95 protein-coding genes, 18 tRNA genes and 1 pseudogene (2 of these 114 running past the window's edge) are annotated in these 115,343 nt (G+C 41.8%); 84 read left to right on the top strand and 30 right to left on the bottom strand.

The window, feature by feature from the left end:
* From recJ to AC2CZC_RS00990, 12 genes are all read left to right on the top strand, one after another.
* Window positions 1-171: the 3' portion of a single-stranded-DNA-specific exonuclease RecJ gene (recJ, locus tag AC2CZC_RS01045; protein ID WP_484583508.1), read on the top strand. Its footprint begins 1,560 nt before the window's first position; the window shows 171 of its 1,731 coding nt (coding positions 1,561-1,731); its start codon lies off the left edge, out of view; it ends in the stop codon at window positions 169-171.
* A 205-nt stretch (window positions 172-376) separates the two neighbouring features.
* A protein-coding gene (prfB, locus tag AC2CZC_RS01040; RefSeq protein WP_152614627.1) for a peptide chain release factor 2 occupies window positions 377-1,475 on the top strand; the annotation gives its coding sequence in 2 pieces (ribosomal slippage) (window positions 377-451 and window positions 453-1,475; 1,098 coding nt in all).
* A gap of 27 nt (window positions 1,476-1,502) precedes the next feature.
* On the top strand, window positions 1,503-3,044 hold the full coding sequence (lysS, locus tag AC2CZC_RS01035; RefSeq protein ID WP_046354382.1) for a lysine--tRNA ligase: 1,542 nt from the start codon (window positions 1,503-1,505) through the stop codon (window positions 3,042-3,044).
* Window positions 3,045-3,754: 710 nt separating this feature from the next.
* Window positions 3,755-3,847 (top strand) — tRNA-Ser (locus tag AC2CZC_RS01030).
* A gap of 26 nt (window positions 3,848-3,873) precedes the next feature.
* Window positions 3,874-3,950: transfer RNA gene (locus tag AC2CZC_RS01025), tRNA-Arg, on the top strand.
* A gap of 58 nt (window positions 3,951-4,008) precedes the next feature.
* A tRNA-Arg gene (locus tag AC2CZC_RS01020) sits at window positions 4,009-4,085 on the top strand.
* A 57-nt stretch (window positions 4,086-4,142) separates the two neighbouring features.
* A tRNA-Arg gene (locus tag AC2CZC_RS01015) sits at window positions 4,143-4,219 on the top strand.
* Between the two features lie 58 nt (window positions 4,220-4,277).
* Window positions 4,278-4,354: transfer RNA gene (locus tag AC2CZC_RS01010), tRNA-Arg, on the top strand.
* A 58-nt stretch (window positions 4,355-4,412) separates the two neighbouring features.
* Window positions 4,413-4,489 (top strand) — tRNA-Arg (locus AC2CZC_RS01005).
* A 58-nt stretch (window positions 4,490-4,547) separates the two neighbouring features.
* Window positions 4,548-4,624, top strand: a tRNA-Arg gene (locus AC2CZC_RS01000).
* 609 nt (window positions 4,625-5,233) lie between these two features.
* Window positions 5,234-5,488 carry a hypothetical protein gene (locus AC2CZC_RS00995; protein WP_484583507.1) on the top strand — a complete coding sequence of 85 codons (255 nt, stop codon included), beginning with the start codon at window positions 5,234-5,236 and terminating at the stop codon, window positions 5,486-5,488.
* Window positions 5,489-5,571: 83 nt separating this feature from the next.
* Window positions 5,572-6,696, top strand: a complete 1,125-nt coding sequence (locus AC2CZC_RS00990; RefSeq protein ID WP_484584825.1) for an exo-beta-N-acetylmuramidase NamZ family protein — start codon at window positions 5,572-5,574, stop codon at window positions 6,694-6,696.
* Between the two features lie 18 nt (window positions 6,697-6,714).
* On the opposite strand, the gene AC2CZC_RS00985 is transcribed toward AC2CZC_RS00990, so the two are convergent.
* Window positions 6,715-7,563, bottom strand: a complete 849-nt coding sequence (locus AC2CZC_RS00985; protein ID WP_484583506.1) for a MurR/RpiR family transcriptional regulator — start codon at window positions 7,561-7,563, stop codon at window positions 6,715-6,717.
* 296 nt (window positions 7,564-7,859) lie between these two features.
* Here AC2CZC_RS00985 and AC2CZC_RS00980 point away from each other — a divergent pair, with 296 nt between their 5' ends.
* Complete coding sequence (locus tag AC2CZC_RS00980) at window positions 7,860-9,236, top strand: Na+/H+ antiporter NhaC family protein (protein WP_484583505.1); 1,377 nt, start codon at window positions 7,860-7,862, stop codon at window positions 9,234-9,236.
* Here AC2CZC_RS00980 and AC2CZC_RS00975 read toward each other — a convergent pair.
* The 3 genes from AC2CZC_RS00975 to AC2CZC_RS00965 all read right to left on the bottom strand — a co-directional run bounded on the left by AC2CZC_RS00975 (window position 9,233) and on the right by AC2CZC_RS00965 (window position 11,146).
* A complete protein-coding gene (locus AC2CZC_RS00975; protein ID WP_484583504.1) occupies window positions 9,233-9,862 on the bottom strand; it encodes a hypothetical protein in 630 nt (209 codons plus the stop codon). The genes AC2CZC_RS00980 and AC2CZC_RS00975 overlap by 4 nt on opposite strands.
* Window positions 9,859-10,416, bottom strand: a complete 558-nt coding sequence (locus tag AC2CZC_RS00970) for a sigma-70 family RNA polymerase sigma factor (RefSeq protein WP_484583503.1) — start codon at window positions 10,414-10,416, stop codon at window positions 9,859-9,861. The genes AC2CZC_RS00975 and AC2CZC_RS00970 overlap by 4 nt, the downstream gene beginning before the upstream one ends.
* Window positions 10,417-10,501: 85 nt before the next feature.
* A complete protein-coding gene (locus tag AC2CZC_RS00965; RefSeq protein WP_484583502.1) occupies window positions 10,502-11,146 on the bottom strand; it encodes an energy transducer TonB in 645 nt (214 codons plus the stop codon).
* A gap of 115 nt (window positions 11,147-11,261) precedes the next feature.
* Here AC2CZC_RS00965 and AC2CZC_RS00960 point away from each other — a divergent pair, with 115 nt between their 5' ends.
* On the top strand, window positions 11,262-11,768 hold the full coding sequence (locus AC2CZC_RS00960) for a DUF3087 domain-containing protein (RefSeq protein ID WP_484583501.1): 507 nt from the start codon (window positions 11,262-11,264) through the stop codon (window positions 11,766-11,768).
* Here AC2CZC_RS00960 and AC2CZC_RS00955 read toward each other — a convergent pair.
* The 3 genes from AC2CZC_RS00955 to AC2CZC_RS00945 are packed head-to-tail and all read right to left on the bottom strand — an operon-like array spanning window position 11,765 to window position 14,971.
* Entirely contained in the window at window positions 11,765-13,291 is a 1,527-nt protein-coding gene (locus AC2CZC_RS00955; protein ID WP_484583500.1) for a diguanylate cyclase, read from the bottom strand. The two genes, AC2CZC_RS00960 and AC2CZC_RS00955, sit on opposite strands and share 4 nt — an antisense overlap.
* Before the next feature lie 22 nt (window positions 13,292-13,313).
* Window positions 13,314-13,754 carry a type 2 periplasmic-binding domain-containing protein gene (locus AC2CZC_RS00950; RefSeq protein ID WP_484583499.1) on the bottom strand — a complete coding sequence of 147 codons (441 nt, stop codon included), beginning with the start codon at window positions 13,752-13,754 and terminating at the stop codon, window positions 13,314-13,316.
* Window positions 13,754-14,971 (bottom strand): hypothetical protein, encoded by a 1,218-nt coding sequence (locus tag AC2CZC_RS00945; RefSeq protein WP_484583498.1) that lies wholly within the window; start codon window positions 14,969-14,971, stop codon window positions 13,754-13,756. The genes AC2CZC_RS00950 and AC2CZC_RS00945 overlap by 1 nt, the downstream gene beginning before the upstream one ends.
* Window positions 14,972-15,145: 174 nt before the next feature.
* On the opposite strand from AC2CZC_RS00945, the gene AC2CZC_RS00940 reads away from it, so the two are divergent.
* The 6 genes from AC2CZC_RS00940 to csrA all read left to right on the top strand — a co-directional run bounded on the left by AC2CZC_RS00940 (window position 15,146) and on the right by csrA (window position 21,408).
* Window positions 15,146-15,772, top strand: coding sequence for a GTP cyclohydrolase II (locus AC2CZC_RS00940; RefSeq protein WP_484584824.1), 627 nt, complete (start codon window positions 15,146-15,148; stop codon window positions 15,770-15,772).
* A gap of 187 nt (window positions 15,773-15,959) precedes the next feature.
* The gene (locus AC2CZC_RS00935; protein ID WP_484583497.1) at window positions 15,960-16,781 is read left to right on the top strand and encodes a BPSS1780 family membrane protein; all 822 of its coding nucleotides are present in this window, start codon (window positions 15,960-15,962) and stop codon (window positions 16,779-16,781) included.
* A complete protein-coding gene (locus tag AC2CZC_RS00930) occupies window positions 16,781-17,242 on the top strand; it encodes a regulatory protein RecX (RefSeq protein ID WP_284020022.1) in 462 nt (153 codons plus the stop codon). Before AC2CZC_RS00935 ends, AC2CZC_RS00930 begins: the two co-directional genes overlap by 1 nt.
* Window positions 17,243-17,301: 59 nt before the next feature.
* On the top strand, window positions 17,302-19,905 hold the full coding sequence (alaS, locus tag AC2CZC_RS00925) for an alanine--tRNA ligase (protein ID WP_484583496.1): 2,604 nt from the start codon (window positions 17,302-17,304) through the stop codon (window positions 19,903-19,905).
* 3 nt (window positions 19,906-19,908) lie between these two features.
* Window positions 19,909-21,129, top strand: coding sequence for an aspartate kinase (locus AC2CZC_RS00920; protein ID WP_484583495.1), 1,221 nt, complete (start codon window positions 19,909-19,911; stop codon window positions 21,127-21,129).
* 90 nt (window positions 21,130-21,219) lie between these two features.
* Complete coding sequence (csrA, locus tag AC2CZC_RS00915; RefSeq protein ID WP_023399613.1) at window positions 21,220-21,408, top strand: carbon storage regulator CsrA; 189 nt, start codon at window positions 21,220-21,222, stop codon at window positions 21,406-21,408.
* A gap of 46 nt (window positions 21,409-21,454) precedes the next feature.
* Here the strand turns inward: csrA and AC2CZC_RS00910 are convergent, their stop codons facing one another.
* Entirely contained in the window at window positions 21,455-21,919 is a 465-nt protein-coding gene (locus AC2CZC_RS00910; RefSeq protein ID WP_484583494.1) for a YcxB family protein, read from the bottom strand.
* A 497-nt stretch (window positions 21,920-22,416) separates the two neighbouring features.
* Here AC2CZC_RS00910 and AC2CZC_RS00905 point away from each other — a divergent pair, with 497 nt between their 5' ends.
* From AC2CZC_RS00905 to AC2CZC_RS00890, 4 genes are all read left to right on the top strand, one after another.
* Window positions 22,417-22,659, top strand: a complete 243-nt coding sequence (locus AC2CZC_RS00905) for an OadG family transporter subunit (protein ID WP_484583493.1) — start codon at window positions 22,417-22,419, stop codon at window positions 22,657-22,659.
* A 10-nt stretch (window positions 22,660-22,669) separates the two neighbouring features.
* Window positions 22,670-24,454 (top strand): sodium-extruding oxaloacetate decarboxylase subunit alpha, encoded by a 1,785-nt coding sequence (oadA, locus tag AC2CZC_RS00900; RefSeq protein WP_484583492.1) that lies wholly within the window; start codon window positions 22,670-22,672, stop codon window positions 24,452-24,454.
* An 11-nt stretch (window positions 24,455-24,465) separates the two neighbouring features.
* Complete coding sequence (locus tag AC2CZC_RS00895; RefSeq protein ID WP_046354147.1) at window positions 24,466-25,596, top strand: sodium ion-translocating decarboxylase subunit beta; 1,131 nt, start codon at window positions 24,466-24,468, stop codon at window positions 25,594-25,596.
* A gap of 183 nt (window positions 25,597-25,779) precedes the next feature.
* Window positions 25,780-25,959, top strand: a complete 180-nt coding sequence (locus tag AC2CZC_RS00890) for a hypothetical protein (protein WP_063361884.1) — start codon at window positions 25,780-25,782, stop codon at window positions 25,957-25,959.
* A gap of 56 nt (window positions 25,960-26,015) precedes the next feature.
* Here AC2CZC_RS00890 and AC2CZC_RS00885 read toward each other — a convergent pair whose 3' ends face one another.
* Window positions 26,016-29,033 (bottom strand): hybrid sensor histidine kinase/response regulator, encoded by a 3,018-nt coding sequence (locus AC2CZC_RS00885; protein ID WP_484583491.1) that lies wholly within the window; start codon window positions 29,031-29,033, stop codon window positions 26,016-26,018.
* Between the two features lie 253 nt (window positions 29,034-29,286).
* Between AC2CZC_RS00885 and AC2CZC_RS00880 the strand changes: the two genes are divergently transcribed.
* The 11 genes from AC2CZC_RS00880 (at window position 29,287) to AC2CZC_RS00830 (ending at window position 30,886) form a co-directional block, all read left to right on the top strand.
* Window positions 29,287-29,362 (top strand) — tRNA-Phe (locus tag AC2CZC_RS00880).
* Between the two features lie 11 nt (window positions 29,363-29,373).
* Window positions 29,374-29,449, top strand: a tRNA-Thr gene (locus tag AC2CZC_RS00875).
* Between the two features lie 125 nt (window positions 29,450-29,574).
* Window positions 29,575-29,650 (top strand) — tRNA-Phe (locus tag AC2CZC_RS00870).
* Window positions 29,651-29,790: 140 nt separating this feature from the next.
* Window positions 29,791-29,866 (top strand) — tRNA-Phe (locus AC2CZC_RS00865).
* An 11-nt stretch (window positions 29,867-29,877) separates the two neighbouring features.
* Window positions 29,878-29,953 (top strand) — tRNA-Thr (locus AC2CZC_RS00860).
* Between the two features lie 141 nt (window positions 29,954-30,094).
* Window positions 30,095-30,170, top strand: a tRNA-Phe gene (locus AC2CZC_RS00855).
* An 11-nt stretch (window positions 30,171-30,181) separates the two neighbouring features.
* A tRNA-Thr gene (locus AC2CZC_RS00850) sits at window positions 30,182-30,257 on the top strand.
* Between the two features lie 139 nt (window positions 30,258-30,396).
* Window positions 30,397-30,472: transfer RNA gene (locus AC2CZC_RS00845), tRNA-Phe, on the top strand.
* A gap of 11 nt (window positions 30,473-30,483) precedes the next feature.
* Window positions 30,484-30,559, top strand: a tRNA-Thr gene (locus AC2CZC_RS00840).
* A gap of 163 nt (window positions 30,560-30,722) precedes the next feature.
* Window positions 30,723-30,798: transfer RNA gene (locus AC2CZC_RS00835), tRNA-Phe, on the top strand.
* A 12-nt stretch (window positions 30,799-30,810) separates the two neighbouring features.
* Window positions 30,811-30,886: transfer RNA gene (locus tag AC2CZC_RS00830), tRNA-Thr, on the top strand.
* A gap of 29 nt (window positions 30,887-30,915) precedes the next feature.
* Here the strand turns inward: AC2CZC_RS00830 and AC2CZC_RS00825 are convergent.
* Window positions 30,916-31,882 (bottom strand): IS630 family transposase gene (locus AC2CZC_RS00825; protein WP_484584823.1). Its coding sequence is split into 2 segments (ribosomal slippage): window positions 30,916-31,482 and window positions 31,484-31,882, totalling 966 coding nucleotides; the frame shifts between segments, so codons are not numbered across the junction.
* Window positions 31,883-32,345: 463 nt separating this feature from the next.
* Here AC2CZC_RS00825 and AC2CZC_RS00820 point away from each other — a divergent pair.
* A complete protein-coding gene (locus AC2CZC_RS00820; protein WP_484583490.1) occupies window positions 32,346-32,609 on the top strand; it encodes a DUF1289 domain-containing protein in 264 nt (87 codons plus the stop codon).
* On the opposite strand, the gene AC2CZC_RS00815 is transcribed toward AC2CZC_RS00820, so the two are convergent.
* Window positions 32,593-33,273 (bottom strand): substrate-binding periplasmic protein, encoded by a 681-nt coding sequence (locus tag AC2CZC_RS00815; RefSeq protein WP_484583489.1) that lies wholly within the window; start codon window positions 33,271-33,273, stop codon window positions 32,593-32,595. The two genes, AC2CZC_RS00820 and AC2CZC_RS00815, sit on opposite strands and share 17 nt — an antisense overlap.
* Before the next feature lie 157 nt (window positions 33,274-33,430).
* Between AC2CZC_RS00815 and AC2CZC_RS00810 the strand changes: the two genes are divergently transcribed.
* From AC2CZC_RS00810 to AC2CZC_RS00800, 3 genes are read left to right on the top strand one after another with little or no spacing between them, the layout of a single operon-like run.
* A complete protein-coding gene (locus tag AC2CZC_RS00810) occupies window positions 33,431-33,634 on the top strand; it encodes a DUF3283 family protein (protein ID WP_284020012.1) in 204 nt (67 codons plus the stop codon).
* 47 nt (window positions 33,635-33,681) lie between these two features.
* Window positions 33,682-34,062: a GNAT family N-acetyltransferase gene (locus tag AC2CZC_RS00805; RefSeq protein ID WP_484583488.1), complete on the top strand. Its 381-nt coding sequence runs from the start codon at window positions 33,682-33,684 to the stop codon at window positions 34,060-34,062.
* The gene (locus AC2CZC_RS00800) at window positions 34,059-38,513 is read left to right on the top strand and encodes an EAL domain-containing protein (RefSeq protein WP_484583487.1); all 4,455 of its coding nucleotides are present in this window, start codon (window positions 34,059-34,061) and stop codon (window positions 38,511-38,513) included. The genes AC2CZC_RS00805 and AC2CZC_RS00800 overlap by 4 nt, the downstream gene beginning before the upstream one ends.
* On the opposite strand, the gene AC2CZC_RS00795 is transcribed toward AC2CZC_RS00800, so the two are convergent.
* The 5 genes from AC2CZC_RS00795 to AC2CZC_RS00775 all read right to left on the bottom strand — a co-directional run bounded on the left by AC2CZC_RS00795 (window position 38,510) and on the right by AC2CZC_RS00775 (window position 46,241).
* The gene (locus tag AC2CZC_RS00795) at window positions 38,510-39,457 is read right to left on the bottom strand and encodes an ion transporter (protein WP_484583486.1); all 948 of its coding nucleotides are present in this window, start codon (window positions 39,455-39,457) and stop codon (window positions 38,510-38,512) included. The two genes, AC2CZC_RS00800 and AC2CZC_RS00795, sit on opposite strands and share 4 nt — an antisense overlap.
* 10 nt (window positions 39,458-39,467) lie before the next feature.
* Window positions 39,468-42,149 carry a bifunctional acetate--CoA ligase family protein/GNAT family N-acetyltransferase gene (locus AC2CZC_RS00790; RefSeq protein ID WP_484583485.1) on the bottom strand — a complete coding sequence of 894 codons (2,682 nt, stop codon included), beginning with the start codon at window positions 42,147-42,149 and terminating at the stop codon, window positions 39,468-39,470.
* A 150-nt stretch (window positions 42,150-42,299) separates the two neighbouring features.
* Window positions 42,300-44,141, bottom strand: coding sequence for a methyl-accepting chemotaxis protein (locus AC2CZC_RS00785; protein WP_484583484.1), 1,842 nt, complete (start codon window positions 44,139-44,141; stop codon window positions 42,300-42,302).
* A gap of 456 nt (window positions 44,142-44,597) precedes the next feature.
* Complete coding sequence (locus AC2CZC_RS00780) at window positions 44,598-45,119, bottom strand: NUDIX hydrolase (RefSeq protein WP_484583483.1); 522 nt, start codon at window positions 45,117-45,119, stop codon at window positions 44,598-44,600.
* 69 nt (window positions 45,120-45,188) lie between these two features.
* Window positions 45,189-46,241 (bottom strand): aldo/keto reductase, encoded by a 1,053-nt coding sequence (locus AC2CZC_RS00775; protein ID WP_484583482.1) that lies wholly within the window; start codon window positions 46,239-46,241, stop codon window positions 45,189-45,191.
* 467 nt (window positions 46,242-46,708) lie between these two features.
* On the opposite strand from AC2CZC_RS00775, the gene AC2CZC_RS00770 reads away from it, so the two are divergent.
* The 20 genes and pseudogenes from AC2CZC_RS00770 to AC2CZC_RS00675 all read left to right on the top strand — a co-directional run bounded on the left by AC2CZC_RS00770 (window position 46,709) and on the right by AC2CZC_RS00675 (window position 72,615).
* The gene (locus AC2CZC_RS00770; RefSeq protein ID WP_484583481.1) at window positions 46,709-47,035 is read left to right on the top strand and encodes a hypothetical protein; all 327 of its coding nucleotides are present in this window, start codon (window positions 46,709-46,711) and stop codon (window positions 47,033-47,035) included.
* Between the two features lie 427 nt (window positions 47,036-47,462).
* Window positions 47,463-48,686, top strand: coding sequence for a site-specific integrase (locus tag AC2CZC_RS00765; RefSeq protein ID WP_484583480.1), 1,224 nt, complete (start codon window positions 47,463-47,465; stop codon window positions 48,684-48,686).
* Window positions 48,676-50,922: a hypothetical protein gene (locus AC2CZC_RS00760; RefSeq protein WP_484583479.1), complete on the top strand. Its 2,247-nt coding sequence runs from the start codon at window positions 48,676-48,678 to the stop codon at window positions 50,920-50,922. The genes AC2CZC_RS00765 and AC2CZC_RS00760 overlap by 11 nt, the downstream gene beginning before the upstream one ends.
* 14 nt (window positions 50,923-50,936) lie before the next feature.
* Complete coding sequence (locus tag AC2CZC_RS00755; protein WP_484583478.1) at window positions 50,937-53,717, top strand: hypothetical protein; 2,781 nt, start codon at window positions 50,937-50,939, stop codon at window positions 53,715-53,717.
* Window positions 53,707-54,330, top strand: a complete 624-nt coding sequence (locus AC2CZC_RS00750; RefSeq protein WP_484583477.1) for a hypothetical protein — start codon at window positions 53,707-53,709, stop codon at window positions 54,328-54,330. The genes AC2CZC_RS00755 and AC2CZC_RS00750 overlap by 11 nt, the downstream gene beginning before the upstream one ends.
* 408 nt (window positions 54,331-54,738) lie before the next feature.
* Window positions 54,739-54,864, top strand: coding sequence for a hypothetical protein (locus tag AC2CZC_RS00745; protein ID WP_484583476.1), 126 nt, complete (start codon window positions 54,739-54,741; stop codon window positions 54,862-54,864).
* A gap of 134 nt (window positions 54,865-54,998) precedes the next feature.
* Entirely contained in the window at window positions 54,999-55,196 is a 198-nt protein-coding gene (locus tag AC2CZC_RS00740) for an IS3 family transposase (protein WP_484583475.1), read from the top strand.
* A 529-nt stretch (window positions 55,197-55,725) separates the two neighbouring features.
* Complete coding sequence (locus AC2CZC_RS00735; RefSeq protein ID WP_484583474.1) at window positions 55,726-55,878, top strand: hypothetical protein; 153 nt, start codon at window positions 55,726-55,728, stop codon at window positions 55,876-55,878.
* Window positions 55,879-56,309: 431 nt separating this feature from the next.
* Entirely contained in the window at window positions 56,310-56,462 is a 153-nt protein-coding gene (locus tag AC2CZC_RS00730; RefSeq protein WP_484583473.1) for a hypothetical protein, read from the top strand.
* 313 nt (window positions 56,463-56,775) lie between these two features.
* Window positions 56,776-57,725 (top strand): annotated as a pseudogene (locus AC2CZC_RS00725) (IS3 family transposase); the annotation flags it as partial.
* Window positions 57,726-58,119: 394 nt separating this feature from the next.
* Window positions 58,120-59,178 carry a DNA polymerase IV gene (gene dinB / locus AC2CZC_RS00720; RefSeq protein WP_484584822.1) on the top strand — a complete coding sequence of 353 codons (1,059 nt, stop codon included), beginning with the start codon at window positions 58,120-58,122 and terminating at the stop codon, window positions 59,176-59,178.
* Window positions 59,179-59,381: 203 nt separating this feature from the next.
* Window positions 59,382-59,696 carry a hypothetical protein gene (locus tag AC2CZC_RS00715; RefSeq protein WP_484583472.1) on the top strand — a complete coding sequence of 105 codons (315 nt, stop codon included), beginning with the start codon at window positions 59,382-59,384 and terminating at the stop codon, window positions 59,694-59,696.
* 252 nt (window positions 59,697-59,948) lie between these two features.
* Complete coding sequence (locus AC2CZC_RS00710) at window positions 59,949-62,627, top strand: class I SAM-dependent DNA methyltransferase (RefSeq protein ID WP_484583471.1); 2,679 nt, start codon at window positions 59,949-59,951, stop codon at window positions 62,625-62,627.
* A gap of 23 nt (window positions 62,628-62,650) precedes the next feature.
* Window positions 62,651-64,669: a DEAD/DEAH box helicase gene (locus tag AC2CZC_RS00705; protein WP_484583470.1), complete on the top strand. Its 2,019-nt coding sequence runs from the start codon at window positions 62,651-62,653 to the stop codon at window positions 64,667-64,669.
* A 4-nt stretch (window positions 64,670-64,673) separates the two neighbouring features.
* Window positions 64,674-65,927: a GIY-YIG nuclease family protein gene (locus AC2CZC_RS00700; RefSeq protein WP_484583469.1), complete on the top strand. Its 1,254-nt coding sequence runs from the start codon at window positions 64,674-64,676 to the stop codon at window positions 65,925-65,927.
* Between the two features lie 245 nt (window positions 65,928-66,172).
* Window positions 66,173-67,296, top strand: a protein-coding gene (locus AC2CZC_RS00695; RefSeq protein WP_484583468.1) for an IS3 family transposase whose coding sequence is annotated in 2 segments (ribosomal slippage) — window positions 66,173-66,395 and window positions 66,395-67,296 — 1,125 coding nt in all. Because the reading frame shifts where the segments join, the coding sequence is not laid out codon by codon here.
* A 384-nt stretch (window positions 67,297-67,680) separates the two neighbouring features.
* Window positions 67,681-68,727: a DNA polymerase IV gene (gene dinB, locus AC2CZC_RS00690; protein WP_484584821.1), complete on the top strand. Its 1,047-nt coding sequence runs from the start codon at window positions 67,681-67,683 to the stop codon at window positions 68,725-68,727.
* A 110-nt stretch (window positions 68,728-68,837) separates the two neighbouring features.
* The gene (locus tag AC2CZC_RS00685; RefSeq protein WP_484583467.1) at window positions 68,838-70,535 is read left to right on the top strand and encodes a carbon starvation CstA family protein; all 1,698 of its coding nucleotides are present in this window, start codon (window positions 68,838-68,840) and stop codon (window positions 70,533-70,535) included.
* A gap of 64 nt (window positions 70,536-70,599) precedes the next feature.
* Entirely contained in the window at window positions 70,600-72,132 is a 1,533-nt protein-coding gene (locus AC2CZC_RS00680; RefSeq protein ID WP_484583466.1) for a M17 family metallopeptidase, read from the top strand.
* An 87-nt stretch (window positions 72,133-72,219) separates the two neighbouring features.
* Window positions 72,220-72,615, top strand: coding sequence for an HIT domain-containing protein (locus AC2CZC_RS00675; RefSeq protein ID WP_484583465.1), 396 nt, complete (start codon window positions 72,220-72,222; stop codon window positions 72,613-72,615).
* A 12-nt stretch (window positions 72,616-72,627) separates the two neighbouring features.
* On the opposite strand, the gene AC2CZC_RS00670 is transcribed toward AC2CZC_RS00675, so the two are convergent.
* Entirely contained in the window at window positions 72,628-74,313 is a 1,686-nt protein-coding gene (locus tag AC2CZC_RS00670; RefSeq protein ID WP_484584820.1) for a dipeptidyl-peptidase 3 family protein, read from the bottom strand.
* A 218-nt stretch (window positions 74,314-74,531) separates the two neighbouring features.
* Between AC2CZC_RS00670 and AC2CZC_RS00665 the strand changes: the two genes are divergently transcribed.
* The gene (locus AC2CZC_RS00665; protein WP_484583464.1) at window positions 74,532-75,371 is read left to right on the top strand and encodes an HDOD domain-containing protein; all 840 of its coding nucleotides are present in this window, start codon (window positions 74,532-74,534) and stop codon (window positions 75,369-75,371) included.
* Window positions 75,372-75,416: 45 nt separating this feature from the next.
* On the opposite strand, the gene rdgC is transcribed toward AC2CZC_RS00665, so the two are convergent.
* Window positions 75,417-76,325, bottom strand: coding sequence for a recombination-associated protein RdgC (gene rdgC, locus AC2CZC_RS00660; RefSeq protein ID WP_063361868.1), 909 nt, complete (start codon window positions 76,323-76,325; stop codon window positions 75,417-75,419).
* Between the two features lie 149 nt (window positions 76,326-76,474).
* Window positions 76,475-78,235: an ATP-binding protein gene (locus AC2CZC_RS00655; protein WP_484583463.1), complete on the bottom strand. Its 1,761-nt coding sequence runs from the start codon at window positions 78,233-78,235 to the stop codon at window positions 76,475-76,477.
* A 209-nt stretch (window positions 78,236-78,444) separates the two neighbouring features.
* On the opposite strand from AC2CZC_RS00655, the gene AC2CZC_RS00650 reads away from it, so the two are divergent.
* The 14 genes from AC2CZC_RS00650 to AC2CZC_RS00585 all read left to right on the top strand — a co-directional run bounded on the left by AC2CZC_RS00650 (window position 78,445) and on the right by AC2CZC_RS00585 (window position 94,413).
* Window positions 78,445-78,810: a response regulator gene (locus tag AC2CZC_RS00650; protein WP_484583462.1), complete on the top strand. Its 366-nt coding sequence runs from the start codon at window positions 78,445-78,447 to the stop codon at window positions 78,808-78,810.
* A 291-nt stretch (window positions 78,811-79,101) separates the two neighbouring features.
* On the top strand, window positions 79,102-81,519 hold the full coding sequence (gene thrA, locus AC2CZC_RS00645; RefSeq protein WP_484583461.1) for a bifunctional aspartate kinase/homoserine dehydrogenase I: 2,418 nt from the start codon (window positions 79,102-79,104) through the stop codon (window positions 81,517-81,519).
* Window positions 81,520-81,528: 9 nt separating this feature from the next.
* Window positions 81,529-82,458, top strand: a complete 930-nt coding sequence (thrB, locus tag AC2CZC_RS00640) for a homoserine kinase (RefSeq protein WP_484583460.1) — start codon at window positions 81,529-81,531, stop codon at window positions 82,456-82,458.
* Window positions 82,459-82,468: 10 nt separating this feature from the next.
* Entirely contained in the window at window positions 82,469-83,755 is a 1,287-nt protein-coding gene (gene thrC, locus AC2CZC_RS00635) for a threonine synthase (protein ID WP_484583459.1), read from the top strand.
* Between the two features lie 254 nt (window positions 83,756-84,009).
* Window positions 84,010-85,266, top strand: a complete 1,257-nt coding sequence (glyA, locus tag AC2CZC_RS00630) for a serine hydroxymethyltransferase (protein ID WP_484583458.1) — start codon at window positions 84,010-84,012, stop codon at window positions 85,264-85,266.
* 160 nt (window positions 85,267-85,426) lie between these two features.
* Complete coding sequence (gene nrdR, locus AC2CZC_RS00625) at window positions 85,427-85,876, top strand: transcriptional regulator NrdR (protein ID WP_484583457.1); 450 nt, start codon at window positions 85,427-85,429, stop codon at window positions 85,874-85,876.
* Window positions 85,876-86,991, top strand: coding sequence for a bifunctional diaminohydroxyphosphoribosylaminopyrimidine deaminase/5-amino-6-(5-phosphoribosylamino)uracil reductase RibD (ribD, locus tag AC2CZC_RS00620; RefSeq protein WP_484583456.1), 1,116 nt, complete (start codon window positions 85,876-85,878; stop codon window positions 86,989-86,991). The genes nrdR and ribD overlap by 1 nt, the downstream gene beginning before the upstream one ends.
* An 8-nt stretch (window positions 86,992-86,999) precedes the next feature.
* Window positions 87,000-87,656, top strand: a complete 657-nt coding sequence (locus AC2CZC_RS00615; RefSeq protein ID WP_484583455.1) for a riboflavin synthase — start codon at window positions 87,000-87,002, stop codon at window positions 87,654-87,656.
* 35 nt (window positions 87,657-87,691) lie between these two features.
* Window positions 87,692-88,804 carry a bifunctional 3,4-dihydroxy-2-butanone-4-phosphate synthase/GTP cyclohydrolase II gene (gene ribBA / locus AC2CZC_RS00610; protein WP_484583454.1) on the top strand — a complete coding sequence of 371 codons (1,113 nt, stop codon included), beginning with the start codon at window positions 87,692-87,694 and terminating at the stop codon, window positions 88,802-88,804.
* 115 nt (window positions 88,805-88,919) lie between these two features.
* Window positions 88,920-89,384 (top strand): 6,7-dimethyl-8-ribityllumazine synthase, encoded by a 465-nt coding sequence (ribH, locus tag AC2CZC_RS00605; protein ID WP_039611622.1) that lies wholly within the window; start codon window positions 88,920-88,922, stop codon window positions 89,382-89,384.
* A gap of 11 nt (window positions 89,385-89,395) precedes the next feature.
* Window positions 89,396-89,806 carry a transcription antitermination factor NusB gene (gene nusB / locus AC2CZC_RS00600; protein ID WP_046356678.1) on the top strand — a complete coding sequence of 137 codons (411 nt, stop codon included), beginning with the start codon at window positions 89,396-89,398 and terminating at the stop codon, window positions 89,804-89,806.
* A 44-nt stretch (window positions 89,807-89,850) separates the two neighbouring features.
* Window positions 89,851-90,816, top strand: a complete 966-nt coding sequence (gene thiL, locus AC2CZC_RS00595) for a thiamine-phosphate kinase (protein WP_484583453.1) — start codon at window positions 89,851-89,853, stop codon at window positions 90,814-90,816.
* Between the two features lie 8 nt (window positions 90,817-90,824).
* Window positions 90,825-91,310, top strand: a complete 486-nt coding sequence (locus tag AC2CZC_RS00590) for a phosphatidylglycerophosphatase A family protein (RefSeq protein WP_484583452.1) — start codon at window positions 90,825-90,827, stop codon at window positions 91,308-91,310.
* Between the two features lie 25 nt (window positions 91,311-91,335).
* On the top strand, window positions 91,336-94,413 hold the full coding sequence (locus AC2CZC_RS00585; RefSeq protein WP_484583451.1) for a diguanylate cyclase domain-containing protein: 3,078 nt from the start codon (window positions 91,336-91,338) through the stop codon (window positions 94,411-94,413).
* A 74-nt stretch (window positions 94,414-94,487) separates the two neighbouring features.
* Here the strand turns inward: AC2CZC_RS00585 and AC2CZC_RS00580 are convergent, their stop codons facing one another.
* Window positions 94,488-95,261, bottom strand: coding sequence for a substrate-binding periplasmic protein (locus AC2CZC_RS00580; protein ID WP_484583450.1), 774 nt, complete (start codon window positions 95,259-95,261; stop codon window positions 94,488-94,490).
* A 259-nt stretch (window positions 95,262-95,520) separates the two neighbouring features.
* Here AC2CZC_RS00580 and AC2CZC_RS00575 point away from each other — a divergent pair, with 259 nt between their 5' ends.
* A complete protein-coding gene (locus tag AC2CZC_RS00575; RefSeq protein WP_063361855.1) occupies window positions 95,521-96,498 on the top strand; it encodes an FHA domain-containing protein in 978 nt (325 codons plus the stop codon).
* Window positions 96,499-96,534: 36 nt separating this feature from the next.
* Complete coding sequence (locus AC2CZC_RS00570; protein WP_484583449.1) at window positions 96,535-97,383, top strand: M61 family metallopeptidase; 849 nt, start codon at window positions 96,535-96,537, stop codon at window positions 97,381-97,383.
* A gap of 47 nt (window positions 97,384-97,430) precedes the next feature.
* On the opposite strand, the gene phaC is transcribed toward AC2CZC_RS00570, so the two are convergent.
* The 3 genes from phaC to AC2CZC_RS00555 form a co-directional block, all read right to left on the bottom strand.
* Window positions 97,431-99,200: a class I poly(R)-hydroxyalkanoic acid synthase gene (gene phaC, locus AC2CZC_RS00565; RefSeq protein ID WP_484583448.1), complete on the bottom strand. Its 1,770-nt coding sequence runs from the start codon at window positions 99,198-99,200 to the stop codon at window positions 97,431-97,433.
* A gap of 238 nt (window positions 99,201-99,438) precedes the next feature.
* Window positions 99,439-99,783, bottom strand: coding sequence for a phasin family protein (locus tag AC2CZC_RS00560; protein WP_063361852.1), 345 nt, complete (start codon window positions 99,781-99,783; stop codon window positions 99,439-99,441).
* 92 nt (window positions 99,784-99,875) lie between these two features.
* A complete protein-coding gene (locus AC2CZC_RS00555; RefSeq protein ID WP_484583447.1) occupies window positions 99,876-100,625 on the bottom strand; it encodes an SDR family oxidoreductase in 750 nt (249 codons plus the stop codon).
* A gap of 527 nt (window positions 100,626-101,152) precedes the next feature.
* Between AC2CZC_RS00555 and AC2CZC_RS00550 the strand changes: the two genes are divergently transcribed.
* Entirely contained in the window at window positions 101,153-101,557 is a 405-nt protein-coding gene (locus AC2CZC_RS00550) for a rhodanese-like domain-containing protein (RefSeq protein ID WP_484583446.1), read from the top strand.
* A 20-nt stretch (window positions 101,558-101,577) separates the two neighbouring features.
* On the opposite strand, the gene AC2CZC_RS00545 is transcribed toward AC2CZC_RS00550, so the two are convergent.
* Entirely contained in the window at window positions 101,578-102,621 is a 1,044-nt protein-coding gene (locus tag AC2CZC_RS00545) for an alkene reductase (RefSeq protein ID WP_484583445.1), read from the bottom strand.
* A gap of 128 nt (window positions 102,622-102,749) precedes the next feature.
* Here AC2CZC_RS00545 and AC2CZC_RS00540 point away from each other — a divergent pair, with 128 nt between their 5' ends.
* The gene (locus AC2CZC_RS00540; RefSeq protein ID WP_484583444.1) at window positions 102,750-103,331 is read left to right on the top strand and encodes a TetR/AcrR family transcriptional regulator; all 582 of its coding nucleotides are present in this window, start codon (window positions 102,750-102,752) and stop codon (window positions 103,329-103,331) included.
* 203 nt (window positions 103,332-103,534) lie between these two features.
* Window positions 103,535-104,398: a winged helix-turn-helix domain-containing protein gene (locus AC2CZC_RS00535; RefSeq protein ID WP_484583443.1), complete on the top strand. Its 864-nt coding sequence runs from the start codon at window positions 103,535-103,537 to the stop codon at window positions 104,396-104,398.
* 170 nt (window positions 104,399-104,568) lie between these two features.
* On the opposite strand, the gene AC2CZC_RS00530 is transcribed toward AC2CZC_RS00535, so the two are convergent.
* Window positions 104,569-105,363 (bottom strand): methyltransferase domain-containing protein, encoded by a 795-nt coding sequence (locus tag AC2CZC_RS00530; RefSeq protein WP_484583442.1) that lies wholly within the window; start codon window positions 105,361-105,363, stop codon window positions 104,569-104,571.
* Between the two features lie 6 nt (window positions 105,364-105,369).
* Window positions 105,370-106,125, bottom strand: coding sequence for a Nif3-like dinuclear metal center hexameric protein (locus AC2CZC_RS00525; RefSeq protein ID WP_484583441.1), 756 nt, complete (start codon window positions 106,123-106,125; stop codon window positions 105,370-105,372).
* A gap of 162 nt (window positions 106,126-106,287) precedes the next feature.
* Between AC2CZC_RS00525 and AC2CZC_RS00520 the strand changes: the two genes are divergently transcribed.
* Complete coding sequence (locus AC2CZC_RS00520) at window positions 106,288-106,761, top strand: VOC family protein (protein WP_484583440.1); 474 nt, start codon at window positions 106,288-106,290, stop codon at window positions 106,759-106,761.
* A 44-nt stretch (window positions 106,762-106,805) separates the two neighbouring features.
* On the opposite strand, the gene yghU is transcribed toward AC2CZC_RS00520, so the two are convergent.
* Window positions 106,806-107,672 carry a glutathione-dependent disulfide-bond oxidoreductase gene (gene yghU / locus AC2CZC_RS00515; RefSeq protein WP_484583439.1) on the bottom strand — a complete coding sequence of 289 codons (867 nt, stop codon included), beginning with the start codon at window positions 107,670-107,672 and terminating at the stop codon, window positions 106,806-106,808.
* A gap of 470 nt (window positions 107,673-108,142) precedes the next feature.
* Here yghU and AC2CZC_RS00510 point away from each other — a divergent pair, with 470 nt between their 5' ends.
* Window positions 108,143-108,544, top strand: coding sequence for a hypothetical protein (locus AC2CZC_RS00510; RefSeq protein ID WP_484583438.1), 402 nt, complete (start codon window positions 108,143-108,145; stop codon window positions 108,542-108,544).
* Between the two features lie 37 nt (window positions 108,545-108,581).
* Window positions 108,582-111,239 carry a glycosyl hydrolase family 18 protein gene (locus AC2CZC_RS00505; RefSeq protein ID WP_484583437.1) on the top strand — a complete coding sequence of 886 codons (2,658 nt, stop codon included), beginning with the start codon at window positions 108,582-108,584 and terminating at the stop codon, window positions 111,237-111,239.
* A 50-nt stretch (window positions 111,240-111,289) separates the two neighbouring features.
* Here the strand turns inward: AC2CZC_RS00505 and AC2CZC_RS00500 are convergent, their stop codons facing one another.
* The gene (locus AC2CZC_RS00500) at window positions 111,290-111,976 is read right to left on the bottom strand and encodes an XRE family transcriptional regulator (RefSeq protein ID WP_484583436.1); all 687 of its coding nucleotides are present in this window, start codon (window positions 111,974-111,976) and stop codon (window positions 111,290-111,292) included.
* A 270-nt stretch (window positions 111,977-112,246) separates the two neighbouring features.
* Between AC2CZC_RS00500 and AC2CZC_RS00495 the strand changes: the two genes are divergently transcribed.
* Together AC2CZC_RS00495 and AC2CZC_RS00490 are read left to right on the top strand one after the other, a co-directional pair.
* Window positions 112,247-112,585, top strand: a complete 339-nt coding sequence (locus AC2CZC_RS00495; RefSeq protein ID WP_484583435.1) for a helix-turn-helix transcriptional regulator — start codon at window positions 112,247-112,249, stop codon at window positions 112,583-112,585.
* 400 nt (window positions 112,586-112,985) lie between these two features.
* Window positions 112,986-113,768, top strand: coding sequence for a hypothetical protein (locus AC2CZC_RS00490; RefSeq protein ID WP_484583434.1), 783 nt, complete (start codon window positions 112,986-112,988; stop codon window positions 113,766-113,768).
* Between the two features lie 59 nt (window positions 113,769-113,827).
* Here the strand turns inward: AC2CZC_RS00490 and lipA are convergent, their stop codons facing one another.
* Window positions 113,828-114,793: a lipoyl synthase gene (lipA, locus tag AC2CZC_RS00485; RefSeq protein ID WP_484583433.1), complete on the bottom strand. Its 966-nt coding sequence runs from the start codon at window positions 114,791-114,793 to the stop codon at window positions 113,828-113,830.
* Window positions 114,790-115,343: the 3' portion of a lipoyl(octanoyl) transferase LipB gene (gene lipB, locus AC2CZC_RS00480; protein WP_063361825.1), read on the bottom strand. The gene runs 100 nt beyond the window's last position; the window shows 554 of its 654 coding nt (coding positions 101-654); its start codon lies off the right edge, out of view — the gene reads right to left on this strand; the stop codon is at window positions 114,790-114,792. Before lipB ends, lipA begins: the two co-directional genes overlap by 4 nt.

The following is a 115,343-nucleotide window of genomic DNA, read 5'->3' as shown; positions in this document are numbered from 1 at the left end:
CACCCGACTGGTAAGCTGGTGGATGCCATCGCATTTAATGTGGATTTGAGGGCGTGGCCAAATATGTCTGCCCAGTTCGCTGAGGTGGCGTATCAACTCGATATCAACGAGTTTAGAGGCAAGTTTTCATTGCAGTTGATTGTTCGTGAGATCCAAGCCGTTACAAACTAGCTTTGGATATTTTCTTGCGATTAAACGCAGTGACCTCAGTTATCCATGCGAAACCCCAAAATTATCGTATTTTGGGGCTGATATATGGTGGTAAATTTTGTTACTATTGGCCGTTTAGATAGCCTGTCTGAATAAACGCCGTAGCATAGCGAATAAATTACGGTGTATGGGCTAGATGTTAAAGGCGTAAATTGGAGTAATGTAGATGTTTGAAGTGAATCCTGTGATTAACCAAATCAAGGAAATTCGCGAACGTACTGAGCTTCTTCGGGGGTATCTTTGACTATGCTCTAAAACAAGAGCGTTTAGAGGAAGTCAATGCCGAACTTGAAGATCCAGCAGTATGGAATGAGCCAGAAAAAGCCCAAGCGCTGGGCCGTGAGAAATCGAATCTAGAAGCGATTGTTGAAACCATTGATAACCTTGTTGGTGGCGCAGATGATGCTGAAGGCTTGGTCGAGCTAGCAGTTGAAGCGGAAGATGAAGATACTTTCGTTGAAGCGCAGCAAGAAGTAGAAGGCTTAGTTGGTCAATTAGAAAAACTAGAATTCCGCCGCATGTTCTCAGGCGAGCAAGATGCCAACGATGCCTACATCGATTTACAGTCAGGTTCGGGCGGTACTGAAGCGCAAGATTGGTGTAACATGCTGCTGCGTATGTATTTGCGCTGGGCTGAAGCCAAAGGCTTCAAAGTTGAAATCGTTGAAGCAACTGACGGTGACGTTGCCGGCATTAAAGGTGCGACTGTACGTGTGTCAGGTGAATATGCTTACGGTTGGTTACGCACAGAAACTGGCGTACATCGCTTAGTGCGTAAGAGCCCATTCGACTCAACAGGTCGTCGTCATACTTCGTTTGCCTCTGCATTTATTTACCCAGAAATTGACGACAATATTGAAATTGATATTAACCCAGCGGATTTACGTATTGACGTATATCGCGCGTCGGGTGCGGGTGGTCAGCACGTAAACCGTACAGAGTCTGCGGTACGTATTACCCACTTACCAACGAATACTGTTGTGCAGTGTCAGAATGACCGTTCACAGCACAAAAACAAGGCGCAAGCAATGAAGCAGTTAAAAGCTAAATTGTTTGAACTTGAAATGAAAAAACAAAACGCCGAGAAGCAGTCTCAAGAAGATGCTAAATCTGATATCGGTTGGGGTAGTCAAATTCGTTCATACGTATTAGACGATTCTCGAATTAAAGATTTACGTACCGGCGTTGAAAACCGTAATACTCAAGCAGTATTAGACGGTGATTTAGATAAATTTATCGAAGCTAGCCTGAAATCAGGCCTTTAATCAACAAGCTAAACTAAGAGCTAAAAAATGACAGATCAAATCCAAGACGAAAATAAACTCATTGCTGAGCGTCGTGCTAAGTTGGATGCAATTCGTGAGAATTGTGATGCCAATGGCCACCCGAACACCTTCCGCCGCGAAGACTATACGGCTGATCTACAGGCTAAGTTTGGTGATAAATCGAAAGAAGAGCTTGTTGAGTTAGACCATCAGGTGTCGGTAGCAGGTCGTATTCTTGCTAAACGCGGTCCTTTCCTTGTATTACAAGATATGAAAGGTCGTATCCAAGCATATGCGTCAAAAGATGTACAAAAAACGCTGAAAGAAAAATATGGCCAACTAGATATCGGTGACATCATCGGTGTTTCAGGTCCACTTCATAAATCAGGTAAAGGCGACCTATACGTAGACATGGTTCAGTATGAGTTGCTGACTAAGTCACTACGTCCATTACCAGAGAAGTTTCATGGTTTAACAGACCAAGAAGCGAAATACCGCCAGCGTTACGTAGACCTAATCACAAACATGGATACGCGTGAAACTTTCCGTATTCGTTCAAAAGTGATTGAAGGTATTCGTCGTTTCTTAGCTGAGCGTGACTTCATGGAAGTTGAAACGCCAATGCTTCAGGTTATTCCTGGTGGTGCAACGGCACGTCCATTCGTGACTCACCATAATGCGCTAGACATCGACATGTACTTACGTATCGCACCAGAGCTTTATCTTAAGCGTCTAGTAGTTGGTGGCTTTGACCGTGTATTTGAGATCAACCGTAACTTCCGTAACGAAGGTCTTTCAACGCGTCATAACCCAGAATTCACAATGATTGAATTCTACCAAGCATACGCTGACTATAACGATCTAATGAACTTAACTGAAGACATGCTTCGTACTGTTGCACAAGACGTACTTGGTACAACAACGGTGATTAACACAGTTAAGAACGCAGAAGGCGAAGTTGTTGAGACCATCGAATATGACTTTGGTAAGCAATTCGAGCGTCTATCTATGGCTGATGCAATCATCAAGTATGGTCCTGATGCTGAAGAAATCGCGCATATCTTCAAAGATCCGGAAAACCACTTTGATGAGCTAGTCGCTTATGCGAAGAAAGTACATGTTAAGATCCCTGAAAAGTGTGTTTGGGGTGCGGGTAAATTCTTATGTGAGATCTTCGAAGAAACAGCTGAGCACAAGCTAATTCAACCGACTTTCATCACTGAGTACCCGTGGGAAGTGTCGCCACTTGCACGTCGTAATGATGAAAACCCATTCATCACTGACCGTTTCGAGTTTTTCGTGGGTGGTCGTGAGCTTGCGAATGGTTTCTCTGAGCTGAACGATGCACAAGACCAAGCTGAGCGTTTTGCACGTCAGGTTGAAGAAAAAGATGCTGGTGATGATGAAGCAATGCACTACGATGCGGATTATATTCAAGCGCTTGAATATGGCTTACCGCCGACAGCGGGTGAAGGTATCGGTATTGACCGCCTAGTCATGTTATTTACTGACTCACCAACGATTAAAGACGTTATCTTGTTCCCGCATATGCGCCCGCAAGCGGATTGATAACAGGCTAATCGAAAAAACGGCTTTCTAGGAAAGCCGTTTTTTTTGGTTCATATCTTCAGAGCTCTATCGATAATTTCGGCATTACTAAACTGAACACAGCTGTTAGCGTGTCATACTCTTTTATTGCTTTATATGAGACAAAAGAAATTACGACCATTAGGGATGTTTTGCTCTAAAGTCTGTGTGCGGTGCTTTTCTTTTATTTTTGTAAGACATCTCTCAAAAATAATTTCAAATTTCTCAATAAAATTCGTGTTTGCATTTGAAAACAGTGTTTTATTGTTGTTGTTTCTGAAATGGGTTCTAATTTTGTCAGTCTGGTTAGTTGGCAATTTCTTATGGCATTTCTATACTGACGTGGCATTTAGGATGAATCACACATAATAAGTCATAAGAAAACATAGATTATGCCGAAATTAGACGAAGAACAATTAAAGCATGAAGCCGCAAGAAGGGAGTATTGCAGGCAGTGTATTATCGAATTCCAAAAATTAGGGTATTTAGACTCTTATCTCGAAGAGGTATTCGATCATAAACAGCGCTTAATGAGTAAGTTTTCCACCTCCACAACCCCCAGAAATGATTAGGATTAGAGCAAATTGTTAGAAAAAAAGACAGTGTGTTCAATCTGTCACCAGATAGTCATTTTTTACAAGAAAAGTGTTTGACTTATTTTTTCTGTTCTATATTATACGCCCCACAAAGACGGAGAGGTGGCCGAGTGGCTGAAGGCGCTCCCCTGCTAAGGGAGTATAGGGTTTGTAGCCCTATCGAGGGTTCGAATCCCTCCCCCTCCGCCATTATTAAAATGGTTATCTTTGTAATTGGACGCGTAGCTCAGCTGGATAGAGTACCTGGCTACGAACCAGGCGGTCGGAGGTTCGAATCCTCCCGCGTCCGCCACTTATCTCTAAGTGGTAAAATAAAAGAGGCACTTATCGAGTGTTAAAATTGATATTACGGACGCGTAGCTCAGCTGGATAGAGTACCTGGCTACGAACCAGGCGGTCGGAGGTTCGAATCCTCCCGCGTCCGCCACTTTCTCTAAGTGGAAAAATAAAAGAGGCACTTATCGAGTGTTAAAATTGATATTACGGACGCGTAGCTCAGCTGGATAGAGTACCTGGCTACGAACCAGGCGGTCGGAGGTTCGAATCCTCCCGCGTCCGCCACTTATCTCTAAGTGGAAAAATAAAAGAGGCACTTATCGAGTGTTAAAATTGATATTGCGGACGCGTAGCTCAGCTGGATAGAGTACCTGGCTACGAACCAGGCGGTCGGAGGTTCGAATCCTCCCGCGTCCGCCACTTATCTCTAAGTGGAAAAATAAAAGAGGCACCTATCAGGTGTTAAAATTGATATTACGGACGCGTAGCTCAGCTGGATAGAGTACCTGGCTACGAACCAGGCGGTCGGAGGTTCGAATCCTCCCGCGTCCGCCACTTATCTCTAAGTGGAAAAATAAAAGAGGCACTTACCGAGTGTTAAAATTGATATTGCGGACGCGTAGCTCAGCTGGATAGAGTACCTGGCTACGAACCAGGCGGTCGGAGGTTCGAATCCTCCCGCGTCCGCCATCTCTTTTGAGATGACATAAATTTACTTCACTCAAGTAGTAAAACATGAGATAAATACCGACGAAAGTCGGTTTTTTTATGCCTGAAATCTGAACCAGTTTACAGAACTGAATATTCTGAGGTGCTTTGAGCCAGCCAGAGGTTCACTCTTCACAAAGTACGTCCCGCGTCCGCCACTTTATTTAAAGTGGTTACTTCACTCAAGTAGTAAAACATGAGATAAATACCGACGAATATCATTTTTTATGCCTGAAATCTGAACCAGTTTACAGATCTGAATATTCTGAGGTGCTTTGAGCCAGCCAGAGAGTCACTCTTCACAAAGTACGTCCCGCGTCCGCCATCTCTTTTGAGATGACGTAAATTTACTTCACTCAAGTAATAAAACATGAGATAAACACCGACGATAGTTGGTTTTTTATGTCTGAAATTTGAATCAGTTTAGAGATCTGAATATTCTGAGGTGCTTTGAGCCAGCGAGAGGTTCACTCTTTACAAAGTACGTCCCGCGTCCACTGCGTCATATCAAATGTCGCATTTATCCAATTTTACTATCAAGCCATTACATACACTTGTACCTAACATCAATTGTGTATGAAGGTACAAGTAATGAAAACAACTTATTCGGGCGTTCAATTAGCTCAGTTATATCAAAATATTAGGCTGCAGCATGAAGAAAGTGTGCTATTTGTTGAATGTGGATTTAAAGAAGCCACACTTGAGCAAGATAGTATTATCTCGGCATTAAAGAGCAAGCGCTTGACGCAGGCCCAATTGGAAATTGTGAAGCCTTTCTTTTTACTAGAGAATATTGAAATTGAAGCCCATGTAAAAGTCAAAAAAAGGTTCTTTTTTTGGTGCTGATCAGGCATATTGCCCAGTCATTGTGTGCTATAGGAGTTACGGTGTAGGTGCGTGCTATTTTCTTTAATTTTATTCTCTTAACCATGTTGCCTTTGATTGCGCTGAAATCAGTTGCTATAGAGGTTGGCGCACAGCAGCCAAAGATATATTTACCACTTTTACAAGATAAGCGGGTTGGCTTAATTGTAAATCAATCTTCTCGGGTTGCAGATGAGCACTTGGTTGACTTTTTACTCGCGGAAAATATTAATGTCGTTAGGATTTTTTCGCCTGAACACGGTTTCAGAGGCGACCAAGATGCAGGCGCGCATATCAACAATAGTATTGATGCGAAAACAGGACTGCCCATAGTATCCCTTTATGGTAAGCAAAAGCGCCCAAGTAGAGATGTGCTTGTTGATTTAGATGTACTCATCTTTGATATTCAAGATGTTGGCGTGCGATTTTATACCTATATTAGCACGATGCATTATATGATGCAGGCCGCAAAAGAGCACCAAAAAGCGTTTATCGTATTAGACAGACCAAATCCAAATATTCTGCATGTTGATGGGCCTGTTTTAGATAAAGCGTATAGCTCGTTTGTGGGTATGCATCCAATTCCTATACTTCATGGGATGACGGTTGGAGAACTGGCCTTAATGATCGAGGGGGAAGGGTGGTTATCAGGCACCAATGATCTAAACCTCGAGGTGGTCCCAGTAGCCAACTATGATGCGTTCGATGAATATATTTTACCTGTTGCACCCAGTCCTAATTTACCGAATCAACAGGCAATTTATTTATATCCATCATTATGTTTTTTTGAAGCAACAGCTGTGTCGGTAGGACGGGGTACCGATTTTCCTTTTCAAGTGTATGGACATAATCAAGTTAAGCTGGGCGTATTTTCTTTCTCACCGCGGTCAATTGTTGGTGCGGCACGTTTTCCAAAACTAGAAGGTAAACAAGTATGGGGTCGGGATCTGCGTCAAAGCAAGCTAAAGGGATTTGATTTAACATGGTTTGTTGCAGCATATAGTGCATTTGAACAACATAACCAACGGTTTATCACATCACCCAAGTTTTTAGATAAGCTAGCAGGGACTAATCTAATAAGGCTTGGCCTTGAACAAGGGCTAAAATCACATCAAATTGAAGCTATTTGGCGTCAGGAAGTGGCAGAATTTAAACTGCAAAGAGTGCCTTATCTATTATATAAAAGATAAGGCACCTGATGCATGAGACTAGATGTTTAACATATCGCTCATGTATTCATTGGAGCGATCTGCGCGTCGCTGCCAGTGTAGGTTTGACTGTGCCAAAGAGATAAACAGCACGTCAATTAGGTAACCTAAAGAAGCACGAGTCAATACTGCTGAGTGTTTGACAGCTTCTGCTTCTTGAATACAGTACAAGCAGCTATCAGCATAAGTTGCCAGTTCGCTGTGACCATATCGAGTGAGTGCCAAAATTTGGCATTCATTGGCTTTAGCTTGTTGAGCCAGCTTAACGATACTTTTGACGGTTCCTGAATTACTTAGGCAGATAAATAAGTCATCTTTGCCCATTGTGGCAATGTAACTCGCAGCACTCAGTTCATCAACGTGTGTGACTGCACAAACACCTAGCTTTTGTAACTTTAAAGTTAGGTCTTGTGCCATTGTATGCGTTGAACCAATAGCGCATACCATGACTTTTTTTGCGCCTTTGATTGCTTGTACAGCTTGCTCAAACAATTCTGGCGTATTTAACTTGCTGGTTGCAACAAGCGTTGCTTGTTGATTCGCGATCAGCTTTTCTGAGATGTGTGCAATAGAATCATTTTGTTCTATCTCATTTGATAGCGGCGTATCTTCTTGTGTTTGTTCATTTAACGCATCTACAACAGCTAACTTAAATGCTGGAAACCCTTTATAACCTAGTTTCTGAGCAAATTTAACAACGCTTGACTGACTAACACCTGCTGACTTTGCGAGTTCAATAGACGACAGGCCGCGAATTTTTGCACCTGACTTCAACGTAAAGTCTGCCAACTTAGCTTCACTTTGTGATAGCGAAGGCTTCAAGGCCTTTATTTTTACAAAAGTAGACATGAGGATCACCTGGTAACTAAAACTAACTTAAACTGTCCATATTATAGGTTCAATTGGAACGTTGCGATAGATTGTTTCGGAATATTATTGCGTTTTTTGATTTATGTGGCTCTGGTAGGGGTACTATTGTTGCATTTGTGAATTTATATACCCGAAATAGAAGGTTTTTTTAAATAAGTGTTTAAGCTACCATGGTTATAAATTACGCATGTATGATGACAATATAAGTATGAATTTACGTCTTTGCTACTGTTATCAGCGCTTTTCAACTCAATGAAAACAATAAAAGGAAAGCTATGTCTTGGTATTCTATCTTGCCCCCACTCATTGCAATAGCCGTTGTTTTCTGGCGAAAGGAAGTGATCGTTGCCTTAATATTGGCTTTGTTATCGTCAGAATTTTTACTGGTATTGGTTAAAGGTGAGCAATCTATTTTCGTTACATTTATTAATAGTATTGAACGAATAATCGGGGTAGCAACATCCGCTGGGAATAGTCGAATTCTAATTTTTAGTATCGTGATTGGGGCACTATTGGCGTATATCCGAGAGTCCGGAGGCGTATCAGCAACAGTGCAAAAATTGATGCGCATAGGTGTTGTAAAAAATAAAAAGCAAGTGGGTCTGTTGACCATGTTTACAGGCACTGCTGTTTTTATCGAGTCGAATATGAGTGTGCTCACTTCGGGCATTTTTGCACGTGGCTTATTTGATAAGTTCAAAATGAGTCGAGCACGGCTTGCTTATATTATAGATAGTACCAGTGCGCCTGTTTGTATTTTGATCTTGCTTAACGGTTGGGGTGCGTTTGTTTTGGGTTTGCTGAGTAATTATGAACTTGAACAGTCAGCTGTCAGTGTGTTGTGGGGCAGTGTCGCTTTTAACTTCTATGCCATTATTACGCTGATAATCGTGCTCTACACCATAGTGTTTGATAAGGTTCATGGCCAGATGAAAGTCGCTGAGGATGAACTAAAGCAGACGAAGTTAGAATTAGATGCAGGGCCAAAAGCCTCGCGTGCACGATTTATGCTGGTGCCGCTTGGCGTACTTATCTTTGGCATGATTGGCTTTATGTTGTGGACGGGCGATGGCGTGCTCGCCAGCGGCAGCGGCTCTAAATCGGTATTATATGCGACCGTGTTGGCATGTGCGGTTGCTTATTTGATGTTACTTACAGGGCGCCAATTTACGCATAATCAATTGATTGATATTGGCTTTAAGGGCATGGGAGAACTCTTGCCCTTGGTGAGTATTGTTTTGCTATCTCTGACTTTGGGGGCAAGTTTAAAGGAGTTGGGCACGGGAGTGTTTGTGGCACAGCTTGTTGGTGATTACTTACCCCTGTATCTGATCGTGCCTACCTTGTTTTTAACGGGAGCGGTGATGTCTTTTACGACGGGGACATCTTGGGGTACATTCGCAATACTGATACCCATTGGTGTACCGTTAATCCAAGCTTTGGGGTTGCCACCTTCGCTGGTTGTCGGCGCGATTTTAAGTGGCGGTATTTTTGGCGACCATTGCTCACCTATCTCAGATACCAGTGCGGTGTCCGCATTGGCTTCTGGCTGTGATTTATTAACTCATGTTAAAACCCAACTGCCGTATGCCCTTGTCGGAGGCGCTTTGGCATTGGTTGGGTTTATAATAGCGAGTGTTGTTTTGCTTTAAGGGCACGCATAGAGATTTTTGCCAGAGGTTGGGGCGGTAATATTAATCAACTGTCCCGACTGATTTTTACTCAATGCCAATAACTGTCCTTGTTCGTATTCAAGCATATTATTTTTAGGTACACCCAGCTCTTCGAGTAAACTTTTTCGTACTTCTAATAAAGTTTGATTTTGACAGTCTGCGATAAACCATACATCTTTTTCTGAATGCACTAATTGGCCGTAAAATTGGCGGACAGCCATGAGTGTTTCTTTTGACCCCGCCAGCGTGTCGTCGAGCTGCGCTTTTTGCTGTGCAATGGTGGTTTGATATTGCCCTTCAACGATATTATGTGTCTCAATAACTTGATAGTGCTGCGCTGAAAAAGAGTGGGGCTCAACCTGTGCAAGGAAGTTTTCAAAGTCGGTCAGCAAGCCTTGTAAAGTTATGCTGCCTACTAATGCGACAAGGCAGCATGAACTTGCCCACATTGAGGTTCTTAACCAAAACTGTCTAGTGTGCTTACGGTTTTCAAGTTTACTTATTCTTTTTAGCCGTCTAACCTGTCTTGGGGTCATTTTATTTAGTCTTTTCGATGCTGAATACGCTTGCTGGAGCTCGTTTATTCTGGGTTTTGAGTCACTCATTTTAGCTCTCCTAACATGTGCTTCAGTTGTTGCTTGGCGTATCTCAAGCGCGTTTTGATTGTTTCAGGGTTTGCAGTGGTGATCTGGGCAATCTGCTTGAGTGAGAACCCTTCCAATTGTAAGCAAACGGCTTCTTTTTGGGCGTGTGGTAGTGCTTTAATCGCATTGTATAACTGCTCATTGCAAGCGTAATTGAAATTGCTATCACCATCTTGTGTGCAGATATCTGTTTCGTTGCTATCACATATATACTTATTTTGTTTGCGAAACTCATCAATTAAGGCATTACGTGCAATTTTGAATATATACGCTTTGGGCGTATTATTGCTTTGGTAGTATTGACGTTTTTCTACAATGGCGAGCCAAGTCTTTTGGCATATATCCTCTGCAGTCTCTGGATCGCTTTGTGTGCATAAATAGTGGTAAAGATCAGGATTAAAACTATCAATTGCCTGTTCTAAATACCGATTCTCACCGCAGCGTTTAAATTCGTCTAAGGGATCATGTGCTTCAGTTTTGTCTTGGATGAACCAGTTTTTTATCGCAAGTAGCATATTCTCTCCGTGTTTTTTCTTATTGACACCAGAAGCTATATCAGTAGCCACTGAACCGAAACTCAGCGGCTATGTACAAGTTTGCTTACTTGTTTAAATTAAACTCTAACATAACTGACTGCCCAGGTTGAACTACGGGTTTGCCATTGATGACTTTTGGACGATATTTCCAACGCTTCAGTGCTTTAAGAGCTGCGCGGTTAAATACTCGTTTAGGTTTGGCATCGATAACTTGTGCATCAATTACTTGTCCGCTAGGCGAAATGCTAAACGCGACTTGCACCCAGCCCTCTATGCCATCTCTTGCCGCTGCCGCTGGGTATGTTGGCTCAATTCGTACAATGGGCGCTGCGCCACTGTCACTCATCTGCAATGTGTTTTGCATTTGAATTGGCGATGATTTAACTCCTGAAGAAATATTAATCTCTACCGCTACACCTGTTGTTTCAGCAGGGGGCGTGTTTGGTTTAGGTGGTGCTTTTGGTGCAGGCTTTGGCGGTGGCGGTAAAACTTGGCGCACCTTTACGGGTGTATCCTCAAGGTCTTGAGAAATGAATACATCAAAAGTGGGCTCAGGCTCTTGGACAAACACTTTATCTTGGCTCACTAATTGCTGCATGAAAGCGAACAAAGAAAATGTAACGCACAGTGCACCAACAAAAGATAAAACAAGTTTGTTTAACGCTTTATAGGGCGTTGGTACTTTGATATCAGTCATCGTAGTCATCATAATTTCCCCTTCTTTTTGCTAGTAAAACGCGCTAGGTCAAAAAAAGGGGTGATATATTTTTTATTTTCTTTTTTAACTGATTAAAATGCCTCTAAGTCGCTTAATAGGAAATGCCATGCAGTTACAAGATATCGATAAATCAAGATATAGAAAGCACCTCAATTGGGTCATTGGCCTGTGCATAGTCAGTTTAACCGCTGGTAGCTTGGGTATTGCCCAAGTACTCATCCACCTTTTTCCAGACAGTGATGGTAGTCACTTTCATTGGAATCTTTTGGGGGTGTTGGTAACTTGTGCAGTGATTGCAGCTGTCCTGAAAAAACTAAAAAACCACCCATTTATGGCTGAGGTTGTTTATGTTTGGGAGCTTAAACAAGCGCTGAATAAAATTACAAGAAAAATGCCGAAACTTAAAAAGGCGGCTGAACAGGGTGATCCAAATGCCATGTTAGCCATCCAATATAGTTACAGCGGGTCTCGTCAATTGTGGCATTTAGATGATAATACCATCACCATGGAAGACCTGTCCGTATGGCAAGCTGAGCTAGAGGGATTAGCTCAGGCTCATAACGTCACCTTAGACATCGAGTTGTATGACGAGCGCATTTTGCGTGAGTTTTAGGCCGAGTAATAAGTAAATTGATTTTTGGTCGTTTTTTTAATTGTGTACATGGCGACATCTGCACATTCGACCAAGCCTTTTAAGTTGTCGGCATGTTCAGGAAAGTGCGAAATACCAATACTAACACCCACATGTAACTTTAGCTGGTGCTTGTTGTGCTCAAACGTAAAAGGGGTATTTACCGCATCTAGGAGTTTAGTGGCAATGGCATTAATGGTGTATTTGTCTGATGTTTTCATTGCGATGACAAATTCATCACCGCCCCAGCGGCACACTAGGTCAGTGTTTGAAACAATGTAAGAAATGCTTTGGGCAACATGTTTCAATACCTCATCACCAGCATTATGACCATAGATGTCATTGATGGGTTTAAACTCATCAAGATCCAATAAAAGTAGGCTAAATTCAGTCTTGGTGTCAATCCAGTCAAGCAGAGTCAGCTCTGCACCGTATCGATTATACAAGCTGGTTAAACTGTCTCTCTGTGCACGATGGCTGAGTTGATTGATCATGGTTTTTCGAGAGGTGATATCGGCTAAAAAAACTTGAAAGTACCACTGCCCATCACTTTCTGTGTTAAGGATGATCATACTGAGCCAAACAGAAGACAAAGTGAGTGGATTGGTAAATTCAAACTCTGCCTGCATAACTTGTTTTTGTTTTATGCTATTTTCGGTGAAGGTGTACAAAATATCTGGAGTCTTACAATATTGCCCTAAGTTGTCAGGAAAGCGCTCTTCGCTGTCTACACCCATACCCGCTAACAAATCTTTAGCAGCATCATTGACGAGTGAAACATCTCCTTGCTCACGTACCAATAGCGTTGGTGATGAACTGCGTTCAAACATCAAGCGAAAGCGTTTCTCTAGCTGTTCGATCTCTAACCGTAAACTACGCTCTTGCTCAAAAAGCATTTCGGTATTGCTCAGCATGGCGTTGATCCCTTTGCCTATTTGACCTATTTCACTCTGCTTATGGGCGTCATGAATATGGATCCGGTTAGCACTTCCAGGAGTGATACTTGTTAATTGATGGCTTAAATAGCCCAATGGCTTTGAAACCAATAGAAAAGATAAAGCGGCAAATAGCAGGAGCATGGGAATGACCACAATGAGCAAGGTTTGTACTGAGGAAAATGCAATGCCTTTGGCGTTTTGACGTATAAATTGGGTGTTCGGCACGACATGAATGAAGCCAATGTTCTCTTGCAGAATAAAAGGGTTAGGCAGGCTAAAAGTGAGCGTTTCTCGCTCGTTAAATAAGATGCTTTTAGCAAGCACTGTACTTTGGTTGGTCAAGGCGGCTGATTGAATTATGTCATTGCTCACCAGACCATTGACAACTTCATTGGCTAAATCTTTGTCTTCAAGATAAGCCGCAATTGATGCTGTTGAAGAGATGGTTTGGCTAATTTGCAATACGCTATTGTCTGAGCGCTCGAGCTCAGTTTCAAAAATATAGTTGTAATAAAGATACGCGTATACGGCAGAAAATAAAAAAGTTGAGATGCTTAAGATCAGCATCAACCTTACTATTAAGCTTTGTTTACTTAGCAAAACGATACACTACTTTTAATTCGTCAGTTACGGCAGTTGCCGGTATGTAGGCAATTGCACTTGGAGTTGTTGTCACTTTATCAATTATAGCGTCAATTGTTGGATATGCTTGAGGCGGTGATGCTTTACCACTGAATTTAACGCGTGACCAATATGCGTTTACTTGCGATATGCTGCGACCCGTAAGTGCTTCAAAAAATACTCTACGCAAATCATGCTCTTTTTTATAGTCTAACGTCACTGCGATATGACCATTTGGAAAGGCGAGGTATTTACCCATATACATATCAATCAATTGGCGCTTTTCTATTCGTTCGATTGGGTTATGTTTATTTACCACGATGACTATCTCGCTTTGCAACTCTGCGTTGGCATTTAAGCCATATAGACAAAGAATCAACAGCATGACATTTTTGCAGACTCGATACATCAGAACACCCAATTTAGGCTGATACCCAGCGTATTGAATGAGTTGTCAAAATCACCGCCTTGCAAGTTACGATGTAAATAAAAAGCAGAGGGTAAGCTGTCTATAGCTGTGTGTTCTAATTGCACTTTTACTGCGAGAGAGTGATTAATTTCCGTTCGTAGGGTGAGTGAAAATGTATTTTGGTCGACGAGATAAAAATTAGTATGTCGGATCAGCGTGTTGTATAAAAGGTCTAGCTCTGGGGTTGACACCAAGGGGCGTTGTGGCGTCCTATTATTGGATTTGGCCTGTGCTAGGGTAGCCATTAAAGTATGATTATCATAATAGATGCCAGCACTGATATAGCCTGCTGTAAGCGCTTTAAGTACTTGGGAGTTTGAGTCTATGTATGACACTTCGCTTTGTAAAAACCACTGACTATTGTCGTAACGTGTGCCGATAGCGGAGTAATTAAAGCGCTTTCCTATGATGTTTAAGGAGTCGAGCAAGGTTGATTTTTGTGGCCAAATTTGATCAGGGACTAAGGCTAACGCAGCTTGAAGTTGTTTCTGTTGGTCGTTTTCGTTGCCTGATTGCGTGGCTGTATAATTTGCTCTGAAAGTCCAATCAAAAGATTGCCATTCAATAACCAGGCCATAGAGTGACTTTAGCTCGACATCCCAAAAAAAGCCCTCATCACTCACAATTGGCGCAGTAGATTTGCCTGCGAAGAACTTACCACTGATCAACCCCTGTGTCAGGCGGCGGGTATATTTTACGTCGATCCCATCTAAGTTTTGGTGTGGGACAATGGCATAAAACTCTGTCGGGGGATGGTTATAGGTATAAGTATAACCAATGTCACGGTGTTCGGTCATCATGAACAAGTCGAGTCCTGTTCTGCCAACTCTAAGTTGCCAATTGCCATTAAAAGAATGACGTAAAAAGGCCATTTGTATGATGTTATCTAAATTTTGTTCTTCGTTGTCTTTTAGGAGCGCTTGTCCGACAAACTGGGTATTTTTACTCGCTTGCCATTCAACTTGTGCACCTAATGATGAGTTAGTGAAGCCGAATTCGTCTTTATAGGTCGCATGAGGCTGAGAAATATGCTGCCTTATTCCGGCTGTATCTGAATCTGTAACAGTTAATCCTATGGTGGCAAAGCCATCGAGCTTCAATTGCTCGGCTGCACCATAACAAGGAATAAGTAAAAACAGTAGAATTAACAGCCTCATCGGCGACCCGCTATTGCTACCAGCAAACTATCTATGTGGATAAAGACTAGCGCTTATGTACACATTTACCAGTTTTGTGTATTTTGACTTGTAAAATGGTACATTTGTCACCATATAGAGTGATATATGCATATTTGTGATAATATCACATTTTTAATTAGGTATTTTCTAGTCGTGGCTGAAGTTAGAGCAAGAGTCGAGCTGAATGTAGGGCAGCGTAGTCATATTCCTGCAGAGATAGTATCTTTTGAAGGACTTAAAGATGGTGAAGAGCATGTTGCGTTAGTATTTAATGGTGCAGATTCTAAGCAAGAAGTGCCATTGATCAGAATGCACTCAGAATGCTTAACTGGGGATGTTTTTCATTCATCGAGGTGCGACTGTGGTGAGCAGCTTAACGAATGCATAGAAGAAATGCATCAAAGTGGTGGTGTTTTATTATATTTGCGACAAGAAGGTCGAGGTATCGGCTTGTATAATAAAATTGATGCCTATGTATTACAATCTCAGGGGATGAACACCTATGAGGCCAATAACCACCTAGGGTTTGATGACGATTTACGTGACTTTTCAGATGCTGTACTCATGCTCAAGGCCTTGGGACTCAATCATGTAAAATTGATGACAAATAACCCGCGTAAACTGAATGCACTGCGTAATGCCGGTATTGAAGTTGAAAGCGTGGTCGGTACTCAGGCGCATGTGAAAGTCGGTGACTCTGGAAATCGCAATTATTTAGAAACGAAAGTGAAGCATGGCTCTCATATGTTGAATATGGAGCAAATAAAAAAGCCAAAGTAGCCAAATAAGGTTTGATTTGCTGTATTCAATGGACTGTAGCAATAGAGCAAATCAAACACTGAACATGTATTTTATTTTGTATTTCGCTATTTTGTTGCATTTAGTCACGATAAGCCTCATAAACTTCCTTTCAAGTACTCTTTCGAATCAGTATAATTAGAGCGTTTTATAACTAAGTTAATCATTTATGTCTGCAGATTTTCAAAAATTCAAAGCGAGTTTTGGGGTGAGCTGGTTTAAAGCCGGATGGGCGGTGTTTAAAACTCAGCCTTTGACTTTTATGATGATGTACATTTTTATCGTCATCATAGGATTATTCCCATTTCTTATTCCCAACCCCATCATTCAGATGATGTGTGCGCTGGCTGGGCCTTTTTTAACGGTTGGCTTTTACACTGCTGCGCTAAATATACAAGCAGGTAAATCTATTATGTTGGCCGATATTTTAAAACCGTTTACCACAAAAGGCCGCAGACTGAATTTATTCCGTTTAGGTCTTTATCAACTGGGGGTCGCGCTGATTTTAGGCGTATTGATGAGTTTGCTGTTTGAGCCTGTGACAAATGCGCTACAAAACCATACTCCAGATCAAGATATGCAAATAGTCATTGAGCAGATTGCGCAAGCGATTAGCCTTTCTGACATTGTTATTTTTATTGCTTTACAATCGCTTGCCATGATGGCATTTGCCTATGCTCTGCCGCTAGTATATTTCAAGGAGCAGGCGAATATCTTTGCTGCGATGAAGCAGTCGTTGACGGTGTTTTATCACAATATGGCGCCATTGACAGTCTATGGTGGTATTGCCGCGTTGTTGATCGTTTTATCAACGCCGTTGTCACTTGTGCCGTTAATTGTCATTATGCCGATATTGTATATTGGTTTTTTTGTCTCTTTTCAGGCAATTTTTACAACGCAATCACCTCAAAGTGAAGATGGTCCTAGTCAAGGGAACAAATCACAAGATCAGCAAGATAATGTGACTCAATCAGGCCGGTTTGACGCTTGATGGATGATAAAGAAAAACAAAAATTAAAAAATTACGCAGTGTGGCTGTTATCTAGGCAAGAGTATTCACGTAAGCTACTCGGTCAAAAGCTCCGTCAAAAAGGCGCGACAGATGAGTATGCTGAGTCACTTATTGAATGGCTCTGTGACATCGGGTATCTAGACGACTTAAGACACTGTGAAAGCTATCTCAACCGCCAACTAGCCAAAGGGTTAGGTGAAAAGCGGGTAATGATGGATGCGATAAATAAAGGCGTTGATAAGTCGCACTTAACGCAGCTTATCGAACAAAGAGAAATTGATTGGTTTGCCGTAGCTCAACAAACCTATGAGAAGAAATACGGTTACTCCACAAAACAATTAGATTATCAAGAAAAGTCAAAGCGTGTTCGATACATGATGTATCGAGGCTTTAGCTATGACCAAATAGATTTTGCTATACAGTCGCAAAGTGAGAGTTGATTTTGACAACTTCCTTTGTGGTTTACAGCACACAGCAGCAATAAAGGGTGAATAATCACATGCAGCACATGACTACCGCACAGATTAGGCAAAGCTTTTTAGATTTCTTTGCTAAACAACACCACCAAGTGGTGCCATCAAGTTCACTAGTTCCAGGGAACGATGCCACACTTCTGTTTACTAATGCAGGTATGGTGCAATTTAAGGACGTATTCTTGGGTGCGGAAAAACGTCCATATAACCGAGCGACGAGTTCGCAGCGTTGTGTACGTGCTGGTGGTAAGCACAATGACTTAGAAAATGTGGGTTATACAGCAAGACACCACACATTTTTTGAAATGTTAGGCAACTTTAGCTTTGGTGATTACTTTAAGCAAGATGCGATTAAATTTGCGTGGTCATTCTTGACTGATGTGATCCAGTTGCCAAAAGAAAAGCTGTTGGTGACTGTGTACCACACTGACGAAGAAGCCTATGACATTTGGGCAAACCAAGTTGGAGTACCTGCAGAGCGCATCATTCGCATTGATACGTCTGATAACTTCTGGTCTATGGGCGACACAGGTCCTTGTGGTCCATGTTCGGAAATCTTCTTTGATCATGGTGAACACATTTGGGGTGGCCCTCCAGGTAGCCCTGAAGAAGATGGCGATCGTTTTATCGAGATCTGGAACCTTGTATTTATGCAATACAATCGTCATGCAGATGGCACGATGGAGCCACTACCGAATCAGTCAGTTGACACAGGTATGGGTCTTGAGCGTATTTCTGCAATTATGCAAGGTGTGCACTCAAACTATGAAATTGATTTATTCCAAGCCTTAATCAAAGCAACAGCTGCTGTGACTGGTGCGCAAGATTTAGAAGACAAATCTTTACGTGTTGTAGCTGACCATATTCGTTCATGTGCATTCTTAATTGCCGACGGCGTAATGCCATCAAATGAAGGTCGTGGTTACGTGCTTCGTCGTATCATTCGTCGTGCAGTAAGACATGGCAATAAGCTAGGTGCACAAGGGGCATTCTTCCATAAATTGGTAGGTGCACTCTCAGAGCAAATGGGTGAAGCGTACCCTGAACTGATCAAGCAGCAAGCAATCATTGAAAAAGTTCTACGTATTGAAGAAGAGCAATTTGGCAAAACACTTGACCGTGGTTTGGCTATCTTAGAAGAGAATTTAGCTGGCCTTGAAGGGGATGTTATCCCAGGTGATTTGGTATTTAAGCTATACGACACTTATGGTTTCCCTGCGGATTTAACGGCTGATGTTGCTCGTGAGCGCTTCATGACTATCGATGAACGTGGCTTTAAAGCTGCGATGGAAGCCCAGCGTAAGCAAGCGCAACAAGCAGGTAAATTCGGTGCGGATTACAACGAGCAGCTTAAGTCTGAGAAAGTCACTGACTTTAAAGGCTATGATGCCGTTCAATACAGTGGCACTGTGGTTGAGCTATTCGCAGAAGGCGAAAGTGTCTCAGAGCTAACAGAGCAGCAAAAAGGCATTGTTGTACTTGACCGTACTCCTTTCTACGCAGAATCAGGTGGTCAGGTTGGTGATACGGGTGTTTTAAAAGTCGCTGGTGGCGAATTTGTTGTTACAGATACGCAAAAGTTGGGTAATGCGTTTGCACACCATGGTTATGTGGCAGGGCGTATCGGTATCAATGATAAAGTCGATGCGCAAATTGATGCCCAGCGCCGCGAACGTATTAAGAAAAACCACACAGCAACACACATTTTACATGAAGCACTTCGTCAAATCTTAGGTGAGCACGTTGCTCAGAAAGGTTCATTGGTCATGCCTGATAAGTTGCGTTTTGACTTCTCACATTTTGAGGGCGTAACCAAAGAGCAACTGAGAGAGATTGAAACAACAGTAAACAATGAGATCCGTGCTAACTTTGCGTTAAATACCCAGTTAATGGATATTGAAGATGCAAAAGCGAAAGGCGCAATGGCACTGTTTGGTGAAAAGTACGATGATGAAGTGCGTGTTGTTTCAATTGGTGATTACTCAATTGAGTTATGTGGTGGTACACACGTAGAGCGTGCTGGTGATATCGGCTTCCTAAAAATTGTCTCTGAAAGCGGTATTGCAGCAGGTGTACGCCGTATCGAAGCTGTGACAGGTGAAGATGCGGTGGAGTATGTTGCAGAGCAAGAGCGAGTACTGTCAGATATCGCTGCTTTAGTAAAAGGCGACAGTGCAAGTGCGCTTGAAAAAGTGGCTGCACTCATTGAGAAAGCAAAAGGCCTTGAGAAGCAAGTGAGCCAGTTGAATGACAAGCTAGCAAGTGCGGCGGGTGCATCTTTACTTGAGTCAGCGGTTGACGTTAACGGCATTACGTTACTTGTCGCAAATGTGGCAGGTACTGAGTCAAAAGCACTGCGCGGTATGGTTGACGACTTAAAGAACAAGATGGGCTCAGGTGTGATTGCACTGGGTGTTGCCAATGGCGATAAAGTGAGCTTGATCGCTGGTGTCACTAAAGACTTAACTGGCCAAGTTAAAGCGGGCGAGCTAGTAAATCACATGGCAGCGCAAGTTGGCGGTAAAGGCGGCGGTCGTCCAGATATGGCACAGGCTGGCGGTTCACAACCAGAGAACTTGGAAGCTGCATTAGCAAGTGTTCCTGTATGGTTGAATGATAAAACGCAATAACCTGTGGCATTAATCGTAAAAAAGTTTGGCGGCACCTCGGTTGGCTCAATAGAGCGAATCGAGGCGGTCGCCGATTTGATCATAAAGGCTAAACAACAAGGGCATCAAGTTGTCGTTGTTGTATCAGCTATGTCAGGTGAGACTAATCGCCTGTTGTCACTGGCTAAGCAAATTGATGAGCGACCAAGCGCGCGTGAATTAGATGTTTTGCTTACAACTGGCGAGCAGGTGTCGATTGCGTTGCTGGCAATGGCTATTGTTAAACGCGGCCATTCAGCAGTGAGCCTGTTAGCTGACCAGATTGGTATCAAAACAGATAATGTATTTGGCAAAGCACGCATTCAAAGTATTGATGTGGCGCGTTTGCAACAAGAGCTTGAACATAACCGTATTGCGATTGTGGCCGGATTTCAAGGTCGTGACTTTGAAGGCAATATTACGACCCTAGGTCGTGGCGGAACAGACACCTCTGCAGTTGAAATTGCCGCTGCAATTGGTGCAGATGAATGCCAGATCTACACGGATGTTGATGGTGTCTATACCACAGATCCGAGAGTTGAGCCCAAAGCACGTCGTATGGATCAAATTACGTTTGAAGAGATGTTAGAACTCTCGAGCTTAGGCGCGAAGGTGTTACAGATCAGATCCGTTGAAGCGGCAGGAAAGTATAATATTCCGCTGAGAGTGTTATCAACGTTCAAGCCCGATTCCGGCACCCTAATTAGCTATGAGGAACCTAAAGTGACAAGTAGGACTGTATCAGGTATTGCTTATCAAAAAGATGAAGCGTTAGTCATTGTACGTCAATTACCTGAAACGCCGCGCTCTTTAGCAAAGGTTTTGTGTTTACTTGCTGAATATGACATCGAAGTGGACATGATAAGCCAAATTAATCATCAAGTTGGCAAAATAGACTATGCTTTAACTGTACACAGCAATGAGTATGCACAAGCGCTTGATGTATTAGACACCAACTTAGCAGATATCGGTGCTTCGAGCGTAGAGGGCAATCAACAAGTTGCTAAAATCTCTGCTGTGGGTGTAGGTATGAAGTCTCATTCAGGCATTGCAGGCATATTTTTCGACGCCTTGGCGAACGAAAATATTCATACACTTTTAGTGTCTACATCGGAGATAAAAATTTCTGTTTTAGTAGAAGAACGCTACTTGGAGCTTGTTGTTAGGGCACTTCATGGTGCATTTGGCTTAGAAAGTCGTGAATAAGCAATTATTTTGCTTACTTTTACATGAACTTTTAATTAAAATGAACTTGACGCGGAATCTTTTAAATTTTGGAATAACAGGAGCAAGAGAATGCTAATTCTAACTCGCCGTGTAGGCGAAACCCTGATGATTGGTGATGAAGTAACAGTAACGGTACTAGGTGTTAAAGGCAACCAGGTTCGTATCGGCGTAAATGCACCAAAAGATGTTTCGGTACACCGTGAAGAAATCTATATGCGAATTCAAGCGGAAAAATCTAATCCGACGGGTAACATGTAATAAGTACGATGTTACCTATGTTCGAGAAATGGCCACATTAAAGTGGCTATTTTTTTGCCTGTTGCAATATAAAGTCATATGCATCTTGCTCTAGTGCTTGTTTAGAGATGTATTGACGATACTTTGCATGCTCTATTAATAGTCCTTTATCTGTTTCAATCACGTTATCAATATCCTGCCAACTGAGCTCAAAAGCGCGATACGGGTTTTTAGCGTTGATCCCTTGTTCATCTATTTGTAAATGTACTTTAGAGCCACTTGCTCTGCTGACCATTTGCCTTGCAACCCACCAAGGGCGGCGATAATAAAATGAGATCCCTTCAATGACCGCCAGTACAAATAAAAAGTTACCAAGGTAAGTTTGTCCTAATAAGTAATGAGATAAAGCGCCTAATATCAACAAAAAGCCGATTAAGCCATATTTAGGCTTATGATGCTGACTTAGTGCGACTGATTCATCAAAGCATTCCTGAAAATATTGCTTATCTAGGGTAAATTCACTTTGAAACACGAGTATTCCTCAAGTTGACTAATCCCTAATTATACGACGTTCCCCAAGGTGTTTAAATCTGAAAATTTTATAAGTCAATTTCCGGTATCGCTTCCTTTTAAGTTTGTACCCAAGTCACTATTTATGGTGTTTAACTTCAATTGCTGAGCATTTACTCTTGTTGCGATTTCTGGCTTTTTTATTTGGGTAAGACCAATTTTTAATGGGCCAACATTAAACCAGTTTTCACAGCGATTTCCTCATATTTAGTTATATTTAGCCTTTATATCTTGAGTATTTTTCATATTTATTTGGTGTTTTATACTTTATTTTACCATTATTGATGATTAAGTGTGTGAAAAGAAAACAAAAACACTTATTGGTAATACCAATTTACAACCAACTTTACATGAAGGATTTGTTTGATATGATGGTTGAATAAATATTTACAAAAGTTGCCTATCTATTTCTTTGTTTGGGTGGGTGTATACAAATAAATAACAACTAAGGGGGCGGAAATGGAAATCAGCGAATTGCTAGCGCAGGCTGCCAATCTTATGTTAACAGGCATGATTGGGGTATTTTTATTTTTATCAATTCTCATCTTTGCAGTAAAAGCGTTATCTAAGCTGGCTGCAACAGAGCACGAGTCTCAGCAACCTGCAATTAAAAAATCTTCAAAACCAGTATCAACAGGTGTGCCTGCGGCACATGTCGCTGCAATCAGTGCAGCAGTTTCTCAATTTAGACAAAAAAACTAAGGGGTATCTCATGTCAAAACTAAAACTTACTGAATTAGTCCTAAGAGATGCTCATCAATCTTTATTAGCAACGCGCATGCGCCTTGAAGATATGTTACCGATTGCGGAAGAGCTCGATAAAGTCGGTTATTGGTCTGTAGAGTCTTGGGGTGGCGCAACATTCGATGCGTGTATCCGTTATTTAGGTGAAGATCCTTGGTATCGGATCCGCGCGCTAAAAGAAGCCATGCCTAATACAAAGCAGCAGATGTTATTGCGCGGTCAAAATTTGCTTGGATATCGCCATTATGCAGACGATGTGGTGGAGAAGTTTGTCACTCGTGCACATCAAAACGGCGTTGATGTATTCAGAATTTTTGATGCGATGAACGATGTTCGTAATTTGGAGACTGCGATCCGTGCAGCGATCAAGGTGGGTGCACATGCGCAGGGTACAATCTCTTACACTGTGAGCCCAGTCCATAACTTAGAAAGCTGGCTTAAGCAGGCGAAACAACTTGAAGAAATGGGCTGTCATTCGATTTGTATCAAAGATATGGCGGGGCTACTTAATCCATATGACGCAGATACCTTGATTTCTGAGCTAAAACGAACTGTGTCTGTGCCTATTGCGATGCAATGTCATGCAACAACGGGCTTAAGCACCGCAACCTATCAAAAGGCCATTGATGCGGGTATTGATATGCTTGATACTGCCATTTCTTCCATGAGTATGACATATGGGCACAGCGCAACAGAAACACTCGTGTCGATTGTTGAAGGTACGAAAAGAGATACAGGTTTGGACTTAGGTCAACTTGAGTCGATTGCTGCGTATTTTAGAGATGTACGTAAAAAATATGCGGCATTTGAAGGCAGCCTCAAAGGGGTTGATGGGCGTATTTTATCTGCACAAGTACCTGGCGGTATGTTGACTAATATGGAAAACCAACTTAAAGAGCAAGGTGCAGGTGATAAACTCGATGAAGTATTGAGTGAAATTCCTCATGTCCGTAAAGATTTAGGCTATATCCCTTTGGTCACACCTACATCGCAAATTGTAGGCACGCAGGCGGTATTAAATGTACTGACTGGCGAGCGCTATAAAACCATCACCAAAGAAACGGCTGGCGTGTTGAAAGGGGAGTATGGGTCAACACCTGCCCCTGTGGATGAGCCGTTACGTGCCCGTGTTTTGGATGGTGTTGAGCCAATTACATGCAGACCTGCTGATCTGCTCGAGCCTGAAATGGACAGTTTGGAAGCCGATCTGCTGTCCAAGGCCAAAACTGAAGGAATTGAGCTTGCTGAGGAAATTGTCGATGATGTACTGACTTATGCTCTGTTCCCTCAGATTGGCTTGAAATTCTTAAAAAATAGATACAATCCAGAAGCGTTTGAGCCAAGCCCAAGCTTAGTTGTTAACACAGCTGTTGAAAAAGCGGTTAGCCGCCCTGCGCCTGCTCGCAAACAAGAAAATGAGCGCTACAGCGTAAGAGTTGATGGCAAGGTCTACGATGTAGAAGTGTCCGCAGGTGGTGACTTGCAAGAGATCGCGGTGAAAGACAGTGAGCTGATGCCACAGTCTGCATCCGTTAGTTCAGGTGAAACACTTAATGCCCCCCTTGCAGGTAATATTTTTAAGGTGCATGCAAGACCTGGCGATGATGTTGTTCAAGGTGATGTTGTTCTCATCATGGAAGCGATGAAAATGGAAACGGAAGTTCGTGCAACCTCGACGGGTAAAATCGCAGATATTTTAGTCTCAGAGGGGGATTCTGTCTCTGCTGGCGACGCGATTATTGAGATGGCATAGGAGCGCTTGAGATGGATGGTTTGTTAAATTTATGGCAGGCAACCGGCATTGCTAACTTGACGTTTCCTGCGTTATCCATGATAGCCGTAGGGTGTGGTCTTCTGTATTTGGCTATCGCGAAAAAGTTTGAGCCGCTTTTACTGGTGCCAATTGGTTTTGGTGCGATATTAACGAATATCCCTGTGGCAGCGCTATCTGAGCCGGGTGGATTACTATATTACGTTTATTATATCGGGATCGACAGCGGCATATTCCCCTTACTGATATTTATGGGGGTAGGTGCTTTAACTGACTTTAGCGCGCTAATTGCGAATCCTCGAATGTTGTTACTTGGTGCTGCGGCACAGTTTGGTATTTTCGCGACTTTATTTGGTGCGATTTTACTGAACTTTATTCCTGGGTTTGAGTTTACCTTACAAGATGCGTCTGCCATTGCAATTATTGGTGGTGCAGATGGGCCTACGGCGATATTTTTAGCGTCTAAGCTATCACCTGAGTTATTGGGTGCAATTGCGGTCGCAGCGTATTCATATATGGCACTGGTGCCTATTATCCAGCCACCCATTATGCGTTTATTAACGTCAGATGAGGAGCGCAGTATTGCAATGCCACAGTTAAGAGTTGTTTCAAAGAGAGAAAAGATTCTCTTCCCATTGATGGTATTGTCGTTGACTTTATTGTTTTTACCAGCGGCTGCGCCTTTGGTTGGTATGTTCTGTCTGGGTAACTTAATGCGTGAGTCTGGTGTGGTAGATAGGCTTAGCAATACAGCGCAAAACGAGCTGATTAATATCACGACAATATTTTTGGGTTTGGCGGTTGGTTCCAAATTAGCAGCCGACCAGTTTTTAACGGTAGAAACTTTGGGTATTTTGGTACTTGGCGCGTTGGCATTTAGCATTGGCACGGCTTCAGGCGTTTACATGGCTAAAATTATGAATCGTGTATCATCTAATCCAATCAATCCATTAGTTGGGGCTGCGGGTGTGTCTGCGGTTCCAATGGCTGCACGAGTGGTCAATAAAGTCGGTCTTGAGTCTAATCCGCATAACTTTCTTTTAATGCATGCAATGGGACCAAATGTAGCAGGCGTACTTGGTAGTGCGGTTGCTGCAGGTATTTTGCTTGCGTTAGTCAATTAACAACACTCTCCAACCTTTAGTGGGGCATTTGCCCCACATTTTTCTTATTTATATTTGAGGCGCTTTCTTTTGGAAGCGCCTTTATTGTTATAAACGCTGTTTACATTGATCTAGTATAAATAACGGGCCAAGTGAGTTGGTCCATGTTATAAAATAGTTTGGTTGTAAAAATTAGGGAATACCATGAATATTATTTTGATACTGGTTTGCTTGATTGCGGCGTTACTCATTTTGATCCCGCTTCTAGAGAAATATCAGGGAAAGCTTGGCTTAGATAAGGCGCAAAAATACAGTAAATATATCCTGCCGTTGGCGATGATAGGCGTTGTGGTTAAACTGATCCACTCAATGGTTCAAGGGTAAAGTTGGGTTTGTTTGGTAAAGCCACTACTGTGGCTTTACCGATAGGCGACTAAAGGTTAACTGGCAGACTGTAAGTACTTTTGAATAAACTCTGTTGCTTTCATATAGGATTCTTCAAGCTCATCTCGAAGTTGAATTAATTGATCTGTCGTCATTTCCTCTGTTTTACACTTTGACTCAAACTTTTCTGCGATAAGCGCAACTTGCTCAGCGCCAATTGTTCGAGATATGGATTTAAGCTGGTGACACGCTTCAATGATTTCATTTTGACTTGACGAAATAACCGCACCATTTATGTCACGGGCTAATTCGCTACTTTGCTCTAGGTACATTCTAAAGAAGCGCAGTCGCTTAGCGCTATCATCATTGACGTATTTGTTGAGCTGATCCATATTAATCGGCATATCATCGTTAGTTTGCTCTTGTGCAACTGATGGTACGCTCGTTTCTTCTACCTCAGCAACAGGCGCTTGCTCTTCTATTACCTCTGGTGTGCTTGGCTCGGCATGAGTAAAGCTCGGCATATCAAGTTGCATAGCCGATGTTGAAGGCATTTCTCTGTCATTACTCATTTGTTCTACTTGAGCAGGTTGGTTATCAGGCTGAGCCTGAGTAACCGGCTCATCTAAAATGGGCTGTGTTTGAGGGGGAGCGCTATCGCTGTCCGTTGATGTAGCAGAGATGCTAGTTGCTTGCGTTACTTGGTGTCCAGAGACGTTTTGCCATTTGTCTAAGGTAGCTTCAAGCACATTGAGTTCAACAGGTTTGGTAATATAGTCATTCATGCCAGTGGCTAGGCAGCGATCACGTTCGCCCTTAAGTGCATTGGCAGTGATGGCAATAATATAAGGTTGAGCGTTGATGTCTGGCGCATGCTCGGCAATATCACGGATCTTAGTAACCATGTCGTAGCCTGACATTTTTGGCATATGCAGATCGGTTAGGACGACGGCATAATGCCCCTGCTGCCACATCTTCAAGCCCTCTTCACCGTTTTCAGCAACTTCCACTCCATAACCGAGTAGATGAAGTTGATCCGTGAGTACTTGTTGATTTAGGACGTTGTCTTCTACTAATAATACGAGTTTATTTTGAGCTTTAGCATCTTCAACATTTAGGTAGCTATTCATCGTGCGAGATGGCTTAAGCTGTTTTGGCTGATGCAAGCCTACCGCAACTAATACCGCAGTCATGAAACTTGTTTTACACAGTGGTGCTGCATTAAGGTAGAAAATATGACCGTGATTCAGCGCGGATTCGTCCATCGTACTCAATACAATCACTTGCTGATTATTATGCTCGATAGAATAAAGCAGGTCTCTTAATTGCTGATTGACTTTATCCATGCCATCTAAGCCATCTAGGACCCACACAACATCTTGTTCGTATTGGTGTTCGTCTATCTCGCTTGAATCAACAATGATGGCTGAGTTTGCACCCATGAAAGATAAATAGCGCGCTAAGATAGCTCGGCGGTTAGGGTTATGCGTATAAGTCACTACTTTACGGCCAGCGAGCACGCCCTTGTTGGCATACTCAACTTTCCCGCTGATGCTAAATGGTAGTTCAACAATGAACTCACTGCCCATGCCGATATCTGAATTTACATTGATAGAGCCTAACATGAGCTCGACAAGACTTTTACAAATAGATAGCCCTAATCCTGTGCCACCATATTCTCGAGTGATGGAGCCTTCTGCTTGAATGAAGGGGTTAAATATTTCCCTAAGCTGGGCTTGGGTCATACCTTTACCGTTATCGGTCACTTTAAAGCGCAGTGTATAATGCTCAGACGTATTTTGTGCGACTTCAACAGAGATCTTTACAAAGCCTTGTTTGCTGTCATCAGTTGTGGTGAATTTGATTGCATTACTACATAGGTTGTAAAGCACTTGGCGAACGCGAACAGCATCACCGACTAAATTGCTCGGAATATCTGGGGCAATAGCAAGCTGCAGATCCAATTTACGCTTTTTCGCCACAGAGGAAAGGACACGAGCCACTTCTTCAATGGTTTCCGATACAGAGAATGCACTACTGTCTATTTGTAGCTTACCAGCTTCAATTTTTGAGAAATCTAAAATGTCGTCCAATATACCTAGTAATGAGAAGGCAGAATCACGAATAATGGTCGTCAATCGGTGTTGAGCACCATCTAATTCGGTTTGACGCAACAAATCTATGGTGCCAATGACCCCATTCATCGGTGTTCTGATCTCATGGGACATGGTTGCCAAAAAGGTGGTCTTTGCTTCGGATGCGCGTTCAGCGTTTAAAGTTGCCTTTTCCAGCGCAAGCGTTCGGGCTTGAACTTCTGTTTCTAGGCTCGTTTGTAGCTGCCTCAATTCATGTTGAGATGCTTTATTACCTTTTATGATATCGCGGATTTGATTGATTAGACCATTAATACCGATTGCTGTAGAAGACAAGCCAAAGCTCAGCTGCTCTGTGACATGGACATCGTAATCTTTCTTCTTTATTAGGTGTTCTAGCTCTGAATTGAGTAAGTTAAGCTCTTTTGCCAACTTACCGACGATTTGCTTTTTCAAAAAGAGTGCAAACCCTATTGTGAGTAACAAAGCTACAAGGGCCAATGCATAACTTAATGGGTTACTACTGGCGACGGTGACTTTAGGTTCGCTATAAACTAACACCAATTCACCCACTGGAATATCATCCAGTGTTAGTGGCTGATGAACAATCACTTTGCCATCTATGGTCAATTTAGTACGTTGTTTTATAGGTGCAATAGGTTCATCATTCGATTGAAATACCAAACTCGGCTTGCCCATGCCACTATCAGCATATAAATAGGCATCTATATTTGGGTTACCTGCTTTTACCGATGTCAGCATTTGTTTGGCGTAGTTGTAACCTAGCTTCATCATGGTATTACTCAGTGGCGCTGCCAAGTCCTGAGCTTGCAGAGTAAGATCTGGTTGGCTATGTACTAGGGTACTTTCTTGCTTTGGCCAAAGGTAGGCGCCTAGGGATGCAATACTAGTAATGATGAGTGTGATAAAAACAAACAGGGGCACGAAACCTTTGATCTGTGCTTGTGAAGATTTTTCCATTGAAATAGTCCGAGCAAGTAACTTTCAAATCAAGCTTTATAATAACTTAACATCCTAACACCTATAATGGATGATTTCTCTACGTTTTTACTTCTTTATTATTGCTTCAAGGAGATCCTAAAGAAGGAATAAAGTATAAAAATCAGTCTTTAGTCAGTTATTTTTGTCAAATTTGCATGAATTGTGCGCAAACAAATTATATTGCAAAAAAATAGTTGACTTAAAAGGGCAAAACCCGTTTAATACGCCGCACGCCCAGATAGCTCAGTCGGTAGAGCAGAGGATTGAAAATCCTCGTGTCGGTGGTTCGATTCCGCCTCTGGGCACCATTTTTAGGTGCGCCGACTTAGCTCAGTTGGTAGAGCAACTGACTTGTAATCAGTAGGTCATCCGTTCGACTCGGATAGTCGGCACCATTTATAAATTTGGTTCTGCATTGGAAATACATCCAAGCTAATTAGTTGACCAGATAGCTCATTCGGTAGAGCTGTGTGGAATTGTATTGAAAATCCTTAGAGAGTTTTAATACACGTAAAATTTTGCCCAGATAGCTCAGTCGGTAGAGCAGAGGATTGAAAATCCTCGTGTCGGTGGTTCGATTCCGCCTCTGGGCACCATCTCTTAAAGATGTAAAATAAAAGAATTTTACTAAAACGCTTCATAAAAGCGGTTTGGTTTTTGCCCAGATAGCTCATTCGGTAGAGCTGTGTGGAATTGTATTAAAATCCTTAGAGAGTTTTAATACACGTAAATTTTTGCCCAGATAGCTCAGTCGGTAGAGCAGAGGATTGAAAATCCTCGTGTCGGTGGTTCGATTCCGCCTCTGGGCACCATTATTAAGTGTGCCGACTTAGCTCAGTTGGTAGAGCAACTGACTTGTAATCAGTAGGTCATCCGTTCGACTCGGATAGTCGGCACCATTTTTAAAAACATGTAGCATGAGAGAAACCAGAATTCTGATTTCTTAAAGTAAAATATTTGCCCAGATAGCTCATTCGGTAGAGCTGTTTGGAATTGTATTGAAAATCCTTTGAGAGTTTTAATACACGTAAAGAGTATTTGCCCAGATAGCTCAGTCGGTAGAGCAGAGGATTGAAAATCCTCGTGTCGGTGGTTCGATTCCGCCTCTGGGCACCATTATTAAGTGTGCCGACTTAGCTCAGTTGGTAGAGCAACTGACTTGTAATCAGTAGGTCATCCGTTCGACTCGGATAGTCGGCACCATTTATAAAACATGTAGCATGATATAAATCAGATTTCTGATTGTTTAAAGTAAAAGATTTGCCCAGATAGCTCATTCAGCAGAGCTGTTTGGAATTGTATTGAAAATCCTTAGAGAGTTTAATACACGTAAAAACTATTTGCCCAGATAGCTCAGTCGGTAGAGCAGAGGATTGAAAATCCTCGTGTCGGTGGTTCGATTCCGCCTCTGGGCACCATTATTAAGTGTGCCGACTTAGCTCAGTTGGTAGAGCAACTGACTTGTAATCAGTAGGTCATCCGTTCGACTCGGATAGTCGGCACCATTTGATTTTTAATCAGCAAATTACTGTATTTAATGTATTGAAAATTTCTAGAGAGTTTTAATACACGTAAAATCTTATTTCCTCAGATAGCTCTTCTCGGTAGAGCTGTTTGGAATTGTATTGAAAATCCTTAGTGAGTTTTAATACACATAAAACCTTATTTGCCCAGATAGCTCAGTCGGTAGAGCAGAGGATTGAAAATCCTCGTGTCGGTGGTTCGATTCCGCCTCTGGGCACCATTCTTATAGTGTGCCGACTTAGCTCAGTTGGTAGAGCAACTGACTTGTAATCAGTAGGTCATCCGTTCGACTCGGATAGTCGGCACCACTTATGTCTAATACCATTCCGCATAAAGATTAAATCAGCTTTATCCATTCACGACTGCACATTTTCTTAACTCGTTCAGGTATTGAAATAAATTGATTCCAAGCTTTTGAAACTTCGTCAACTATTTCTACATAGCCCGAAAATATTCTATTGGATAAGCAATGTTGCCTTATCCAGCTCCATACTTGTTCTATTGGATTTAACTCAGGTGAGTAAGGGGGAAGCTTTATTAGCGTTAAGTTGCTGAATTCTGACGCAGTATCATGTGTATGCCAGCCTGCGCCATCTATTATCACTACTGCATGCCTACCAATTGGTGTAGCTTGTGATATTTGACGCATGTGCTGCGTCATCGCTTCTTTATTTACGAATGGACTTACTAGCGCTTCTGTTTGGCCCGTGGCAGGACATACTGCACCAAATAAATACCCGTATTCAAACTGTTGTTGTTTCACAATCCTTGGCCGAGTACCCGTCTTAGCCCAAATGCGTGTAGTCGGATTTTGCTGGCCAAATCGAGCTTCATCCTGAAACCATACGTCGATACGATCAAGAGGTAAGTGTCCTGGTGTGTGAAGGATCGTTTCCAGTTGGAAGTTTTTTAAAAGCTTCTTGGCTTTGTAATGACTGCTTAGGGTGTTTTGAACGACTTGTGATCCAACTAAAGCCAAGCTGCTTTAGGATTTTATAGACATGATTTAAGTGGTAATGAACACCAAATTCACTGCTAATGTAATGCACAATGTCCTCACCGGTTAGACGGCCACCTTGAAGCTCCGTGTTTGTGCGTTTAATAAATTCAGACAGTTGATCAAGCTGAGACTGTTGCAGTCTGGATGGACGTCCTTGAATAGGCTTATTGTCTAAGCCATCGAGCCCATGCTCTAGGTAACTAGAGACCCATTTATTAACACTACTCCGTGCTATATTAAGGCGTTTTGCAATGTCGGTTCTGCTATGACCTTCATAAAATAATGACACAGCAAGTAATCGCATACGTTTACGTGCGTTGGGTTCTTTTCGAGAAAGCGCTAAAAGCTGTTCAGATATACTTGGGTTCAACGTTATTTAGTCTGTAATTTTATATGCTCTATATTAGATCAGATATTTAAGCGGATTGGTATAAAAGCAAAAAATTGCCAGTATCTAACTACTTTCCTGATATCATATCTTTTAGCTAACGATTTTTATCTTCAAGCTTTTTAAACGTTTAACGTCTGGGGCTTACATCACACCATATTTAGAACGCCACATTATAAATGTACTTTGACCAACACCATGTTTATGGCCTTTTTCAGTTTATGGGGTAGTTACACCCGGCTGTATTCACCTTATCTCGTACTCACAAGCTTTAGCTAGTTTACAATATTTCAACTAGTATTTTATTAAGACGCCAAGTTAGGTAGTATTTTGATTGAAGTGGCCACTTTATGTACAGGTTTAATCATTGACCCTTAGTATGGAACAAATAGAGATATTCACAATCCCAAGTCCGTGTCAGGGGATCTGTGAAGTGAACAATCGCGGTTATTGCAAGGGCTGTTTTCGCAGCCGAGAGGAACGCTTTTGTTGGAACCAAATGACAGAAAATCAAAAAAAGCAGGTCGTAGATCTATGCCAGCGCCGAAAAAAGCGTGTTATGGCGAAAAAGCAGTCAGAGAGTGTCAGCAGCACGTCACAAGGTCAAGATGCACAGGATGATTTTTTTAAATTCGATATTTAGCTTTTAAAACCTTGATAATCCCTTTTTTTTCTAACTTTTCTAGTGTCTCTTTTAATTTAGGGATCAGTTCTGTGTGTTTGTGGTGAAGATAATGGTAGCTGTCTATGGTCATCAAGTCTTCAATTTTGATTGACTCCACATCCATATAGGGCAAATGTTCGCGCAAGTGAAAGTCTACAATGAGTGCGCCTTGTACTTTTTTTTGCATCAACAAATTTAATTGTGCGGCACTGCTTTTAACCTCCAGCAGCTCTCCTTGATAACGATTTTCCATCATGTATTGATAAGCGACTAGATAGCCACTTTGCACGACCAAAGACTCAATATCTTTAAATGCGCAAGTAGTGCAATGACTGAGAAGTTGTAGATTGAAAGAATAGAGCGGGAAATCGACATGGAGTAGATTTTCATAACTGTCTGTTACGCCTGCAATTCGCCCTAGCTGACCGTCAAGCTCACCTTCATTGGCTGCAACTAATGCACTTTGTAATTCAAAATCAATGAGTTCTAATTTATGGCCAATGTCGTTATAAGCTAAGCTTAGTAATTCAACGACATAGCGTGCCTGGGGGGTGTCAGCAGGGCGATTAAAGTAGAGCGTTTTTGCCTGAGCAACAGAGCAGTATGATAGTAAAATTATCCATAAAATTTTGATATGCCCCACAGAGCTCCCCCTAAATTACAGTTTTGATGAGTGTGCTTTTAGTTCTTTTAATTCTCACTGAATACACTGTAATAATTAACTTTGTAATTCAATACTGCCGTTGTCTAGTACATATATGATACACTGTTTTTATAATTTTCAATAATTGTACAGTTCGATGTCTTATAATCTGTGTAATCTCTCCAGAGCGGAAAAATATCAAATTCAATTAGAGTATGAAGCGTCATTTTGGGCGTATCAAATTAAGCGCGGCAAAAATACTCGTGAAGCAATATACGACGCAATTAATAGCCGCCCTTTGTCAGAGCGCGATATGTTAAAAGCAAAGTTTGAGCAATATTTGGGACTTATGTTAGTTTAGTTATGCAATTGAGTTGTTTTTGTTTGCCTGCGATTCAGACGCCATTAGTGAATAAATTTTATCAGGCTAACAGGGTACGTGGTAGAGCAACTAAGCAAGATGCTGTATGGGTGGTTAAGGAATCAGGATTGATAGCTGCTTGTCGGTTACAAGCAATCGAACAGGAGACGTTTTTATCAACTGTTTTTGTAGACCAAGCATACCGAGGAAATGGAATCGCTAAGCAGCTACTACTGGCTGCCATTGAGCAAGAGTCTTGCGTTTATACTTTCGCATATCAAGAGGCTTTACCACTGTACTCAAAGCTTAACTTTATTGTGATAGATGAAAAGGTGTTGCCGATGAAGCTTCGGCAAATGTTCGAGAGTTATACCAAACAAGGACGAGAAATTATCGCGATGTGTTATCAAGGGAATGTACACGCATGAATTATCTAATTGCTTTGTTCATCTTGGTGTTCAGCGTATTGTGTCATGGGCAAGTGTCTCGTATTTCTCCAGCAGAAGGCTTATCACAAAGCTATGTAAATACATTACTATTCGATAAAAAAGGCTACCTTTGGTTATCTACAGAGGGCGGGTTAAATCGCTATGATGGTTATCAAGTTCTTGAGGTCATGGGCCCCAACAAAGCCTTGGACAAGATGCAAATTGACCGCATCTATCAAGATCCCGCTGGCAAAATTTGGATAGCATCGGGCCGTGCGGGTTTATTTAGTTATCACCCTGAATTCGATCTATATCGTCAATACATTCAAGCTCCCTCTTCAGAGCAAGACTATATCCAAAATAGTGTTTTTCAAATGCTAGAAAAAAGTCCCAATGAATTGTGGCTTGGCAGAACCAAAAACGTCTCTGTCCTGAACAAAGACACAGGCCTCATCACAGAGGTTATTTCTATTCCTGGGATGAATGATCGAAGCTTAGTTCGCTCGCTATTGCAATTTGAGGACATACTCTATATTGCGACTACAGAACACCTATTCGCCTACCATATTCCCAGTGCGCGTTTAAAGCCTATAAAACATATTGATAACCCTGAGCATCCGTTTCAACATAATACAAAATCTTTAACCTTACTAGATGACTCTACTTTACTGGTGGGCGCCGTGCTTGGCTTATACCAGCTAGATATCGGTGAGTTGCAGAAAAATTTCGACGCTACGCCAGCATACAAAACGATACTAGAAGAGTTTAATATTTGGCATATGTTGAAGCAGCAGGCGTATTTGTTACTCGGCACTGATAAAGGACTCATGCGGTTTGATCCTAAGACCGGGGAAGTCAAACCTGATAAGCGTTTGACTCAAAGTCGTTTCTCGATCTCCGACAGTAGCATTATTCATTTAAACGAAGATAATAATGGCGGTGTTTGGGCTGCTACCCGCACAGATGGCGCGTTCTATCTCCCTCCAGATAATCACATTTTTGATAACGTTCAAAATGATTCGGTGGTCGGGGAGTTTTCACATGGTGCGGTGTGGGGCATTGTAGAGTTTCAGGGCTATCTTTGGGCGGCTACTAGAGACGGATTAACGAGATATGACCCGATTACACGAGAAGCGAAACCTTTATTGCAAGGGTATATGGGAGAGAGCTTTTTACCCGAATACTCCATTTTTGATTTATTCCCATTCCAAAACAAATTATGGTTGATTAGTAATCGTGGTTTGTTTGTTTTTGACCCTAAGACTGAAAAAATCTCTCGACCAAAGGCACAAAATCCAGAGTCTACGGAGATACTTTCAGGCTTTGTAAAAGGGGCTGCGTTGGTTGAGCCAGGCTTTTTATATTTTGTTGATGGTAATTCTGGCTTTTATTTGTTCAATATGAACAACGGCATACTAGAGCCTTTGGGAGACAGCTTTGCGCAGTTTGATCCTTTTTTGAGTTATGGTTTTTTCCCGCCGCTGTCGAGCCACCCCACTCAACCCGTTTTTTACAGTGAAGGTCGGCTATTTAGATATGACCATTTAAAGCAAAAGCTCACGCAAATATATCAGGTGCCAAAGGCACACAAGCAATCAGCTGTAGACCTACTGAGCTACACGATAGACAAAAATAACGTACTGTGGCTATCATTTGCGACACATGGCTTAGTGCGTCTGACTGCCGATGGTTATAAGCCCTTGCCGTTGCCTACGGATTCTTTGTCTGTGACTAATTTCATTTTGTATGAAATGCAGCAGGACAAAGAGGGGATGATTTGGATGTCATCGCATCAAGGTATATGGCGCTTAGATCCCGATAACTTTCACTTGCAAGGCTTTACCATCAACGATGGTTTGATGAGTAATGAGTTTAATAGCGGCTCTTCTGTAAAATTAAAAAATGGGCACATTGCCTATGGGTCATTACAGGGGATCACTATTTTTGACCCAGAAGTTAATCGGCCAAATAGGCCATTGCTAACGCGCGTAAATATCACCAACGTTGATTTGATGTCGAGAGAGCTCAAACCTGCGGGGCTAAAGACGTTTTCTTCGATTGAGCTTAATCACGATGATATTGGATTAGAAGTGTCATTTTCTGCGATGGCATTTACTGCCCAAGAGCGTATCGTCTACGAATATCAGCTATCGGGCGAACAGAGAATATTGAGCCGCAACAGTAATCGAGTCGTCTTTCCCAAACTAAATCCTGGTAATTACCGTTTGAAAGTATGGGCTAAAGATCCGCTCACAGGCGATTATACAGAACCTGCAGAATTGAATATTCGCGTTAAGTACCCCATTTGGCGGTCACCATTAGCGCTAGCGTGTTACCTTATTTTGGCCAGTGCGTTATTTGCGCTTTGGGTTCACAGGAAAAACCGTGTCGCGCAATTATTAATGGAAGCACATAAAGATACTCGCAATAGTGAAACACGTTTAAAAATGGCGTTGGAAGGCAGTAACTCAGGCGTATGGGATTGGCAGTCTGGCTCTAATCTAGTATATCAGCCTCGTTTGGTAAACGAACTTGGTTATAAAAATGAATATATAAACCTAGATGACTATTTAGAGCTTATTCATCCTCAGGATAGGGCTTTATTTCGTATAGAGTGGCTAGAGTTTGTCTCCACAGCAAAAGGGTATATTGACTGTACATATCGACTGCGTAATCGAGTTGGCCAGTGGCGCTGGTATAAAGATTACGGCAAGGTGATGGCTTGGCGTGAGGCGGTGCCTATGCGCGTTGCAGGTACCTACACTAACTTGACGCGAGAGCGTGTATTTGAAGAACGTGCCGCATTGTTTGGTGAGGCTTTTGAGCAGACCCGAGATTGGGTTATGATTTTTGATAAGCGTTTTCGAATTTTGGCATGTAACAAAGCACTTCAAGATGCGTTTGGCGTTGAGGCAAACCCGACGTCTAGTACCAGTGTAAGCCTAGGGTTAGAGCGTCACGTACGATTACATTATTTAAGGGCCATGAGCAAACTGGCAGAAGGGGAATATCATAGTGCCGAGGAGGTACTGCGTTTACCAAGTGGTGAGGTACGTCATGTACTGGTGAAAGTCACCGCTACTTTGGGTCAAAATTACATTATTGTTTTGACTGATATCAGCAAACAAAAGCGTACTGAAAAAGAGCTTTATCAACTTGCAAACTACGATGCCCTTACTAAATTGCCAAACAAAGTCCTATTTATGGACAGAGTACAGCATGGCATAGAGCAAAGCGAAGAATCACAGCAATCCTTGGCTATTTTGGCGATTAAATTTGGTCGTTTGCAACGCTTAGCAGACACCTTTGGTGATGATTTTGTGTTGGCTGTGATCCGCCAAGCAGCCAAAACGTTGCAATGCTGCTTTAGGGAAATGGACAGTCTAGCCATAGGTCAAGAGCGAGATTTTTACATTCTAATGGAGCATCTTGACGATGTAGACGCGGTGACTCGCTACGCACAGTGTTTGGTAGCGCGCTTTGAAGAGGGGATGCGTGTTCATGAGCAAGATGTGCACATTGATGTGCATGTTGGTATTTCACTTTACCCTGATGATGCCAGTGATGCGTTTGAGCTAAATCAAGCCGCGGAAATTGCATTAAGCCATGCAAAGAAAAATCCGCAAAGCCACTATCAGTATTATCATCAAGATATTAATCAGCAAGTGAAGCGTAATTTAGAAGTGGAGCGACGTTTAAGTGCAATCTTCAATGATGATCAATTATGTAACTATTACCAGCCGATTTTAAACGCCACGCAAGGCCATATTGAAGGATTTGAAGTGATGCTCAGATGGCCTGATGATCCTAATGTCAGTGCTGAAGAGTTTGCAGCGGCAGCTGAGAAAACTGGGTTAGGGAACGACGTTATTTTACAGACAATTGAGCGAGCCTTAATTGAGCTGAAGGTGTGGCATTTATCATGGCCAGAGCTGTATATTTCAGTCAATTTATCTGCACAGTTTTTACACTCCAGAGGGTTTGTTGACGGCATAAGAGCCTTACTGGAGAAAACTCATCTACCCGAAAGGTGTTTGGTATTTGAGATATCTGAGTCGGTTATGATGAAAAATGTCTCGCAATCTATAGAACGAATGCTGGCATTGAATGCGTTAGGGTGTCGTGTATTTATGGATGATTTTGGTACTGGGTACACGTCTTTGATGTATCTGACTCAGTTCCCAGTGAGCACGATAAAAATTGATGAAGGTTTTATTACCGACATCGGTAATAACCAGGATCATGAAAGCATTATTCATTCTACGTTATCCCTTGCTCATAGCTTGGGTAAAGATTGTATTGCTCAGGGAGTAGAGAATATCGATCAGCTTAAGTTTTTACGCATGCTTGGCTGCGAGCGCTTTCAAGGCTATTTGTTTAGTCCAGCGCTGCCAGGTGACATGATTGCACACTTAATGGCGACCTCTTGGCAAGAGATGTTTGAAAGCTAGAGCTTCTCGCCACAGTGACGACAATAAAGACTTTGTGCTCGCTCTGAGGCCATCAGCTTAATTGCTTGATTGGCCTCAGAAGCACTGAGGCCTAATTCTAGCCTGAGTGCTTCTAGATGCTCAGCCTCTGCGTCGTCTAATTTACCATCGACCAATGCATGTAATACCGCTTCGTGAAAGGCATCTCGGCGTTTACGCAATTGATCGGCAAAGCTCGATGCCAATAATCCAGTCGGAATGGCCACCATGCCCATACTGAGTAGTGTAATGACGCCGCCGAAAAAGCGCCCTAATGGCGTAATTGGTACTACATCCCCATAGCCTACTGTTGTCAGTGTTGCCATTGCCCACCACATAGCCGCGGGGATCGAACCAAATTTGTCAGGTTGAACATCGTGCTCAATGAGATAAATGCCGCATGATGCAACAATCAAGACGAGCGACATAATAAAAAAAGCCGCCATTAACGAGCTGGCCTCTTCCTTAAATGCTGCCAGAAGTAACTGCATTGCCCGAGAGTACCGAGTGAGCTTAAAAATACGCATTAACCTGACGACGCGCAAAAACCTGAGGTCGAACGTAAAAAACACCATCAATAAGGTAGGTAAAATGGCGATTAAATCAATCACGGCAAGGGGGGAGCGGATATACTTCAATCGAATAGCAAAATGACTTTTGCTATTGTCTTTAAAGTTGAGCTTATCGACACAACACCATAATCTCAGTAAATATTCGATACAAAAAATACCGACGGATATCACTTCAATATAGAAGAAGGCGCGATAATATTGGCTTGCTAAGTCAGGCACGGACTCTAAGACAATCGCGACCACATTAAAAATAATTAAAGCGATTAGAAATATATCTAAGCTGTGGGCTATTTTGCGGTATTTACCGCTGCCTTCTAAGATGGCTGCCGTTTTTTGTCTTAGCGTTAAGCTCATGATTTTTTAACTACGGGTTAGTTGCTTGAAGCGGCATAGTCATAATTGCAGCGCCTTCTTCAAAGTCTCTTCTGACATTAAAACCTAGGTGTTTTGCTAAATTTATCATACCCGTGTTTTCAAACAAGGTGATCCCTTCAATCGTGTCGACACCTTTTTCTTTGCAGTAATCAATGGCTGCGCTCATCAGTATTTTCCCCAAGCCTAGGCCTTGAGAATCCGAGCGCACTATGACAGAAAACTCAGCCTGCGTGTTGTCTGGGTCCATCAAGACTCGCGAAACACCCAGTGTACGAAACGTGCTTTTATGTCGTTCACTAATGATAAATGCCATTTCGCGATCATAATCAATTTGTGTCATCTTCGCTAATTGGTCGTGGGTAAACTGTGGCAACTGACCAAAAAAGCGCTTATACCTATCTTCTTTTGTAAGTGACTGGTCAAACTCTTGATGGTGGCGCTCATCTTCAGGCTTTATCGGCCTCAGCGTAACTTGTTGGCCATTTTTGAGAGTAATTTGGCGTTCCAGTTCTTTAGGATATGGCTTAATGGCTAAGCGTTTACGATGTGCTTTGGGCTGATATGGCGATAATCCTATCTGTGCATCTAGCACTAAAAACTGTCCAGAGCTTGCCAAAATGGGGTTGAGCTCAAGGCTATGTATATCAGGCTGCTCGATGATCATTTGAGACACCCGAGTGAGTAGGGCACACAGTCGATATTTATCGACTTTATCTGGCAAAGTACGTTCTTTCAAAACGCCTTTGTCATGGGCTGCGGCGATGAGGTATTTAGCCAAATTCATATTTAAAGGGGGAAGTGCAACAGCAGCTTGAGAGAAGTTCAAGCCTGTACCTGCTTCCCCGAGTAAAATCACAGGCCCAACATCAGGTTCTGTTTTTATCGCAATGCGTAGCTCTTGTGTACCGGCCCTAGATGCCATTTTTTGTAGAGAAAAGCCTTCTATTTCTGCATCGGGATATGATTGTTTAATTCGTAGTAGCATAGAAAAAGCGGTTTGTTCCACTTCATTTCCATCGTTTAGGTTGAGCACCACGCCGCCGACCTCTGATTTAGAGGGAATAGCCGCACTCAGTAACTTTAATGCGACAGGAAAGCCAATGGCTTCTGCTTGCTCTTTGGCTTCACTAGGAGTGAGGGCGACTTCGGTTTGAATACAATCAATCCCATAGCTTTTAAGGATTTGACTCGCGGAGTGAGTTGACAAATATTGATGTCCTGCACGTAAGTAACGATTGATTTGCTGCTTTGCAGCAAGGCTATCAATTAACTCGTCTTGAATGATGGACTCAGGGGTTTGCGTCAAGTGTTTTTGGTTACGGCGATAGGTGATCAGGTGCATAAAAGCACTGACTGCCCCTTCAGGCGTTCGATATGTTGGTATGTTACTTAGTACACATATGTCTCTGGCGGAACGTGCTGCTTCTTCACCCATAAAGTTGGTCATTACAAAAGGTCTGGCCATCTTGGGCAGTTTTTCTAGCGTTTGTGCGATGATCTTGGCATATGCTGAACTGGGTGCCAGTGCAGAAGGCGTATGTATGATCAGCAAATTTTTAACTTCATCGGCTTTTAATAAAACTTCTAAAGCTTTTTGGTAGCGCTCAGGTGACGAGTCGCCAAAAATATCGACCGGATTATCCGTTTGTGATGATTGAGGCACAATATTGTTAAGGGCTTCAATGGTTTTGTCGCTGAGCTTTGCAAGCTTTCCTGATCGCATCAATAGGGTATCGACCGCCATAATACCCGGACCGCCACCATTGGTTAAAATTGTTAGGTGTTCGACTTTGAGTAATTTGGGGTGCAGTGCAAGTGTTTGCGTGGCTGCAAACAGCTCTCGTAAATCGTTTACGCGCAACATACCAGCACGTTGAAACATGGCATCATAGACCGCGTCATCTGATGTTTTACCGCCTGTGTGATTGTATGCTGCGCGCGCGCCGGCAATGGTTCTACCTGTTTTTATTGCGATAACTGGCTTATTGAACGCTGCTGCGCGAGCTGCGGAGATAAAGCGTCTTACGTCTTTGATGTTATCGATATAGAGCAAAATGGCGGAGGTTTTACTGTCTCGTGCTAAATAATCAAGTAGCTCATCAAAGTCGATATCAAGGCAGTCCCCGACAGATACAAAATGAGAAAAGCCAATGTGCTTGTTTTTCGCCCAGTCTAAAATGGTTGAGCAAACTGCAGCCGATTGCGATATGAATGCGAGTTTACCCGGTTTCGCTACTGTGTGTGAAAAGCTAGCATTTAAACCAATATGCGGCAAGATAAGCCCTAAGCTGTTACTGCCAAGTAGGGTGACCTCGGATTGTTGTGCGCAGTGCCTTAAGGTATTTTTTTCATCATTGTTTAATCCAGCAGCGACGATAATCGCGTGTTTGCAGCCAAGCGTACCGAGTGCTTTTATGAGTTGGCAAAGGGTGGCTTTGTTGGTGCATATAATGGCAAGATCTGGGATACAGGGCAGCTGCTCTATATCCGAATAGGCAAGTACACCATTGACCGCTGTATATTTTGGTGTGACTGGCATAATAGGCCCTTTAAACCCGCCTTGTAGCAAGTTTTTCATGACGACATTGCCAGCCCTGTTTGGGTTATTGGAGGCGCCGATGACTGCAACCGATTTGGGATTAAAAAACTGACCGATGCGCTTTACACTCATGCCTACTCCTTTGAATTGCCTATATTAAGCGAGGTGCTTACTCAAGACTGTAACATGTTTACACCATATTTCGAGAAGATAAGAGCACTTCTTTGATCTCGCGGGCACTTTTGAGGTGCAAAAGTGCCGCTGTGTAAGGCGTTTGATGATTTATACTTTGAATTTAGATACGTCCTCCTGCATTTTATGGGCGTCAAATTCAAGTGCTTCACAGTTTTTGCAGTTTTGGCAAGAGTCAACATAGAGCTGCTCTGCTGATACAGAGATATTGGCCGCCGCATTTTCTACGCCTTGTACGGTTGCCATTTGCTCTTCTGTTGCGCCTGCGATTTGGATCACCATATCACGTATTTTGTCCATTGCATGTTTATTGTCATCCATGCTTTGCTGGGCATCTGTGATCCCCTCGTACATTTGCTCACTTAAAGATAAGCTTGTTTGCATTGCTTGCTCTGAGTCATGGACCAAGCTTTGCAGACCATGGATCATGCGTTCGATTTCAACGGTAGAGCTTTGAGTCCGCTTTGCCAATGTGCGCACTTCGTCAGCCACGACCGCAAAGCCCCGACCGCTTTCACCAGCGCGCGCAGCCTCTATAGCGGCATTAAGTGCGAGTAAGTTGGTTTGTTCTGTGATCCCACGTATGACTGAAGTCACGCTCTCAATTTCGCCACTGGCTGAGGATAATTGCTGCATCAGTTTACTGTTTTCGTTGATGTGCCCGGTCAACTCAGACATATTGTGGTGGGCTTTGTGCATGATTTCTGAGCCACGGGCCATATTTTCATCGGCTTCATTGACATTGTTTTGCACCGCAACACTGTTTTCTGCAATCAGAGAAACGGCTTGCACTAACTCACTGACCGCCACCTTCACGGCATGGGTATTATTTTTCTGCTCTTCGATGGCTTGTTGTGAACGTTTCGTTACCTCAACCGATTGATGCGCGCCACTCTCTACTGTTTCGCCCGTATGCTTTATTTCCCTGACAATATCGGCGGTTGTATCGATAAATTGATTGACCGATCCTGCAAACTCTGTGACTTCATCGCGACCGCTCAGCTCGATATGGTGGGTCAGGTCGCCTTCACCATGACTAATGGTGGCCATATTGGCATTGGCAATTTTGAGCCGTTGCACAATATGTGCACCTTTCCACAGTAATAACCCAGCGATGATGACGGTTAAGATACCAGCTAGCATCAAGCCTTGATTTTTCGCGGTAATAAGCTCGTGCTGGATCCCTTGATCTATATCGCCAGACAGTTGATTCATTGTGCTCTCAACTTTATGAATACTGCCTCTAAGCTCACCTCTTAGTCCTGAGCTTGCATCTAGCCCTCGCTCAACCAAGGCAGTGGTAAGCGCACGTGCCGTATTTTCAAATAAAGTAAGGTCATTTTGTCCACCGCTAAACTGATCATTGAAATAGACTTTCATCACGGCTAGTTGCTGGGTTACTTCATTTTTGGTCGACATGTTGAGGTTCGTTTGAAAGTCATTTTCCAACAGCACTAGCCGAAGCGCTTTACTCATTGCTGTGATATCACCGATATTGGTGAGTGATTCGTGAAGTGCAATTTCTGCTTGATTAAATTCTCCTCGCAGACCTTGGTTCGGAGTGAGCCCAATCTTTGTATCTAGTGCGACTAAGTTACGTAAGTTGGTTTCATAATTGCTCAGGTCTTTTTCGGCGACAATGAGGGCTTGCTGCAAGTGAGTAGGAAGCTGCCCACTAAGGACTGACATATTTTGCCGCATCAGTTTGATACGGGCGTCAAACTTATCGACATACTTTTGCTGCTTGCGAAGCAAAAAGTCTTTTTCATGACGTCTGAGCATCAAAAGGTCATTATTAATCTCTTTGCTGGTTGCGAGTCGCTGTCCTAAATTCGCTATATGGCTTGTTTCATACCACAATACACCCACCATGCAAAACAGTGCGATCATGACAAGAGAAGAAAGTAAAATGAAAGTTTGACGTATGGTCATAGTCTACTCCTTAGCTTCGATACTCCCATCACAAAACTTAGAACAGAATTTTGAAATTACCAACCAACTGTGAAATTTATTGAGATTATTTGTCTAACCACTTATTCAATATGTCGTCATAAGTTGTTTTTGTTGCATTTGTGTTACAAAAAGGCGCGTATGGCCCCAAAACATGAGAAATGGTATAGGATACTCCAAAGACAATGTCTTTTATTTATTTCAACAATCTACCATCTCGGTGCAATGCAAATAAAGGAGAGCTTGGTTGTTACTCATAATTGAGTGGGGTATGAGGTGTTTGTTTTATGTTACTTCTTTGTGTGACGAACTCTCATCAAAGAGTTCGTCACTGGCATGAACTGAGACGATACATTATTTGTGATAGCCAGGGGCACATTGCGAGCCAATGTCTATGTTTTCCTGTAGCGAACTGACTAGCTCGCGCTGCAATTACGTTTAGTCTAGGTTTAACTTCATGATATCTTTAGCGATGCTTTCCATGATAGTTAATTCTCTTTGTACAGATTGACCTTTTTTATCACTATTAGCCAAAGTATCTCGATTATGTGCAATGGCATCTTGAATTGGTACCCACACAGGTCGCATACCATTGGCTTGCTCATACGCTTCCATTTGAGGTGCTGTGAAGTTGCCGCAAATTTCTACGATGAAGCAGTGTGAGATAATATGTACATTATCAAATTCAGGTTTGTGCCAGCGCTGAAACTCTTCATAAATACCATAGGGCTTAATCTGGGTAATGGATTTTGCACCTGTTTCTTCTAGCAACTCTCTGCCAAGCGCAGCTTCCATATCCTCACCTTCATCAACACCGCCTCCCGGCAAAGTGTAATCATCATACCTTGCGGTGTAAAGTAGTAAGATGTCTTGATCTTTAGTGACGATTGCACGTGCTGCGTGCCGAATAAAATGACTGCCAGGCAATGCCTCAGCGGGTTTGGTATTGAGTTGCTTCATAATGACTTTGTTGTTAGAGAATGCAAATTGGTGAGTGTACCATATTTACATTCTCCTTGTGTGCGACGACTAGAAAGGCACCGGGTAAGTTTTTAAGATGGTATCAATTTCAGCAAGCGCTTCTGGAGGCAGTGGTTTATCAAACGCGCTGATATTCTCTTTTAATTGCGCCATTGATGTTGCACCAATAATGGTAGAGGTCACACCATCTACTTGATCACACCAAGCTAACGCCAATTGCGCTGTTGTTAAGTTGTGCTCATGAGCAATTTCTTGGTATGCGGCTGTTGCTTGTTGCGAATACTGCGTATCTCTGAATAAGCCATGGCGCTGCATCAGTGTCCAGCGACTGCCTTCTGGTCTAGCGCCACCTAAATATTTACCTGTTAGCAGACCACCAGCTAAAGGTGACCATGGTAGGTAGGCAATGTCTTCGTTAACACAGTTTTCTAGTAAATAAGGCCAGTCTTTTTCGTGTAGTAAATTAAACTCATTTTGAATTGAAACGGGCTTTTCAATATGATGTTGCTCACATAAGTTGAGGTAGGTATTGATACCCCAAGGGGTTTCGTTAGACAGTCCCCAATGGCGAATTTTGCCTTGGCTAAAGCATGCTTTGAGACCTTCTAAAATGTTACTCATTTCGTCTAGCTGCTGCTTTTTGCTCACCGCCTGCAGGTCTAACATACCATGCCAGTGTTTACCAAAATGGGGAGATGTTCTGTTTGGCCAATGTAACTGGTATACATCAATATAATCTGTATTTAATCGCTTGAGAGAGTGATCTACAGCTTCGATCACTGCTTGCTTGTCTATGGGTTTACCATCTCGCACCCAACTTAGCCCAGCTCCTGCTATTTTTGTAGCTAAAACGATTTCTGATCTTTTTTCTTCATGACGTTTTAACCAGTCACCTATGATTTGTTCGGTTTTTCCATAAGTATCGGGCGAAGGGGGAACTGCATACATCTCAGCAGTATCAATGAAGTTAATACCCTGACTTAAGGCATAATTAATCTGTTCATCCGCATCATGCTGATTGTTTTGCAAACCCCAAGTCATACTTCCTAAACAAACTCGCGAAACCTTTAATGGTGAGTGGCCTAATTGGCTGTACTTCATAGATACTCCTTGCAAAATCTGACAATTTCACACTGCTAAATTGCAGCGCTAAGATTTAAATCGACTAACAGCAGTGTAGAGCATTTCTTCTTAATGTGCAGGTGTTTGTTGGTGCTTGAGTGTTGAGTCAATGGAGAAGGAGAAAAAGTAGTTTGCTATTTTATTCATAGCGTACAAATATATTTTGGTTGTGTGAACGCCACATGTAACTTATTGTATTTTTAATCATCTTTGCCAGGCGAGCTGTTGTATTAAGTATGAATGAAATAATTATTTTTACGATTATCGACCATTTGGTATTTGTAGTACTTTTTCTTGGTCTCATCATCAGTTGGCGTGATCCACTTGCTAGGTGGCTTCTTCTCTGTTCTGCGATAATTGAAACATTTGAGCTCTTTACCTTTAATGAAGTAATCACATGGAGAGTACATTATTATATTTTTGAAGTATTTATGTGCCTTATATTTATGATGCCTATCGTTTTTAGACGTCCAATGGCATTGTTTTGCTATCGATATACTCAGCAAGCGTTTTTCTTGAATGTGGCTGAGCGTACTATATTATCTCGTTATGAAGTTCGATTTCTTCGATTAATAGCAGCAGCGGCATTGGTTAATTTTATTACTTGGATAGAAGTACTTTGCTATAAACATTGGATAATCGATAATATATTTATAAAGTTATATTTCAGGGACTATTTTATCGCATGCGTTATTTTAGCCCAGTGTGCTGCGATTTATGCACTGAGTATGTACACACTGACCTTGAAGCCAGAAACGAGAAAGTGTAGTTGATATAGCTTTGGTTAAGCTACTTTTACTGTCAAACTAATCTGACGCGCGTCTTCTTTAAATCAAGCTTGTTTGTAGCTATGTAAGAAGCTTTAATTGAAGCGACACTTGTGATGGCTAACTCTTATGCACTCATTTATCTGATATCTATAGGCGAACACATTGAGTAATAAGACTATTTATTTTCTGGCAGAAGAGTTTAAGGTGCTTACCTAGCCAAAAGGAGTGAACAGAGCGTAGACAAGCGAGATATAAACTGTCAATATACTGTATAAGTAAACAGTGGTTAGGTGTGCGTTCGTGAAAAAGTTCATTCACATTGATATGGATTGTTTTTAAACTTTGAGGTAGTAATTTAGGAGGTTAATTTGTATGTAATACGCGCTGTGCTAGGCTGGTTTTATTAGAGAGTATTTTTTGGTAGATGGTCATGTTCAGAGAGTTAGACAACCAATTGAACAAACACCACATTTATTTGGATGATAATGAAGACCCTGTAATCTTACCTTGCGTTTTTGCCCGTTACACTGAATGTGCTCACTCTAAAGTTGAACGTTTTGCTGAAGAAGACCCAGTAACTCAGCGATATAAAAACTGTTTACGAGAAGTGGATATAGGAGATTCTGCGGCTTACAAGATCGCAAATCATCTTGGCCGATTCTTGCAGTGGGTAAATGACTATAAAGCTAGTACACTGATTACCTTAGATACTCATACAGTGCTTCCCAGCCTAATTATCAATGAGTACATTAATGAATACCTCATTGAAGAATGTAAAAAAAGCGAAGCTGTTGCTGACCAAGCTGTCAATGCACTAAATGCCTATTACAATTGGCTTTGTTTTTACTTCAATACTAAGACTAAACACATCGGTATAAAACCTGAATTCAGGATAATTGCGCGCAATAATGGTAAACAACCATTAGTTGTCAAATACCTTCTGCCTGCTACTCGAGAGTTATTTTACACCACAGCTAAGTCTCTGCTTCATGAAATTTTTCTCCGAAATGGAGGCGAACTTGGATTGAGAGCCAAAGAAAATCAAGGGCTTCTCCTCCATGATTATGTATCAAATCAAGTAAAGCATGAAGGCTTGTTGACGTTATTTAGACAACTAAAAGAAAACCCAAACCGAGACTATTTTAAGTACCATTTAAGTTCACTTTATACCAAATATGGCCGAGCAAGAACTTTATATATTCCCAGATACTTACTTGAGAAAATGAGAGTTTATTTTCACGAGGAGCGACCTGTCACGAGTTCAAGACACTTACTTGTATCGAATGCAAAGAACAATCGCGGAGCTTGTTTGAGCAAGTCTTACGCTTGCCGTGTTTTTTTTGATGTTAAGGCGAAAGTACAGAAGAAAATCAAAGACACCCCTCTGTTATATGGCGACATACAAGAGGTTCACGACTCATTTAGCTATCACATTTTGCGGCACAGCTTTGGTACGGATATTTTCTACAATCTGTGCGAAGGCCAGAATAAGAAGTATGAGTCGATTATTACTTCTTCGGCTGTTTTTATCGAAACTGCGAGGCGTATGGGACATAAGGTAGATGGGAGGGGGGCTAGTGAAACAACCAAATCATACATTCATGCTTGTGGTTATCGTGAGATGCTAATGAAGGAAGTCGTAAATGCGCAATAGAAAAGCACCGAGGCTTTATGATTCTGAGCAATATGAAGCCGAATTGATGAAAGAATATAAAGCGAGCCATCCGGTACAGGTTCTACGTAGTAAATTAGGTGTAAAATCGCTTGCGACCCCAAGTATGATAGGGTTCCCAAAGAGTCGAATGGTTTTTTGTGATATTAAGCACAGAGACAAGGCAATACTATATCGCCTTATTGTTGCTGCTTATAACTATGCGTTTACAAATGAATTTGCAGATAAGTCATGCAAGCTGAATTTTTGCCGAGCTGCACACACCTTTGTTCATTGGTTAAATACGGTAGAGATAGATAACCGTTACAGTATTCTAAAAGACTATGAAACCTTTATGTTTGATAAGCGGGATAACCATGGTGGTTTGAGTGAACTTACTAGAACCAAAACCCTGTTTACATACGCATTTAATGATGCTGAATTTGTGAGAACACTTACTTGTGAACAATCAAGGTTTTTACAAGAGCTTAAAATGACAAGAGAAAGCCCCAATTTGAACAAGAAACAAATTTCACTGGCCAGCTTTTTCGGTAGTTTAGACTGGTTACGCAATGATGAAATTGGCCTAGGCTCAAAGTTATACAGTGTTTTTGCATCTCCAAAAATGACTGTAAATTCTTTAAGGTTAATGGCATCAGTGGTAATTTTGGAACTTTATGAATCAAAAATCTTGTTACGTGAATTCTTTCTAAAACACTGCTTATCTGAGCAGTCTTTTAATATACCTGATTGGGAGCAGATGAATCGAAGTGAAAAAGGACTGGCTGTTGGTCAAGTGATATGTTCGATTGTTAATTTATACCATAAGACAGGCTTAAAGTCGGAGAAGTTGCGAGGAGCAATCGCTTTACTTTTTTTATCTAACTGTCAAGAGAGAGCTGTTAAGTTATTGAAAGAAGTTCTTGTTAATGAAAACTATTTTAAGCTGAAAGATGGAGAATTATCGAACTGTAAACTATATAGAAGCTTTAAAACAATCAGGTCTGGCCCTTTCTTTTCCTTTGAAGTACTAAGGTTGTTATCAATTCCTCATTCACCTTTACCTGTAACTCCAGTCGAGGAGTTGATGTTCCAGTGGTTGATGGCTGGCTTAGCTGTTCAACCTACTGATATTTTGAAACTCACTCGGGATGACTTTCGTGTCTTGAGAGTAAATGACAGAATAATTAGTATTGAATGCGAGTACTTTAAGGGGCGCGCTGGCGCCATTCACAATACACGCACACTTTCTACCAAGAAATACGAAGGTCGAGCTTTGAGTGCATACCTACATCAGCTTCAGGGGGAACGGTTGTCTAGGTTACCTACTAGTGCACCTTCTATATCGGTAGGCAACAATGCTCTTTTTGGTAGTTTAGTTTGTATTCTCGATATTCCTTTTATAGACAAAGCGATTGCTGATGCTCATAAAGCAAACAGTCAAACCCCTGTCGTTATACCAAAAGCGCTCCAAGCAATAGCTCGTTATGGCATTCATACATCGAATATTCCAAATGCTAGAAACATCAGTGCTACTGAACGCCTTAAAATAGTAGCGAAGTCTAACACTCCTTGCTCAAAAATTTTATTTGGATTGAGCGCGATAAAAAATTCATCTGTTCATGCATATAGTGACGCTTATACTCTACATTATTTGATTAACCGAAACTCTCATACTAATTTGACAGAGAGGTATCACTACCTTAATGAAGATAATCAAGCTTGGATGAATGCTGCCGGAGGAGTCACGCGAACCGTTATGCTTGACCTTATCAATAATGTTTTTGATTTGAACCTATCAAAATCAAAAGAGGAAAATAACATTAAGGATGCATTCAATCATGAATTTACATGCGTGACTAATGTTATTAGCTATAAAAGCGAAGAAATGTTATCGAGGTTAAAGTTAGTCACCGAACAAACAAAAGGAGTGATTAATGAAGTTGGAGTGCTGTCAATGCCAAAAGAACTAGAAGGTAACTTTGCTCCAATTTATGTGCTTGATAGCCCTGTAACTGTATGCAAGATGCGGAATTATTTATATGAATTTAGATGCTGCTATAAAAAACTACTCTGTCGCAATCCAGATTATTTGTATCGGACAGTATTGCCGACAGTTGAGTGGATGGAGCAATTGTTACAGGGAGCATTTAGTCGAAGCTCTGTTTCTAGGGGCACCAAGCTTTTTGAGAAAATGCACTCTTCTGGTGTGTCAATGAAGGTTTTTCACTCGCTATAGTTAGGGGCTTTAAAGTGAACAACCTATTTACAGATAATCAACTTCCATCAGATTTAGAGTTCTTCTGGAAAGACCTGAACCAAAAGCTTTTTGCTATGGGTGAGTTTCATAATGACTTGGGCAACTTGTTTTCTGATAAGATGTACTTCAGCGCTTCTAAAGGGGTTGGAGCTGTCTCGATCGACTTTTCATTATTTGATTTACCACACCTTAAAATTGAAAAAATAGCTACATTAAATTTGAATGGCAAATGTTACCCTCTGTCTATGAAAGAATATGCGAAGCTTTCCATTGTGGGCTTTGTCACCCCTAGAAATGTAAGGGGGTTGAGGAGTGCTTACAACATGCTATTGCATATAGCCGGATTTCTGAATGAAAGGGTGAAAACGGAATTAAATGACTGTAATATTGAGGAGTTCCACCTCAGCTTTCTTACTCAGTCCCTTAACGCAAAGGGTTGGTTTACCCGGTTAAGCCCTCCTGCATATCGATCAACTTATGAAGCCTTTAATTTCATTGATAATAGAGTGCGACTCCAAGCCTTGGGGGTTTCTGGAGTTTTTAGCCACGCTTTAACGAAAAGGAAAGTCTGGAGAACTTTGGAGTATGTATGTCGCAGCGTTCTAGGATGTAGTCGGCTCGAATATAAGAAAGGTGGATCTCTCAATACCTTGACACTTGAAATGGGACAATATTATATCGACCACTTGAAGCAAGTATATGAAAATGACTATCTGTACGCTCTCGTTTGTCAATCCGCATTACGAATAGTAAAAAAAAAGCATCTAATATCAGGCAAAGACTCGTTCAAACTAAAAGTGTTAGCTGACACAATTCAGGGTAAATGTGTTAGTCAGAAAGTTAAAGCCCCCAATAGTCTGAGTGAATCGCTGAGGTTGATACTGAAAGAACAGTATTTTGCATACTTTGAAAAAGTTCAATCTTTAAAAGAAAGTAATATTTATCTCTTGATACAGAAGCTTAAATTAGAAATGCGTTTTGACGGGGTAGAAGTAATTCGTGTGCTTATGTTGCAAAAGTATTATGGGGTTGATGCTCATAAAACACCAGAATCTGTTTGGCAGAGTTACTTACACTCACTGAATAAAACAGAGGTAAGTAATAATTACCTGAAAGGTGTTGGTGTGAATGAGGTATACAGCATGATGTCGGACATTGTGGGAAAATCAAGGCTGGATGAAGTTTCTTTAATGTCTAAATTAATGGAGTGGGTGGAGTCGTTAGCGGGCGAAAGGAAACACCTTTTGTATAGTGAGCTAAAGTTCGAAATTGAGCGGATAGAGGATGCAATGACATCCTTAGCAGTCGCTTGGCTGGGTTATCGAAGCAGTGAGTTAGACTTTCCACTTAATGCGATACATATTGAACCAAACCTAGATGTGTTGGACAACTCTCATGTACCTTTTCGCTTCAAATTGAAATGGTTAGTGCCAAAAACCAATAAAAAGACAAAAATTGATCGTGAAATTACATCACAGTGTTATCAGATTGCTGTGCAGCTTTGCGACATTCTGAATATCGGCAAAGGCGCACCTTGCTTGTATTCTTATAGAATGAAAGCAGCTAACCTCCGACAAGGTGCTCCTAAATCACATATATTAATTTCAAGTCGCCTTAGATCCAATTGGCTGCACTTTGCTATGTGTTATAAACCATTTGTAGATATTCATAAGCTACATAACCTATCTGCCTTAGCAGTCAATGATTTAGACGAAGAAGAAAAAAATGAGCTTATAGAATTACAAAATATGTACGACTTGTCGACCTCTCGCGCTCAACACTTGCTTAATACCAGAAACGAAGTTCTTCGAGATATTGAAAAATTGAAATGTACTTCAGTATTAGGTAATGATTCAGACACTCAATTGTTCAAAAGCTCTTTATCTGAGTTTTGCGAAACAGGAAGTGTCTCTAATCAAATATACTCGAAGATAATAATGGAGTGTTTATCACAAGAAACAAAGCAGCTTTTACTTTCAGGAAACGTAGATTTGAAAGAGTTGACAACTATTAACAGCGTGAATAGTGAATTGCTCCGTGATGTGCGATACCCGAGCCCCCATGCTTTTCGACACATATGGGCAGAGGCTGTTATTACACGATATCAAGGTGATGTTGGGGCGGTTATTCGCCACCAATTTTGTCACTTGGATGATTCATTTTTTATGGCTTATGTTAGGGACAAAGAAGTGAAAGCGCTGTTGAAGTCCGCTCGTATGAAAGTGTTGAACTCTATTGTCGATACGTTGCTACAAGATGCGCAACAAATTGGTAAAGAATATATCGGAGGCTTTTCTCGTTATGTAAAAAAAGCAACGTCACTCACCGAAGTGGTTAGAAGTGGTGATTTAAGCATACTTCGCGAGAAAATTATGGGCCGTGTTATTGATATTCAACCTTCCTATTTTGCAACGTGTATTCCCCGTGAAGGTACTGAAAACCGGGCCAAATGTTCAGAATTGGGAGACATAAACCCACAGAATGCCCGTCCTTCATTTTGTCTTGGGTGTACGAATGCACTAATCACTAGTGGAAATCTTAGAGGTATTTGGGTGACCATACAACCTTTCGTAAAGGAGTGTTTAAGTGACGACTTAATGTCGTTTATGCTTCAATCGCATTTGCCAATACTACGTTCAGGGTATAAACGAATTAAAGAGCTGCGCAATAATACGAATGCTGAGTCAGTAGATAAGATTTTATCGTTTATAGACAGTGCTATAAAAAGTGTGGGCGCAAAGATGGAAAGAGAAGGAAGCTTATATGACAAGTAACGAACTTGATAAATTAATGACAGATGACTTCTTAGATAGTTTAGAAAGCGAAGAAAATCACAATAGACAGGGGCAAACTGAGCAATCTTTTCCCAGCTGGGTTCCTGATAATGAAGCACATACAGCTTATAAAGCTTGGAGGGCCATCTTAGAGCTGACAAGCAAAAAAGAAATAGCGATAAAGGAATACAAAAAGATAGCCAATAATAAGACACCGAAGAGTCTCTATGAAATAAAAAAAACTGAGATAGGAAGGATTGTGTGTAAAGCTCAACAAAACTTGTTTTATGGTAAAGCACCATTTTGTAAGGGGTTAAATGAGTTTTTTGAAGAACAAAACAAATTATTGCGTTTACTTTTTGTAAAAGAACAAGAGCGGTTAATTAGTCGTCAAAAAGTAACAGGGGTAAGAGCTAAAAAGAAAATGCTTATTGTCAATGAATACCAAAAGCTTAGAGACACTGTAAACTTTCTTAGGCGCAAAAACGCGATGGAAACAATTGATTTAGCGATTGAAAGAATGCCTGCAGACCTTCAGGCAAAGTTTACAAAAAGTGACACAGTGAGGAGCTGTAAAGGAACAGTACTTAATCGTAAATTTAAATCCATCTAGAAAACATGCTCCTGAAAGTGGTGTTTTGATTCTAAATGCTTTTTCATGGGTTGGCTTAATTGAGTCTGTAGATAACTTTGTGTAACTGCGACCTTTTAAATAAAGCCTTGGAACAGGTATTAATAACAGACAGTTACACAGTTTTTATTACAGTCTCTATTCGAATTCAATTATAAACAGGTTCAGGGCCGCTTTCCAATTTCTAATGGGCATCGCTAATTTCTTTGAAGCTTCCACTGTCGCTAGGTTAATCAGTGTATAGTATGCTTGTACTCCTTAATAGTAAGTATTGTAACTACTCTGTAACTCCCCCATAAACTGAAACAGTTCTTAAGTAGAATTTCTCTCAATATAAGAAGGAAATTTTACGATGCGAAAAAGTAAGTTCACTGAAACACAGATGGTGGGATGGAAGCTTCTGATGTTAAACGTTTAAAAGAGCGTGAAGATGAAAACCGTAAGCTCAAAGATATGTTTGCGACTCTCAGTTTAAAACATTCAATGCTTGAGGAAATCATTTCAAAAAAGCTGTAAAAACAAGTAGACGCAGAGCTTGGGTCGCTCACTTACGAGCACAGTTTGAGGTAAGCGTAGCATTTTCTTGTGACGCAGCTGGTTTAAGTCTCAGCGTTTATTACTACAGATGAAAGCGACCATCGGATGATGATGTGATTGATGCTTTGTTGTCGCTTGTTGAGCGGCATCCTAGGTGGGGAATGCCAAAGCTGTTTAAACGACTTAGGCATCAAGGCAAAGTATGGAATAAAAAGCGTGTTGAACGAGTGTATAACATGCTCAAACTGAAAAGGAAAGCGCCGTGCACCAACACGCACACCAGAGCCGTTAAGTGCTCTGGGCAAACATAATGACTCGTGGTCGATGGATTTTATGAGCGATGCACTCAACTACGGCCATCGTTTTAGAACACTGAATGTGCTGGACTAAAATTGGGGCAGTTACATCTGCACTTAATTGAGAATACAATGAGTTTTCACACTTCATTAGCAAGTGCATATTCTGCCTCATTTGCGCTAACAGAATCAAAATCATGCGCATCCATTCAGATCATGCGGAGCCTCGAAATGTGCTACCAGACCTGAAAAGCTCGTAAAAGCCTACATAATAGCGCGTACAAATCTACACCTATCGTATTTTTCTACATCTTAGTATCTGGCGTTATTGAAAAAACCATTGGACACAAGAAACTAGATGTTAGAGTATCGGCTGTAAAATTGGGTGCTTACAATCCCCAAGTAAGTTTATGTAAAGGAGCCTCTAATGAAAAAAAGCGTATTTACAACAATTCTATTAACTATGAGTATTTGCCAAGCACACGCTAACACAGGTGGAATTATAATTTTTCCTGCATAACCACCTTAACTATAAGGAATAGTCATGAAATATGCGGTTGTACTAATTACGGCGTTATCGTTTGCTGTATCAGCTAACGCCAACGGGAGTGGTGATGGTAAATGGCTTAAAGAAAAAACTAAGTTGAGTGGGTCTGGCCCAGGTGGTATTCCGGATCCCCTAAAGCAATCTAAATAAAGGCGCTTCTAGCGCCATTACTTTTGCCAACATAAAGATTATACTCGTTATGACATATTGTGTAAGAGGTATACGACTGTACCCTCTCAAACATGTAGAGAAATACTGCCTTGTTCATGAAAAACTCACGAAACCTATATAATAGTGGGTACAAGCCTGCTCCTTTCGTATTTTTCTACATCTTAGTATCTCAACTAATTTTTGAGCTGGCGTTATTAAAAAAACCATTGAACACAAGAAACTAGATGTTAGAGCATCGGCTGTAAATTTGGGGGCTCACAATTCCTAAGTAAGTTTATGTAAAGGAGCTTCTAATGAAAAAAAGCGTATTTACAACAATTCTATTAACTATGAGTATTTGCCAAGCACACGCTAACACAGGTGGAATTATAATTTTTCCTGCATAACCACCTTACCTATAAGGAATAGTCATGAAATATGCGGTTGTACTAATTACAGCGTTATTGTTTGCTGTATCAGCTAACGCCAGCCGGAGTGGTGATGGTAAATGGCCTAAAGAAAAAACTAAGTTGAGTGGGTCTGGCCCAGGTGGTATTCCGGATTTCCTAAAGCAATCTAAATAAAGGCACTTCTAGCGCCATTACTTTTGCCAACATAAAGATTGTGCTCGTTATGACATATTGTGTAGAGGTGTACGACTATATCCTCTCAAACATGTAGAGAAATACTGCCTTGTTCATGAAAAACTCACGAGACCTATATAATAGTGAGTATAAGCCTGCTCCTTTCGTATTTTTCTACATCTTAATATCTCAACTAATTTTTGAGCTGTCGTTATTGGGGTTGTCTACTTCCCTTAACATGAGACATATTGAACTGCTTTAATTAAACAAGACACCTTAATAATGGAATATAATCCAATTATTGAGGTGTTAAATGACAAAACGAACAAACAGAAATTACACAGCTGAATTTAAGCAAGAAGCTGTGGCATTGGTAACCGAGCAAGGTTACAGCGTACCCAAAGCAGCAGCGTCTTTAGGTATCACAGATAAAATACGTTATAACTGGAAAGCTAAGTTTGAAGCAGAGCAATCTGGAGCCAGTTTAAGTGCAGATGAACGCGCAGAGCTGTTAAGGCTACGCGAGGAATATAAAGAACTAAGGATGAAAAAGGAGATCTTAAAAAAGGCCAGCGCCCTCCTGCTAAAAGAAACCAAGTAACGTTTAAAACCGTTAAGAAGCTATCTTCAGTATTTCCAGTGAGTAAGCTTTGTAAAGTAATGAACGTCAGTCGCTCAGCCTATTAAGCTTGGCTGAAGCGACCTGCAAAAATCATTACAGCAGAGCATTGGCATATGTATCGAAGAGCTAAGGTCACCTTCGGGCAAAGCAGAAATAGCTTGGGTTATCGAAAGCTGACGAAGCGGTTATGCAAGGAGGGCTTTAAAGTCAGCGAATATGATGTTAAGAAGTCAATGGCTAAGCTTGGTTTAATTGTTACTCAGCGAGTTGCTTACAAAGTCACAACCAAGCGTAAACATAGTGATGGCGTAGCAGATAACCTATTGAATTAGAACTTTAATCCTATTGCTCCAAATCAGGTTTGGGCTGGTGATGTGACATATTTAAGAACAGGGGAAGGCTGGATGTACCTAGCCATTGTGATGGACTTATATTCACGTCGCATCGTTGGCTGGCATATCGATAAGCGAATGACGACTTACTTGGTCAACAAAGCTATGATGAAAGCTTATAACTTACGTCAGCCACCTAAAGGTTTGGTGTTTCATTCAGGTAGAGGCTCACAATATACCAGTAAGCATTACCGTAAACTGCTAGCCACCTTCGGTATCAGAGCGAGTATGGGCGATACTGAAGCTTGTTAGGATAATGCTATCGGTTAATGGTGATCAATCTCCAGTAGAAAATGAGCACAGTTTCTTAAGAAATGTGTCCTGATTTAGTTGTGCAGAACATTTTATTTTTGATTATTTATTAAAGACTAGAGCTAAAATGAAAGTTCTCAATTCACAGAACCCTAGTAAGGTACATTCTGCGTGTCTGGATTTGTCTTGATATCGATGGATTGAGACTGTATATTTGTACAGTCCCTTTGTGTGAGCTTTAATTTTGAAGAAAATAATTCACATCGATATGGATGCATTTTAAACTCTAGGGTGTTACCAGTTAGCATTTATTGTAAGTGCTACTTCTAAAGTATTATTAGTTATTTTTTCAGATTGTATGTAGCACATCTCAATTTTTGGATGCGGAGTGATGCGAAAAATAGTGCATGTAGATATGGACGCATTTTATGTTTCTGTTGAGCTCAGAGACAATCCTGAACTCATGGGTAAACCTGTTGCGGTTGGCGGAAGTAGAGGCTCTAGAGGCGTTCTTTCTACTTGCAACTATGTGGCAAGACAGTTTGGTATTAAAAGCGCAATGCCTACAAGTGTAGCGTTGAGAAAATGTCCCGACCTTATTCTTTTACCTGGTAGGATGGACGTTTATAAGCAGGTTAGTGAGCAAATTAGAGGTATATTTGAGCGCTATACAGATTTAATTGAGCCTTTGAGTTTAGATGAAGCCTATTTAGACGTTAGCAATTGTAAATTATTTGGTGGTTCAGCAACTTTAATTGCGCAAGACATTTGTCGAACTATTCACTGCGAATTAAATCTAACCGCTTCAGCAGGTGTCGCGCCAATTAAATACTTGGCGAAGGTTGCGTCTGATATAAACAAGCCTAATGGTATTTATGTAATTCCTCCCAATGACGTCGACTCATTCATCGACACAATGGAGCTTAAAAAGATTCCTGGCGTAGGAAAAGTAACGAATGAAAAATTGCTTAAAGATAATTTAAAGTTTGGCAAGGACGTTAAAGCATCTACCCTTGAATTCTTGTCAATTAAGTATGGAAAACTAGGTCAATTGTTGTGGGAGAGGTGTAGTGGTATAGACAATAGGCCTGTCGTAGTGAGCAGAATAAGAAAGTCAGTTGGAGTAGAAAGGACATTTCCCGAAGACTATTGCGATGTTGAGTTATTAGACAGAGTGTTGCTTGATGAACTAGTTCCAGAACTCAAACGGAGATCCTCTAAATACTTAATCGACAGAGGAATAAGTAAAGTTGGTGTGAAAATTAAATTTTCTGATTTTCATCAAACAACAAAAGATTTTACCGTTCAACAATTAGAGCCTGAAATTTTATCCGAATTGCTCCGAGAGGCATTTCTTCGAGGTAATGGTAAATCTGTTCGTTTACTCGGAGTGCACATTGGTCTATCCGAGTGCAAAGAGGCATCTGAACAAATCTCTTTTGATTGGTAATATTTAAACGCTAATCTTCCCCCAAAAAAATTACACGTATTTTACTTTGTTTGCTAAAGCTTAAAAGCTTTCTTATTTAATCTTTGATTTTCAAAGTATCTCTCAGCGTGAAAAACTTTTAATAGTCTTTTTTAGAAGAATTTGTAAGTGTGGTGCTTATGAATTAGACTCGCTGTGACCTTAACTTTTAGATTGAAAGATATATGTATCGATATAATGATAAGAAAATTAATGGACACTACATATATCTGGACGATAGTCGTAACCCTATACTTTTGCCATGCCTTTTTGCTCGATTTACTCAACGTTCTCAATTGAGAATTGATGAACATAATACAGTTGATTATGAAACAAAACTAAAAGTTGAGGAATTTAATTTAAAGGAGATTGGTCAGAGTGCAAGTTACAAAATTTGCAATCATTTGGGAAGATTTCTAGAGTGGATTGAGGGGTATAATGAAAACAGTTTAGTTTCTTTATCCAAACATACAGCGTTACCAGATGAAGATCAGATTTAGTCGATGATGTTCAAGAGCTTCGAGCCCTTGTTAAGGAGTTGGAATGTCGAAACGTTAAGGAAACATTGGATTTGTTATTGAATCAGCTTCCATTGGATTTGCAAAGGCAACTTAAGAGGTAATAGCTGGAAATAAGTAAATTCCCCTTCCATAAATAATTTTTAATTAAATTTTTACCTTTAAATCAATGACTCAGTTCGGTTTAAAAGGTATCCTAGAGCTAATTATCAGTGCCTCGGAAAAGGAAGTGCCATGGCTGTCAATCAAGCCAGAATTTTTGAACAGCTTGAGCAAATTGTTCAAGCATCAGATCCCAGTGAATTCATTTACGGATTCCTAACTGCATTTAAGTTTCCCAAAGCTACTATTACTCAAATCCGTCAAGGTGGCAACCGCAATGTTGCTAAGATTGAAGGCCATGTCGGACTGAAAAATAAACTGTATTACTTGCCGGTAAATGAAGGTCAAGATATTGATACTGTTTTAGATGAAGTCATAGTAGATCCAATTATAGCTAAGAATAAAATTCGTTATATTTTAATAACTGATTTTAAAAGATTTTTGTCTTGGGATACCGCGACCAGTGAGCGTTTAGACATCGACTTTGAGGTTTTACACCGAAATTATAGCTTTTTCTTGCCACTAGTGGGACTTGAAAAAGCGATATTGAATAGTGAAAAGCCTGCGGATGTAAAAGCTGCTGTAAAAATGGGTAAGCTATTCGACCTTATCCGTGTTCACAATGACCTCAATACACCAGAAGATATCCATGCCTTAAATGTCTTTCTGACCCGCTTACTATTTTGTTTGTTTGCTGAGGATACTGGGATTTTCCCACAACAAGGGCAATTTACCGCAGCGATCAAGAGTGTAACATCTGAAGATGGAAGCGATTTAGATCAGTTTCTTCATGATCTCTTTTTAGTCCTCAATAGCGTTGAAGGTAGCGAGTTACGCTCGAGGTTACCTGAGCACCTGACTGATTTCCCTTACGTGAACGGTGGATTATTTGAGGCCAATGAAGCTATTCCTAGTTTGGGGAAGAAGGGTCGTCGTATTCTCATTGAGTGTTGCTTAGAAGATTGGAGTGCAATTAACCCAGACATATTCGGTAGTATGTTTCAAGCGGTTATTGATGTAGAACAGCGGGCTCGGTTAGGGCAGCATTACACCTCCTACAGCAATATCATGAAGGTGATTCAACCTCTGTTTCTTGACCCGTTACGAGCGGAGCTTGAGAAACAACGCGACAGCGCTAATGGGCTTAAGCGGTTACTTGTTCGGCTAGGTGAAATTAAAGTATTTGATCCAGCTTGTGGTTCGGGCAATTTCCTTATTATCGCCTACAAAGAGTTGCGCCTTCTTGAGATTGAAGTCATTCAAGCACTGATGAAGATCGATCAAGGTTTCTTTATCAGTAACATTCATTTGGATCAGTTTTACGGCATTGAGATCGATGATTTTGCCTGTGAGATAGCCCGTCTTTCTTTGTGGTTGGCGGAACATCAAGTCAACAAGCAGTGGGAAGAGCACATTGGCCCTGCTGAGCCAGCCTTACCGCTTAAAGCAACAGGTAAGATAGTAAGTGGGAATAGCTTAAACATTGATTGGAATACAGTTTGTGTTAATTCTGGCTCTGATGAAATCTACTTAATTGGTAACCCTCCGTTTAAAGGGCATCGTGGGCGAAGTGAAGCTCAGCGTACAGAAATGAAAAAAGTCTTTAAAGGGTTTAAATCTTTAGGCTTGCTAGATTATGTTGCGTGCTGGTTTTGGAAAGGTGCTGAATATATAAAAGATACGAATGCGGAATTGGCATTAGTATCAACCAACTCTATTTCTCAGGGCGAGCAGGTCGGAACACTATGGCCAAGCGTTTTTAAAAAAGGAGTGAGCATTCACCTAGCCTATCCAACTTTTAGTTGGGCGAACAATGCTAAAGATAAGGCTGCTGTCCACGTAGTTATTGTGGGGTTAACAGCTAAAGCAAAGAAAGGTCTTCTATTTGAATTAGTAGAAAAAGAGTGGCACTCAAAAGTTGTCGACAGAATTAGTCCATATTTGTTGGAAGGTGGTAGTACTTGCGTAGTGGCAACTAAGACACCTATCAACCCTTCAATCCCTAATTTACTGTTTGGGAACATGCCTAACGATGGCGGTCATTTGCTACTGAACCGAACTGAAAGAGACGATCTTATTTCAAACGAGCCAGCAGCAAAAAAATGGATCAAAAAAGTATTGGGAGCTGATGAGTTTTTGAACTCCAAAGAACGCTGGTGTTTATGGTTAAAAAATGCAACAAAAGACGACTTACTATCAATGCCTCATGTATTGCAACGTGTTGAAAAGGTGGAAGAACAAAGAAGAAATAGTTCCGATAAAGGGACTCAAAAGCTAGCTGATAGACCTCATCAGTTTCGAGATTTGAATAACCCTAGCCAGTATATTCTTATGCCAAGCGTTTCTTCTGCAAGAAGAAGATATGTTCCTGTAGGAATGTTCGATGAACATGTCATTTCAACGAACCTGAATTACATTATCCCTAATGGGACAATGTATGAGTTTGCAATTCTATCTTCACTTCTGCACAACGACTGGATGAGGCTTGTTGCAGGTAGAATGAAAAGTGATTACAGGTACTCCGCGTCAGTTGTTTATAACACTTTCCCATGGATTACCCCTAGTGATATACAAAGAGCTGAACTTGAGAGTTTAGCTGAAGGTATTCTATTTGCTAGAGAAGATCACCCAGGCAAGACACTCGCGCAATTGTATAACCCAGAGTCTATGCCTCAAGATCTACTAGATGCGCATCAAAAATTAGATACAGCTGTTGATAAGTTGTACCGTTCGAAGCCTTTTAGAGATGCTTCTGATCGTTTAGCTTGTCTGATAGAACGTTATGAAGAAATGACAGCTAATCAAAAATAAAGAAGTTGGTAAGGTGTAAAATAATGCGAAACAATATCCTACACGTTAGCTATAGCCAAACAGGTCAAAGCGCTTCTCATAATGATATGGGTATGCGAGAAATGCAGGCTCGTGCATTCGCTGAGCGTGCTAGTCAATACTTATTGATAAAAGCTCCGCCAGCGTCAGGTAAGTCAAGGGCACTAATGTTCTTGGGGCTGGATAAGCTAATCAATCAAGGTGTCCGTAAAGTAATCGTTGCTGTACCTGAAATGTCTATAGGTGGATCTTTCAAAGACACTGACCTGATGAAATTCGGCTTCTTTGCTAATTGGACTGTTAAGCCAGAAAACAACTTATGTATCAGTGGTAGCGAAAGCGGTAAAGCGAATGCTTTTAAGCGCTTTATGGAAAGTGATGATCAAACATTAGTTTGTACTCATTCAACACTTAGAAGTGTCTTCGGTAAGCTATCTGCCAGTGATTTTGATAACTGTTTTGTTGCTATCGATGAGTTTCATCATGTTTCAGCTGATGAAAATAGCCGTTTGGGTGGATTAATTGATGATTTAATGAAGCAATCATCAGCTCATGTTCTTGCCATGACCGGCTCTTACTTCAGAGGTGACACGGTTCCTATCTTGCTCCCTGAAGATGAAGCTATGTTTACCAAAGTAACTTACACCTATTACGAGCAGCTTAATGGTTATAAATACTTAAAGACCTTAGGTATTGGGTATCATTTTTATCAAGGCACCTATATCAACGCCCTGCCTTCGGTATTAGACTCAACTAAGAAGACCATTGTTCATATCCCAAATGTGAACTCTGGTGAATCAACTAAGGATAAATACACAGAGGTTGATTCCATTCTTGAGGTACTAGGTGATGTTATCATGCAAGATCCTGACAATGGCATTTATCAGGTGAGATGCAAGCATTCTGGCAGGACATTACAGGTTGCTAACTTAGTTGATGATAGTGATATGCGTCCTAAGGTTCAGGCTTACTTGCGTGATATTGAGTCTGCTGAGCAGATGGACGTTATCATCGCATTAGGCATGGCAAAAGAAGGTTTTGATTGGCCTTATTGTGAACATGTCCTGACTATCGGTTACCGCAGCTCTATGACGGAAATTGTTCAGATCATTGGTCGAGCTACTCGTGACAGTGAAGGTAAAAGTCATGCTCAGTTTACGAACCTTATTGCTCAGCCTGATGCTCAGGATGATGACGTCAAGGTATCTGTAAACAATATGCTTAAAGCCATCACAACATCACTATTAATGGAGCAAATATTAGCTCCAAGCATCCAGTTTAAACCTCGGTCTCAATGGGACGGTAGAGATCTGCCTGCGAACACGGTTATTGTTGATGATACCACCGTACCTGTTTCACAAAAAGTGATGGACATCCTTAATGGCGATAAAGGCGAGATTTTATCAGCACTTGTTGCTAAAGAGTCTGTGATCAAGGGGGCAATTTCGGAAACAATGCCTGCTGAGGTTATCAATGAGATTGAGCTTCCATCAGTCATTCAAACCTTGTACCCAGATCTTGAAGAACATGAAATAGAGCAAGTCAGAACTGGAGTTTTACAGAGCATTTATATCGGGCAGCAAGGTGGCTTAATAGACGGTAAAGATCTTCCTGATGATGCGGTTATTGAAGAAGGCGATAACTCTTATGGGAAAGACTCTTCAGAAGGTGGTGATTCAGGTTCGAATAATCAGTTCATTAAAATGGGTGATAAATTCGTGAATATTGAAAACTTGAATATTGATTTAATTGATTCCGTGAACCCTTTTCATGGGGCTTATGAGATCTTATCTAAGTCAGTGGATGCCGATGTACTTAAGACCATCCAACAAACTGTAAGAGCGAACCAAGCGAACGTCTCTGAGGAAGAAGCGGTGATGCTTTGGCCTCGAATCAAGTCATTCAGAGTTGAACATCAACGTGAACCTTCATTGAACTCTTCTGATCCAATCGAGCAGCGCTATGCTGAAGTCCTTGCTTACATTCGTAAAATGAAGCAACAACGAATGGCAAAGCAGGGGTAATTGAATGATCCGACTACGTACTTCCAAAGCAGTCGAAAAGGTCGATTTGGATGATATCTTCTTAGAAGAGGATAGCTTGGGGCTGCTTGATGTTGATCCTCTGAAGGTTAAAGCTCCAGCTGGAAATATATTAGCGAGCCAGTTTGAAGAAATTTCAGATTTTTACGAACAGAACAGCCGTCTACCAAGCAGTGACGCTCAAGCATTTGATGAGAAGCGCCTAGCTCGTCGTTTAAAGGCATTTAAAGCTAATCCTGAACAGTGTAAAGCATTAGCTCAATATGACCCATATGATTTGTTACAGGGCGATTCAGTAGCTCAGATAGATATGTCTGATGACTTTATCAGTGAACAACCTAAGCCTAACGAATCTGAGCTAGATAAAGCTGAACTAGTCACATCACTTGATGATATCTTCGATGATGACGATGACCTATTAGAATTTGATGCGCCGGAACTTTTCACAATGCGCCATGTACCAGTGGAAAGAAAAGAACAACCTGACGAGATTGCAAAACGTCAGCCTTGTGCTGACTTCCATCGCTACTCTCCAATATTTGACCTTGTTCAACAAGAGTTGAAGTCTGGCTCTGCATCGTTAGAACGATTCCGTCATGAATTAAAAATCAATGTAGGGGACACATTCATCCTCAATGGTGTAATGGGCTTCGTACGTTCAGTAGGAGAACGTTTAGAGGGCTACAGCTCTTACAACGCTCGACTGCACCTGATATTTGCCAACGGAACTGAATTGAATATGCTATTTCAGTCCCTGACTCATGGGTTAGTTCGTGATGAGCAAGGCTCTAAGGTTATAAGAGATGGCGCCCCCCTTATTCCTGATGATACCCCTGTTCCAACCGGACTCGTCTATGTGTTGGCAACAAAGAGCACAGATGCAGCTTTAGCGGAATATAAATCAAACCTATACAAGGTTGGATTTACTGATGGCACAGTGGAGGATCGTATTAAGTATGCAGAAAAGGACAGGACATTCTTAGAAGCACCTGTCCGAGTAGTTATGACTACGGAGTGCTACAACATTGATGCGCATAAGCTAGAAACGCTAATTCATGGTTTCTTAGGGCATAGAAGATTGAACATCACTCTCAAAGGTCATTCAGGACAGACATACACCCCAAAAGAGTGGTTTCATGTTCCACTTAATACAGTGTTAGAGGTGATCAAATACATCCTTGATGGGACAATTTCTTTGTACCGGATGGATAATACAACGGGTAGGTTGGTTGAAAAATAACCTTGTTTGGTTGCCAAAAATGTTTTTCCCAGCCCTACAAGAACAATGAACTTGGCAAATATAGCTGACCAATAATTACATATTTCCAGTTTAATGTTGGGGATGTATCAATGGCATGCATTATAACTTTAAATAGAATGTTACCCGCTTTTCAATCAATACAAAAATGTGGTTAAAGCAAAGTGATCTTCCCCTAAATAACTAGACATCTTTTATTTTGAAAATGAAGTAAGATAGAAGGTGTTATGAGAAATAAATATCCACAAGAATTTAAAGACGAAGCAGTTCGTCAGGTCATCGATAATGGCTATGCAATTAAAGATGTTGCAAATCGCCTCGGTATTACTGATAAATCACTTTATAACTGGGTGAGTAAGGCAAAAAAAACGCCTAAACAGAATAAAGAAAGCGACGAAATAAAGCGGTTAAAAGCTGAGCTAAAACGCGTTACTCAGGAGCGCGACATATTAAAGGAGGCCGCCGCGTTCTTTGCAAGCGAGTCAAGGAAAGATACGCGTTCATAAAGTCTCGCCTCGATAAGTGGAAAGTCACTCAAATGTGCACTGTGCTTAACGTTCATCGAAGTGGTTTTTATGCTTGGCTAAATGAGCCTGAGTCCATTAGGGCAATTGAAAACAAACAACTGACCAAAGAGATAAGAGAAGCGTTTGTTGAGTCTGGAGGCGTTTATGGTAGCCCTCGAATTACTGCTCTACTAAGACGTAATGGCATGCGTTTTGGTAAGAATCGCGTGGCGCGTCTAATGCAGCAAGCCAAACTCAAAGCTAATTTGGGTTATAAGCGTCGTTATTTTAAATCGTCCATGTCATCTGTCATTTCGGATAATCATGTACAACAACAATTTGTGGTAGCTGAGCCTGATACCACTTGGGTCACCGATATCACCTATATAAAAACTTATGAGGGCTGGCTGTACTTAGCAATCGTTATCGATTTATTCTCACGCAAAGTCATTGGTTGGTCTATGCAGCCCACAATGAAACGTGAAATAGTGATAAAAGCACTGTTAATGGCGGTATGGCGCAGGCAACCAAACGTTAATGTTATCGTGCATAGCGACCAAGGCAGTCAATATACAAGTGAGGACTATCAGGCGTTCTTAACGGCAAATAATCTAACAAGCAGTATGAGTAGGCGTGGAAACTGTTTGGATAATGCTGTTGCTGAGAGTTTCTTCCACTCACTAAAAACGGAGCGAGTGAAGCGAAAAATCTACGCGACTAGAAATGAAGCAAGGGCAGACTTGTTTGACTATATAGAAATATTTTACAATCGAGTACGACTGCACAGCCATCTAGGCCATCAGTCCCCTGAAGAGTTTGAGAACCAATATAAATCGGTAAGCTAGGTGTCTAGAGTTTCAGGGGAAGATCAGAAACGAAATCTAGATTGGAAAATGGTGCCGGTCATTTATTATGCGGTCAATTGGCCGAGTAATTTGAATTCAGAGCTTTGCACTGTGGGGAGGCTCTGAATTCGACCATTGCATCCATAAGAGAGCATAAACCTCATTAGTTGAGCATTTTCAAGTGTTTTTCGAACAATAGAGAACGTTTTATATGCTTCACATCGAAAAAAGTGTTGTCCGTAAATTCTAAGACGAATGAGTATTATCTTGTATGGCCGATTTATTTTTAGCGGATATACAAAAAAAACTGTATACCCAGTTTAGACGAAATAAAGTTTTGTATACGGTTGTTTTTTATATTCTTTATCTAGTTTTACTTCGAATATACAAAATTTTACTGCAAGTTTATTTTCTGCGGCGGTAGAAATGCGCGACAACCCTTCGTTGGCTAATGTGCCAATGGCCATTGGAGGCAGAAGCCACCGAGGCGTGCTCTCAACATCTAATTACATTGCACGTCAATATGGTGTGCGCTCAGCCATGTCTAATTATAAGGCCAAGCAACTCTGTCCTCAGCTTGTCATTGTGCCAGGGCGTATGCAGGTCTATAAAGAAGTATCCCATCAAATTCGTGCTATTTTCGCAAGGTATACGTCGTTGATAGAGCCTTTATCATTAGATGAGGCTTATCTTGACGTGACTGATTGCACTGCATTTCATGGCAGTGCCACATTAATTGCAGAACAAATCCGCAAAGATATTTTTAATGAGACTGGGCTCACTGCATCAGCAGGTATTGCGCCAATTAAATTTTTGGCAAAAATAGCCAGTGATGAAAACAAACCCAATGGACAATGCGTGATCACGCCAGAGCGTGTAGATGCGTTTATCGATGAGCTACCACTTCGCAAAATTCCGGGAGTCGGTAAGGTCACACATGAAAAATTATTGGCTTGTGGCCTAGTGCACGGCAAGGATGTGAAAGGCTTAAGCTTGGATGAAATGGCACACCGCTTTGGCAAGTTTGGCAGGGTGCTTTGGCGACGGTGCCAAGGAATAGACGAGCGGGGTGTTGAAACGGAACGTGTGCGTAAATCTGTGGGGGTTGAAACCACGTTTGAAAAAGATATCCAAGATCTGACGCAATTAAAGTCGATTTTATGTGACAAACTCATACCTGAATTGACTCGTCGCAGTGAAGGGTATCAAACAGAGCGTGCCTTCACTAAGTTGGGTGTGAAAGTGAAGTTTTACGACTTTTCTCAAACCACAAAAGAATGCCAATGTAGCCATATTGATCCAGATATTTTGTGCACTTTATTAGAGCAAGCCATTGCTCGTCATGGCAATAAACCAGTTCGTTTAGTTGGGGTGCAAATTGGTTTGGGTGATGCGCCGAGCAATCAAATTCAAATGGGGTTATTTAATTGACGCTGTGGTGTCATTTTATCTCAGCCCGTCTGTGCGACTAAAATATAACTGAAATTGCAGTTTTCCGTGTTAAAGTGGTGTTAATACAACAATAACACTGAGGACAACCCATGCAATCTATCATGATCGTATTGTTTGGTATCTTGGGGATGCTATTTGGCTGGTTTGTGTACTCCAAGTTTATCGCAACGAAAATCTTTAAAATGGACGATAACTTCGTCACCCCTGCCCATGAATTTAACGATGGTGTTGACTTTGTCCCAACCAATAAAGTGGTACTTTGGGGACACCATTTTACATCTGTTGCTGGCGCAGCTCCCATTGTCGGCCCTGCGATCGCTGTATATTGGGGGTGGGTACCAGCTGTTTTATGGGTGGTCTTTGGTACTATCTTTTTTGCTGGTGTGCATGACATGGGCGCTTTATGGGCCAGTGCACGCCACAAAGGTAAGTCCATGGGGGCGCTGTCTGAGTCAGTCATAGGTAAACGCACACGTTCACTGTTTATGATTGTGGTATTTTTGGTATTGCTGATGGTCAACGCCGTATTTGGTGTGGTGATCGCAAATTCATTTGTTGCTAATCCAAATGCTGTTTTCCCTGCTTGGGCTGCTATTGTCGTTGCACTTATTATCGGCCAACTGTTAAAGCGTAAAGTGCCATTAATTCCGCTCTGTCTGGTTGGTGTTGTGGTGTTGTATGCAACGATCTATGCAGGTAGTGGAATGCCGATTGCACTGCCAAGTGAAGTGTTTGGGCTAACAGATAAAGCCAGTTGGATCTTAATTTTATTCGTCTATGCGGCGGTTGCTTCGCTATTACCAGTTTGGATGTTACTTCAACCCCGTGACTTTATTAATGGCATGCAATTGCTGGTTGGCCTTGTTCTTTTATACGGAGCGGTATTTGTCGTCATGCCAGACATCACTGCACCCGCTTTCAATACACAAACCGCAATAGATACCCCCAGTATTATTCCGCTACTATTTGTCACGATTGCATGCGGTGCCGTATCTGGTTTTCATGGTATCGTGTCTTCAGGCACAAGTTCCAAACAATTAAATAAAGAGACCGACGGGCGATTTGTTGGGTATTTAGGCGCAATTGGTGAGGGCTCTTTAGCACTGATCACGCTGGTGGCCGTCAGTGGTGTGATGCTGGCGGTTTCTCCAGAAGAGTGGCATGAAATTTATAGCCATTTAGGTGCGGGCTCAGTGGGTGCATTCATTCAAGGTGGCTCAAACTTGATAAGCACAGGTTGGGGACTGTCTGCGGAGATAGCTTCTACATTACTGGCTGTGATGGTGGTGTTGTTTGCAGGTACCACGATGGACTCAGGTGTTCGATTGCAGCGCTACATTATCCAAGAGTGGGGTGATATTTATAAACTCCCTATTTTGAAAAATGGCATTATTGCTACCTTAGTCGCAGTAGGATGTTGTTTGTTATTGGCTTTTGGCGCTGGTGGTGCTTCAGGAAGCGGTGGCATGATCATTTGGCCTTTATTTGGCTCTACGAACCAAATTCTAGCAAGCTTAACCTTGTTGGTTATTTCGGTGTACCTTATCAAGCTTGGCAGACCCGCAAAATTTACATTAATCCCCATGATATTTGTTATTTTAATGGCCTTTTTTGCCGGTCTTATTAAATTGGGTGAATACTATGAGAAAGGTAACTGGCTATTGGTTGGCCTGGATATTGTGGTTTTGGTGGTGAGTGTCCTTGTTATGCTCGAAGCATGGAGTGTTGTCAGTAAACTCAAAAGTACAGCGGAAGCTGCTCCGGACAGTGAAGAATCGAGCAGCTAGCTTGGCTCTTGCGTCTAAATAACCGATAATTGGCCCTTAAATTACAAGAATAAGGGCCATTTTTATGTCTTTTCCTCTCTCATTGCCAGCTTCTAACTGGCAGCAAAGCGATGCCGATGCAGTGATCGTTATCACATCTGATGTAAACGATTTAGGCGATCCGCAACTTAATGACATAGCCGCACCGTATTTAGCCGTTGATGCGCGTTTGGCCACTCAAGCGAATGTTTTGTTAGCACCTCAAGTGCCGGGGCAGCGTTTAATTATCGCACCAACAGGTCCACTTAACCGTGATTATGATGATGTGCGCCGCTTTTTTGCCGCGGGCCAAGCTGCCATTGCACAAGCAAAAGCGTCAGGTGCTGTGAAACCTGTGATCGTGTTAGCGGGTGTACCAAGTGACGAACGTTATAAAAATGCGTTACAAGTTGCTTTTTTAGGTGCTTGTCAAACATTGTGGCAACCACTAGAAGCGCGTGAGTATCGCGGCGAGCATATTGAACCGGTTGAGCAGATTTTCTTGGTTGATGCTGATGACGCTATGTGTGCTCAGATCAATGCCATTGCCGCGGGTCAGTATGCGGCACGTGATTTATGTGGTACTGAACCTGAGCGCATGGCACCGCCGCGCTTTGCTGACTACTGTGTTTCATTGTTTGAAAACACCTCAGTCAAAGTTGAGGTGATCTCAGACATTAATGCCATTGACAAAGACTACCCTATGCTTGGCACTGTGGCCCGTGCATCGTATGCCGTTGAGCGTCATCACCCACGCGTGGTTAAGATGGAATATGTACCTGAAGGCGATATTGAACGCACATTGATGTTCGTCGGTAAAGGCCTTGTTTATGACACGGGTGGAGCAGACCTGAAAGTGGGTGGTTTTATGGCAGGCATGAGCCGCGATAAAGGCGGTGCAGCATCTGTTGCAGGCTTTATGAAATCAGTAGCAGAGTATCAGCCAAAAGGTGTGAAAGTGATTGCTTACTTGGCGGTTGTTCGAAATTCAATTGGCTCTGATTGCTTTGTGCCTGATGAAATCATCGAAACTCGCGAGGGCGTACGTGTTCGTATCGGTAATACCGACGCAGAAGGGCGTTTAGCGATGGGCGATCTGCTAAGTGAAATGAAAGATTTAGCTAAATCAGAAGTTAACCCTGAGCTGTTCACTGTGGCAACATTGACAGGTCACGCAGCGCGCGCGATGGGCCCATACAGTGCGTTTGTTGAAAACGGTCCGGCACGAGCTAATGCGGTTTCACGCCAAATTGCTGATCAAGGCGATATTTGGGCTGATTGTGCAGAGGTATCTCGCAGCCGTCGTGAAGATTACGATTTTGTTCAGCCTCGCACGTTGGCGGATGATGTGCTTTCAAGTAACAATGCGCCATCAGCTGTGACAGCACGTGGTCACCAGTTCCCTATGGCATTTTTGGCGATTGTGGGTGGCTTGGATAAACATGGTTGTGATTCTGAACTACCTTTACCTTACGTTCATATGGACATTGCAGGTAGCGGTGTTGAAGGCGGTGATTGGCAGCATGGTAAGCCAACGGCTGCAACTGTGAGCAGTTTGTTTGCACGTTATTGCCTGTAAAGATTGATAGAGCCTTTTGTGCTCTAACTAAATAAAATTACCCTAAAGCAGATACTCGTTATCTGCTTTTTTATCGGAGTAGAAAAAATGGCATTTGAACTTGCCCCAGAATTACAAAGAGATTGTATTGAATTAGCGCAATGGCCTTTAAGTACGGTGCTTTTAATGAATGATAGCCAATATCCTTGGTTTATTCTGGTCCCTAAAGTCGATGGCGCGCGTGAGATCATTGATTTAAATGAGCAGCAGCAACAGCAGTTTTGGCAGGAGTCAAAGCAGTTGAGTGAATTGTTAATGGCAGTTTTTACGCCTGAAAAGCTTAATGTCGCTGCCCTTGGTAATATGGTGCCACAGTTACATGTACACCATATTGCGCGTTTTACGCATGATGTCGCGTGGCCAAAACCTGTTTGGGGTCTGCATCCTGCAATACCGTATACGGATGAGCAGCTTATAGAATTGAAAAAGGCGCTCGCACTGTAGCGCCTTTCATGGCTAAAGGCCCAATACGGCTTTACCTTGTTTAAATGTCACATCTACTGGGATATTCGCATCTGCAAGTTTATCTAAGTCAGCTTGCAGTTCAGCTTTTATATCACCGTGGGTTGCAATGAGTTGGTCGACTTTGTGGTAATCACCATCTCCTTGTAATGTGAGGATCAAGTTTGATAATTTCTCCATGGCGGCGCCCATTTTATCCATATCTACCTGATAAAGGCCTTGTGCATTTTTAGAAAACGCGCCCTCTTGTTTAAAGAAATTAAAGCGGATCATATTGGCTTTGCCGTGTGCACTGGATGCACCAAAGCGAACTGATCGGAATATACCGGCCATAAAAGTGACATAGTAATCTTCCAAAGTACCTTCAGCAATTTCGCCTTTTTTTAAAAGCTGCTCAACCATATATAGACCTAGGATATCGGCTTTGCCTTCTTCGATTGCACTGGCGTGCTCTTGTAGTGACTGTCGAACAGTGCCCTTACCTGTAATGGTATTTTTAATACCTAGGCCATGGGCAACTTCATGAAACATGGTGTTGGCGAAAAATGCGTTAAAGGTAATGTGCTTGCGCTGTTCTGGCACAATCAGTTCATCAGCGATAGGGGCTAAAATTTTATCAAATTTAGCACGCATTGCATTTTTAAGCTGAAGTCGACGGGTACCCTTTTCTAGTTGTACTTGCTCATCGTTAGGGAGATTGATGGCAATTGTTTTACTGCCAGCGTTTGAGTGACCTGCGTAGTACACTACATCATAGGCGTTGAGATCTGCATCTGAACCTGGTACTTCTTGCTTGTATTTTTGCGCAACTGGTAGACCTGTTTGAAGTTCTGGTAAAAAGGCCGCAAATTTAGCTAGACGCTCACTCCATGCTAAGTCCTTAATTAATACATAAGACTCAAATGCACTGCGATAGCCAAATAATTGATCCTCGTATGTTTCAATGGGGCCGATGACGACATCGATGGGATTATTTTTCATCTCCATCCATGCAAAATCAGAAGGTTGATAGCTGTTATTTAATAAGGCATCTGCGCGAAGGTTTAAGTAGTTAGAAAACTGCTTATCTACAGCCAATGAGCTTGCTTTTCTGAGCAGGTTTGCAGCTTGTTCTAACTCAGCTCTATATTCAGTGGCGTAGGGTACGGAATATAGGTTTCCTTGCTCATCTCTTTTTACCATGGAGTAAAGACCTTGCTTGTCTTTAAATTCAGCTTGGTTTAACTCCGCTTTAGTCATATCACTTGGGTAAAACTGTGCGCCGGGTGTTTTGTCTTCAAATCCGCTCAGAAATACTTTGTCGCCATCTAAACGGTCCCAAGGACCATAATTAATGTCGGCAAATTGGCGTACTTTGTCATCCTTGATGCCCGCTAGGAATGCGGATTTATTTTGACCGAAAGCTTGTTTCCAAAATAAATCATCCATTATTTTTGATGCATCAATGAGCAGTGAAATCATCTTTTTCTGGTTGTCATTAAGGTGACTCAAATCGCTTGTTAAAGTGACCTCGGTATAAATATTGAGTCGTTGCGGATCAATATCTATCAATGAATGTGTTGCAGAAGATTGCTTTTCTGCTTGCTTAGTTTCTGCTTTTTCTGATGGTTGTTGAGAGCATGCGCTTACTAGCAAGCCTGAGGCGACCAAAATAGCACTGGATAGTTTAGAAAGTTTCATCATTTACCCTTGAGATTTTAGTTATTATGATTGTGAGGCATCTATGATGCTTAAAAAATAGCAATTGAGCAAACAGTTAAAACGAAGTATTTATTCGTGCCTAAATGCTAAGAATAATTTTTATACTTTTCTTAACTTTATCGAGAAGTTAGACAATACTTAAAGCAGTAAAAATTATAAGGCCATAGTTAAGTGGCGAATTTAAAGGACTTGACCATATGTCTACAGAAAACGCATTACTTACCATTCTTGTCGATAAAATCAATAATGACACACTTGTCTTACCTACACTCCCCGAAGTTGCTGTTCGAGTCCGTCAGGCTGCCGACGACCCTGAAGTAAACTTGTTGCAAATGGCGGATGTCATTTCTCATGACCCAGCATTGGCTGCACGTATGATTAAGGTTGCAAACAGTGGCTTTATGGGGCGCTCTATTAAAGTCAATACGCTCAATCAGGCTGTGACCCGAATCGGCTTGCGGCAAATTAAAAACATCGCAACGGCGATGGCGATGGAGCAGTTGTTTGTTTCTAACAATAAGTTAATCAAAACCTACATGGACAAGGCATGGCAAAAAACGTTAAAAGTTGCTTGTCAGGCCATTTCTACCATGGAGTTTTATCTGCGCTTAAACAAGCATACTTCACTGAATAAAGATACCATTACGCTAGCATCTTTGGTGTTTAACATTGGGGTATTGCCGATTTTAACTGAGGCTGAAAAGCACCCAGAAGTGTTCGCCAATCCCAGCTTCTTAGCGCATGCAATTCAGAAGTTAGCAGGGCGCATTGGCGGAGCGATTATGCGTGAGTGGGGCTTTACTGATGACTTTGTTGAAGTGGCAGAGAGCTGGGCGAATCCGAATTATAAGCCAGAATACGTTTGCTACGTTGACTTTATTCGTGCAGGGGCCATTGTAGAGGGCATTTTACAAGTGTCAGACAAAGCTGCTGCACTTGGGGTCTATGAAGAAAAAGGTGTGCTTCGCTCTATTGATATGTTTACGGATGACGCGTATTTAGACCTGCTAACAGATGTGAAATCGATGTTTGCCTAAGGCGGATTATGTAAAGTAAAAAGGGCCAGTTGGCCCTTTTGTCTATTATAGGTCGTCTTTTTCACCAAGCTCTTTGGTGAGGTCTTCAAGCAACTCTTTGACTTCTTCAGAAACGAGGATAAAGTCAGCATCTAGTTTAATTGCCAAGTCTTCTTTTGGAATATCCGCGTTTTGCTCTTTGAGTGCATCGTTGTAGCTAACGCGTTTGATTGAGCCATCATTTTGTAATAAAAACTGAACGCGCTCTTTCCAATCTAATGCAAGCTTGGTAACACGCTTACCATTTTCCAAGTGAAGCTTAATTTCATCGCTAGCAAGGTCATGTTGTTTTAGCTTAACCTGTGCGCCTTCATCGGCAGCATCTTGCAATTCAGCGTCATTGCCAATGGCAAACCCTTCAGGTGCTTCAAATTTAGTCAACCAGTCAGTTAAAAATACATCTAGGTCGTAGTTTGCAAATGCTGGCACGATAGGCAAGGTACCCAAAGATTTACGCAACAAGGCCATCATCTCTTCGGCTTTGTTAAAGCTCGCGCTATTTACAATCACCCAACCACTTTCTTGGTCGATAAAAGCAAATTGTAAGCTCGACTTTTTAAATGCTTGAGGGAGCAATGTTGCTAAGATATTTTCTTTGAGCTCGTCTTTTTCTTTTTTCTTAACTGGGCGGTTTTCTTCACGCTCAATTTGCTCAACTTTTTCTGCAACCATGTCATTGATGACGGCAGCGGGTAGTACTTTTTCTTCGCGTTTAGCACACAAAAGAATGCTATTTTGTGAAAAGTGAGACAGGGTTTGACCGTGTTTCCCTAATGCGTTTACCCAACCAAAGGTGCTCATATCTTGGCTACCACAAGCGCGAAATATGTCTTGCTCTAGTGCTTTTTCAAAGTCTTCTTGTGTGTACGAAACATCTTGTTTAAAACGGTAACAGATTAGGTTGCTGAACCACATATATTCAAATATCCAAGTTAAAAATCGACTTGCATCATAGCAAACCTATGGGGCTGGGCAAAACGAAAATTATAGTGCTGATTATTTTACAAAGCTGGGTGTTAGTGAAGCGTGAATAAAGTGGTTTATTCACGCTCCAGAGCGTGAGGTTAGCTAAACATAGCCTGCTGTGCTTTCATTTCTTTTGGAAAACGTATGTGATATGTAAGCCCTTGACCTTCTTCAGAACTGACTTCAATATCGCCATTGAGAGTTTGCTTCACAAGATTGAATGTGATGTGCGTTCCCAAACCGCTACCACCTTGATCTCGCTTAGTGGTGAAAAACGGATCAAACAGTTTTTCTAGTTGCGCAGCTGATACGCCTTTACCATTGTCTTTATAAACGATCTTCACATCATCGTTGTCGTCTGTGATCTGAATATCTATGGTGCCTTTATTGACGCCCTCAAATCCATGGATCAAAGAGTTCATTATCAGGTTGGTAAATATTTGGCTGATAGCACCCGCTGGCAAGTTGAGAGTAAGATCAGCAGGGCAGTCAATGTTCACTTCGTGTGCTGTTTTTTTCAGCTTGGGGTGCAATGAGCGCAGCACTTCCTCTAAATATTGCTGAAAATTAATGGTACGAACGGCTTCACTTGCTTGGTCGACGGCAATTTGTTTGAAGCTGGCCACCAGCTCAGAAGCACGTGCTAAGTTGTTGGTGAGTAAGCTCGCACTTTGCTTCGCTTCATGCATAAATTCTTCTAACGCTTTAGGTGATAGCGTTTTTTCTTTGTAAGCGGCCTCTAGTTGATCTAAACGTTCTTGCAAGAAAGACGTTGCGGTTACGCCAATACCGACTGGCGTATTAATGTCATGTGTTATACCCGCAACAAGCCCCCCAAGTGCTGCCATTTTTTCAGAGCCAACTAAGCGCTCTTGGGCCATATTGAGTTCGTCGACATATTTCTCCAACTCATTTTGCTTAGTCAGTAGTTCTTCTTCTGTTTGACGTCTGAGGTCTATTTCCTCTGTTAACGTCAGTTTTTGTTTTTCTAATTCATATTTTTGTTGTTGGAGATCCATCATCGCTTGGCTGAGATTGGAGGTTTTCCTCGCGACTTCTTGTTCCAATTGAATATTATGTTGATCTAATTTTTCATTACTAATGATGAGCTCTTTTTGGGTTTGATCCAATTGTTTTCGATATTCAGCCACTTTATCTATGAGCTTGTTGAATGCCTCTTCCATGACTTTCAGCTCATTGCGCTCGGTGGTATCGATGTCAATCTTGTGGCCGTCTACATTATCCACTTCAAAATCTTCAATTTGCTCAGTCAAATCCGTTAGCGGCTCGGTGAGCAGTTTTCTAAACGCCAGCAAAAATAGAATAATTAAGAAGGTTGTTTTGACCATGGCATTCCCTATCAAGAAATAAATAGAGATCATGATCCGGCTAAAGACTACTTCTCGGCTTGAAAATAGCGTGACGTCGCCGACTTGCGTGGCACGGCCAGAGAATTCGAAAATGAGTGGAAAGGTGTAACCAAACAGCCCTGAAGGCGTATCTTCAATGAGGGCTTCTTCTTGCACAAGTTGTTGGCTGTAGAGTTCATGAATATTCAAGGAGCGGCCAAGTTGCGAGATGATTTCACCACTGTCATCACGCACGATGATCCCTTCAATCATGGGTATCGCAAGCAAGCCCTCAGCGGTGGTGACCGTTTGCTTTGTGTTTAATTCCCAAATCGCACGAGTAAGGCTGCGGCTGAATGTTTTCTGTAACATAGTCAGTTCGTTACGAATGTAGTCTTTGGTATTGACATATTCTGCAACCACTTGTCCACAAGTGACGACGAACGTTAGTAGAAAGTAAACTGACAGAACGTTTGTTAGTAGTTTTTTGGACAGACTTTTCTGTAGCATGGAGAGTTCTTAGCTCCTGACGACCATGTTATAGCACACGTGTTAAACTTAAAGTTAGCCAATAAATGGCTAAAAATAAATGTTTATCTTGCTATCTTTACAACATATAAGAGTATATAAAAAACTTACTGGATGTTGATTATTGTGTTATAAGATTAGGACAACAATAACGTTTATTTGTTACTAGAACAATAAAGATTTACCTTCTTATGAGCTACTCCGTGTTAGTGTGTGACGACTCTACTGTTGCACGTAAGCAAGTTATGCGTTGCTTGAGCTCCAACCTTGATGTTGAGATCAGTCAGGCAAAAAACGGCCAAGAGGCTGTTGAAATATTGCAAAATTCGCAAATAGATTTGCTGTGTTTAGACCTAACTATGCCGATCCTGGATGGTATTGGTGTCCTTGAAGCGATTAAAGCAAATAAAATAGAAACTTATGTGGTGGTGATATCAGCAGATATTCAAGATCAGATGAAAGTGAGAGTTGCTCAATTGGGCGCACTTAAATTTCTTGAAAAGCCAGTAAAACCAGAGCAATTACTTTCTTTACTCAGTGAATACGGTATCCGTTAGATAAGCTTTTCACATTCCTGTATGTATCTTGAACATTTTGCATATTTAATTTTCATTTATCGTCTTGACAGGTTGACTGTAAATCGGGCAATCTAAATCACGTAGACATTTTATAAACAAATTTTAGTTAGGTTAACAAAAAACCATGAACCCAATTTTATGTAACGCGACAATTATTATTACGACCACCATCCACACTGGATAGTGGCATAGGTCCGTGCATATTTGAAAAAGGCCTGTGCTCACTGAGAGCACAGGCCTTTTTTGGTTTTGGAATGAGGAAAATTGATTATGCGAGTTTTAAAATTCGGAGGCTCATCACTTGCCGATATGGCTTGTTTGAAGCGGGTCAGATCTTTAATTCTTAATTACGGTGGTGATAAGGCTGTCGTTGTCTTATCAGCACCTGGCGGTATGACCGACAGTTTGGTGTCTTTGGCACAAAGCGCAGAAAAAGGTGAACAATACACAGCTCAGTGGAATGAATTTGTCGCGCGCAGCGAAGGCTTGAGGCAGGAAGTTGAATCTGAGTATGGTCAAGTATTAGGTTGGCCTCAGTTGGATCAGCTTCGTGAAAAGTTGGAGGGCGTTAAGCTGCTTAAGCAGTGCCCTGCGGCGGTTAATGCATACGTCATTAGCTTTGGTGAGCGAATTAGCGTTGCCTTGATGGTCTCTATGTTAAAAACACATAATGCTCAGGCGTTAGACGCTGTAGCATGTATAAAAACGAACTTAGAACATCTTGACTCAGAAGTTGATTTAGACAAAACAAAAGCTGAGGTTCGCCAACATATTAAGGATAGGGATGACGGCATCTTCGTTATGGCAGGCTTTACTGGCAGCAATGTCGAAGGCGAGCTAACAACCTTAGGCCGAAATGGCTCTGATTACTCGGCAGCGGTTATGGCCGCGAGTTTAAATGCAGATATTTGTCAGATATGGACTGATGTCGATGGTGTATATAGTGCTGACCCAAGACTCATAAAAAAAGCGACAAAAGTTGAACGCTTATCTTATAAAGAAGCCATGGAGCTTGCCTATTTTGGCGCTAAAGTATTGCACCCCAAAACCATCTTACCGTGTGCGAAAACAAATGTACCTTGTGAAATTAAAAATACGCATGATCCAGACGTGCCCGGCTCGCTCATTTCTTCCCAAGGCGGTGGTGATGAACCTGTAAAGGCCTTATCAAGTTTGGATAAACTGGCTATGTTAACTGTTTCAGGGCCAGGCATGAAAGGCAAAGTGGGTATGGCTGCGAGGGTATTTGGTGCGCTAGCCAACGACAACGTTTCAATTGTCCTAATCACACAATCTTCATGTGAATTTAGCATTAGCTTTTGCGTTTATGAACACGACTTATCTCTGGCTTTAAGCGCCTTAGAGTTGGCATTTGAATTAGAAACACAAGCCGGTTTAATAGAACCTGTTGAAGTTCGTAAAGATCTTGCAATTGTGACCCTAGTTGGTGACAACATGAAGTCACATAAGGGCTTAGCGGCTAAGTTTTTTGCATCCTTGTCGCAAGCTCAAGTAAATGTCGTGGCCATTGCGCAAGACTCTACAGAAAGCGCAATATCTGCGGTTGTGTCGGGCGACTTATGCAAAGATGCGATGAAGGTGTGCCATGAAAACTTTTTCACCCATGTCCCGTCAATAGATGTCTTTTTGCTTGGCTGCGGCTTAGTGGGCAAAGAGTTAATTAAGCAGCTAGAAAAACAACAAGCCTGGCTTGCTAATCGCAATATCAAGTTAAACCTATATGGTGTGGCAAACTCAAGGCAGTGCTTGCTGAGTCATGAAGGCGTTGCTTTTGATCAATGGGAAAGCCAATTAAAGCAGGCTAATAAAGGCTTTGAGCTCAATGAACTTGAACAATTTGTAAAGCGCAATCATCTGATCAATCCGGTTATTGTCGATTGTAGCTCGTCTGAACGATTGGCTGATCAATACGCTGACTTTCTCAAAGCAGGCTTTCACGTGGTTGCTGCGAACAAAAAAGCCAATACAGGTGACATGGCCTATTATCGAGCATTGCAACAAGCTGCTCAGTCATCAGGGCGCAAGTTTTTATATGAAACAAACGTCGGTGCAGGGTTACCGGTACTCGATAATTTACAGCTTCTATTTGGTGCAGGGGATGAGTTACTGTCCTTTAGTGGGATCTTATCTGGTTCTTTATCATATATGTTTGGTGCCATTGAAGATGGGTTAAGCTTATCTGAAGCAACTGCACAAGCGAAGCGAAACGGCTTTACAGAACCAGATCCAAGAGATGATTTATCTGGTACCGATGTGGCTAGAAAGCTATTAATTATTGCACGTGAATCAGGCTTGGAACTTGAATTAAGTGATATTGAAGTCGAACCAGTTGTGCCTGAGCAATTTGCGGCTGATACTGGCGTTGATGATTTTATGGCGCAGTTGCCTGAACTGGATGCAGCTTTTGCAGATCGCGTGCAAAGTGCGGCGAGTGAGGGCAAGAAGTTACGTTATGTTGGCAGTATAAAAGAGGGTATTTGTCGCGTTGGCATTGAAGCGGTCGATTCAGAACATGCGCTATATGATATTCGTGACGGTGAGAACGCGTTGGCAATTTTAAGCCAGTATTATCAGCCGAAGCCTTTTGTGATTAGAGGATACGGTGCAGGCGCAGAAGTTACCGCTGCGGGTGTTTTTGCCGATATTTTAAAAACACTGTCTCGCTAGGAGTGCACGATGAGAAAATTTTATGCACCTGCTTCTATCGGTAATTTTTGCGTGGGGTTTGATTCTCTCGGTGCGTCACTTGCGCCGATAGATGGGGAGCTCTTGGGCGACGTTGTTTATATTGAGCAGGCCAATGATGATAGGTTTGAGTGTATTGGTGAGTATGCACATAAGCTCCCAACAGATCCAAAAGAGAATTTGGCATTTCAATGTTTGACTCATTTTAGAGCGCATGTGAAATCTGATATGCCAAGTGTCTCTTTGACACTTGAGAAAAAATTACCGGTTGGCTCTGGTTTAGGGTCGAGTGCTTGCTCTGTTGTTGCAACTTTTGCTGCATTGAATGCGTTTGCTGGCACTGAGCTGTCACAATCCCAAATGATTGAACTAATGGCAGACTTTGAGGCTAAAGTGAGTGGCGCACGTCATTATGACAATATTACGCCATGTTATCTGGGTGGGTTGCAGCTTACTGCGGAATTAGTACCAGACAGAGCACTGGCATTACCCGTTGATCCGAACTGGTATATTGTTGTGGCATATCCTGGGTTTGCATTGAATACATCTAAAGCGAGATCGGTATTACCTACGGCGCTCACATTAAGTGAAAGTGTTGACTTTGCCCAAAGAATGTCCTCATTTTGTACTTTGCTGCAGTTAACCCGATTTGATGAGGCAGTTGCGCTGATGCAAGACAATGTGGCAGAGCCCAGTCGTTCGCCACTTATTGAAGGGTTCAAAGAAGCAAAATTGAGTTTACCTGAGTTGGGCGCCAGTGTAGTGAGTATATCTGGCGCTGGGCCAACACTATTTGCGCTGTGCGATTCATTAGAGATTGCTCAAAAGTGTCAAAATTGGCTGCAGCTACACTATCTGAACGAACAAGGGTTTAGTCACATCTGTAAAATAGACAGCATGGGCACCAGAGAATTGGTTTAAGGAATTAAAAATGAATTTAGTTAATCTTATGGATCCTCAGCAGCAGGTTTCATTTACAGAAGCGGTGAAAATTGGTCTAGGGCGTAATCAAGGCGTTTTTTTTCCTGACAAATTAGCGGCAATTGAAAATGTTGATGCGCTGTTAGCGATGCCATTTAAGGCTCGCAGTAGTAAAATCTTACAGCATTTAATCGGTGATGAGTTACCAAGTGATACACTTGATGAAATGGTGAATAGTGCCTTTAATTTTCCTGCGCCCATTGTTGAGGTAGAAAAGAATACGTATTGCTTAGAGTTATTTCATGGTCCGACACTAGCATTTAAAGATTTCGGCGGGCGCTTTATGTCTGAGTGCATCGGCTTATTTAATCAAGGCGAGCGGGTCACGATTTTAACAGCGACCAGTGGAGATACTGGCGCGGCGGTTGCCCATGCATTTTACGGCAAAGAAAACGTAGACGTAGTTATTCTATACCCGCAAGGCAAAATTTCGCTGGCACAACAAAAATTATTCACAACGCTGGGTAAAAACATTCATTGCTATGCGGTAGAAGGGAGCTTTGATGACTGTCAAGCGCTGGTAAAACAGGCGTTTTTGGATGAGGAAGTAAAGTCTAAGCTCGGGTTAAATTCAGCAAACTCAATCAATATCAGTCGTTTGTTAGCTCAAGTGTGTTATTACTTTGAAGCAGTTGCACAATTACCTGAGCCTCAACGTCAGCAATTACACATCTCTGTGCCCAGTGGAAATTTCGGTAATGTGTGTGCTGCGATGATAGCGGCGGCAATTGGATTGCCTGTCAATAAACTTAGTGCGACGACAAATCAAAATGACACTGTACCGCGTTATATTGAAACAGGAAATTGGTCTCCCAATGTGACTTTAGAGTCGCTATCTAATGCGATGGATGTGAGTAAACCTAATAACTGGCCTCGTGTTGAAAGCATGCTTAACGCAGCAATATTCAACAAAGATGATTTTTATTCATGTTCGGTGGGTGAATCTCGTACTAAAGAAGTGATGAAGCACATCAACAAGCTTGGCTATGTTGCAGAACCACATACCGCGATCGCTTATGAAGGTTTGCAGATTAATAAATCCGATAATGAAACAGGGATATTTTTGGCCACAGCACACCCGGCTAAATTTAAAGACTCTGTTGAAGGTGTGTTAGAACAACAACTTGATATGCCACAAGTGCTTGCAGAAGCTTTAGCTAAGCCGTGTTTAGCAGAGGTTATCTACGCTGATTATGGTGCACTTAAGTCACGCTTGTTTGAAAAGCTAGGGTCGTAAACGTACGTACTACATTGATCTGTGCATACATAAATCAACAAAGGGTGAATGTATGCACATTTTATTTTTTAATGAATGTTCTAATCCACATAAATATTTTTTATATTTAAATAAAAAAATATCATCCCCGAAACACTGTGAAATAAATTCAATCCTTGCTTAAATAGAGCCACGCAGATTTCGTAGGCAATTGGATGTAAATTGCGTACAATTGCATTCGGTAAATTTAATCATACGTGCACCTAGGAGAAACCATGTTAGAACGTAACATGAATATTGCAGATTTTGACCCTGAATTATTTAACGCGATCCAGTCTGAAACGACTCGTCAAGAAGAGCACATTGAGCTAATCGCATCTGAAAACTACTGTAGCCCGCGTGTTTTAGAGGCTCAAGGGTCACAACTTACAAATAAGTACGCAGAAGGTTACCCTGGTAAGCGTTATTACGGTGGTTGTGAGCACGTAGATGTGGTTGAGCAGCTGGCAATTGACCGTGCATGTGAACTATTTGGTGCAGACTATGCAAACGTTCAGCCGCATGCTGGCTCTCAAGCAAATGCTGCTGTTTTTCAAGCGCTGCTTCAGCCACATGACACTGTATTAGGTATGAGCCTTGCTCACGGTGGTCACTTAACGCACGGTTCTCACGTAAACTTCTCAGGTAAAACATACAATGCAATCCAGTATGGCCTAAACGAAGAGACTGGCGAAATTGACTACGCACAAGTAGAAGCGTTAGCACTTGAGCACAAACCAAAAATGATCATCGGTGGTTTCTCTGCCTACTCTGGTATTGTTGATTGGGCTAAATTCCGCGAAATTGCAGACAAAGTTGGCGCATATTTACTTGTAGACATGGCACACGTTGCTGGTCTTGTAGCTGCTGGTGTTTACCCTAACCCTGTACCTCACGCACACGTTGTGACTACAACAACGCACAAAACATTGGCTGGCCCTCGCGGTGGTTTGATTGTTTCTGCATGTGGTGACGAAGATGTTTACAAAAAGCTAAACAGTGCAGTATTCCCTGGTGGTCAAGGTGGTCCTTTATGTCACGTAATCGCGGCAAAAGCGGTTGCATTTAAAGAAGCATTAGAGCCTGAATTCAAAACTTACCAAACACAAGTTGTTAAGAATGCGCAAGCGATGGTTGCTGTTCTTCAAGAGCGTGGTTATAAAGTTGTTTCTGGTAAAACAGATAACCACCTATTCCTACTTGACCTTATCGATAAAGACATCACTGGTAAAGACGCTGATGCTGCACTGGGCCGTGCAAACATTACAGTAAATAAAAACTCTGTACCAAATGACCCTCGCTCACCATTTGTGACATCTGGTCTTCGTATTGGTTCTCCGGCTATCACTCGTCGTGGCTTTAAAGAAGCTGAAGCTGGTGAGTTAGCAGGTTGGATCTGTGATGTATTAGACAACATCAATGATGAATCAGTACAGGCACAAGTAAAAGAAAAGGTAAAAGCCATCTGTGCTAAATTACCTGTTTACGCATAATTAGAGTCACAATTTGCGTTATTTTTGATATTATAAAGGCCGCATTTATGCGGCCTTTTTATTATCTATTCGCTCTGTGTGCTAAACAAAGGCACCTATTAAGCAGAGACTGAGCATATTTATACGCCGCATTACAAATACTACCCAACAGTGAGAATTTATGCATTGTCCTTTTTGTACGGCAAAAGATACTAAAGTGATTGATTCGCGCTTGGTGGCGTCTGGGCACCAAGTAAGACGCCGCCGTGAATGTATAGTTTGTCATGAGCGCTTTACGACGTTTGAAGGTGCGGAATTATTAATGCCCCGAGTGATTAAGCAAGATGGCACACGGGAGCCTTTCAATGAAGATAAATTGTTAAATGGTTTACATCGCGCATTAGAAAAGCGCCCAGTCAGTACTGAGCAAATTGAAGAAGTCGTACATCAAATCAAATCTGAGATCCGTGCAACCGGAGAAAGAGAAGTTAACAGCAAAATGATCGGCGAATGCATTATGGAAGCCCTGAAAAAGCTCGACAAAGTCGCTTATGTTCGTTTTGCGTCAGTGTATCGCAGTTTTGAAGACATCAAAGAGTTTGGTGAGGAAATCGCGAGGTTGGGAGACTGATGCATTTTACACAAGCTGATCATGAGTATATGGCACTGGCCATTGAACTTGCTAAGCAGGGTCAGTACACCACAACGCCAAACCCAAACGTTGGCTGTGTCCTTGTTAAGAACGAAAAAATAATAGGGCAAGGCTTTCACATTCAGGCTGGTGGCCCTCATGCCGAGGTGCATGCTTTAAGAGAAGCAGAAGGGAAGACACAAGGTGCTACAGCGTATGTGACTCTAGAACCCTGTAGTCACTATGGCCGAACTCCGCCTTGTGCTAAAGGGTTAATTGATGCGGGCGTGAAAAAAGTGATTTGCGCCATGGTTGACCCAAATCCGCAAGTGGCTGGCAATGGCATAAAAATGTTAGAGCAAGCGGGAATAGAAACTGCATTTGGCTTACTGGAGCAAGAAGCGCGTGCCTTAAATAAAGGCTTTCTGAAAAAAATGGAAACTGGAAAGCCTTATGTAATCGCAAAACTCGCCGCAAGTTTAGATGGCAAAACGGCGCTACAAAATGGCCAAAGTAAGTGGATCACCGGACCTATCGCAAGACAAGATGTACAGAGCTTTAGAGCACAAAGCTGTGCTGTTTTGTCAGGTGCTGACACGGTATTGGTCGATGATGCCAAACTCAATGTGCGCGCCAGTGAATTTAAAGACTTTGAATTGGTGGATAACCTAGCGCAATTGCGTCAACCAATTCGTGTGATAATCGATAGCCAAAATCGCTTACATCCTAACCTAGGCTTATTTAGCCAAGAATCTAAAATTATTATTTTACGTACCAAGCTTGATAAACAGCATCAATGGCCTCATTTTGTAGAGCAAGTATGCTTACCTGAAACCGAAGGTAAGCTAGATTTACATGCTGTAATTGACTACTTGGCGACGCAAAATATTAATCAAATATGGCTCGAAGCCGGCGCAACTTTATGCGGTGCAATGCACGAGCAAAAGTTAATTGATGAATATATCATCTATATGGCGCCAAAAATTATCGGTGAAGGTGGCAGGGGACTATTTAAAAGTTCTGTTTTGACAGAGATGGCCCAAATACCAGAAGTTAAAATTACAGAGTGTGTCCAAGTTGGCACAGACATTCGCATAAGTGCGACCACTAAATAAGAGTACATATGTTTACAGGTATCATTGAAGCAACGGGCACACTCACTGAACTTACCTTGAAGCAAGGTGATTTGAGTGTAAAAGTGCAATCTCAAAATTTAGATATGACTGACGTGGCGCTCGGCGATAGCATCGCCACTAATGGTGTTTGCCTGACCGTAGTTGAAAAATACAGTAATGGCTTCAAAGCGGACGTATCAAATGAAACCTTGTCGCTTACACGTTTTGGCGACTATCAAGTTGGACAAAAGGTCAATTTGGAGAAAGCGTTGCAGCCGATTTCGCGTCTTGGCGGGCATTTAGTGTCTGGCCATGTTGATGGCGTTGCAACCATTGTGGCAGTTGAAGCAAATGCTCGCGCCACGGATTATTGGCTATCGGCACCTGATAGTCTGATAAAATATATTCCTTATAAAGGCTCTGTTGCTATCGACGGGATAAGCCTGACAGTCAACGCTGTTGAAGGTAATAAATTTAAACTCACCATAGTGCCACACACAGCACAAGAAACGACAATAGCGGATTTTAAAGTCGGTACTGTGGTGAATCTCGAAGTTGATCAAATTGCTAGATACTTGGAGCGTTTAATTCAAGGTACTCAAACGACTTCAAGTGAATCGACTCTCACAACCAGTTTGTTGGCACAAGCTGGCTTTATTAAGTAATTGGCCATTCAAACAAAGTAATTAATGGGAAAACTATGAGCTTAAACAGCGCAAAAGAAATCATCGAAGACATTAAAGCCGGTAAAATGGTTATTTTGATGGACGATGAAGATCGAGAAAATGAAGGTGACCTGATCATCGCTGCAGAACATATTACGCCTGAAGCGATTAACTTTATGGCGACCTATGGCCGAGGTTTGATTTGCCTAACGATGACACAAGAAAGATGTCAACAACTCGACCTGCCACTTATGGTGCGAAACAACGGCGCGCAGTTTTCTACTAATTTTACGATGTCGATTGAAGCGGCTAAAGGGGTGACAACAGGTATTTCTGCTGCGGATAGAGCCCGTACAGTACAAGCGGCTGTTGCTAAAGGCGCTGTTCCAGAAGATATCGTTCAGCCTGGCCATATCTTCCCTATTATGGCGCAACCTGGTGGTGTTTTAACGCGTGCAGGGCACACGGAAGCGGGCTGTGATTTAGCACGTCTGGCTGGACTAGAACCGTCGTCAGTAATTGTTGAAATTTTGAACCCAGACGGCACTATGGCAAGGCGACCAGAGCTGGAAGTGTTTGCAAAAGAACATAATATTAAAATCGGCACCATTGCTGATTTAATCGAATACCGTAACCTGAATGAAACCACAATCGAAAAAGTGGCTCAGTGTAAGCTGCCTACAGAGTACGGTGAATTTGACCTAGTTACCTACAAAGATACCATTGATAATCAGCTGCATTACGTGTTGCTTAAAGGCGAAGTTAAAGAAGATGAGGCGACACTAGTACGTGTTCATTTACAAAGCACATTCAATGATATTCTCCTATCTGATAGAAGTGCAGATCGCAGCTGGACTTTACATGGTGCAATGGAATACATCGCAGAGCATGAAGGCGCATTGGTCATTCTTGGTAAAAATGAACAGACTGAAGACTTAGAGCAATTGGTTAAAGCCTTTGCTGCTGAAGATCAAGGCGAGAAAATCAACTACCGCAAGTTTCAAGGTACATCTCGCACAGTTGGCGTAGGTTCTCAGATTTTGGCAGATTTGGGCATTCAGAAAATGCGTCTGATGAGTTTGCCGAAGAAATATCATGCACTTTCTGGCTTCCACTTAGAAGTTGTCGATTACGTAGAGCCGAAATAGTCGCGCTCTTCACTTTTTACACCTACTGTCTGGTTGGACAGTAGGTGTTTTTCTTTAAGATGTGCTATTATGCGCGTCAATTTGGCTATTGCTAATACTGATCAGGAATCATCTAATGAAAATAATTGAAGGTAACAAGTTCGCACCAGGTAAAAAATTTGCCATTGTCATTTCTCGTTTTAACGATTTCATCGGCAGCAGCTTATTAGAAGGTGCAGTAGATGAGCTTAAGCGCACAGGTGGCGTGAAAGATGAAGACATCACAGTGGTTTATGTACCAGGTGCAGTTGAGTTACCTCTTGCAGCTAAACGTGTTGCAATGAAAAAAGAGCATGATGCTATTATCGCACTAGGCGTTATTATCCGTGGCGGTACGCCACACTTTGATTTGGTTGCTAACGAATCAAATAAAGGACTAGCCTGCGTTTCATTAGATTACGATATTCCAGTTGCTTTTGGTGTATTGACGACAGAAAGTATTGAGCAAGCTATTGAACGTGCGGGAACTAAAATGGGTAACAAGGGTGGCGAAGCTGCACTTGGTGCACTAGAAATGGTTAACGTACTTGAGCAAATTTAAGAGGAATCTAAGTGAAACCAGCAGCTAGACGTAAAGCGCGTGTGCTTGCATTGCAAGCTGTCTACTCATGGCAGTTAAGTGGCAACCCAATTGCTGATATTGAGCAGCAAATGCTAATTGAGAACGACGTATCGAAAGTCGATGTGGAATACTTCAAAGATTTAGCACGTGGTGTTGCAGTAAACCATAAACAGTTGGATGAAGCGATTCAGCCTCATTTATCTCGTCCATTTGACGATTTAGACATGGTTGAATTAGCGACTTTACGCGTAAGCGCGTATGAGCTTAAGTTCCGTGAAGATGTGCCATATAAAGTGGCTATCAACGAAGGGATTGAACTGGCCAAAATGTTTGGTGCAGAAGACAGCCATAAATTCGTGAATGGCGTGTTGGACAAAGCAGTTAAGAAAATCCGCAAGTAATCAGAATCATGAGGAGAGCCGGCGTTGGCCGGCTTTTTTAATGTATGAAGGAATTTGAGTTAATTAATCATTACTTCAAAGGCAGAGGCATAACTCGCCGTGATGTTGCCGTTGGGATCGGTGATGATTGTGCTGTAGTTGATATTCCTGAAAATTGTCAACTTGCAGTTACTACAGACACCTTAGTAGAGGGTGTGCACTTCTTTCCTGATATTCCCGCAAGGGCATTAGGACATCGTGTTCTAGCAGTTAACTTAAGTGATTTGGCAGCCATGGGCGCTGAACCCACTTGGATCTCCATTGGTTTAACACTACCTGCAGTTGATATGGCATGGCTTGAGGAGTTTACTGAGGGCCTGCATGAAATTGCCGAATATTATAATGTACAGTTGATTGGTGGTGACACAACACAAGGTCCGCTGACTATTACCATTTGTGCTAAAGGTATCGTGCCCAAAGGCAAAGCCTTGACGCGATCGGGCGCAAATGTGGGTGATTGGATCTATATTACAGGTCCTGTTGGTGATGCGGCTTTGGCGATTGAATCTCGCAAGCGCGGTATTGCATTAAATCCAGACCAAGAAAAGCGTGTCACCGAAAAATTGCACTATCCAAAGCCTCATGTTGCTGCTGGACAGGTTTTGAGAGGCCTTGCAACTTCTTGTATCGATATCTCTGATGGCTTACTTGCGGATCTCCAGCATATTGTTGACCGCTCAATGGTAGGTGCAGAAGTTGATGTAAACAAAGTCCCTATTTCTGATGATTTACGTGCACTAGATAACGAAAATCTTCGAGAAATGCTGAGTTTGTCTTATGGCGATGACTATCAACTACTGTTTACTGTTAATGATAATAATAGAAGTGCTGTTGAAGCGAGGCTAGTCCAGTATGGCGTCCAGGCAATCTGTATTGGACAGATCACAAACACAGCAGGCGTTGTAGAACTTTATAAAGATGGCGAGAAATACTCTATCTCAGAGCAAGCTGGCTATGAACACTTTAATTAGGAGCGAGCTTGGATAAGTCGTTAAAATTCAACCTCAAACGCCCACACCAATTGTTTGCGTTGGGGTTTGGTACGGGCCTTGCGCCCAAAGCACCTGGCACAGTTGGAACATTAGCAGCATTGCCGTTTATTTTTGCCACAATGACATTGCCCGTTTGGTTTCAGGTTAGCCTTGCTGTTTTGATGACGATATTTGGCATTTGGGTATGTGGTAAAACAGCGAGAGATGTCAATGTGCATGACCATCCTGCGATTGTTTGGGATGAAGTAGTTGGCTTTTATATTACTATGATTGGCGCTGCTATTAGTTGGCAGTCGTTGATTGTGGGCTTTGTTTTGTTTCGCTTTTTCGATATAGCTAAACCTGGACCCATTAGAATGCTAGATAAAAAGCTGCACGGTGGGCGTGGAATTATGGCTGATGATGTTTTGGCGGGTATTTTTTCATTGATTTGTATCCAAGCTTTGTTTAAAACAGGGGTCCTAGGCGGCTAACATAAAGTTGAAAAAGAGGGAATCTATGCACACATTTTTTCTACTGTTAATCATGCTAGTGACATTCAATGTGAATGCCGCTATTAACGATTACGTCGTAAAACAGTGGAACATGCAAAATGACTTACCATCACAAAGCATCAAAAGTGTGGTGCAAGATCAACAAGGTTATATTTGGCTAGGTACGCAATTTGGCTTGAGTCGATTTGATGGGCACCAATTCGTCAACTTTAACACTCAAAACACCAACTTTTTAGTCAGTAATGCGATCAATAAACTGGTTGTTGATCGCTTTGGTATGCTTTGGGTGGGCACACGTCGAGGTGTATTGCGCATAGATCCCCAAACGATGAAGGCGCAGAAATTCAAAATTCAAGCCGATGTCAAAGATATTATCGAAGATAACAATGGTAATATCTGGGTCGCTGCAAATGGACTATATTATATTTCTGCAAAGCGTTTAATGTTGGATAAAAACAACTTAGACGATAGCAAATTATCACTTACCCATATTAGTCAGATTGTTGGTGCTGTGACAAAAATGGCACCATCGCCAGACGGGATTTGGGTTGTCAATGAACGTCATCTTTTACGAATAGGCGAATCTCAGTTTGTCGGCTCTAGTGGTATGAGGTTAGAACTTTCTAGCAAAATTTCTTTGCCCCGTCAGCTTGCGCAAACCAATATCCATGATTTAGCTTGGGTTGATGGCAAACTCTTTCTCGCATCGCAACTTGGTGCATTCTTCTTAGATTTTGATGAAGTTTTAAGACGCTTTGATGAAATTGGTAACAGTGCTGTTTACAAGTTTTTAAGCGATGAACAAGGTGGTATGTGGGTCTCTACCTATGGTCGTTTATTGTATAAAGAAAGTGGCGGTGAGTGGCAATCAGTAGATCTAGTGCAACTTGATCAGGGTATTTGGTTTACCGACCTATTCATAGACAAGAGTAATAACGTTTGGCTTGCGAGCATCAATGAAGGCTTATGGCTTGCTCACTCCGGTCGGGTTGAGCGTTTTCAAGCTGGTCTTCGGGGGAAGCAGGCAATTTCAGCTATGACGATGGGACCGAGAGGAAACGTCTGGGTCGCTACCCGGGAAGGCGTCGGTATGCTGGATAAAGACGACAATTACCAGCCAATTATTACACCCGTACAGTTGAAGGGGGTAGAAGTACATGACATGGAATTCTTAGATGGACGTTTGTATTTAGGGACTGGTCGTGGTGTCGTGATCTATGACAATGGTCAATTACTTGCTATTCCAAATCGTGAATTTCGTCAAACTCAGGTATTTACAATTAGTCCATCCAATCAAGGTGGGCTGTGGATAGGTACAGGTCGTGGCTTGTACCGTCTTGATTATAATGGATTAACGCCGTTTACATATAATGCGTTTTTGGGGAGTCAATTTGTAACTTATATTGTTGATTTTCCTCGCTATGGTTTTATCGGTACTGATAAAGGTGCTTATAAATACAATGAACGCGGTATTGAAAAAATAGGTGGGCAAACGTCATTAGAAACTGCCTATGTAACCAGTATTTTGCATGTAGAAAACTACACCACTTTGGTGGGGTCATTTTACGATGGATTATATTATCGCACCGAGTCAGGAGATTGGTTTCAATTAGATGCCTCTCATGGCTTACCTTATGGCCCTATCCTGTCTTTGCACTATGACAAAGAGCAAAACTTTATCTGGGTTAGCTCAATGAAAGGTGTTTATCGGATGTCTATCGAGCAATTTACTCAAGAGATTGAAAACTTGAAAGTTGAACAAGTTATCAACCCGTTCGATAGGCAATTAGATGGGATGCCCAGTCAATGCTGTACTGGCCTCGGGCATGACTCTGTGGTTGAAGTGGATGACGTATTATTGTACCCAAGTTTACAGGGTGTTGTTAGAATTCCGAAAAGTGTAAAGCTGTTCAGCGACAGTGAACTTGAACCTCGCTTTGAAGGGATCACCACACCAACTAGAGAGCTGACGCCGAATAAAATTGTAGAAAGTATCGTTTTGGATACCAATGAGCGAGATTTAACCATTCGCTACACAGCCATTGATTTCTATGCACCGCAAAGTATTGAGTTTAGATATAGGCTTGAGGGGCATGATGATCAGTGGCGAGATGCACTTGCTAGACGTGAAGCTATTTACACGAATTTACCACCAGGTGAGTTTACGTTTAGGTTAGAAGTAAAACGTCGTGGAGAAGATTGGCAAGAAGCTCACTCTAAAGCGGTCAAATTGACATTGCCGCGTCGTTTTGATGAAACCGTGTTTTTTAGGCTTATTATTACTTGCGGCTTTATCTTTTTATTCTATCTCGTATTTTGGGTGTTTAGAGCGCAAGAAAGACGAAAGCAAGCTGCTTTAGAGGAACTGGTCACGGAACGTACTACAGAGCTCAGAAAAGCCAATGAAAAGCTCAACAAAGTGAACACGCAATTAAAGCTTGTGAGTCATTCAGACGAACTTACCGGTTTGAAAAGCCGACGATTTTTATTTGATCAATTGCCTAAAGATATTGAACACTATCAGCGCAATGCGCATTCATTAAAAGAGCAAGGTAAAAGTCTTGTGTTAATGATTTTGAATATTGATAAGTTCAGCAAAATTAACGATGCAAATGGTCCGATTGGCGGGGACAGTTGCTTACAACAATTAGCCACTTTATTAAATACTCGCACTCAAGGCTCTGATTATGTTGCGCGTTGGAGTGGTGATGAGTTTTTACTGTTACTGCGAGATTTTCAATGTTCTGATGTGGATCAGTATGTTAAAGATCTTTGCAAGGCAATTGGAGAGTTTGATTTTACTTTGCCCAATGGCAAATCAACAAAAATGACGGTGTCTGTTGGTTGGTCGTTCTACCCACTACAAATGTTAGGCGGACACGTCATTGGATGGGAAGCATCGGTCAATCTCGCGGATATCGCGTTGCACCAAGTTAAGCGTAGCGGTGGTGATGGCGCAGCGACCGTGGCTTTCGATGACGAATTGGATGCGTTTGAATTTGAGCAAAGCCAGAATGTAGAATCTCAATTACAACTACTTCAGTCTAATGGCTTAGCTGAAATTAAAGTGTGGATGCGTTAAAGCGATTAAGTGCAGATAAAAAGTGCCAAGTTGAGCAAGTGTACTCTTGGCACTATATTTCATTATTTAACGCGCTATTCGCGCATTTGTTTCTGGACATTAAGCAGCGCTTCATTCATTTTTTTTATAAAGTCATATTTAAACGGGTATTTATTACCATTGTCTCTCGTGTAGCCTATATGTGCAGTACGGCTTAAAACGACTCTATCTTCGCTAAACTGCCTAACATTTATATCGTCTCGTTCTTTTTTGACGGATTCAAAGCCCATTAATGTCGATAACCTGTCATTGACATAGCAATCTAATCGAAGCTTGGATAACTTTTTGATATTCGTCAGGGTATCTTTATTTTCCCAAATTTTAATTAAGCCTTTTTCTCTTGCTAATGCGAGTTCTTCATCGAGAATCAAAAAGCCAGCATTGATACCAATATTGACTGGGGGTTTTTGAGTGGATCTGTCCAGTATATTATTGAGTGTTATCCCTGGGTTGCAAAAAGCGACAACGGCTTCTTCTCCAAGCGGTACTGAGTAGGGCCAGATATAAGGTCTTTTATCTTTATGAATATAGGGGGGTAAGAGTGCAAATGCTTCACCATTCTCCATAGCCGCAACACCACGCTTCCAAGGAATAGGCTCTAATATCACCTGATAGTGATCGGATAATCGCCTCGCCGCGAGTCTCACTTGCTCAATATAAATGCCATATAAATAACCATTGCTTTCATAAGAATAGGGTGGGTAGCTATCGTCTACTAAGATTGTTACGCGCGGCTTTATGCTGGCATGTGCATTTAAAGGCAAAAGCGCACCACAGGCCGTAAGCACAACAACAAGCAGGAAAAGCATGGGACGCATCATAAATAGTGTAATAGTTAAATTGAAGGCAGTCATTGATAACTTTAGGCAACTATGGTTGATATTACCAGTGGGAATGGTTAGCTGGTTACAGGGAAAAGCCTGATTTTACACGCAGCTACAATGCTGTAATGAAGCGTAATTTATTTGTTTTTACTTTAGGGTTACACTATAGGCAAGGAAAAGCGCAGTGATAAAGCGCTTACTTGTCCTTGCAACATAGAGTATTTACAGAGGAATAGGTGACCCCATGGCTAAGCTTAAAGTAAAGGATTGTTCAGATGTGATCTATTTAAAGGCGTTCCATCGCTTTGGTAGGTTAACTTATTCTGTAGATACTCATGTTAGTGGTGTAGAAATCTCTCGTATACATGCTGTGATAGAGCATAATGGCGAGGACTGGGAGCTCCGAGATCTCAGTAAAAATGGCGTGTGGCTAAATGGTCAGCGTATAGCTTACAACCAAGCGATGCACCTTAAAGTGGATGATGAAATTACTTTTTCTGAGATGCACCCTCAAACATTTGTCGTCGATTCTATTGCACCGCCAAAAGATTTGTTAATTCCGTCATGTAATGAGCAACCAGATGAAGTGATCCCGCTGGAGAAATACCACTTCTTACCATCAGAAACTGACCCTGAGTTGGTTGTTTTTTACGACAATGAAAAGCTATGTTGGTGTTATGAGCACTTGGCTACGGGCAAAATTGTCCTTTTGACTGACAGTGATAATCTATGTGTCGCTAATGAGCTTTGGTACCTATTCCAAGTTGAAGCTGCATCTCAAGAAGCGACAATGCCAATTGATAAGGCGCAGCAGTCCAGTTTAGAGTTTGTATTTGACATTAGCCTAGATGAAGAAATAACCGAGCTAAAAGTCAATCATAACGGCGCGTCACTTGATTTTGATGTGAGGACACATCACTACTTAACCGCTTTATTAGCTCGTTATAAAGCAAGGGATGAGGATGCAGTCGAAGAAGAAAATGAACGCGGCTGGGTCAGTGTTTCACAACTGTCTAAAGATTTAGGTATTAGTGAAAGCCATATTAATATACAGATCCACCGTGCTCGCAAACAGTTTGTTGACTTAGTTAATGATAAAAGCCTTGCTGAGCAGATCATTGAGCGCAAACGTGGTCGTGTCAGGTTCGGTGGCAAGCATTTTACTATTAAGAAAGGCTCGCACACCGAGGCATCCTATGCAGGACTGCAACCAGCGCTATAATTGAAGTTCAAATGTATTTATTTCTAATGAGTGTCTATGTACTCTGCTGCGTGGTTAGTCTGTTTCTTTAGCGCAAGTTTGTATGCTTTGGGCAATTCTGCCGAAATCACGTGGCGTAATACTACGCCCACAGCCCCCCATGTTGAAGCAGTTCCAAAGTGGATCCATCATGGTCTTGATAAGACGATATCAGCACTTGGGGAGCTTCCTAGCAATGTAATTCCTATATCCGTTTATTACATGAAGCACGCGAAGGAGCCTGTCCCTTGGGGAGAGGTATGGCGTGGTGAACCAGATGGTATCACGTTGTACATTGATGAACATGCTTCACTTAGGTCTCTAACGGCTGATTGGACGTTATATCATGAATTAGCGCATTTATATCATCCACGCTTAGATAACCAAGATAGTTGGCTGGCTGAGGGACTTGCCACGTACTTACAAAATGTGATTATGCTCAAAGGGGGGGTTATTTCAAATAGTGAGTTTGTCGAAAGAATGAAAGCAGGACTCGACCGTGGTGAGCTTGCGACTAAGCAGTTTGCTGGGCAATTATCGCAAATATCCAATAACATGTGGCAGTTGAAAGCATATCAGCGTGTATACTGGAGTGGCGTAGCTTTTTTTATTGAAGCTGAACTAGAATTACAATCCAAGTGTGCCGATTGCAATATTGTTAAATTGCTCGCGCGTTACCAGACCTGTTGCCGGGATAATAAAGCTATAAAAGTCACTCAAAGCGCCACAGTGTTCCTGTCACACTTTGATATGCTAGCCGAGAATAACATGTTTATGCCGCTTTATAAGCGCTATAAATCGAGACGAGATTTTCCATATATAACAGAAAATCAGATTATTAAGATACTAAATCGTTATACAAAGTAACTAGCAGTGATGTAGGTAAAGACCCGTGTCTTTACCTACTAGTATGGTTAAAGTCTTGCTTTCACATATTCGCCTGGGGCATCGTAAATACCAGGGTTTGCCTTCGTTTTTACAGCACGTGCCGGGACTTTTTCATCAGTAAATTGGGTTATCCATTTACCCCAATGATTCCACCAGGAGCCTTTTGTATGGTCCGCTTTTTCAAGCCAAGCATTGGCATCCCCCTGTGGTGCCGGCCCTGACCAAAAGCCATATTTGTTGGCCTTTGGTGGGTTAATAACACCGGCAATATGACCAGATTCGCCAAGTACAAAAGTTGTTTTTGAACTGGTGTATTGAAAGCCTTTGAAAGTTGCTTGCCACAGTGCAATATGGTCATCTCGGGTTGATAACGCGTAGATAGGCTGTTTCACCTTGGCTAAATCAATCTTTGTGCCTCGGACTTCAACTTCTTTTGTGGCGATTAATCTATTTTCTAAATATAAATCTCGCAGCATAAAGTTGTGACACTTAGCTGTGAGGTTGGTGCTATCTCCATTCCAGTACAACAGATCTAAGTCCATTGGTGGCTGGCCTTTGAGGTAATTATTCACATAATAATTCCAATACAGGCTATTTTCTCTTAACATGCTAAACGAGACGCCTAACAGGTGACCATGCATGACACCATTTTGCAGGTTGTAGGCCTCTAGCGCAGATATAGTCCCTTCGTTAACAAAGACACCTAGCTCCCCTGGCTGAGAAAAATCGAGTAGTGTCGTCAGTAAAGTCGCGCTTTTAATTTTTTGCTTCATGCGTTTAGATGTAAAGTATGCCATGGCTGTTGCCACCAGCGTACCAGCGATGCAATATCCTATGGCATTGACATAAGCTTCACCGGTTTGCTTTTCTATTTCATCTAAAGCGGCGATGACACCATCGACAACATAATCTTCAAATCCAACCTCTGCCATACTTGGGTCTGGGTTTTTCCAAGAAATCATAAATACGGTATGTCCGTTGTCTACAGCCCATTTAACGTATGAGTTTTCTTCTTTTAAATCTAAAATATAGTATTTGTTGACGTAGGGCGGTACGAAAAGCAATGGTGTTTTGTGCACTTGCTTAGTTGTAGCAGTGTATTGAATTAATTCAAATAAATGGTTTTGAAAAACGACTCTACCAGGCGTTGTAGCTAGGTCTTTACCCAGCTCATAGGCGTTTTCATTGGTCATGCTGATCCTCAGCATATCACCGCTTTTAGCCATGTCTTTTTTAAATAGTTCAAGTCCATTTATGAGGTTTTGACCTTCAGACTCAATGGTTAATTTTAAAAGCTCTGGATTAGTCGTAATAAAATTACTCGGAGAAATAGAGTTTATAACTTGTCTTGCAAAGAACTCGAGTCTTTCTTTTAATTTTTCATCTAAGCCAGGAGTTTGTCGAATCGAGTCAAGTAAGGACTGGCCAAAGAGTAAATAGCTTTGCTTGATATAGCTAAACCAAGGGTTATCTTGCCACTCGTCAGCAAGAAACCTTTTGTCACCGCGCTCAGTTGAGATCACCTCTTCGCTTGATGCATTGAGACTTTGTTCCCAAGTTTGTTGAACAATTTTTAGCTGCTCTTGCCACCAGTTAATTTGTTGTTTTGCGAATAGCTCTGGTTGCTTAGTAATTTCTTTTGCCCATTGACCAAAGTCTTCTGCGCTTTGTTCGTTGAGCGCTTTTTGAACTGGGCTGTTATTAAAAAGGTTTTGCGAAAAAATACTGTAGAGATCTTGATTATACTGCCACCAAGCGGTCATGGTCTGAGTAAAATCTTTATTGTCGGTATCCATTTTATGCTTCCTAGTCGGAGATGTGACAGACGAGTTATTGCTTTAAAAAGATGCGCTGCATGTGCTGTACAAACTTTTTAACGAGAGTGTGAGTCGACGTTGTTTATTGGCACATATATTCTCTAATACTCATACTCACAGATCGTGATGACCAAATATAAGCTTGTCAGTGGTATTGCATGTGAATAAGGTAAATCAGCCTAGCAAAATTGGATTCCACTAGGCTGATATGAACGCATTATACTTTTGCCGCTTTAACAGTCTCGTTCGAGATAGTCTCTAGGTTATCTTTAAACTCTTGACCTAATTGAGTTAACTTTTGACCGTCCTCGATAAGTTGCTGGCTTAGTTTATTCACGGCACTTAGCTGGCTTGCATTGAAGTCAATGAAAGACTTAACGTCTTTTACTTCAGCTGCAGTTTTAAGCTGTTCTACAGATGTCTCTGTGAATGAATGCGCAGCATCTAGCTGGATTTTTGCTAGTTGCTCGATGTTTTTTGCAACTAGCTGGTTGAACTGAATTGCAGGTGAGAAGAATTTTTCGCTTTGATCAGTGATTGATTTAAAAAAGTCGTTGTACATGGCTTGCTTCCTATTGAGAGATAATCCGTTTAAAAATGCAATACCCATCTACTACAGAAAAGTTGCCTTTTCTAAATGGTATCGTTGAGTTCTTAATTCATATACAGGCCGCCGTTTAAGGCAAGCGTTTCACCAGTAATATACGCTGCACCATCAGAGGCTAAAAAGCTGACTGTTTCTGCAACTTCTAATGGCGTTGCTAGTCGTTGCATCGGTACTTGCGCCTTGATGCTTTCTAATACGTCTTCACGCATTTTTGCAACCATAGGGGTTTCTGTATAACCAGGTGCAACAACATTCACGGTTACACCGGCTCGTGCGCCTTCATAGGCAAGAGATTTACTAAAGCCAATCATACCTGCTTTGGCTGCCGCGTAGTTTGCTTGCCCAAACTGTCCTTTTTGACCATTGACGCTAGAGATGTTGATAATACGACCCGACTTATTGCCACACATGTGTGCAAAAAGTGGTTGAGTCATATTGAACATAGAATTTAAATTTGTATCAATGACATCGTGCCATTGCTGCGCATTCATTTTTTTAAATGAAGCATCACGAGTAATACCAGCATTATTAACCAAAACGTCAATTTTACCGTGATTATCAATAACTGACTCAAGGCTATCAGTGCATGCTTGTGCGTCAGTCACATCTAAAAATAATGGTGAAACATATTTCGGGTTGATATTTGATTCATTGCACCAAGTATCAAAATCTGCCTCGTTACGTCTTGGGCTTGCGACTGCAATAACAAAGTAATTATTTTCTACGAGCTTTTGGGTAATGGCTGTACCGATTCCACCTAAAGCGCCTGTTACTACTGCTATTTTTTTATTTTCCATAATGTGCTGTTCCGAACATTAAGTGGCAAAACAACTGCACAACTAAGCCACGTATCACTGAAGTGGTTGTATTCAGCGACGGGTTAAAACTAACGTTATTGTTCATGTCTAATGTGACGAATTAATAACTAATTTGTTTAATATAAAAGACAAATACTCATGATTTTGTATTTGATTTAGGCACGTACTATTTAAATCCCTGCCATACTGCTCAATATCCAACTCTAGATTAGACTAAAAACTCAAAATTTAACAAGGTGAGTTGTCTAACCAATTGTCCAATCGCGCGTGCAGTAAGTAATAGTAGGTATTGGGATTTTCGGTATTAGACTAAAGGATAGTAGACGCTATTTATTTCAATCAGCATTTTATTTTATATTAAAAATTATGTGCTTAGCGTTTTTTCCGGTTGGTGTTTTTTTAAAAAAAAAGATTTGTGGACTGGTACATAAATCGTCTTTTAATGATTTCTAAGATAGGCTATTTTGGTAATGCGTTTTTTCGAAACTTTAGTAAGGAGTTTGTTGATGTTGAGTTCTGGACGGCTTTTTGAGGCATTTTTAATAAAAATAATGTTGGTTTCTTCACTGTGTTTTAGTACGGTGGTTAGTGCTAATGTTCAAGCTGTCAAAGCAACAGAGTTGCTAATTAATCAAATGTCAGATGCTCCATATACGATTATCGATGTGCGGACTGTTGAAGAGTACGCTGATGGTCATATTAAAGGCGCAATCAATATTCCTTATGACCAAATTGAAGCGCAGTCATTTCTTCTTAATGAGCTAAAAGATCAAACATTAGTGGTCTATTGCCGCTCTGGCAGGAGGGCGCAAATTTTTGAAAGCGCTTTATTTAAACGCGGCTTTAGATTGTTCCACCTAGAGGGAGACATTTTGGGGTGGAAGTCGCAAGGGCTACCACTGGTAAAGTAGTAACCCCGATAGTCAAAGCGTTATACTAGAGTTGCTAGCATCTCTTCATTGTATTCGGTTAAAGCTTGTTGATTTTTCACTTTGGACATGTAATCTGGGTTGGCAATAAATGGCCTGCCAATTGCGAGTAAGTCAAAGCGGTCGGTCTCTATTGCTGTCGCCCCTGTTTCTGGGGTAAATCCACCCACACCGACCAGTGTTTTTTGGTATCTTGCTCTAACATAATCAGAAGCTCTGCCACCAAGGTGCTCGAACGTCATTTCGTCATCGAATATACCAATATGCAAAAAGGCTAAATTGCGTTTTTCCAATTCAGGTAATAAATAGTCAAACACAGCTTTGTCGCGTGCGTCTGCAGCCATGTTGAAATATGCACCTGGAGATAGGCGTAAGGCTGTTTTTTCATGGCCGATACGTGCTGCAATGGCATCGACGACTTCCAAAGCAAATCGGCTCATATTTTCTGGAGTTTCGCCGTATTGGTCAGTTCGGGTATTGCTATCATAATGCAAAAATTGGTCGATGAGATAACCATTAGCGCCATGGATCTCAACACCATCAAAGCCAGCATCTATCGCGTTGGCAGCTGCCTGAGCGTAGTCATCAATCAGTTGCTTGATTTGTTCAACAGTAGCAGGAGTTGGCACTTGATAACTGAGCTCTCTCATACGTGGAACTGTTCCTTCAAGACCTCGAGCACTTGGTGCTATGACAGTGTCTCCATCATAAAAGTAGGGGTGTGCCGTGCGGCCTGTATGCCATAGCTGCGCAAAAATCTTACCACCGTTATTGTGCACAGCATCCGTGACCTTTCGCCATCCATTGATTTGCTCAGGAGTAAATAGCCCAGGCGTATTCGGATACCCTTGGCCATCAGGTCGGATAATGGTCGCTTCAGAAATAATCAATCCAGCATCAGCTCGTCTTGCATAATATGCTGCCATATCATCCGTAGGGACGAGTGCATCGTCTGCCATACAGCGTGTTAAAGGCGCCATTAATACGCGGTTTTTTAACGAGATTGCGGCGTTTAATTTATAGGGCTGAAATAAGATGTCTGTCATGGGTTGTCGTTCTCTTTATTTTGAATGTTTATTCAAGATAGCTTTATTTGAACGATCATTCAAGAGTGTTTTTGAACATTTGTTCAAAATTGTTTAAGATACCTTTAAATCCCCACGTGGAGTTATCAATGAGAAGCGCAGAGTTTGATAGAGAAGCTGTTCTAAGAGCCGCTATGAATGCATTTATGGAAAAAGGCTACAATAAAACCAGTATGCAAGACTTAAAGCGTGCCACAGGGCTGCATCCAGGTTCTATTTACTGTGCATTTGAGAATAAAAAAGGATTATTACTTGCGTCGTTAGAACAGTACAACTTGGATAGAAGCGAGGAGCTACGTGCTATATTTCACGAGCAAAACGGCGCATTAAATGGTCTGCAAGCATACTTAGATAGTATCGTTGCTGAGTGTATTAGTGGCGATCCCACTCAATCTTGTTTAAGCCAAAAGGCCATTAATGAAATTGCACAAACAGATGCGCAGGCACAGGCTGTTTTGAGCCAGCAGTGCGTCATGTGGCAAAGTTTTATGAAAGACATTTTTATGCAAGCAGAAAAAGAAGGTGTTATAACAGGAGAGCGATTACCTGAGCAGCGTGCACAAAGTTTAATCGTTGGTATTTATGGACTTAGGACATTTTCTCAAGCTCAAAAGGACGCGAGTATCATAGCGAGTCTAGCTAACCAATTATTACGTGATGTTTGCCGCTGACAGCCTCATTGGCAGCCTGTATGCACACTGTTTACGTATGATAAATGGACTAAATATGTTCAGCTAAGCAGACAAAAAAGTGCTTATTTAGGTACATTCCATTAGACATTATTACTAGCTCGAAAGACTAGCTCTGTTGAAGACTTTGGTATAGTCTATGAATTCTTATGATTATTAGTTAATTAATTGGAAATCATGAAGATATGGAATATCAGTTTTCTAATGCAGTGTTAAACACTCGAAGTCAAAGCTTCGAAGTAGATGGGAAAAAGGCGGTACTTGAAGATCGCACTTTTAAGCTACTTGCTTATTTAATTGATACCCACCCTAAAGTGTGTTCTCAAGAAGAGTTGGTCGCCTACTTATGGCCTGACTCCGTTGTCTCCCCATGGTCATTGCCTCGCTTAATCTCAGATACGCGAAGTTTGTTACGAAGATTAGGTGTAAAACAAGATGTGATTTTTACTGTGCGAGGGCAAGGCTACAAGTTTAATCCTGAAGTCACAATTCGCAGTGCAAATGACACCGCTGTGCTTGAGTTAGCAATCCTGCGCGCAGAGCATAATTCTGATGGAGCACATCTAAAGTTTTGGATAGGTGTCACTTTGCTGATGTGTTGCGTATGCATATGGCTAGTAATTAACCACGGGTTTGTGCATGAACAAAATACGAGTTTTAAGGCCAGTGAACCCGTTGATGCCAAAGGGAGAATACTGTGGGTCGATGATAACCCTAAAAACAATACAAAAGAGCAAGGGTATTTTCTTAAAAAAAAGATTGGCGTTTACAATACGACCTCAACACAAGAGGCGCTGCTATTATTGAGCATGTACGAATATTCTGTCGTTATTTCAGACATGGGACGCGATGGTGAGCCTTTAGCTGGATTAAAACTGCTCAGAGCAATGCGTGCTGTGGGAGATGAAACCCCATTTTATGTCTATACCTGGGTTGAGTCTGATAAGCAAAAAGAAGTGATCATATCGGCAGGTGGCCAGGGTGTCGCCACTAAAAAGCAAGAGCTTTACAATTATATATTACTGCATTTTAGTGATGAAAAAATTTAATTTAAGAAATTAAATGTTTGATTTATCTACTTTTCAACTTATTTCAAAGCGATTCAAGGGACAAATTCATGCAACTATGTCAACGTTTAGTTGCTGCTCTCTTACAGCAAATGTCTTGGCCTTAACATTAGTACCGTGGTGGGTGCTGCAGATGTTAAGGCCGTTTTCTTTTATGCATGCAAAAGCAGATGTGTATACCTGCCTATTGATGCATATGGCTCTGCTCTGTTGTACTGCAATTCAAGCGCTAAAAGCGCTTCAAATTGGTCTTCTGCTTTTTGCAGCTCGCGTAAGTAATCGTGAAAACATCGTACGCCCGTTTTACTCATCGTTTTGAAAGAAAGCTCGGCTAACCAATATTCAACTTGCTCACTTTCTAGTGGCTGATTTGGACTAAGTCCCACTTTTTGTTTAACTTTCAATCCGCTCGCTACGTAATCGAAGTTACCATAGACCATGTTGGCCAAACGTTGCGCTGCCTTATTGAAGTACATCAGAGATAAAATGCCATCAGGCTTTAAGCAATTTTTTAATATGGCTAGTGCGTGTTGCTGCTCAACTATCCATTCTAAAACGGCATGACAAAGCACTAAATCAAACTGCTCAAGGTCAAGTGTCGGGATATCTTGTAACTGAGCATGGATGAAGCTCATCTCATTGATAAGATTTTCATTTTGAGCGCGTTCTTGAGCAAGCTCTAACATAGGCTCAGAGGCATCCAGTAAAGTCACATGATGGCCTTGCTTGGCAAGGTAAAGTGCAAGTTGGCCTTGACCTCCACCCACATCGAGTATCCTGAGCGCTTTGTCTGTAAAGTGCTGGCTCAATAGCTCGTCTAAATCTCGCTTGAGCACGGCTTCACGAATTTTTCCTTTGGCTGTACCGTAGATATTATTCTTAAACTTGCCAGCGATATCACAAAAGTGACGATCTTTTGGGCTAGGTTTATGTTGCTTTTTCGCCATGTTGGCTTAAACCGGGTTATTAATATCAACAAACTCAACATCAAGGTCGTATTTGTCAGCCAAATATTCCCCTAAGGCTTTAACACCGTAACGTTCAGTTGCATGGTGTCCAGCTGCAAAAAAGTGGATGCCTTGCTCATTAGAACTATGGATGGTTTGCTCTGAAGCTTCACCTGTTAGGTAGGCATCAATGCCTTGACTTGCCGCTAGATCAATAAAGCTTTGACCGCCGCCTGTGCACCATGCAATCGTTTCAATCTTGTGCTCACCAGCTTGATTTACCAGTGGTGCTCTATCTAATTTGTGTTCTATTAATTGCGCAAACTCACCGACTGTCATAGGGGTTTTTAGCTTCCCTTTAACAGCGACACTGTTCTTATTCCACGGCTCCAATGGGCGCTCTACAATCAGATCGAGGAGCTCACCAAGTTGCGCATTGTTGCCAAGCTCTGGGTGCACATCAAGAGGCAGGTGATAAGCCAGCAAATTAATGTCGTGTGCAAGTAAACTTTGGATGCGACGCTTTTTCATACCTGTAATTGGCTGATCTTCACCTTTCCAAAAGTAACCATGGTGCACTAAGATGGCATCGGCTTGTTTTTCTATCGCAACATCTATTAGCGCTTGGCTGGCTGTAACACCAGTAATTATCTTTTTGATTTCTGACTTACCTTCAACCTGCAAACCATTGGGGCAAAAGTCACTTATTTGAAAAGGTTTGAGTAATTCTGTGAGTTGGTTAACTAATTTTTTGCGCTGCATAATGACCCCGAAATGCGATAAAAACGCATAGTTTAGCGTTTTTTTGACGGAAGAAAAGCGTCATATTTCAATCTGTGTCATGGGTGAAGCTCAGGGTAAAGTTGTGCTTTGCAAATATTAGGCTAGTTTTAGTTTCACATACATGGCTTAGGAGCAACAATCATGGCGGTTAAGGGAATTCCCGAAGGGTATCATGCGATCACGCCTTATTTAATTGTACAAGGTGGCGCTGACGCCATTCATTTTTATCAAAAAGTATTTAATGCGTCATTGGTTATGCAGCTAAACATGCCAGACGGATTAATTGCACATGCTGAATTGAAAGTTGGCGACTCTCATATCATGATCAGTGATGAATGTCCGGATATGCATTTCAAGGGGCCAAAGCAATTGGGAGGCACTTCGGTTTCTTTGATGCATTATGTAGAAGATGTCGACTTTGTTTTCTCACAAGCTTTGGCAATGGGGGCAAAAGAGATCAGAGCTGTTGAAGATCAATTTTATGGTGATAGGGCGGGCACATTAGAAGACCCGTTTGGACATGTTTGGACAATTGCAACTCATATTGAAGACTTAACGGAAGCAGAGTTACAAGAGAGGATGAGTGAGTTTATGACTAAACAGCAAGCACAGTGATAACATCAAATGAAGCCCCACAAAAGGGGCTAACAGTGCGTGTATTACTGGTTAAGCTTGTCTTGGGTATTTAATTCGAAATCGCTGCTGTCATGTCTTTGGTGAAGCTGTTCACTGGGCTCACCCCATGTACGGTTGACCATTCGCCCGCGCTTGACAGCAGGGCGTTTTGAAATTGATTTAGCCCAGCGCTGAACGTGAGCGTATTCTTGTACATTTAAAAACTCTGCTGCCTCATACAGCCCGCCTTCAACGAGTACCCCATACCAAGGCCAAATAGCTATGTCTGCAATGGTGTATTCATCGCCACACATATAAGTATTGTTCTTTAGATGATTATTTAACACATCTAGTTGTCTCTTTACTTCCATGGTATATCGGTCTATCGGGTATTGGTATTTTTCTGGTGCATAAGCATAAAAGTGTCCAAATCCACCACCTAAAATAGGTGCAGATCCCATTTGCCAGAATAGCCAGTTAAGACACTCGGTGCGAAGCGAAAGAGATTTAGGAATAAACTCAGAGAATTTTTCTGCCAGATATAGCAAGATTGCGCCAGATTCAAATACTCGTATAGATGGCGTTTGACTGTTATCAATAAGTGCAGGGATTTTTGAATTGGGATTAATATCACAAAATCCAGAGGAGAACTGATCTCCTTCCATAATATCAATTAAAAAGGCATCGTACTCCGCCCCTGCGATACCTTTTTCAAGTAGCTCTTCGAGTAAAATGGTGACCTTAACGCCATTAGGAGTCGCTAAAGAATAAAGTTGGATCGGGTGCTTGCCAGTTGGCAGAGCCTTGTCGAATCTGTGTCCTGCTGTTGGGCGATTTATATTGGCAAATTTTCCGCCGTTACCTTCTAGCCATTGCCAAATTCGTTCTGGTGTATAAGTAGTCTGTGTCATCACCTTTCCTTTTATTCGTTGGTTTTAATCTTCTAATGTGGACCGTGGTCAGTGCGTTTTCAATTCAGTTGATCAATATTAGCGTTGAGTCACATGCTCAGATCATAATTACTTTAGTTGATTTTGTTATGTATAAGGAGCTAGTTAATCGCTCATCCGGCAGGTATTTGAATGATAATACAGATAGCTAAAACGCTTTAGTCCATTATTTTTACTATTTCATTACATTGAGTGTAATTCATGTGATTTTTTTAAAAGTAATAAATTCAGCCTAATAGCGCTTATAAAAAGCGAAAGTTGGGTGGGGTTATGCCTTAATGTGTGCTTAGTTGGTATTTTCTAGTTCCTAAAGCGGGTTGTGTTTTACTTTATATTAGGTACATTGGTGTTAATAACATTAATGATTTTGTTAACTTAAAATTTGAGGGCCTATAGCAATGCACAAAGCTTTTCGTTCAATATGCGTGCTTTTGACAATAAATTGCGCTTTTTATTCTAACGCTGATGACAGCGCTGTCTCTTCTTCGATAAACGTTAATGAACAGGTGTCTGAGCGACGTATTGCAGGTCTTTGGCATGATGTTAACAACAGCAATTTTGCCAATGGTCACTTAATTGTTTCACAGCAAGGGAATGAGGTATTTACTGCTCATTATTTAGAATTTAAAGGGACGCCGTTTGTAGAGCATGGCAATGGTGTACGTGAAAAAGACACTATCACGGTGAAGGTTCAGGTAACGCAACAAATTCCGGGATGGACAACAGAGGGTGTCCATACGTTGACGCTGTCCGAGGACGGACAGTATTTGATAGGAGAATACGCTTCAGGGGGAAGTAAGGGTCCGCTGAAGTTTAAAAAAGCAGGTAGATAAACCTGCGTAACAATAAAAACATGTTGAAGGATATAAAATGAAAACATCAAATAAAAGGGCATTAAACCGGGTTAAGCACGCGTTGCTTCTCTCTGGTTTTTTCACCTCTCTTTCTACGCTTGCAGCAGCCCCTGGCGCGCCAAAAGTAGAATGGATGGTTGAAAAACACAGTTTAGTTACAATCACAGATTCACTTGCATACAAAGACGTTTTGGTTGCGCCAAGTGTTGATGTTTCTGTGCCTTGGTCAAAATGGACTGGGGAAGCTGGTGAAACAGTCAAAGTATTACTTGATGGGCAGATAGTCCACAGTCGTGTGTTAACTGAGGTAGGCAGCTCACAATCGGGTGTAGAAACATTAACATTTACCAAAGGCGGTAAATTCAACTTAACGGTTCAACTGTGTAATATTGATGGTTGTAGCGACAGTACCAATAATAAAGTGCTTGTGGTGGCGGACACTGCGGGTAGTCACTTAGATCCTTTACCGATGAAAGTGAACGATCCGCGTTTTCCAATCGAGATGACTAACCGCTCTTACGTTAATACAACAGGAAAAGTGGTCGCAGCATATGCTGCGGAATGGTCTGTTTATCGTGTCGAAGGGATGGATTATTACATCGATAATATTCCTGCGGAAAACCTGACGCATATTTTTTACGGGTTTGTTGCGATTGCTGGCCCTAACGAGTCGTTCAAAAAGGAAAACCCGACAGGTTATGACACCTTTCAACGCGTTACTGCTGGTTTGAGCGATTTTGAGCTTGCGCCACCTGATCCTTGGGCGGCGTATATGAAGCCTGTTGGCGATCAAGTAAACCAAGATGCGATCAAAGGTAACTATGGCCAGATGATGGCACTTAAGCAGCGTTATCCTGATCTGAAAATAATTCCATCTATCGGTGGTTGGACGCTTTCTGATCCTTTCTACTTTATGGCAGACGACGCTAAGCGTAAAACATTTGTTGAATCTTGCCGTCAGTATTTAAGAACATGGCAGTTCTGGGATGGTATTGATATCGATTGGGAATTTCCAGGCGTCGCTGCAGCAAATCCGAACTTGGGGTCTCCAAGTGATGGTGCGACATACATTAAGTTGATGAAAGAGCTTCGTGCGATGCTGGATGAAGAGGAAGCGCGTACAGGTCGTAAGTATGAACTTACTTCCGCGATTAATGTCGGTTTTGATAAGCTTGAGAAAGTGAATTACGGCGAAGCGATTAAGTATATGGACTACATTTTAATGATGTCCTACGACTACTTCGGCGCATGGGATTTAGAAGGTCTAGGTCACCAAACCGCAGTATACCCTTCAGATTTTAAACCTTCAGATGTACGTACCACGCAATACAACCTTAAGACAGGTATTGATTTACTTAAAGCACAAGGCGTGCCGGGTAATAAGTTGATCGCAGGTATTGCCATGTATGGTCGTGGTTGGACTGGTGTTGAGCATACGCCTGGTACACACCATATGCAAGGTAAAGCAACTGGTCCTTCAGCACCGGCAGATGCATTTAAGTTAGAGCCTGGTACCTTGATGTATGCCAATATCGCACAGTGGGCAAAGCATCCTGATTGGGAATATCACTATGATACGGTTGCGCAAGCACCTTATATCTATCGACCTAGTACGGGCGATCTGATCTCTTACGATGATCAAAAATCGATTAAGGCAAAAGGTGAGCTAGTATTCCAAGAAGGACTAGCTGGTATGTTTGGTTGGGAGATCGATACAGACAATGGCGATATTTTGAACTGGATGCATGAGTCACTTGGTCACCCTCTCGTGGACGGCTCAAATCGTGCTCCTGTTGTGAATGCAGGCGCAGATCAAAGTGTATTATCAGGTTCTGTTGTTAAACTGGCTGCGACTGCGAGTGACGCAGATAATGACGCACTGACCTACCAATGGCAGCAAGTGTCCGGTCCTGCGGTTACTTTAGGTGTCACCAGTGCATTGAACCTAGAATTTGTCGCGCCCGATGTTGTAGGTGAAGCAACAGTAACGTTACGCTTTAGTGCCAACGATGGCAAAGGCGGAAATACCAGTGACGAAGTTGTGATCACAGTTCGCGACAGTGTTGTGAACACACCACCAGTGGTGAATGCTGGGGCAGACCAACAAGTTGAATCAGAAACAGCGAGTGTCGTGTTAGATGGTAGCGCAACATCAGATGCTGATGGTGATGTTTTAACATATACATGGTCTCAGGTGTCTGGCACGGCTGTTGTACTGGCTGGTGCAGATACCAATCAAGCCAGTTTTGCAGCGCCTCAAGTATCGCAAGCAGAGCAATTGGTATTCCAGTTAAGTGTATCTGACAATGGTGTTGATAACTATACTGATACAGTAATCGTTACAGTTACACCAAAAGGCGCCGGTGGTCATCCAGCTTATGATGCTCAAGCGGTTTACAACACCGGCGATCGAGTGAGTCATTTTGATCAAGAAGTAAAGCAAACACTTGTTTGGGAAGCTAAATACTGGGTTTCTGGTGTGGAGCCAACGCGTTTTGCTGACGCATGGACTTTGATCAGTCAAGCTGAATTTCCATGGCACATTGATGTTGCTTACAATGCAGGCTCAGAAGTGAATCATTGTGACGCTGCTAACCTATGTGCACGTTACAAAGCATTGTGGTGGACTAAAGGTGATGAGCCAGGCAAAAGCAGTGCATGGCAAAAACTCTAATTAAAATATGTGTGGGCTGACAGTCCACACATTAACCCATAGGAAAAGATTTAAGTGAGATCTTTTCCTATCCATACCACCTTCCCAATAATCTCAAGTTGCTCCATTTCATCAGGCTTCACGACTTGTTCAACATATTCTTTGTTGTCGCTGATAAGCCTTACTGAGCCATCTAGATATTGTTGCAGGCGCTTTGCGTATAGCTCTTCTCCGAGCCTAACTACATAAATTAGGCCTTCACTGAGCTTCTTGTCGCTTAAGTCGACTAAAATTGTATTGTTGTTATGAATGGTGGGCTCCATAGAGTCGCCTTTAGCAAAAACAACGGCTAATTTACTTTTTTCAAGATTTTTGTATTCAAGCCATTTTTTTCGAAATGCGAGATGTCTTGAAACTTGAGTTTGGTCATTAAATGCACCATGCCCTGTACTTACAGATACGTGGTAACCCGGAACTAAAGCAAAGGCATCATTAAATTCATCTAATTTTACGACTGGATGTAATGACTCCACATCCTCGACACCGCTTTCTGTGCCAGTGATAAGCCACAATAGGTTTACCTGCGCTTCATTGGCTATTCGTTCAATGATGCTCAGTTTAGGATCTTCGCCTTTTAAAATACGACGCAGTGTGCCTTCAGAAACATCAATTTTTGACGCAAATGCCCTGATACTGTGTGGTTTAATCGCTTCCTCGACTCTCTCCGCCAAGGTATTGAGGTAATTTACTCCGTCCATAATGGGTTCTATTTCCTATATCACATTTGTTTAAGCGTCATGTCTGACATTATAGGGAGGTTTAAAAGTAAACTCAATGCAATTTTTTACGCAGTATTAAATTCAATTACGGTTGTGATGCGTAAAATTTTAATCTATACTTATTAAAAAATTACGCATTCGAGCTTTTGAATGGTTCAGTATGCATTAATTACGGTAAGTTATAACAGTTAGTAGGGCACCTATGGGTGCAGACGTACTCACTTGCGTAAAAAAATAAGGAAAGTGAACATGGCCAAACACCTGACATTCAATACCCAAATGAAAACTCGTTTATCTCAGCACCTGGTGTCTGCTCAAAGTAGTGCTGATGTAAGTTCTCAACCAACTAAGTTAATTCGTACGCCAAAAGGCGCACAGTTACTAAAATATGCAAGAAAGTGTAGGGGATATACGCAAGCTGAATCAGCGGCTTGTTATGGTATTGAAGAGCGAACGCTAAGGCGATGGGAAAATAATGAGTATAATCCTCGTTGGAATGATGTGATTTCATTGATTGAAGATGTTTACTTGATGGACATTACTCAAGTGATTGAAGGTGTGCGAAATGATCCTGAGTTGATTGCGTAAAATATGACGCATATACCAAATGATATCGATTATTTTATTTATTACGCATTTAACGTAGGTGCGTAATAATAAGTTGTCAAAGGGGAGTGTACTTTGTCATTAAATGAAAGGGATACACTTAGTTATTTGTAACATATTGATGATGATTACTAGTGGGTTTCATAGGAATGCTAGTGTGTGATTATGAAGGGTAATGAAATGCTTTTTATAAACTAATTATCTAAAAAAGGGACTTATCTAACCATTTAAAAAGGTTAGATAAGTTCTCTGTTTTTACGGTGATTTCGACCACCATCATGTTTTTTGTAATAGAAGGAACTGACTGATAAGTTGTAGTCATCAGATAGCTGAGTATGTAGTACAGACTATACCGATTTCTCTCAATGAAAAGGAAATTGTCATGTCTTTATCTAAACTTTCGATTGTATTTGGTGCGTTAATGACGAGCTTGAATGCGGTTGCTCTTGCACAAAATATTGCTGACGAAGATGGCTTTGAACGTTTAACACACTATACTGAAGGCCCAGTGAGTCATGTTCTGATCACCAGTGAACATGCCCACAAGTTAACGCTCAATGTGCAGCTTAGAGATGAGTTTAGCCGCTGTTACAACGCCAACGTTTATTCTAACGAAACCCATAATAACCTCGCTAATTTAAGCTTGTCTGTGGATGTGGATTCGACGCAGAGTTTGACGTTAGAGGCAGATCTGCATGATGAAAATGCATTGCAGGCATCCAAAACGGTGCATATTAACTGTCTTGATGGCGACGGCATCGATTACAACGTGCTGGTCAATGTGCCAGGCGCTCCAATTGTGGATTGGCAGGTAACACTGGAGCCCGAAGGTAAGTTTATTTATCAGCCATATTCATGGGGCTACCACTCAGCATATCGTATTCGCAGCAGCTTAAGTGTGAATAATCAAAACACACAATCTTATTGCTCAACAGTAGCGAATCGAGGCGTGTCGTTAGGTCTGTTCCATGGGGAAGATCGCAAAGGGCCATTTCACTCAGATGTGTTTATTAAAAATGACGTGTTAACAAACCCTGCGCACCAGGTTTTGTATCAAATTATTGAATGTGAAAATGCGGCGGGTAAAACCATGGTTGTGAAAGTGTTTAACCTAACTAACCCTAATATCATCCACCTGTGGGAAGACCAAGTAATTGTAAAATAGAAGAATAGGCACAAAAAAAGCAAGCTCAGGCGCTTGCTTTTTTTGTGCGTGACGTAAAGTTATTTGACTTCTTTACCTGCCGCTTGTTGGTCTGCGTGGTAACTTGAGCGAACAAACGGGCCACATGCTGCATGTGAAAAGCCAATGTCATCAGCGTAGTCTTTCAGAGCGTCAAACTCTGTTGGTGGCACGTAGCGCTTGACTGGCAAGTGGTGCTTCGAAGGCGCCAAGTACTGTCCAACTGTTAACATGTCTACGTTATGTTCACGAAGATCTCTTAATACTTCTTCAATTTCAGAGATCTCTTCACCTAACCCCACCATTAAGCCAGATTTGGTTTTAACTTCTGGGTGTGCTTCTTTGAAGCGGCGAAGTAACTCTAGAGACCATTTATAATCCGCCCCCGGGCGCGCTAGTTTGTAGAGTCTAGGCGCAGTTTCTAAGTTGTGGTTAAATACATCAGGTGGCGTTTCGGTTAGGATCTCAAGTGCCCTATCCATACGGCCACGGAAATCAGGAACTAGGATTTCAATGGTGATCCCCGGGTTATGCTTGCGGATCTCTCTGATACAGTCTGCAAAATGCTGTGCGCCGCCATCGCGTAAGTCGTCGCGGTCTACTGAGGTAATCACCACGTACTTAAGTTTCATGTCTTTAATTGTCAGTGCGAGCTTTTCTGGCTCAGCTGCATCAGGCTTTAACGGGCGCCCGTGCGCGACGTCACAGAATGGGCAACGACGAGTACAAATAGCGCCTAAAATCATGAATGTTGCTGTACCGTGGTTAAAGCACTCAGATAAATTAGGACAAGATGCTTCTTCACAAACTGAGTGTAAGCCATGCTTACGCATCGCGCTTTTAATGCCTTCAATTCGCTCACTTGATTTTGGTAGGCGGATCTTAAGCCACTCAGGCTTACGGAGCATTTGCTCTCGCTCAGTTGGTAGTACTTTGACCGGAATTAATGCCATTTTCTCGGCATCGCGTAATTTTACACCCGGCTCCATTTTGACTGGTTTACTCATTCGTTCTCAAACCCTTCAGTGTGAACAACATGCTCAGCGTTAATGCGCTTAAGCATATGCTTAATAAGCCCGTTACCTGCTTCTTCAAGCGTAGCAGGCCCATTTAAATCGCTAGTTTGTATCATCTCCATGCCTGCATAGCCGCATGGGTTAATACGCAAAAATGGACTCAGGTCCATGTTGACATTGAGTGCAAGTCCGTGGAATGAGCAGCCTCGTCTAACTCTTAAGCCCAAAGAAGCTATTTTGCAATTATTGACATAAACACCTGGTGCATCAGCTTTAGCATAGGCATCGATATCGTACTCTTGCAATGATTCAATAATGGTCTCTTCAAGCCAAGTAACCAGTTCTCTTACGCCAATTTTCAGGCGGCGTAAATTGAACAAAACGTACATCATCTGCTGGCCAGGTCCGTGATAGGTCACCTGACCTCCTCTGTCAACTTTAACAACAGGGATATCACCCGGTGCAAGTACGTGCTCCGCTTTGCCAGCTTGCCCTTGCGTAAAAACAGGGCTGTGTTCAACTAACCAAATCTCGTCGGCCG

Source organism: Pseudoalteromonas sp. MMG033 (genome assembly GCF_057197785.1).
Note: the sequence above shows the minus strand (reverse complement) of the source record. Positions and strands in the feature narration are given on the sequence as shown.

Bases quoted from the DNA above. Each gene is read 5' to 3' on its own strand.
- lysS (WP_046354382.1), top strand. From the start codon at position 1,503: ATGACAGATCAAATCCAAGACGAAAATAAACTCATTGCTGAGCGTCGT.
- AC2CZC_RS00995 (WP_484583507.1), top strand. From the start codon at position 5,234: ATGAAAACAACTTATTCGGGCGTTCAATTAGCTCAGTTATATCAAAAT.
- AC2CZC_RS00990 (WP_484584825.1), top strand. From the start codon at position 5,572: ATGTTGCCTTTGATTGCGCTGAAATCAGTTGCTATAGAGGTTGGCGCA.
- AC2CZC_RS00985 (WP_484583506.1), bottom strand. From the start codon at position 7,563: ATGTCTACTTTTGTAAAAATAAAGGCCTTGAAGCCTTCGCTATCACAA.
- AC2CZC_RS00980 (WP_484583505.1), top strand. From the start codon at position 7,860: ATGTCTTGGTATTCTATCTTGCCCCCACTCATTGCAATAGCCGTTGTT.
- AC2CZC_RS00975 (WP_484583504.1), bottom strand. From the start codon at position 9,862: ATGAGTGACTCAAAACCCAGAATAAACGAGCTCCAGCAAGCGTATTCA.
- AC2CZC_RS00970 (WP_484583503.1), bottom strand. From the start codon at position 10,416: ATGCTACTTGCGATAAAAAACTGGTTCATCCAAGACAAAACTGAAGCA.
- AC2CZC_RS00965 (WP_484583502.1), bottom strand. From the start codon at position 11,146: ATGATGACTACGATGACTGATATCAAAGTACCAACGCCCTATAAAGCG.
- AC2CZC_RS00960 (WP_484583501.1), top strand. From the start codon at position 11,262: ATGCAGTTACAAGATATCGATAAATCAAGATATAGAAAGCACCTCAAT.
- AC2CZC_RS00955 (WP_484583500.1), bottom strand. From the start codon at position 13,291: ATGCTGATCTTAAGCATCTCAACTTTTTTATTTTCTGCCGTATACGCG.
- AC2CZC_RS00950 (WP_484583499.1), bottom strand. From the start codon at position 13,754: ATGTATCGAGTCTGCAAAAATGTCATGCTGTTGATTCTTTGTCTATAT.
- AC2CZC_RS00945 (WP_484583498.1), bottom strand. From the start codon at position 14,971: ATGAGGCTGTTAATTCTACTGTTTTTACTTATTCCTTGTTATGGTGCA.
- AC2CZC_RS00935 (WP_484583497.1), top strand. From the start codon at position 15,960: ATGTCTGCAGATTTTCAAAAATTCAAAGCGAGTTTTGGGGTGAGCTGG.
- AC2CZC_RS00930 (WP_284020022.1), top strand. From the start codon at position 16,781: ATGGATGATAAAGAAAAACAAAAATTAAAAAATTACGCAGTGTGGCTG.
- alaS (WP_484583496.1), top strand. From the start codon at position 17,302: ATGCAGCACATGACTACCGCACAGATTAGGCAAAGCTTTTTAGATTTC.
- csrA (WP_023399613.1), top strand. From the start codon at position 21,220: ATGCTAATTCTAACTCGCCGTGTAGGCGAAACCCTGATGATTGGTGAT.
- AC2CZC_RS00905 (WP_484583493.1), top strand. From the start codon at position 22,417: ATGGAAATCAGCGAATTGCTAGCGCAGGCTGCCAATCTTATGTTAACA.
- oadA (WP_484583492.1), top strand. From the start codon at position 22,670: ATGTCAAAACTAAAACTTACTGAATTAGTCCTAAGAGATGCTCATCAA.
- AC2CZC_RS00895 (WP_046354147.1), top strand. From the start codon at position 24,466: ATGGATGGTTTGTTAAATTTATGGCAGGCAACCGGCATTGCTAACTTG.
- AC2CZC_RS00890 (WP_063361884.1), top strand. From the start codon at position 25,780: ATGAATATTATTTTGATACTGGTTTGCTTGATTGCGGCGTTACTCATT.
- AC2CZC_RS00885 (WP_484583491.1), bottom strand. From the start codon at position 29,033: ATGGAAAAATCTTCACAAGCACAGATCAAAGGTTTCGTGCCCCTGTTT.
- AC2CZC_RS00820 (WP_484583490.1), top strand. From the start codon at position 32,346: ATGGAACAAATAGAGATATTCACAATCCCAAGTCCGTGTCAGGGGATC.
- AC2CZC_RS00810 (WP_284020012.1), top strand. From the start codon at position 33,431: ATGTCTTATAATCTGTGTAATCTCTCCAGAGCGGAAAAATATCAAATT.
- AC2CZC_RS00800 (WP_484583487.1), top strand. From the start codon at position 34,059: ATGAATTATCTAATTGCTTTGTTCATCTTGGTGTTCAGCGTATTGTGT.
- AC2CZC_RS00795 (WP_484583486.1), bottom strand. From the start codon at position 39,457: ATGAGCTTAACGCTAAGACAAAAAACGGCAGCCATCTTAGAAGGCAGC.
- AC2CZC_RS00790 (WP_484583485.1), bottom strand. From the start codon at position 42,149: ATGAGTGTAAAGCGCATCGGTCAGTTTTTTAATCCCAAATCGGTTGCA.
- AC2CZC_RS00785 (WP_484583484.1), bottom strand. From the start codon at position 44,141: ATGACCATACGTCAAACTTTCATTTTACTTTCTTCTCTTGTCATGATC.
- AC2CZC_RS00780 (WP_484583483.1), bottom strand. From the start codon at position 45,119: ATGAAGCAACTCAATACCAAACCCGCTGAGGCATTGCCTGGCAGTCAT.
- AC2CZC_RS00775 (WP_484583482.1), bottom strand. From the start codon at position 46,241: ATGAAGTACAGCCAATTAGGCCACTCACCATTAAAGGTTTCGCGAGTT.
- AC2CZC_RS00770 (WP_484583481.1), top strand. From the start codon at position 46,709: ATGATGCCTATCGTTTTTAGACGTCCAATGGCATTGTTTTGCTATCGA.
- AC2CZC_RS00765 (WP_484583480.1), top strand. From the start codon at position 47,463: ATGTTCAGAGAGTTAGACAACCAATTGAACAAACACCACATTTATTTG.
- AC2CZC_RS00760 (WP_484583479.1), top strand. From the start codon at position 48,676: ATGCGCAATAGAAAAGCACCGAGGCTTTATGATTCTGAGCAATATGAA.
- AC2CZC_RS00750 (WP_484583477.1), top strand. From the start codon at position 53,707: ATGACAAGTAACGAACTTGATAAATTAATGACAGATGACTTCTTAGAT.
- AC2CZC_RS00745 (WP_484583476.1), top strand. From the start codon at position 54,739: ATGGAAGCTTCTGATGTTAAACGTTTAAAAGAGCGTGAAGATGAAAAC.
- AC2CZC_RS00735 (WP_484583474.1), top strand. From the start codon at position 55,726: ATGAAATATGCGGTTGTACTAATTACGGCGTTATCGTTTGCTGTATCA.
- AC2CZC_RS00730 (WP_484583473.1), top strand. From the start codon at position 56,310: ATGAAATATGCGGTTGTACTAATTACAGCGTTATTGTTTGCTGTATCA.
- dinB (WP_484584822.1), top strand. From the start codon at position 58,120: ATGCGAAAAATAGTGCATGTAGATATGGACGCATTTTATGTTTCTGTT.
- AC2CZC_RS00715 (WP_484583472.1), top strand. From the start codon at position 59,382: ATGTATCGATATAATGATAAGAAAATTAATGGACACTACATATATCTG.
- AC2CZC_RS00710 (WP_484583471.1), top strand. From the start codon at position 59,949: ATGGCTGTCAATCAAGCCAGAATTTTTGAACAGCTTGAGCAAATTGTT.
- AC2CZC_RS00705 (WP_484583470.1), top strand. From the start codon at position 62,651: ATGCGAAACAATATCCTACACGTTAGCTATAGCCAAACAGGTCAAAGC.
- AC2CZC_RS00700 (WP_484583469.1), top strand. From the start codon at position 64,674: ATGATCCGACTACGTACTTCCAAAGCAGTCGAAAAGGTCGATTTGGAT.
- AC2CZC_RS00685 (WP_484583467.1), top strand. From the start codon at position 68,838: ATGCAATCTATCATGATCGTATTGTTTGGTATCTTGGGGATGCTATTT.
- AC2CZC_RS00680 (WP_484583466.1), top strand. From the start codon at position 70,600: ATGTCTTTTCCTCTCTCATTGCCAGCTTCTAACTGGCAGCAAAGCGAT.
- AC2CZC_RS00675 (WP_484583465.1), top strand. From the start codon at position 72,220: ATGGCATTTGAACTTGCCCCAGAATTACAAAGAGATTGTATTGAATTA.
- AC2CZC_RS00670 (WP_484584820.1), bottom strand. From the start codon at position 74,313: ATGAAACTTTCTAAACTATCCAGTGCTATTTTGGTCGCCTCAGGCTTG.
- AC2CZC_RS00665 (WP_484583464.1), top strand. From the start codon at position 74,532: ATGTCTACAGAAAACGCATTACTTACCATTCTTGTCGATAAAATCAAT.
- rdgC (WP_063361868.1), bottom strand. From the start codon at position 76,325: ATGTGGTTCAGCAACCTAATCTGTTACCGTTTTAAACAAGATGTTTCG.
- AC2CZC_RS00655 (WP_484583463.1), bottom strand. From the start codon at position 78,235: ATGCTACAGAAAAGTCTGTCCAAAAAACTACTAACAAACGTTCTGTCA.
- AC2CZC_RS00650 (WP_484583462.1), top strand. From the start codon at position 78,445: ATGAGCTACTCCGTGTTAGTGTGTGACGACTCTACTGTTGCACGTAAG.
- thrA (WP_484583461.1), top strand. From the start codon at position 79,102: ATGCGAGTTTTAAAATTCGGAGGCTCATCACTTGCCGATATGGCTTGT.
- thrB (WP_484583460.1), top strand. From the start codon at position 81,529: ATGAGAAAATTTTATGCACCTGCTTCTATCGGTAATTTTTGCGTGGGG.
- thrC (WP_484583459.1), top strand. From the start codon at position 82,469: ATGAATTTAGTTAATCTTATGGATCCTCAGCAGCAGGTTTCATTTACA.
- glyA (WP_484583458.1), top strand. From the start codon at position 84,010: ATGTTAGAACGTAACATGAATATTGCAGATTTTGACCCTGAATTATTT.
- nrdR (WP_484583457.1), top strand. From the start codon at position 85,427: ATGCATTGTCCTTTTTGTACGGCAAAAGATACTAAAGTGATTGATTCG.
- ribD (WP_484583456.1), top strand. From the start codon at position 85,876: ATGCATTTTACACAAGCTGATCATGAGTATATGGCACTGGCCATTGAA.
- AC2CZC_RS00615 (WP_484583455.1), top strand. From the start codon at position 87,000: ATGTTTACAGGTATCATTGAAGCAACGGGCACACTCACTGAACTTACC.
- ribBA (WP_484583454.1), top strand. From the start codon at position 87,692: ATGAGCTTAAACAGCGCAAAAGAAATCATCGAAGACATTAAAGCCGGT.
- ribH (WP_039611622.1), top strand. From the start codon at position 88,920: ATGAAAATAATTGAAGGTAACAAGTTCGCACCAGGTAAAAAATTTGCC.
- thiL (WP_484583453.1), top strand. From the start codon at position 89,851: ATGAAGGAATTTGAGTTAATTAATCATTACTTCAAAGGCAGAGGCATA.
- AC2CZC_RS00585 (WP_484583451.1), top strand. From the start codon at position 91,336: ATGCACACATTTTTTCTACTGTTAATCATGCTAGTGACATTCAATGTG.
- AC2CZC_RS00580 (WP_484583450.1), bottom strand. From the start codon at position 95,261: ATGCTTTTCCTGCTTGTTGTTGTGCTTACGGCCTGTGGTGCGCTTTTG.
- AC2CZC_RS00575 (WP_063361855.1), top strand. From the start codon at position 95,521: ATGGCTAAGCTTAAAGTAAAGGATTGTTCAGATGTGATCTATTTAAAG.
- AC2CZC_RS00570 (WP_484583449.1), top strand. From the start codon at position 96,535: ATGTACTCTGCTGCGTGGTTAGTCTGTTTCTTTAGCGCAAGTTTGTAT.
- phaC (WP_484583448.1), bottom strand. From the start codon at position 99,200: ATGGATACCGACAATAAAGATTTTACTCAGACCATGACCGCTTGGTGG.
- AC2CZC_RS00560 (WP_063361852.1), bottom strand. From the start codon at position 99,783: ATGTACAACGACTTTTTTAAATCAATCACTGATCAAAGCGAAAAATTC.
- AC2CZC_RS00555 (WP_484583447.1), bottom strand. From the start codon at position 100,625: ATGGAAAATAAAAAAATAGCAGTAGTAACAGGCGCTTTAGGTGGAATC.
- AC2CZC_RS00550 (WP_484583446.1), top strand. From the start codon at position 101,153: ATGTTGAGTTCTGGACGGCTTTTTGAGGCATTTTTAATAAAAATAATG.
- AC2CZC_RS00545 (WP_484583445.1), bottom strand. From the start codon at position 102,621: ATGACAGACATCTTATTTCAGCCCTATAAATTAAACGCCGCAATCTCG.
- AC2CZC_RS00540 (WP_484583444.1), top strand. From the start codon at position 102,750: ATGAGAAGCGCAGAGTTTGATAGAGAAGCTGTTCTAAGAGCCGCTATG.
- AC2CZC_RS00535 (WP_484583443.1), top strand. From the start codon at position 103,535: ATGGAATATCAGTTTTCTAATGCAGTGTTAAACACTCGAAGTCAAAGC.
- AC2CZC_RS00530 (WP_484583442.1), bottom strand. From the start codon at position 105,363: ATGGCGAAAAAGCAACATAAACCTAGCCCAAAAGATCGTCACTTTTGT.
- AC2CZC_RS00525 (WP_484583441.1), bottom strand. From the start codon at position 106,125: ATGCAGCGCAAAAAATTAGTTAACCAACTCACAGAATTACTCAAACCT.
- AC2CZC_RS00520 (WP_484583440.1), top strand. From the start codon at position 106,288: ATGGCGGTTAAGGGAATTCCCGAAGGGTATCATGCGATCACGCCTTAT.
- yghU (WP_484583439.1), bottom strand. From the start codon at position 107,672: ATGACACAGACTACTTATACACCAGAACGAATTTGGCAATGGCTAGAA.
- AC2CZC_RS00505 (WP_484583437.1), top strand. From the start codon at position 108,582: ATGAAAACATCAAATAAAAGGGCATTAAACCGGGTTAAGCACGCGTTG.
- AC2CZC_RS00500 (WP_484583436.1), bottom strand. From the start codon at position 111,976: ATGGACGGAGTAAATTACCTCAATACCTTGGCGGAGAGAGTCGAGGAA.
- AC2CZC_RS00495 (WP_484583435.1), top strand. From the start codon at position 112,247: ATGGCCAAACACCTGACATTCAATACCCAAATGAAAACTCGTTTATCT.
- AC2CZC_RS00490 (WP_484583434.1), top strand. From the start codon at position 112,986: ATGTCTTTATCTAAACTTTCGATTGTATTTGGTGCGTTAATGACGAGC.
- lipA (WP_484583433.1), bottom strand. From the start codon at position 114,793: ATGAGTAAACCAGTCAAAATGGAGCCGGGTGTAAAATTACGCGATGCC.